This window comes from Myxosarcina sp. GI1 (genome assembly GCF_000756305.1).
Lineage (GTDB): Bacteria > Cyanobacteriota > Cyanobacteriia > Cyanobacteriales > Xenococcaceae > Myxosarcina.
In genome coordinates this window covers 1-115,343 of sequence record NZ_JRFE01000001.1, presented here as the reverse complement: position 1 = coordinate 115,343, position 115,343 = coordinate 1, and the positions used below count along the sequence as shown (strand labels likewise).

Here is a 115,343-nt window from a genome sequence, read left to right as displayed (position 1 = left end):
CAAAGCGTTTGCTGCTGAAGGTGCAGCGTTGATTTTAGCCGCACGACGTAAAGAAAAACTCGAAGCAGTTGCTGCCGAGATTAAAGAAGTTAGCGATACTAAAATTCATCTATTAGAGATGGATGTTAGCGATCGCGCCACTGTAGAAAAATCTTTATCTTCTTTACCCAAAGCTTGGCGCGATGTAGATATTTTGGTTAATAATGCGGGGTTGAGTCGTGGTTTGGAAAAGCTCTATGAAGGAGACATCCAAAATTGGGAAGAGATGATCGATACCAATGTTAAAGGATTACTGTACGTAACGCGATCGCTTTTGCCAGGAATGGTAAAGAGACAGCAGGGACACGTAATTAATATTGGCTCGATCGCGGGACATCAAAACTATCCTGGGGGTAATGTTTATTGTGCTACTAAAGCAGCAGTTAGAGCTTTGTCGGAAGCATTAAAGCTAGATTTATTCGGTACTCCAATTCGAGTAAGTTGTGTCGATCCTGGTACGGTAGAAACAGAGTTTAGCCAAGTGCGATTTAGAGGCGATACGGAAAGAGCAGAGAAAGTATATCAGGGTTTCACTCCTCTAACTCCCGACGACATTGCCGAAATTGTCGTCTTTTGCGCCACTCGTCCACCCCACGTCAACATTAGCGAGCTTTTGGTTTTAACTACAGATCAGTCAAGTGCAACCATGATAAACCGTCAAAGTTAAAAGTTTCATGACTTTTACAGCAAAATGTTTGTGGCGAACAAAAAAGCTCGATTTGCTTTTATAAGCTTTTGGTATCGAAACAGTATTCAATTTTATTTAGTTCGGATTTTATTGCCGTGTCTTATCAGCGTTCTCTTTGCAATAACCATACTCCTTGGCGACTGTTCGTCAAGCATGGCAGGCTGCATAAGCACTTAATCAACAGAAGCGGAGTTGGTTCTCCCAACGCATTTAATTAGTTTTATCTGGCTTTTTCTGTTAGGTAGCTACAGGACTTCTCTAAGTAGAATCAGCCAATAATATTTTTATTCTGGCGATCGCAGTATATTTTTGCGTTCTAGTTCTGATGTGAATTTATGTTCGTTGTCTTAAAGCTTTTTCTAGATGTAACGCGATCGCATTCTTAATTTTAAATTCAAATACCAATCGTTTATAGGAGGCAACACGATGTTAGATCGTACTGACGAGCCGATGAATGTAACGAATTTAGAGGAAGTTACATCCTCACGTTCGCGAAACGAAGTATCGCTGACTCAAATGGATGTCGAGTCATTATGGCATCCGATGGTGCAGCACAAAAAATATCAACGCAACCCACCCAAACGCATGGATACGGCAGCAGGTTGCTACGTCACCGATAGCGAGGGTAAAGAATACCTAGATGGGGTGTCGGGACTGTGGTGCGTTAATGTCGGCTATGGACGAAAGGAATTGGCAGAAGCAGCACGCGAACAGCTTGTAGAACTGTCTTATTTTCCTCTTGTGATGAGCCATTCTCCTGCAATAAAACTGGCAGCCAAACTCTTAGAGTTATTAGATTTTGAAGGCAAAGTTCACTTTTCCAACAGCGGTTCGGAAGCCAACGAAACGGCATTTAAAATGGCGCGTCAATATCACGCTCAAACGGGTAGCGGTTGGCGGTATAAAATCATTTCTCGCTATCGAGCATATCACGGCAATACTATGGGTGCGTTGAGTGCTACCGCTCAAGCCGAACGTCGCGCTAAATACGAACCTCTCGTACCTGGTTTTTTTCACGTTCATCCACCCTACTGCTATCGCTGTCCGTTTGGTAAAACCTATGGCTCTTGTAATATTGAATGTGCCAGTTCTATCGAAAATACGATCGTTCATGAAGGGGCAGAAACTGTTGCGGCAATCATCGTCGAACCCGTAATTTCTGGCGGCGGTGTTATCGTACCTCCCGATGAATACTTACCGATGTTAAGAGATATTTGCGATCGCTACGGTATTATTTTAATCTTCGATGAGGTTGTAAGCGGTTTTGGACGTTTGGGTAAGATGTTCGGACACGAACACTGGGAAGTTAAGCCAGATATGATTACTCTGGCAAAAGGCATTACCAGTGGTTATTTACCCCTATCGGCAACTGTCACCCAACAGCATATTTTTGAAGCCTTCTTAGATGAAACCGATTCAACTTCTCATTTTCGCCATATTAATACTTATGGCGGTAATCCCGCTTCGACCGCTCTGTCTTTAAAAAATATTGAAATTTTAGAAACCGAACGGCTAGCAGAAAATGCCGCCAAGATGGGAGCTTATTTGAGATCGGAACTAGCAACTTTAGAAGACCATCCCTATGTAGGAGATATACGCAGTAAAGGATTGCTCTTAGGTATCGAATTAGTGGCAGACAAACAGACTAAAGAACCTCTGGCGGGAGAAAAAGTAGGGGCAATTGTCTCTCACTGTTTGAAACTGGGTACGATAATCGGACGTAATGGCAGCACCGTACCAGGGCTTTCTAACGTGTTAATTATCGCTCCACCTTTGATTTTGTCCGAGGCAGACGCAGACATCATAGTTAATAGCTTGAAGCAAGCTTTGGATAGTCAGGTTTAGTGAAAGGGTAAAGGACTGTATCTCTTTATTCCTGTAAAAGATATTTTTCAAATTTGTCAATCATTCATACACAAAAAATAGAGGTTAATTATGGAAGTTGGAGTACCAAAGGAAACTAAAGATCGAGAATTTCGGGTAGGTTTATCACCTGCTAGCGTTCGCGTTCTGGCAGATAGAGGACATCATGTGTTTGTTGAAACTCAAGCAGGCATCGGTTCTGGCTTTAGTGATGAGGAGTATCAAAAAGCTGGTGCGACTATTGTTTCACAAGTTAAGGATGCCTGGAATAGAGAACTGGTAATAAAAGTCAAAGAACCACTAGCAGCAGAATATCAGTTTATCCAACAGGGACAAATACTGTTTACCTATCTACATTTAGCCGCCAGTAGATCGCTTACCGAATATCTAATTGATTCGGGAGTAACGGCGATCGCTTATGAAACTGTAGAACTCAATCGCACTTTACCCTTACTCATGCCGATGAGCATAATTGCAGGTAGGCTGGCGGTACAGTTTGGCGCACGCTTTTTAGAACGACAACAGGGAGGCAGAGGAGTTCTGTTAGGCGGCATCCCTGGCGTGTCTCCTGGTCAAGTCACTATCTTAGGCGGCGGTGTCGTCGGTACGGAGGCGGCAAAGATCGCCGTAGGTATGGGTGCGAAAGTACAAATTTTTGATATCAACGTCGAGCGATTATCTTATCTAGAAACGCTGTTTGGTTCTAGAGTAGAACTACTTTACAGCACTCCTGCCGCTATCGAAGCTGCCGTTCCCGATGCAGATTTATTAATCGGTGCGGTATTAGTCCCAGGTAGAAACGCTCCCACTTTAGTCGATCGCGCTTTAGTCGCAAAAATGCGTTCTGGTTCGGTCATTGTCGATGTTGCTGTAGATCAAGGAGGATGTATTGAAACCCTGCGTCCGACTTCTCACAGTCAGCCTACCTATGTCGAGTCGGGAGTAGTACACTATGGCGTACCTAATATGCCTGGTGCCGTACCCTGGACGGCTACTCAAGCTTTAAATAACAGTACCTTGCCCTATGTAATTAAACTTGCCGACTCTGGAATTAAAGCTTTAGAAAATGATGCTGCTTTGGCTATGGGTTTAAATGTTAAGAACTATCAGTTAGTTCATCCTGTAGTGAAACAAGTATTTAAAGATTTAACTACTCGTAATGTTGAGTTTGCCTTAACTTGAGTAGAGCGATCGCTTTTTAGGCTCGAAGCTTTTGAAAGCTGTAATAATACCATTTCTTGAAACTAGCTAGATAGATAAAATTAAAAATGTAGGTTGGATTGAGGTACGTTCGCGAAGCGTTCTCGAAGAGTAACCCAACATCAATAGGCTTTTGTTGGGTTGCACTATCGTTCAACCCAACCTACCAAGTCTCCAGTTACTTTTGAGAATTGGTATAAGTTTAAAAACGAGCAATTAAAAAGCATCAAACAATCTTTATTAGCAAACTGTTTGAATCGTTTGTCAAAACAGTTTGTTAATTTCACTTGGCAATTTTTATGTTTTTTTATCTCAGAGATCGAAAAATAAGAGTAAAAATGCCAATTTATTTTAATTAATCAATTGCAAAAAATACAGCATTCAATAATCATATTTTTCGTTTAATATTTTTAATTAGAGCTTTGTAAATTTCGAATATTCTATTGCGATCGAGTACATATTGTATATTTAACAACAGTTTTTTTGGACAAACAATTGCAAGCTTAAAATCAAAATATAGGAAGTTGTGGCAATTTACGTTATGTATAAATGTTTATTTTATTGTTGAACATTTTCTGTTTAAAGAATCGAGCGAAATTGCAATTTAATTTAGATAAAAAATCATGAAACAATTATGGCTACAGCCTAAAAAATATTTTTGGGTTTTAATTCTGTTTATAGTTTTAATACCTCAAATTGCTTGGGGACAAGAAAAATCTGCTTCTGGTAATTTTTCAGGAGGATTTGAAGCAGCATTTCAAAAAATTGTCGATATTCTCAACCTGTTTTTGTACTTTAAAATTGGTGGTGAAAATGGGATGCCACTAATTGTTCTGTGGTTAATTGCTGGAGGCATCTTTTTTACTTTTAGACTTAAGTTTATTAATCTTCGTGCTTTCACACACGCTATTGACGTGGTGCGGGGTAAGTTTGACGATGATGAAGATGAAGGAGACGTTTCTCATTTCCAAGCTTTATCCGCAGCCCTTTCTGGTACGGTAGGAATCGGTAACATTGCTGGTGTGGCGATCGCTATACGGATGGGTGGACCTGGAGCGGCATTTTGGATGACTATGGCTGGTTTTTTGGGGATGTCGAGTAAGTTTGCCGAATGTACCCTGGGTCAAAAATACCGCATTATCAAGCCCGATGGTACGGTGGGCGGTGGACCGATGTACTACCTATCTCGGGGCTTGTCTTCTATCGGTATGAATCGCTTGGGTAAGGGACTTGGAGTAATGTTTGCTATCTTTTGTGCTATTGGTGCTTTGGGAACGGGAAATATGTTCCAGTCAAATCAGGCTTATGCAGCAGTATCCAACGTAATACCTTTTTTTGCTAACTACAGTTGGCTGTTTGGCATTCTGTTGACAACAGCAGTTGGGCTGGTGATTTTGGGCGGAATTCAGCGTATTGCAGCAGTAGCTGAAATATTAGTACCTTTAATGGCGGTAATTTACACCATAGCTTGTGTTTGGGTAATGCTAGTCAAATTTACCTCAATTCCTGGAGCGATCGCTACTATTGTTACTACTGCCTTTAGTCCAGAAGCAGTTGCGGGAGGAGCCTTGGGAGTAATTGTAATTGGATTCCAACGAGCGGTTTTTTCTAACGAGGCTGGCATTGGTACGGCAGCGACGGCTCATGCAGCAGCACGTACCGACGAACCAGTTAGAGAAGGTATAGTAGCTTTGCTAGAGCCGTTTATCGACACGATATTTATTTGTAACCTAACGGCGATGACGATTGTTCTAACTGGCGTTTATGCCGATCCCACCGCCACAGATCTTGACGGAGCGCAGCTTTCGGCAGCATCGTTTGCGACAGTTATTAGCTGGTTTCCCTATGTAATTGCTTTGGCTGGATTTTTATTTGCCCTTTCAACTATGATTTCCTGGAGCTATTACGGACAACTATCTTGGGCTTTTCTTTTTGGCGATCGCACCGTCAACATTTACAAAATAATCTTTTTAGCCTGTGTATTTATCGGCTCGGTAATCAATCTCGATTTAGTTTTACAATTCAGCGATATTTTAGTCTTGGCTATGTCTGTACCCAATTTATTAGGCTGTTTTCTCTTATCTGGTGTCATTGCTCGCGATCTAAAAAGCTATATGTCTCGCCTCAAGTCTGGGGAAATGCTAGCAGAAAATGAAAAAGTCAGAGAACCCGTATTGAAATAGAGGAAGTAAATTATACCAACTATCAAAAGTGCATAGACAAACCAGCAAATCACTAATTATTAAAAATAATTTACACGAACTTTGCTGCATCTTACTTTTGACTTCTTGGCGAGCGTTCCCTTGCTGAGGAAACCTCAGTGGGGTCTCGCCGCTTTTAACTTTTGACTTTTGACTTCAAAAAATGGATATCTACAGCAATGAATATTTAGTAGTAAGCAGTATTATTTTTCTGGCGGCTTTAACCCATAGCATAACTGGCTTTGGTTTTTCTATTGTTGCCATGTCTTTTTTACCTAGAATTGTCGGTTTACATACCTCAGTACCCTTAGTTACCCTGGTTACTATAGTTGGCAATTCAATAATCTGGTACTATTATCGGCGTGGTTCTAGTTTTAAAGCTGTAGGAAGACTGACTATTGCCTCCTTAATTGCCACTCCAATAGGCATTTATTTTCTCGACCTCATTCCCGAAACCATTGCTCTAAAAGGATTGGGAATTTTAATTGTCAGCTACGTACTTTACGATTGGTTCGATTTGACTCTACCCAAATTAAAGTCGCAAATCTGGGCTTATTTGTTTGGCGGGATATCGGGTATTCTCAATGGTGCTTATACAATTAACGGTCCCCCACTAATTGTCTACGCCAATTGTCGTCACTGGACTCCTGAAGAATTTAAAGGTAATTTAACCGCTTTATTTTTTTTTAGTTCCGTACTTGCTGCGATCGCTCACGGCTGGCAGGGGAATATAACCATATCTGTTTGGAAGTTTGCCATTTATAGCCTTCCTGCTTTTAGTGTTGGACTCTGGCTGGGAATAATATTTTCTAATAAGCTAAATCCCATTATTTTCAGGCGTATTACTCTAGCTTTACTGTTGATAGCGGGGGCGAGATTGCTAATTTAATCTTTCCAGAAAAAGAACGATTGTATTTTTTATTAAATTGAATCTCATACATTTTTTAACTTAAAGCATAGAATAACTGCTAAAAATGCGTAAAATTAGAAACTGTTTATTGTTTGATGCTTTTCAAGAGTTTTTGTGTTTACAAAACTTTTGAGAAATTGAAATATTCTCGTATATTTGGTGACAGTTTTTTTAAATAAATAATTGCAAGCTTAAAAACAAAATTCGTAGAAATAGCATTTTAAGCCAATTAACAGCGTTTTTGTAGCGGTTTTCAAATCAATGAAGTACAAATACAAACTCAGATTAAAAACCTAAAAATTTCTTTTCCTGTTCCCTGTTCTCTAACTCCATTAAAATGTACCTCATCTAACAGAGAATCGCTTATATATTGCAGGTTTAAAGTCTATTTGACTTGCGTAAGTATTAAAAAAAAGCTTAGAGCTAATAGCTACCACGAAGCGGTTAAAAAAGTCACAATTCAACCAAATAATAAATCATGAAACAACTATGGTTGCAATCTAAAAAATATTTTTGGTTTTTCTTTTTATCTATAATTTTAATTCCCCAAATCGCCCTGGCGCAGGAAGAAGCAACCCCTGGTGGTTTTTTAGGTGGCATTGAAGCAGTATTTCAAAAAATTGTCGATGTTCTAAATCTGTTTTTCTACTTTAAAATCGGTGGCGAAAATGGAATGCCGTTGATTGTCCTCTGGCTGATTGCTGGAGGCATATTTTTTACCTTACGGCTAAAATTTATTAATATTCGCGCCTTCAAACACGCCATCGACGTAGTGCGGGGCAAATTTGACGATCCCGAAGATGAAGGTGATGTTTCTCATTTTCAGGCACTCGCTGCCGCTCTTTCTGGTACGGTAGGCATTGGTAATATTGCGGGAGTTGCGATCGCGATTCGTCTGGGTGGTCCAGGGGCAGCTTTTTGGATGACTATGGCGGGKTTTTTGGGTATGTCGAGTAAGTTTGCCGAATGTACTCTCGGTCAGAAATATCGCATTATTAAACCCGATGGTACGGTTGGCGGTGGTCCAATGTACTACCTCTCTCGCGGTTTATCGGCGATGAATATGGCTGGTTTGGGTAAGGCATTGGCGGTGATTTTTGCGGTTTTCTGCGCCGTTGGCAGCCTGGGCATTGGTAATATGTTTCAGGCAAATCAGGCTTTTGCCGCAGTATCTAATGTCTTGCCGTTTTTTGAGAATCTTAGCTGGTTGTTTGGCATTATTCTGGCGGCTGTAGTTGGGCTAGTGATTATCGGCGGTATCGAACGTATCGGTGCGGTTGCTGGAGTCCTGGTTCCTGTAATGGCGGTAATTTATACTCTAGCTTGCTTGTGGGTAATGCTGGTTAATATTACCTCAATACCAGCAGCGATCGCTACAATTATTACTACTGCTTTTAGTCCTGAAGCCGTAGCGGGTGGAGCTATTGGCGCAATTGTCATTGGGTTTCAACGAGCGGCTTTTTCTAACGAGGCGGGATTGGGATCTGCCGCGATCGCCCATTCTGCGGCTCGTACCGACGAGCCAGTTAGAGAAGGTGTGGTAGCTTTGTTAGAGCCGTTTATCGACACGATGTTTATTTGTAATTTAACGGCAATTGTCATCGTTCTGACAGGGGTTTACGCCGATCCTAACGCTATAGACTTAGACGGAGCGCAACTTTCAGCAGCATCCTTTGCCACGGTTATTAGTTGGTTTCCCTACGTAATTGCCGTAGCGGGATTTTTATTTGCCCTTTCGACGATGATTTCCTGGAGTTATTACGGACAGCAGGCATGGGGATTTTTGTTTGGTGATAGTACCACTAACGCCTATAAAATTTTATTTCTAATCTGCGTCTTTGTCGGTTCGGTAGTTAATCTAGGTCCCGTACTCGATTTTAGCGATATTCTGGCACTAGCCATGTCTCTACCCAATTTATTAGGCTGTTTCCTAATGTCGGGATTAATTGCTAGAGAGTTAAATAACTATATGTCTCGCCTCAAGTCTGGGGAAATGTTAGCAGAGACAACAAAAGTCAAAGAACCCGTATTGAAATAGAGGATAAAATTATGAGCGTTATTAAAAAATCTGTTCTCATTCCCATCGATTTTTCAGAACTATCCTATCAGGCGATCGCTACTGCTAAAGAATACGTCGAAGATATTGCCTATCTTAATCTGATTCACGTTCTGACCCCTCTCCATCCAGCCGATCCAGCAGCGATGTGGAATACTCTAAATGATGACGAACGCAAGCATAAAGTCAGCGATTTTTTGCAAACCAAGCTTGAGGAGATGGGCTATAGCGGAGCAAAAATTAGCGTAGCGATCGGCGACCCTAGTACCGAAATTGTAGACTATGCCGCAGAAATTGGCGCGGATTTAATTATTATGCCTTCTCACGGACGCAAAGGTGTAAGTCGCTTTCTACTAGGCTCGGTAGCAGAGCGTGTAGTGCGGCTCTCTCCCTGTCCAGTTTTGATTTTGAAATAAATAAATTGGTACGAAAAGGAATATTTTCAATCAGCAGCATTACTTTATTTACTTTTCAGACGACCTCTTGGTAGCGGGTTTGAGATTGCTAATTTAATTGTCTTTAAAGTTATATTGACGGCGATCTTTTTTCCGTTTCTTTTTTTTGAGAAACAAATCACTCACAAAATCGGGATTCATCGGCTTACCAAAATAATACCCCTGTATGAAATCTGCCCCACAATCTCGAACAATCTGCAACTGGGCAATTGTTTCTACCCCTTCTGCTACTACCAAAAATCCCAAATCGTGGCATAACTTTATACTTGATGCCAATAATATCTGCCCCCGCTCTTCATCATCTTGAGGGCAAACTACTAACTTACGGTCTAACTTTATTTCATCTGCTTCTAAGACTAACAAACTGGTCAAAGAAGAATAGCCTGCGCCAAAATCATCAATAGAAATTAGATGACCTGCCTCTCGCAACTGACGAGTCACTGATTTTAAAGCTTCTAACTCTACCGTATAAGTATGCTCGGTAATTTCAATATAAAAACAAATTTTTTGTTCTTTGGCTCTGGCAATAAAATTGCGTACTGCTTGTGAATCTAACAAAAAATCTTTATCAAAATTGATACTAATTGGGGGAACTAATAGTCCCATAGCTCGCCACCGCAGCACATACTCGAACGCCAAATTTACTACCTTCTCGTCTACTGCCTTTGATAGACCTTGTTGATAGAGAACGGGCAAAAAAGTCGGAGGTCTGATTTTTCCTGTGGCATCTTGAAACCGCAGTAATGCCTCCAGACCAACTAATTTAAATGTTTTGGCATCTACCTTTGGTTGAAAATAGAGCAAAAACTGTCCACCTCGTAATTGTTGTAATAGCTGCTGTGCCGAAGTCATACTATTTAGCATCGCCATTTGCTGGGTGGCAAATAAGCGTTCTTCTTGACGCTCGATCTCTTCATTGACAAAACTATAGGCATCCTCCCCCAGAAGTTTTAGTAAGTGAAGCGGAGTCTTAAATTGATAACTGGCAAAGACTAGGAAAGGATAGTAAATACAACCATCGATCGCCATACAGAGCAGTTGTGTAATCACTGCCCATACCGAACCGTTAGTGGAAATATAGGCACTATAGAGAGGTGGTGACATCCAGTGAATCGTAACTGGTGCGATCGCAAATACTCCAAAATGCACTGCTATCAAAGCGATCGCCATATTAACAAATGGAACGACAAAAAACGGAATAAAAAAAATAGGGTTGAGAATAATTGGCAACCCAAACAGCAGGATTTCGTTAACGTTAAATAGTGAAAAGGGCAGGCTAAGACGAGCGAGCGATTTAAAAGAAGTTGTCCTTTTGGAGAAAAGAACCAGTAATGGAATTACCAATGTCGCTCCAGAACCACCTATGTTCATAAATACATCATGAAAAGTTTTTAGCCGAAGACTAGAGATTTCTCCAGACGGAACACCCTTAAGAAGTCGAAATAAACCATCGGCACTATGTTCCCCGTGTACCCCCAAAAACCAAGTTAGAAGCGAAATTGTTTTGTACAAAATGAGTTCTCGAATTTCACCAATCTGTCTAAATTTGGGAACAGCCTGAGTTAACAAAGGTATAATGGCTAATGCCAGCAACATTCTGAGCAGTTGTCCCACCGCTTCAAAACATAGAACGCTTAGTAAACCAGGAATCAAAAGATTTACAGTTTTCTTGAGACGGGGGCTGATATCTGTCTGATACTTAATAAAGCGAAATTGAGAAAATTTTGAAAAATAGTGCAGTAGACTTACAGCAAACCAGGTACAGGGGATACTAGTAAGAATCGAACTATGATAGGAGAAAAGTTGACCCGATTCATCAATTGCTAAAAACCCCGATATTCTGAAAAAACAAACCATAGAAATCAGAATAGTACCAATTCTATCCAGGTCTTTCTCTTTTGCAAGCAGAATACTGAGGGATATATTTAAAAATAAGGGTATCAAAAAGAAATACAGACGGTTAATTTCATTTCCGTTAATGGCAGATGCTGTATTAATTCCCCAACTTTCTAGTAAACCAGTCAAGCCAGAAAGCAAAACCAAAATATTCATTATTAGAACAATTGGCAATAGGGATGTAAAAGCTTCTCTAAGAAGTGCGAGACTTTTGGAATTAGCAGACTGATTTAGCATTAATGAGAAAGCTCGTGGCTATTTAGCCTTAGCATTCCCAAATTTAGGCTGGATAACAACACAAAAGAAAACTGCTAATAAAAAAAAGCCCGCTTTCACAGGCTTTTTAAGTTCGAATACAAACCATAGGCGATCGCCTATTGAGCGGTGTTTTCAGTGTCTGGCGCTCGCTGTTGCTCTAACATTCTCTGCTGCTGCATTTTAAATTCTTGAGCAGAATTATTAATTTGTCCTCGAGATTCTTGTTGAAACTCTTCAGGAGTACGACCATTTCTCAAGTTGGCGCGGTGAATTAATTCCATAGGATTAATTCCCGTAACTCCCTCACCATATAAAGAGTCTTTTTCATTAGATGGATAATTGGCATCGTTGGGTTCGCGGTATTGCGCCATAGCGGCTAAATTCAAACTAGAACCTACTAAGGTAACTACCGTACCTACTAGCAACCAAAAACTTTTATTAATTGGCATTTTTTTAACCTCTTACGATCGATATAAATTCAGATAAAATTAAGCAAAACGACGGCGCAATACTGGCTGAATGATTGCTAGAACTAATGCATCAAAAGCTAACAACACTAGAATAACACCTCCAAAGCTAAATCCCAGCCAGGGGGTATCCATGACGATGCTGCCAATTGCCCAATCTCCGTGTTGGTAGATGTAGCGAATTGGTTCGATCGCATAAGTTAGAGGGTTGAGACTGGCAATAACCTGTAGCCAACCTGCCATAAAGTCTAAAGGAGCTAGTGCGGTACTGGCAAACAAGAGAGGTAAGTTAGTCACAAATACTACTGCAATTAGTTCGATGTGTCCTGGGAGGGCAAAAGCCAAACCGAGACTGAGTGCCGTTACACCCAAAACAATTAAAAATACAATTGCCGCGATCGCGCTTAAGCCAGCAATCCCTGGCAGTCCCGCACCTAAAAAGGCACTGGCACCAATGATTACTGCCGTTTGAATCACGCTAAGAGCGATTATATAGATAGTTGACGCGGCAACAATCGAATAGCGTGTTGACAGGGGAGCAACCAATAAACGGTTGAGAAAACCAAACTCGCGATCGAACATTACGGGCAAACCTGCATTTAATGCGCCAGAAAATGCCGTAAAGACAATTACTCCTGGTGCTAAGAATTTGGCATAACTGAGGTCGTTACCAAATAGCCCTTGAGGAGCTTTGCTAAATAACGCGCCAAACAAAACCAACCACATAAAGGGTTGAATGATGCCTGCAATTAAAGTCGAAGGACGGCGTTGCAGTTGAATAAATAGACGTTTTGTAAGTGCCGAAGTTTCTTGAACGAAATCCTTAATCGGACTCGGTTGATATGCGGTTCGTTGGTCAATTGCCGAATTGGGGGCTAATACAGACTGTATATTTTGACTGGCATCCATAATATTTATCGCTCTCCTATTAATTAAATTATTGAAATTTGGGCAAATAATCTTTTATCCCTACAGATTTTTTAAATAATTACTTCATTTGCTGTTTTTTCTCTTTTTTGAGATCTCTAGTACTCGCTGCCGCCATTTCTGCATCCATTAGGGTTAGTCCTGTAGCTGCTAGATAAACGTCATCGAGACTGGGGCGAGATTGAGCGAGGCTAAAGGTAGGAAGATCTACTTCGGCTAAAGACTGCTCGATTTTACTCAGAGAACTCTGTCCAGAACTTACGATTAAATTAATTGTATTACCTTGCACTTTATTAATAATAACTTCTTCGACAAAGGGTAAAGATTCCAAAATGTGCTTAGCTTTGTCGGCTTCGGTGTCAGGAGTAAACTCGCGGATGCGTAAAGTGACGCGATCGCCACCAAGCTTATCTTTTAACTCTGAAGGGCTACCTTCATCGATAATCAATCCATCGCCAATAATTGCCAGGCGATCGGCTAGAGCGTCGATTTCTTCTAAATAGTGACTGGTAATTAATACGGTTGTTCCCGCTGCTTTTAACTGCCGTAAAAATTCCCAGACGACCATGCGGCTTTCAATATCTAAGCCAACAGTAGGTTCGTCTAAAACTAATACTTCTGGCTGGTGTAACAAACCTGCTGCCAAATCCAACCGCTTGCGGATACCCCCCGAATAGGTACCAGTTTTTTTATCGGCGTAGTCAGTCAAGCCTAAAACTTCAATTAAACCATCGATTCTCTGCTTCATTCCCTGTTTGGGGAGATGATAGAGTGCGGCTTGCAGTTTTAGTAACTCCCTACCCGTTAGCACTTTATCGATCGCTACTTCTTGCGCCACATAACCCAGGCAATTGCGTACCGCTTTAGGTTTGGCGATCGCATCAATGCCGCTAACTTCAATCTTTCCCCCATCGGGTTTGGCTAAGGTACACAAACAGCGAATTGTAGTAGTTTTACCCGCACCATTGGGTCCAAGTAAACCAAATATTTCTCCCTGTCCGACAGTAAAAGAAATGTCTTTAACAGCAGGGACATCTCCATAGTTTTTTTGTAAATGTTCGATTACGACGGCAGCAGCCATATACCTTTTATAGTTGTGTTTAAACTCTGCTTTAGTTTTTATTGTAATAGTTTTACCTTCTTAAAATGAAGTTTTGTGAATATGTATCGCTCTTTGCTTTAAAGACAAATTGCAATTGCGGTCTTTGTCATTTCATTAGATTTGCAAGTTTGTTAACTGATACATTAATTATTTGGCAAGATTTGGGCAAAATAAGAAAAATACTAACAGAATAGATTGTCGTGACGATACCAGATTATCAATCTTTAATGCTTCCTGTACTGAAATCTGTAGCCCAGGGAGAAATAAGGTTGAGTGACTTGGTTGAATCGCTGGCAACAGATTTAAAACTTTTAGAAGAGGAGCAAAGCGAACTACTTCCATCAGGACAACAAACCGTTTTTGCTAATCGAGTAGGCTGGGCTAAAACCTATCTAAAAAAAGCGGGACTACTGGAGTATCCCAAAAGGGGATATTGTCGAATTACAGAGTGCGGTCAAAAAGTATTAGATTCACTCCCTTCTAAAATTGATAATGTCTTTCTTAGTCAGTTTAATGGTTTTAAACAGTTTAGAGATAGATCTTCTCAAAAAACCGAATCTGATTCTCTAGATATTTCGAGTAACGATGATAGTCATACCCCCGACGAAATTATCCGCTCCGTCCACAGTCAAATTGAAGTCGAACTGGCGGAAGAAATTCTCGATCGCATTCTGGCTAGCCCTCCAGATTTTTTCGAGCGGTTAATCATTATCCTGCTCATTAAGTATGGGTTACGGAGGTTCTACCCAAGAAGCAGGAAAAGCTTTGGGTAGAAGTGGGGACAATGGAGTCGATGGTGTAATCGACCAAGATGCTTTGGGATTAGATCGCGTCTACATTCAAGCAAAACGTTATATTCCTAGTAATAGTATAGGTTCTGGTGCTATTCGTGATTTTTTTGGCAGTTTAGATCGGCATAAAGCCAGCAAAGGTCTTTTTGTGACTACTTCAACTTTTTCGGCTTCGGCTAAAGAAACCGCCGAATTTTTAAGTAAACGTATCGTACTAATAGATGGTAGACAATTAACTAAGCTGATGATTCGCTACAATGTAGGCTGTAGAATCGAAGAGACGTTGTATCTCAAGAAAATTGATGAAGAATTTTTTGTATAGTAACTTTTTTTGTCAATAGTTTGTTCGATCTCGTTACCTTTTAAACTCAAAAATAAACCGTATAGATTGGTACATTATTTTAGCCAGTTTGTGTATACAGTCTACATAATAAAAGGCAGTCTTTTTATTTAAAGATGAACTATACTTTTGATTTTTCTGTCATTTGGGAAAACATTGATGTTTTACTGGCTGGAGCGTGGCTGACTTTAAAAATTTCGGTGCTGGCGATCGCCTTCGGGCTAATGCTCGGCATATTAGGTTCCTTGTGTCGTACTTCTGGGAATAAAATACTTAATGCGATCGCTCTAGCTTATGTAGAAATAATTCGCAACACTCCCTATTTAATCCAGCTATTTTTTATCTTTTTTGGCTTGCCCAATTTGGGTCTTACGCTTTCGGCAGAACAGGCGGCAATTCTATCTTTAGCGGTAAATTTTGGTGCCTATTCTACAGAAATTGTACGGGCTGGAGTTGAAAGTATTCCTAAAGGTCAGATCGAAGCAGGTATGGCAATTGGCTTTAAAAAACTGGCAGTATTCCGCTATATCGTTATTCCTCCAGCACTGGCAAATATCTATCGAGCCTTAATCGGGCAGGTAATTCTGGCAGTGCTATTTACTAGCGTTGTCTCCCAAATCGCGGCAGAAGACTTGACTTATGCAGGAGACTATTTAAACTCTCGCACCTTTCGCAGTTTTGAAATTTACTTTACCATCGCACTTTTATATTTGGTTATTGTCTGGCTAATTAAAGGAGTGGCTTTTGCGATCGAAAATCAGGTATTTGAGTTTGCTAAATATAGACGATAGATAGTGCCGCCAGGCAAAAGTAAAAAATTAAAAGTCAAAAGTTAAAAGATAAAAGGCAAAAAAAATTAGGTTGAAAATAAAAACTTCTAGCTTCAAAATAAACACGGTAAAAGTGGTTTAAACATGGATAGTTTTACGCTTTCACGTATATTTATAAATTTAGTCATTGCTACCAAGTGGACGCTAATTCTTTCGGCGATCGCTTTTATTGGTGGTGGTATTGTTGGCTTTATCGTCATGCTAATGCGGATTTCTTCAAAGAAATGGCTGAGAGTGATTAGCACGATTTATGTCGAATTTTTTCAAGGAACGCCACTACTACTACAGTTATTCCTGGCTTTTTTTGGGCTGTCGGTGGTATTTGGCGTAAATTTATCTCCCCTGGCAGCAGCTACCTTGGCTTTAACGGGATTTACCAGTGCTTTCTTAGCCGACATTTGGCGTGGCTCGATTGAAGCATTGCCCCAGGGACAATGGAATGCAGGAGCGGCAATTGGTTTTAGCTATTGGCAACAGCTACGACTGATTATTTTGCCCCAGGCGGTAAAATTATCCATCGCTCCAACTATTGGTTTTTTAGTTCAGGTAATCAAAGGAACTTCTCTCGCTTCAATTATCGGCTTTACCGAACTCTCAAGGGCGGCGGCTTTAATTAACAACGTTACCCTGCAATCATTATTAATATTTGGTCTGGCTGGCTTAATTTATTTTGTTATTTGCTATCCCCTCTCTACCTGGAGTCAGCAATTAGAGAAAAAGTTATCTTATAAAGCTTAGGAGCGCGATCGCCATGACTTTAGAGTTTTTAAAAGCATTATTTCCTAACGGGATGAGGAGGTTTGTTGCCTTATTTTTGGTCAGCTTATTTTTAACTGTCAGCATTGCTGCTTGTTCTGAGAGCAAGTCAGATTCGGTAAAATCTCAGGCAAAGGTAGCTACTGAAGATGTTGCCCAAGTCGCACCTACAGGAACTTTAGATGACATACAAGCAGCAGGAAAGATTGAAATTGCCGTACCTGCTGATTTTCCACCTTTTGGTGCGGTAGGAACCGATATGAAACCCAGAGGTTACGACATCGACGTAGCAAACCGCATTGCTAAAGGGTTAGGGGTAGATTCAGAACTCGTTTCAGTGGTAGGAAATTACCGCATTCCTTTTTTACAAACAGACAGAGTCGATTTAGTCATTTCCAGCCTGGGTAAAAACGAAGAACGAGCGGCAATTATTGACTTTTCTCAACCCTATGCACCTTTCTTTTCTGGAGTTTATGGCAGACCAAATGTTGAAGTTGCTTCTTTTGAGGAACTTAAAGGACAAACTGTTGGTGTCGCTCAAGGTTCTTTAGAAGACTTGGAAATATCTAAAATACCTCCAGAAGAAATAGATATCAAACGCTATGCCAATAATAGTTTGACGGCTTCGGCTTTGGTATCGGGTCAGGTAAACTTAATCGCTACGGGAAATGTGGTTGCAGCCAAACTAATTCAAGACAATCCAGGTCAAAAAATCGAGCGGAAATTTATTATGAAAAATTCTCCCTGTTATGTAGGCATTCGTAAAGGAGATGAAGAACTGTTGGCAAAAGTTAACAACATTATTACCAATCTCAAGCAGTCTGGAGAATTAGATCGATTATCTATAGAGTGGTTTGGCGAACCTTTACCTAAAGATTTAGCTGCTGTTACTTAAAAAAAAACAGATAAATCAAAATAGTAGCAAACTTTTGTCATTGACAAAGTTTTAAGTCTAATTTTGTCAAATTTGTTTTTTGTATAGAGGCTAGGTAGATAAAAATTTTAAGCAATAATTTGTATTAAAACCGCAGTCTACTTTACTGTACGATCTATTTTTTACTTCGATAATTAATTCAATACTTTTTCAAGTAATTAGATAATGACTCAGCAACAACAAAAATCGTTGTTAATACCGATATTAATTGGAATCGTTATCGGTATTTTAGTAGGTGGAATACTTCCCGCAGTTGGAATTTCTATTGCTTTTCTGGGGGAACTATTTATTAATGCCTTGTTAATGTTAGTTATCCCTTTGGTGATGACTTCAATGATTGCTAGCATTACTGGTTTGGGTGATGTGCGTCAGCTTGGCGGCATTGGCGGTAAAACAATTATTTTTTATACCATAACTACTGGTTTGGCAGTTTTACTAGGTTTACTGTTAGTTAATATCATTCAGCCAGGAGTTGCCGATACCGAAGCAGACCGTGTGGCTTTAAGAGGCGGTCAGGTTTTAGAGAATGTCGCTTATGAAATAAACGACAACACGATTAGCTTTGATGGCGCAACCATTAGAAAACCATTTGACGATCGCTATATGGCGGTGCTTGAAGACCAAAACGAGATTCGTGGTACCATCGCTCCCGAACAACAGTCTAAAGGCAGTCTTACCGTAACTGGGTGGACTAATCCCGCAGGAGAATCAGTTACTCCCAAAGCTACGGGTCAAGGGGTGCAAATAGATCTGGCAGTTGCCGACAAGATCAAGGGTAAAGAAGAAAGCTCTATCGGTGCCGTTCTCAAAGAAGTGATAATTGGCTTATTACCACAAAATCTTTTTGGCGCAATGGTAGACAATGACGTACTGCCGTTGATTATCTTTTCGCTGTTATTCGGTGGCGTTCTGACTACGTTGGGAGAGAGAGGCGAACGAGTAATTCTTTTGGTAGAAGGGCTAAACGATGCCATTATGAGGATTATCGATTTAGTTTTACTTACCGCTCCTGTAGGAATCGCTGCCTTGATTGCAGGACGTTTGGGTGAGGCTGGAGGATTTGGCGGTTTTGCTGCTGAGTTTGCCAGTTTGGGTAAATACGCCGCTACGGTAATTGTTGCCTTGCTAATTCACGGTTTGGTAGTTTTACCTTTAATTTTAAAGTTTGTCGGCAAACGCAATCCTTTTGTCTATATAAGAAGGATGCTACCAGCATTAACTACGGCTTTTTCTACTGCCTCCAGTTCTGCCACTTTACCTCTGTCAATGGAATGCGTCATCGAAAAAAATCATGTTTCCCATCGGATTGCCAATTTTGTACTGCCTTTGGGAGCGACGATTAATATGGATGGAACGGCTCTTTATGAAGCTGTGGCTGCGGTATTTATCGCCCAAATTTACGGCATCAACTTGAGTTTCGGACACCTGGTAGTTATATTTCTAACTGCAACCTTAGCAGCCATTGGCGCGGCGGGAATTCCAGAAGCTGGTTTGGTAACGATGGTAATTGTACTCAGGGCTGTTAATATTCCCATTGAAGGTGTTTCATTAATCTTAGTTATTGACTGGTTCCTCGATCGCTGTCGCACGACGGTTAACGTCTGGGGCGATTGTGTCGGTGCGGGAGTAATCGATCGCCTCGAACGAGGTACGGGCAAACCCGCTACTGTCGAAGAACCAGCAGTAATTCCTTCTGGTGTTTAGCCTTAAGTAGCTTATTCCCGATGAAAACCAGCTAAAAGCTTATAAATGATCTTAATCGTTATCTTGCTAACGGGAATTATAGCTGGCTTCGTAGATGCGATCGCTGGTGGTGGCGGTATGATTATGATTCCAGGTTTAATCTTTAGTGGCTTACCCGTAGCAACCGCGATCGCTACCAACAAACTCTGTGGAACTTGTGGCGTGTTAACTAGTTCGATCGAATTTGCTCGCTCCCAGCAGGTCGATTGGCAAGCCTGTATTTATATGGGTATTCCCGCCGTTTTTGGTTCTTGGCTTGGTAGTCGATCGATTGGTTTTTTACCCACAGCTTGGGCAGAACCAATTGTAATTTTATTGATGGTGGCAATTACTTTGTTTGTTGTCTTCAAACCTGATTTTGGCTTAGAAAAGTCTGCACACGTAGCGATCGCTCAATCTCACAGTTCGATACAGATTCTAAAATTAGCCTGTTTCGGCGCAATTATTGGCTTTCACGATGGTTTTTTTGGTCCTGGAGCGGGGACTTTTTTAGTATTTGCTTTAGTGTATATTCTGTCATTAGATTTTTTGCGTGGCACCGGTACGGCTAAAGTTATCAATTTTATGACTAATCTTATCGCGCTGATATCTTTTTGGCTTTTAGGTATGGTTAGCTTGCCCGAAGGTATTGCTGGCGCGCTTGGGGTTGGAGTTGGTGCTTATATCGGCTCGACTGTGGCTACTGTTAGAGGAGCTAAGTTTATCAAACCAATTTTTATTACAGTAACTACGGTTTTAGTAGGTAAGTTGCTGTGGGAATATCTCGAACTTTAACTAAAACTATCAATAACTGAGGACAATAAAATGACTGACTTTCAACCACAATCGCGTTCATCCAGTACGGCTACCCTAGATACCCAACCGATTATCGTCGCTCGTGATGTCGAAAAATGGTATGACAATGGCTTTCACGTCCTCAAAGGAGTCAGCCTGAGTGTTAACCAAGGTGAAGTGGTAGTGCTGATGGGTCCTTCTGGTTCTGGTAAATCTACCTTTATCCGCACCTTTAACGGTTTAGAACCCTATCAAAAAGGTAGTATTGAAATCGACGGTACTGTTATCGGTCACAACCATAAAGGTATCGAATTAGTGCGCCGTGAAGTAGGGATGGTGTTTCAACAATTCAATCTGTTTCCCCATCTGACGGTGCTAAAAAATATTACCTTGGGTCCTACTCACCTGCGGCGAATATCTAAATCGGAAGCCAATGCCAATGCCATGCAGCTATTAGAACGAGTAGGCATTGCCCATCAAGCCAATAAATATCCAGGTCAGCTTTCTGGCGGACAACAACAGCGTGTGGCGATCGCTCGCGCTTTGGCAATGCAGCCCAAAGTGATGCTGTTTGACGAACCGACCTCAGCACTCGACCCTGAAATGGTTAGGGAAGTATTAGATGTTATGCGCGGTCTGGCAGAATCTGGCATGACAATGGTGTGCGTCACTCACGAAGTCGGCTTTGCTCGTGAAGTAGCCGATCGCATTATCTTTTTAGCTGATGGCAGCCTGGTAGCCGATACGACTCCCCATGAGTTTTTTAACAACCCAAAAGAAGAACGCTTACAGCAGTTTCTGGCACAAATTTTGCATTGATTTAAAAACTAAAAAATAACCAAAAAATAAATTTATCACTTAGCAAAGAGGATAATACGTGTGGGGTAAATTTGTATTTCAAGGCAAAAAGTTAACACGCTTTCTCTGTTTACTTTATTTTTTACCGTTACTTTTATTGTGTGCGGTATTTTTTGCTAGCTTACGGTTGAATGTTCCTATAGGTATGTTCACACGCGATCCTGCTTATATTGCCGATTTTAGTCCTTTAGTTGGTTTAACCTCAAACATTGGAGTCTTATTATGGAGTGCGTCTGCGACCATATGTCTATTTAGCTGGACAATGTTACGGCATCGTTTAAATAAAAAGCGGTTTGCAACGTTTTTACTTAGCTCTGGTCTTATAACCACGCTACTTTTGCTAGACGATTTTTTTATGCTACACGAATACATATTTCCTCACTATTTAGGTATAGATGAGAAAATCACCCTTGTTAGCTATGTAGGACTAATATTTTTTTGGATGATAGCTTTTAAAAATTTTATCCTCAAAACAAAGTATTTTATTCTTGCAATCGCGTTTGGCTTTTTTGGGTTGTCATTGTTCATTGATGTATTTCAGAATTATATTCAAATAGTTTTGGGAAGCTGGCGTATTTTCTTTGAAGATGGGTTTAAACTATTGGGTATTGTAGGCTGGTTGGGCTATTTTATAAAATGTTGTTCGAATGCATTTTTCAATTGATAACCTTAATCTGTCACTTGGGGAGATTTTCAGGAAAGCACGTCATTTTAGCCAACAAAAAATTAAGATTTTAACCCAGTTTGACAAAAGAGGGGTTACGCTCATGGACCTTTATTGCTCGAGAAACCTTTTATTGTTGACCGACTGCTCAAAAAATTCCTGCAAAGGAAATACCAAACCGAAATCGCTCTGGTTAAACTGCCAGATTTTTTAGCTTATGATGCTCGTAAAGCCATGGTTTGGCGAATTAAATTGAGCCAAAATCTCTTGAAAATAAATGTCTGCAAAATTTTGCCATTGACAGAAAATCTTTAAATTCGAGCGAATTGTTACTTTTTTGTGTCTAAATTACATTAGACAAATATATATAAGCAATACAATTGATTAATGAAGCGACGTAGTTTTTTATCTTTAGCGTTTCTAAGCGGATTGGGACTGGCTTTAGGTTCTCATGTAAGATTAGATAGCTCCACTTCTGCCTCTACCACTCCTTTACTGCGGTTTGCTGCTGTAGGTGATGTGGGGACGGGAAATAAGAGTCAATATGAGGTGGCTAAAGCTATGGAGGGTTATCACAAACTCAATCCCCTCTTGTTATTTTTATTGACGGGAGACAATATTTATGAGGATGGAGACATAGCTAAAGTTGCTAGTGCTTTTGAATCTCCCTATCGTGTTTTTAGACAACAAAATATTCCTTTTTATGCAGTTTTGGGCAATCACGATATTAGAACTAACAATGGTGAAGACCAAGTTCGGTATCGAGGCTATAACATGAGCGATCGTTACTATACCTTTAGCGAAGGAGCGGTGGAGTTTTTTGCTCTCGATACTAATACAAATGCCTCCTGGACGGAAGAGCTAGCTTGGCTAGAAGAAAATTTAGCCCGTTCCACAGCTGTCTGGAAAATTGTCTTCGGACATCATCCAGTTTATTCTTCTGGTGCTCATGGTAATACCGCCAGACTAGTCGAAGCTCTACCACCCTTATTCGATCGCTACAATGTTCGACTATATCTTAATGGTCACGACCATCATTACGAGCGTACCAAGCCAATTGGTAAGACAACTTATTTAACTTGTGGTGCTGGTGCTAAACTGCGTCCTGTAGGTAAGTCCGACTGGACTGCCTATGCTGTTTCCAGATTTAGTTTTGCCGTCATCGAAGCCTATGCAGACCAATTGAAAATCTTCGGTGTTGGTACTGACGGAGAAATATTCGACCGCAGCAACATTAGAACCTAAAGATTTACTGTATGTAACGCGATCGCATCATTTTAGCCGATGGTAGCCTAGTAGCCAATAAGACTCCCCCAGGAATTTTTTAATAACCAGAAAGAGGAACTGTGGCAAGCGTTCCTCTCTCAGATTTTGCACTAGCTACTGTGCCGCAACAGCTAGATTTTGTTTGAAATAGTTAATTAAGCCGCCAGCTAAAATTAATTCTCTTTGCCGCTCGCTGAGACTATAGGTAAGCTCGTAAGTGCGATCGCAAGTTTTATGTTTGACGAGAATATTTTCACCTGCTTTTAAAGCCCGATGCAATCCTTCAAACACTAACTCATCGGCAGCAGCAATAGCGTCATAATCTTCGGGATTGACAAATTCTAAGGGGAGAATGCCAAAATTAACCAAATTTTGCCAGCCAATACGAGCATAAGACTTAGCGATAACCGCAATTTGCCCTAAATAGCGAGGTGCGATCGCCGCGTGTTCTCGACTCGAACCCTGAGCATAGTTATCACCAGCGACTAAGACATGAGCGCCATATTCATCTTTGGTTTCTCTAGCTCGTTCGGCAAAGGTTGCATCTAATAAATAGTAAACAAATTCGCTAATTTTGGGAATATTGCTACGAAATGGCAATACTTGCGCTCCTGCGGGTAAAATTTCATCGGTAGAAATGTTATCTCCTACCTTAAGTAAGACGGGAACGCTGGCACTGTCTGGCAAAGCAGAAAATTCGGGAAAAGATTCGATATTAGGTCCTTTTACTATCTCGACGTTACTGCCATCGCTAGGAGGTGGCACCAGCATTTCGGTATTGATAATTTCTGTTTCTGGCGGCTCGAACTGAGGATAGCTCATGTCGTACAGTTTCTCCAGATCTCTAGGATCGGTAATTTTTCCCGTTAGAGCCGAAGCAGCAGCGGTTTCAGGGCTGCACAAATAGACACGGTCGTCGGCAGTACCAGAACGCCCAGGAAAGTTACGGGGCATAGTTCTTAAAGATATTTGTTCGGAAGCTGGAGCTTGTCCCATGCCGATACAGCCCAAACAGCCAGCCTGATGAAACCTCGCTCCCGTATGGATCAAATCTACAAACGCCGTTCCCATAGCGGCTAAATTCTCGATCGCCTGACGGGATGTAGGATTGACATCAAAAGAAACGCGGTCGTTAATAGTTTTGCCCTTTACCATCTGACTGACGATCCAAAAATCTCGCAAGCCAGGATTGGCTGAAGATCCGACTACTACCTGAGACACTTCTCGACCTGCAACTTCTCTTACTGGCACGACATTACCAGGACTAGAGGGACAGGCGATTAAAGGTTCTAACTCGGCAAGATTAATTTCTTCGGTGAGATCGTATTGGGCATTTTCGTCGGCGACTAGTTCTACCCAATCTTCTCCCCGTCCCTGAGCGATTAAAAATCTTTTGGTTTCTTCATCAGAAGGAAAAACCGTAGTAGTTGCCCCTAATTCCGTACCCATATTGGCAATTACGTGGCGATCCATCGCGCTGAGATTTTCCAGACCAGGACCGTAATATTCAATAATTTTGCCCCTGCCGCCATCGACATCGTAACGGCGTAACATCTCTAAAACTACGTCTTTAGCACTTACCCAGTCTGGTAGCTTACCAGTCAGCTTAACGCCTAAAACCTGTGGCATCTTGAGATACATTGGTTCGCCAGCGATCGCCATAGCGACATCGATACCACCCGCACCAAAAGCCAACATCCCCATCCCGCCTGCTGCAGGGGTATGACTATCAGAACCAATTAAGCTTTTGCCAGGTACGCCAAACCGCTCCATGTGTACGGCGTGAGAAATCCCATTACCAGGACGACTGTACCAAATCCCAAATCTCTGACAAGCCGAACGTAAAAATAAATGATCGTCGGCATTTTTAAAGTCAGTTTGCAGCAAATTATGATCGACGTATTGAGCCGAAAGCTCTGTTTTGACTTGTTTGAGTCCCATCGCTTCTAACTCCAACATTACCATCGTCCCCGTTGCATCTTGTGTCAGGGATTGGTCGATACGTAAAGCGATTTCTGCGCCAGGAGTCATCTTGCCAGAAATTAAATGAGATTGGATTAGTTTTTGGGTAACGTTTAAATTCATCGATACTTTTGTTTCAATTCGAGGTTTTCAAGCGATCGCGCCCGATAAAAATGCCAATGCCATAACTTACATTTAGAGATTTGCGATCTTAATTTAATAGTTATTGAGACACTCCGAATAACCAACTGTCTTCTCTCCGATTACCAATTGACAAGTTTGGCTCTCTATCGGCATAGCTCTAACTGCTTTAATTTAATTTGTATATCGATACGATCGCGATCTTACCAGCATCTGGCAAAGTTTATAGATGCGCTGAAAACAATTAAGATCTGTATTTACGATCCTTAATCGGTGTTTTTCAATGTCACAAAAATCAATTTGCTTGGTAACGCCTAGTTATGCTCCAGATTTCGAGAGATGCCAACTGTTGGTAAATAGCATCCAACGCTATAGTAATTCTTTATTCAAGCACTATATAGTCGTAGACCGACAAGACTATAAATTATTTAATTCATTGGCAACTAACAATACGCTAGTTCTTAATAAAGAAGATTTATTGCCTCAATGGATCGTTAGAATTCCTTTATTTACCAAGAAAAATATTTGGTTTAGTTGGAAAACTTTACCGCTTAGAGGATGGTTGGTACAGCAATTGATCAAGCTTACCGTAGCTAATTATGTTTCAGAAGATGTTTTAGTCTTTGCCGATTCTGATGTTTTTTTTATTCGCCCGTTCGATCTGCAAGATTATATTAGAGGCGATCTCGTCAGATTTTTTTGCGAACCGAAATGTGTTGCTGTCGATAATCCAGATTTGGCTAGATGGTACTATGATGCCAGCAAATTACTACGTTTAGAACCGCCTAAGTTTCCCGTCAATAACTACATGGGACAGTTGATTTTCTGGCGTAAAGACAATGTTTTAAAGTTACACCGCTATTTAGAAGCCAAAAATAATCGTAGCTGGATTGAGGCTATTTGCGCCAACTGGCACGTATCGGAATATATTCTTTATGGAGTATTTGTCGAAAAAATTTTACAACAATCTGGTCATTATAAAGACGATCTCGATCTCTGTCACAACTACTGGCAAGAAACCCCTCTATCTCAGGAAGAATTAGTTAGATTTATCGGCAACGTCTCCTCAGAGCAAATTGCTACGATGATTTCCGCTAAAGCAGAGATGCCAGTGACTAGTTATGCCGAGTTGCTTTCTTAAACAGAAAATAAGCGATCGCGACTAAATATTGAGAATAAATCCTCAAAAAAAACCATAGAGCCTCAAAATTTGGTTAAATGATTTAGATTGCAAAAACGTTTCCGTGATGATTATTTAGAGGCAAGATTTATGAAAGTTATTATTTTAGGAGGGGATGGTTTCTGTGGTTGGCCTACCTCCCTACACTTGTCCAATCGAGATTTGGATGTAGTTATTGTCGATAATTTATCGCGACGCAATATCGACAACGAACTAGAGGTAAGCTCTCTCACACCAATCGCCCCCATCGGACAGAGACTTAAAACTTGGGAGCAAATTACAGGCAAAAAAATTGAATTTCATAATATTGATATTGCTAAAGAATACGATCGCCTATTAAATCTAATTATTAAAGAACAGCCCGATGCGATCGTGCATTTTGCCGAACAGCGGGCAGCCCCCTATTCGATGAAATCTTCTCGTCACAAGCGATATACGGTTAATAATAATCTCAACGCTACCAACAATTTGCTCTGTGCGATCGTCGAATCTGGCTTGGATATTCACTTGGTACATTTAGGTACTATGGGAGTTTATGGTTACGGTACCGCAGGGATGAAAATTCCTGAAGGCTATTTAGATGTGGAAGTTGTCACCGATAACGGCGATCGCATCCAGCAGGAAATTCTCTATCCTGCTAACCCTGGTAGCGTCTACCACATGACTAAAACTCAAGATCAATTATTTTTTTACTATTACAATAAAAACGACGGTATTAGAGTTACAGATTTACACCAGGGAATTGTTTGGGGAACTAATACTCCCGAAACCCAAATGGACGAACGCCTAATCAACCGCTTCGATTATGATGGCGATTATGGTACGGTTCTCAACCGTTTTTTAATGCAGGCGGCGATTGGCTATCCGCTAACCGTACACGGCACGGGAGGTCAAACTCGCGCTTTTATTCATATCAAAGACACGGTACGCTGTATTCAGCTAGCAATTGAAAATCCTCCAGAAGCTGGAGAAAGGGTTAGAATTCTCAACCAAATGACCGAAACTCATCGAGTTAGAGATTTAGCAGCAATGGTCTCGGAAATGACTGGTGTAGAAATTGCCTATTTACCTAACCCGCGTAATGAAGCACCAGAAAATGAGCTATTTGTGAAAAATCAGCGGTTCTTAGATATGGGACTCAAACCTACTACTTTGAGTCAAGGCTTACTTAAAGAAGTAACCGACGTAGCTGGTAAATACGCTCATCGCTGCGACAAAAGCAAAATTCCCTGTACTTCTCTATGGATTCAAAAGCAGCATAAAGCCGATAATAACTCTCGCAAAAGCGAGTTAAAACTAGATCGCGTTGGCAATAAAAAGTAGAAGCAGCAGTTAAGGCAAGGCACTGCCTTGCCTTAACCCAAACGGCTTGCCCCGACAACAATCGAGCTACAGTGCTGCTGGTTCGGCTTGAGCCGTAGTTTGTAAATCCGCACAAATACGGTTTAAAGCTTTGATATAAGCACGCGCCGAAGCAACCACAATATCGGTATTCGCAGCACGTCCCGAATAAATTTTGTCCTGGTGGCGCAGGCGAATAGTTACCTCTGCCATAGCGTCAATACCTGCCGTAACCGACTGCATCGACAGTTCGATCAGTTCGTTCGGTACGCCAATTACGCGGTCGATAGCTTTACAAATAGCATCTACAGGACCCGTACCAATTGCTACATCGGTCGATTCTTCTCCTTCGGGAGTTCGAATAGTTACCGTAGCCGTAGGTCGGGAAAGATCGCCACAGGAAACTTGAATTAGTTCTAAGCGGAACAACTCGGGAGGTTGGCGAATTTCGTCATTGACAATGGCTTCAATGTCTCTGTCGCTGACTGCTTTTTTCTTATCGGCAACTTCTTTGAACCTGACAAAAGCTTTGTTGAGATCGCTTTCGGATAGTTCGTAACCCAACTCTTTAAGACGAGTACGAAAAGCGTTGCGTCCAGAATGTTTGCCCAGAATAATTTGATTGTCGGTCAGTCCGATAGATTGGGCATCCATAATTTCATAGGTCAGCTTATTTTTTAGCACCCCATCTTGGTGAATCCCAGATTCGTGGGCAAAAGCGTTAGAACCGACGATCGCTTTATTAGGCTGTACCATAATTCCCGTCAGGTTAGATACCAAGCGAGAAGTTTTATAAATCTGCCGTGTGTCGATATTAGTTAGTGGTTCGGTTGATTCTGTTGCTTTACCAAAGAAAGGATTGAAATACTGACGGCGGACGTGGAGTGCCATTACCAATTCTTCTAATGCCGCGTTGCCTGCCCGTTCGCCAATGCCGTTAATGGTACATTCTAGCTGTCGCGCTCCATTTTCAATGGCTTCTAAGAAGCTAGCCACAGCTAAGCCCAAATCGTTGTGTCCGTGAACGGAAATAATTGCTTTATCGATGTTGGGAACGTTTTCTTTAATACCTTTAATTAACGCACCAAATTCTTTAGGCGTAGTATAACCTACGGTATCGGGAATATTAATCGTGGTCGCTCCTGCGGCGATCGCGGCTTCTAAAACCTGATATAAATATTCTGAGTCGGTACGCCCTGCATCCATCGGCGAAAACTCGACATCGTCCATAAAAGATTTAGCGTAAGCTACCATTTCTTCGGCAATGGCTAAAACTTCCGAGCGAGATTTTTTTAGCTGATACTGTAAGTGAATATCCGAAGTAGAAATAAATGTATGAATTCTCGCTTTAGCTGCTGGTTTTAAAGCTTCGGCGGCAGCTTTGATATCGGTTTTTATGGCTCTTGCCAAACTACAGATTACAGGACCATTTTCGGTTCCTACAGTTTGTGCTACTTTTTGTACTGCTTCAAAATCTCCAGGGCTAGCGTAAGCAAATCCCGCTTCGATTACATCAACTCCCAATCGAGCTAGAGCGCGGGCTATTTCAAGTTTTTCGGCTACATTTAGAGTTGCTCCTGGAGACTGCTCGCCATCTCTTAAGGTGGTATCAAAAATAATAATACGGTCTGGTGAATTGTTCATAACCCAAATTTGCGCGTCTATAAGGGGATGTACATTTGTGTATTTAAAAATTATAGGCGATCGATTGAGAGTAGCGAGTAGCGAGTAGCGAGTAGCAAATATTTAGTAGTTAATCACCATGATTAACTTATAACATCGCCATAACTGACGGCTCCCCTTCTTACTTCCCTATCGTTTGTTCTCTAAAGCTTACAGCCTAATCACTTTTGACTGTCTTGGCGAGCGTTCCCTTGCTGAGGAAGCCTCAGCGGGGTCTCGCCGCTTTCTACTTTTTACTTTTTAAAAGTCGCTTTTTTCTATAGAATTACGAATATCGTTGAGATCGATATAGCGATCGGTAGCATTACGAAGTTCTCTGGCAATCATGCCTTCAGTAGAAACTACCGTAATATGAGTATTTTTCGAGCGTAACAGTTCGATCGCTCGCTCAAAATCACCGTCTCCACTAAATAAAACTACTCGATCGTACTGTTCTACAGTATTAAACATATCTACTACAATTTCAATATCCAGATTAGCTTTTTGCGAGTAGCGACCAGAAGCATCGTCATAATATTCTTTGAGAATTTTGGTTCTAACCGTATACCCCAGACTAATCAAGGCATCGCGAAATCCTCTCTGATCCTGGGCATCTTTTAAGCCAGTGTACCAAAAGGCATTGACTAAGATTACCGTCGGATCGTTAGCAAAAAAATCTAATACTCTTCTGGGATCGAAAAACCAGCCATTTTTTTGTTGGGCATAAAACATATTATTGCCGTCTACAAATATAGATAGACGATCTCTTATGTAATTGTTATAAGATTCCATATAATCGATAAACCATACAGGTAAAATATATAAATAAAAAATAAGGCGATCGCAGGCAGTCACAGCGGCTAATTTTGCCTCATGACAATTTAGCTATAGGCAACTCTAGCGGTATAGCAGAGCGTACTATAACTTTAAATGAATAGACCTTTAAAGAATTATCTATGCTAAATAGTTAATAATCTCAGGCTTGAAAGATTGGCGTTAATGGATGAGGAAAACCTCAAATAAAAGTTATTAATTTAGGTATATTCAATATATTGACAGTTTAAAACAAAAAACCCTCTATAAACATTTAATTTTTTGGAGATAGCAATTTAATTAGCTAAAAAATAAATTTAGAAAAAGATCGAGAGACAATTATAAATCAGTATTAGTAATTTAAAATTAGCGATCGCCTCCAGGCAGATCGCATATTTGAAAACTATTCAATCGTAGCAATTACTGGTTGAATAACTTTTAACATTTGCTACAAATACCAGGCACTAAGTAACCTTAATGTTTATTTGAGAAACATTATTAACGTTAGTTCGACGAAACGTACTCTAAGCTTGAATATTGAAGTCAAGAAAACGAAATAATAACCTATTGCTTATTGCTTATTGCCTATTACCGTCTCCAAACTATCTACTTTTGTATCTATCAAACTCACGTATTATTAGATCGTACAGGCATCGGCTTCGGTGTCTTGCTCGAAACAAATAAACTTCAAACATCGAGGATTATCCCTCAGTAATTTTGCCAGTAACCAACCAGCAATCGTCCAGGTTTGAAACATTCTGGCGGATTTACCGACCAAACGACCATTTTTACCATCGTAATATTCGGGCCAGCGGTCATCCATCAAACGAGTTTCGGCGATCGCCACAGCCCGTTCCCCAATTTCGGCACGCTCCATTTTTTGAGCGGCTGCCATTAGCATCCACAATAAAATCGGCCAACTGCCGCCGTTGTGATAAGACCAGGGAGTATTTTTAGGATCGGAACCAGTAATAATTTGCCATGCCAAACCTTCTACAGCAGGAAAACAGATTTTCATTGGCATTTTGCCTATCAAGCTATCCCAGCGCTCTTCGATTAAATTCAAAATTTCATGAGATTCGTGGTCTGTAGTCAGGGAAGAAATAATCGCCATCAAATTGCCCAGGCTGAAAAAGCGAAAGTCCATGCGTCCTGGACCGAGATTGCCAGCTAGATAGCCACCGCGGTCGGGCATCCACTCTGTTATCCAGTAAGGGATAGATTCGGGATAAATATTAAACTTATTAACTACCGACTCGCCAAACTGGTCTCCCTGATAGCGGTGTATTTCATTGAGCTTTTTGAGATCGAGCCAATAGTAATAACGCATATGAAAGACAAAACTGCTCAGACGATTGTTGATACGAGCGATAGTGTTTTTGCCTTCAGTGTCGGTAATTAACAATTCCCTTGCCGATCGCAAGGCAGCATAAAACAATGCCTGAATTTCCAAAGGATAACCATCTACTCCCATGCGGCGATCGATCATACAGGCACCATCGGGGACGAGCAAGGTAGGAGTCATTTCAAACTGAGGTCCCAAACAAATATTGAGAATAAATTTTAGTGCCTCCTGAAAGTCGGGACGATGAGCGATACTAATGTCATCGGTAGCTTTGACATAGGCTCTTAAAAGGATAATCCACCACAAACAAGAATCAATTGGCGTAACTCTACCAATTGCTTTATCGCCAAAATCAGCATGGAGATATTGTTCTACCTCTCCAGACTCAACTTTAAAACTAGCTGGCATCAAACCAGGAGGTGCTTGATAGCAGTCAATACGTCTTTCTTGCTTTTGAAGCACGACAGTTTCCATAAAAAAGTTATGGAGAATGTCGGTTTTCCCCTGAATCAAGAATACTAAAGCTGCGGGTACGAAATCGCGGATAAAACACTGGTCGTAGTTGAGTGCATCCCTCTCCGAATCGGTAGCAGCCACAGTACCTACAGGACGGTTTTGGTAATAAATAATTGACTGTTCTAATAGTTCGTTGGCTTGCTGGATAATCGATTTTTTATTAGCAAGTACCATAATTTGTTAAATAGTTGACAAAACTTATCCTATCTCGATAATTTAACTTTTAAATGCCAAGGAACAAGAATTTTTAAATAAGTGCCATTTTGCCAGCAAAACTTTATAAAAGCTAATTTTTTGTAGTTAAGATAAAAGGTATAATAGAAGGTTTGTAAAAAGTGTCATCTATTGCTAGGAGCTATTTAAATCGTGGTCGTTCAAATAGATAAAAATATTAAAGCCGATCGCCCCTACGAGGCAAAAACCCAGGAAATTGCCAAACAGCTAATTGAAACCACTAGAGAAAAAAACAATTTCTTTGCCCAGATGCGCGACCAAATGCGTTGGGATGACAAGCTTCTAGATTGGACGATGGCTAATCCAGGGTTAAGGGTGCAAATGTTTCGCTTTATTGATACTATTCCCGCACTGCAAAGCAAATCGGAAGTTGCTCTGCATCTGCAACAGTATATGAGTGATGAAGCGGTGGAATTACCAGCAGCACTAAAAGGTATTCTTAATTTCACCGAACCAAATTCTTTTCCAGCCCAAACTGCGGCAGCAACCATTACTAAAGCCGTTGAAACTCTAGCATATAAATATATTGCAGGAGAAGATATCGCCGAAGTAATTAAAGCGATCGCCAGAATGCGGAAAGACGGCATGACTTTTACCATCGATCTCTTAGGTGAGGCGGTAATTACCGAAACCGAAGCCGAGGCTTATTTACAGAAGTATTTAGAGCTTATTTCTCAATTAAGCGAAACAGCTAAAAATTGGAAACGCACCGAAGGCATAGATTTAGCTGAGGGTAAAGAGTTACCCCAGGTGCAGGTATCGGCAAAGTTAACCGCCTTTTATTCTCAATTCGATCCTCTAGATCCCGAAGGTAGTAAAGCCAGGGTATGCGATCGCATTCGAGTTCTATTGCGTCACGCCAAAGAACATGGCGCGGCTGTCCATTTTGATATGGAACAGTACGAATATAAAGATTTAACCCTGGCAATTCTCAAAGAACTACTCACAGAAGACGAGTTTCGCGATCGCAACGATATTGGTATTACCCTACAGGCTTATTTACGTGACTCCTATCGGGACTTAGAAGATTTAATCGAGTGGGCAAAACAGCGCGGCAACCCCGTTACTATCAGATTGGTTAAAGGAGCTTACTGGGATCGAGAAACCATTAGAGCTTTACAAAATCACTGGCAGCAGCCCGTATACGACTATAAGAAGGCAACCGATGTCAATTTCGAGCGCATGACTCGCTTATTGCTAGAAAATCATCAGTACGTCTATGCAGCTATTGGCAGTCATAATGTCCGTTCACAGGCTCTAGCTTGCGCGATCGCCGAAACTTTAGAAATTCCTCCCCGTCGCTTTGAGATGCAGGTGCTGTACGGCATGGGAGATAAATTAGCTAAAGCTTTAGTCAAGCGCGGACATCGGGTGAGAGTCTACGCTCCTTACGGTAAGCTATTGCCAGGAATGGCGTATTTAATCCGCCGTCTATTAGAAAATACGGCAAATAGTTCATTTTTACGGCAAAATCAGGAGCAGAAACCTATAGAAGAGTTAATCGCTCCACCGATTGTAAAAACAGAGGAGTTAGAGCGAGAACACGAGCGAGAAAGTAATGTTACTTTTGCCAATGCCCCCGATACAGATTATTCCGACAGCGAACTTAGAATAAAAGCCCAACAGGATTTAGAAACTGTACGTAAATCTCTAGGTAAGACCTATTTACCTCTAATCGATGGCGAATACGTAGAAACTGATAACTATATCGACTCCGTCAATCCTTCCAGAGACTCAGAAGTAATCGGCAAAGTCGGTCAAATTTCTCTAGAACAGTCAGAAAGAGCGATGGAAGCTGCTAAAGCTGCTTTCTCTGGTTGGAAAAATACGCCAGTTAAAAAGCGAGCTAATATACTGCGTAAAGCAGCCGAGATTATGGAGTCGCGGCGACACGAACTAAACGCCTGGATTTGCTTGGAAGTAGGAAAAATTCTCGCTCAAGCAGATGGCGAGGTTTCAGAGGCGATCGATTTTTGTCGCTACTATGCCGACGAAATGGAAAGATTGGATGCTGGCTACAACTACGATATTGCAGGAGAAACTAACCGCTACTTCTATCAACCCAAAGGTATTGCCGTCGTTATTTCGCCCTGGAATTTTCCTATGGCGATCGCTACTGGGATGACTGTGGCTGCTTTGGTAACAGGCAACTGTACTCTACTTAAACCTGCCGCAACTTCGGCGGTAATTGCCGCCAAACTAACCGAAATCTTAATTGAAGCAGGTATTCCCAAAGGAGTTTTGCAATACGTCCCTGGTAAGGGTTCGGAAGTTGGAAATTATTTAGTAGAACACAAAGACACCCACGTTATCGCCTTTACGGGTTCGCGAGAAGTTGGCTGTAGCATTTACGCCCAAGCTGCTACTCTACAGCCAGGTCAAAAACATCTTAAAAAAGTCATTGCCGAGATGGGCGGTAAAAACGCAATTATTGTCGATGAAAGTGCCGACCTCGATTTGGCAGTAGCGGGAGTAGTTCAATCGGCGTTTGGCTATACGGGACAAAAATGTTCTGCCTGTTCGCGGGTAATCGTTGCCGAATCTATTTACGACACTTTCTTATCCAGACTAGTAGAAGCAACCAAATCTCTCAACGTTGGTGCTGCCGATAATCCCAGCACACAAGTAGGTCCCGTAATCGATTCTAAGGCACGCGATCGCATTTTAGAATACATCGAGCGAGGCAAACAAGAAAGCCAACTGGCATTGGCAATGACTGCACCAGAGGGTGGTTATTTTGTTCCTCCGACAATTTTAAGTGGAGTAACCACCGATAATACTATTGCCCAGGAAGAAATCTTTGGTCCCGTTTTAGCAGTAATGCGGGCAAGTAATTTTGATGAAGCTCTTAAAATCGCTAACGGCACCGACTACGCTCTAACAGGCGGTTTGTATTCTCGCACTCCCAGCCGTATTGACAAAGCTTATCGAGAATTTGAAGTAGGAAATCTTTATATCAACCGTAATATTACTGGCGCGATTGTTTCTCGTCAGCCTTTTGGCGGCTTTAAACTGTCTGGGGTTGGTTCTAAAGCAGGAGGACCAGATTATCTCTTGCAGTTCCTCGACCCCCGTGTAGTTACAGAAAATGTTCAGCGTCAGGGTTTTGCACCCATTACAGGAAATGAATAAAAAGTAGAGACAAGGCACACCTTGTCTCTACTTCATCATATCTTTTTATATCTAACTAGCTAAGACCTGTAGACTAATTCTGAAGACATTAATTTTAATATTTTCGGTTGCTTCTTCGTTCATGTCCTCGGAACCTCCAAGTCATGCTTCTAATACGAGTAAGCTTTGCCAAAGCGATGCAGAGCTATTTTTGCTTTTGCGTAGGGGACAAAAAACTGCTTTGGCTCTTTTGTACGACCGCCATGCTACACTAGTTTATGGAATAGCTTTAAAATTACTAGAAAATACCCAAGAAGCAGAAGATCTCACTCAGGATATTTTTTTAACTCTAAAGCAGTGTTCTTACAACTCCACACGAGGATCTTTACGTACTTATTTAGCAATTCTGACGCGATCGCGAGCCTTAGATTTATTAAGAACCCGTACTAGAGATCGGAGGCAATTACGCAAGCAAATAAGGGACGAACGTGCTAAAGTAACGTCTGACAATCCAATGGAAGAAGTATTTCGAGTAGAGCGATCGCAAGAAGTGCAATATGCTCTCGCTCAGTTGTCCGTAAAAGAACAACAAGTTTTAAAAATGACGTATTATGAGGGGTTAAGTCAGTCAGAAATAGCTTCGCAGTTAGAAATGCCAGTAGGAACGGTAAAATCTAAAGCGCGACGTGGATTACTGAAGTTGCGTCAGACACTTGCAGATGTTGTGGAGAAATTATAATCTATGGCTCTACTCTCATCAGAATGCGAACAGTTGCTTGTTGCGGGCTACGTGTTAGGAAATCTCAATCCCGTAGAAGCAGCCTTATTTAAAGAAATACTAGCAGAAAACCCAGAATTAATTCAGCAGGTAGCTGAATTTCAGCAAGCTTTGACCCTGGCATACGAGTCTCCAGAGGTCGCACTGCCGAACGGACTAAAAGCCAAAATTTTAGCCGCAGTCCCCGACGAGTCTGCCAATACTAGAGCGAATAGAAATTCAAGAGTTAAGCTTTTAGGATTACCCAAGCTTAAATTGCCCTGGTTTAAAGTTTTAGGAGCGATCGCAGCAGCAGCGATTGTAGGCTTAGGTATTGCTAATTACCGTCTCTGGCAAACATTACAGACAGCTGCGTTAGAAGCACCAGTTTTCAGACAACTAGTCTATACCCTACAAAGTCAAGAAGCTGAGGGACCAGTAGTAATTTTCTCTATTAGCCCCGATCGTTTAGAAGGAAGGCTAAGAGCGTTCGGTCTAGAACCTCTACCTGCCGATCGAGTTTATGTTTTATGGACTGTAGTAGGTAAAGACGCTCCCTTTACCACCGATAACAAAGGAGCTATTTTAACCGCAGTCTTTCATGTAAATGAAGATGGAACCCTATCTAGAAATATTTTCGTGCCAGAAGTCTATCAAACCAGCCAAGCGATTCAAAAAGTTGCGGTAACTATAGAAAACAAATCCGCTCCCCAGGCTCATCTAGGCTCAATCTTACTAGTTGCCGACCGACCTCAAAATGCCTTAAAAAAACCTGAAATTGCTTTCAAAAATAACGTTAGATAAAGCTCGAACCAATATTTCTGGTGAAAGACTAATTATGGTAACAATTGAGTCAACAATAAAAGACCGTACAAACATTTATTAGCCTGACAATTTATAAATTAATAAGAAATCGAGCTTGATAGTTGTCTCCAACTAGTTTATAAATGCTCGCTTTGCCCAACAACTGTATATAAAGTATGACCACAGCCAAAGACTTACCAGACTTAGAACGAGTAAGCTCCCTTAGCGCGACCGAAATTTTACAAAATCTCTCAGTAGAAACAGAAAGAGGATTAAATAATTCAGAAATAGAGCCAAGAAGAGAAAAGTATGGCTCCAATCGACTACAGCAATTCCAACGCCGCAGTTCTTGGCAGATCCTCATCGCTCAGTTTAAAAGTCCAATTATTGCTCTCTTAGCAGTAGCGGCAGTTCTTTCCTTTGCTTTTCAAGAATGGATTGAAGGAATCGCAATTTTAATTGCCATTTTACTCAATGCTGCGATCGGCTTTTTTACCGAAATCAAAGCAGTGCGATCGATGGAGTCTTTGCAGCAACTCAGTCAGACTAAAACCTTAGTCCGTCGCGAAGGTCAAGTAACAGAGATTAACGCCGAAGAACTGGTACCTGGAGATATTGTAGTCTTAGATAGTGGCGATTTGGTAGCAGCAGATTTACGTATTATTGAAGCTTCCAAACTGCAAGCCGATGAGTCGGCTTTGACTGGAGAGTCAGTTCCCGTAAGCAAAACTACAGAAAAATTAGAGGCAGATTTACCTCTAGCCGAGCGCAAAAATATGCTGTTTAAAGGTACGGCAATTACTAGAGGTTCTGGTGAGGGAGTTGTAGTAGCAACGGGAATGGATACGGAGTTGGGTCATATTTCTTCACTGACGGCAGAAGCAGAAGAAGAAGTTACGCCCTTAGAAAAAAGACTCGATAGCTTGGGACGCAGGTTAATCTGGGTGACGATCGCTATTGCGGTTTTGGTAGCTGTAACGGGAATTATCAGCGGCAGAGAACTACGAGTGATGGTGGAAATTGCCATTGCTCTATCGGTAGCGGCAGTACCCGAAGGATTGCCTATCGTGGCGACGGTTGCCCTGGCGCGGGGAATTTGGCGCATGGCAAAACGCAATGCTTTAATCGAGCGTCTGTCGGCGGTAGAAACTCTGGGAGCTACCAGTATTATCTGTACCGATAAGACAGGAACTCTGACTGAAAACCGCATGACGGTAGCTCAGATAGCTGTGGACGAAGGAGAGATTGAAGTTACGGGAAAAGGCTTGGAAGTTGAAGGAGAATTTATTGAAGGAGAAAACCACCTCAATCCAGGCGATCGCCAAGTCCTACAGGCAATTTTAGAGGTAGGCGTGTTGTGTAATAATGCTTCTTTACCACAAGAATCAACCAATGAAGAAAGTAAGATAACTGGCGATCCAATGGAAATCGCTCTATTGGTTGCAGGAGCAAAAGGCAATTTTTGGCGTAACGAATTAGTCGAGGGACAGCCAGAAGTCAACGAAGAAGCTTTCGATGCCGAAACTAAAATGATGGCGACATATCATGAAGCAGAAGGACAATATCGCGTTGCGGTCAAAGGTGCGCCAGAATCTATTTTACCAGTTTGTTCTTATTATTTAACTGATGAGGGAACTAAAGAAATCGATCGCCAAAAATATGAAGCATGGCAGGAAAAATGCGATCGCCTGGCAAGAGATGGCTTGAGAATTTTAGCTCTCGCACAAAAGACCGTTGCCAATAGAGAAGTCGAACCCTACGAAGATCTAACTCTACTTGGCGTAGTCGGATTATTAGATCCACCTCGACAAGATGTCAAACAAGCCCTCAAAGCCTGTCACGATGCTGGTATCAGGGCGATTATGGTTACAGGCGACCAGCCAGTAACAGCGCGTAATATTGGTTTGGCAGTCGGTCTGACTACCGAATCGGAAGCCGAAGCCGAACAGGGAAAAGCTTTAAAAAGCCCCGAAGATTTATCACAACAAGAACACGAACGGCTAAGACAAGTACCGATTTTTGCTCGCGTCAGCCCCGAACAAAAACTCAATCTAATTGCTCTGCATCAAGAAGCTGGCTCTGTAGTAGCGATGACGGGCGACGGCGTTAACGATGCCCCTGCCTTAAAAAAAGCCGATATTGGCGTAGCTATGGGCAAACGCGGTACTCAAGTAGCCCGCGAAGCAGCCGATATGGTGCTGCAAGACGATGCTTTCAGCACGATTATTGCCGCTGTCGAACAAGGGCGATCGATTTTTAACAATATTCGTAAATTTACCCTTTATTTGCTTTCTGGGAACATGGGAGAAATCATGGCAGTGGCTGCAGCATCTCTTACAAATGCACCCCTACCTTTGTTACCTTTACAAATTTTGTTTATCAATGCTGTAAATGATGTCTTTCCCGCTCTAGCTCTAGGAGTTGGTGCTGGCAATCCTACCCTAATGCAGCCTCCTCCTCGCGACTCAAAAGAGCCGATTTTAACCAGGGGTCACTGGCTGGCGATCGCACTTTACGGGCTGCTAATTGCCATACCTACACTCGGAGCTTTGGCGCTCGCCCTATTGTATCTACAAGTAGAGCAGGAAAGAGCAATTACTATATCTTTTTTAACCTTGGCATTTGGAAGACTGTGGCACGTTTTTAATATGCGCGACTCTGGTACGGGTTTGTTTCGCAATGAAGTAACTACCAATCCTTATATTTGGGGTGCAATAGTAATCTGTACGGGTTTATTATTACTAGCCGTTTATTTACCAGGTCTGTCTGATGTGTTGCAAACCGTTTATCCTGGTTTAGAGGGATGGTTATTAGTTATCGGTAGTAGCTTAATTCCCTTGATTATCGGGCAAATAGTCAAACAGTTTAGAAGCAGCAATAATAAAAAATCTGTTTGATGTCAATTATTGCAGCGGTTTTCATTCAATTAAATAGATTTTATTGTCTCTAACTTAGATGAATACCGCCGTGTGTTTGCATTTCATCTGTGAAATGTTATGAAGCTACGCTAGCAAACAATTGTTCCCAAGATTTAGATTCGGCTTCTGGTTTAGCGATAATTTCTATAATCTTCGATCGTGCAGCGGGTCTATTTAAAGCCTCTACGCAGACTTTAGCAACTTTAGGACGAGGAATACTACCATCAAATAAAGTATCCGCACCCGACATCACAATATTATCGGAGTTGTCCTCATTTTTTAGTCCGCCTGGACGCACAATAGTATAGTTCAAGCCACTACTTTGTAAATATTCTTCAGCCTGTTTTTTCCAATATAAAACCAGCCAGAATAAATTAAGAGGATGGAAAAACCTGGAAGCGCATAGAGAAGAAACAATTACGAACTGTTCTATATTATTGGCTTTGGCAACATCTATAAGATTTTTCGTTCCCTGGTAATCAATTTGATAGGGACCTGTAGGATCGAGGCTTGGGCTAGCTCCTGTAGCACAGAGTAAAACGTTACAATCGTCAAGAGCTTTGTCAATTGTTTCTGGCTTAAGTACATCTCCTACTACTAACTCAGCTTCTGAAGGCAGTATCTCCTTAGCTTTTTCTAAATTTCTAACTAAAGCACGTACTGCAATGTCTTTCTTCACCAATTCTCTGACAATGTGCCGTCCCGTCTGTCCCGTAGCTCCCACAACTAATGCTCGCATAAAATCCAAATCACACTAATTTTTTTTAAAAAGTGTTTAGCTTATAGTTAACTCTTTTATTGTAGAAAATTTAGCAGTACAAAGAATTACGAATAACTAAACTAAACATACTATGCAGTCCGACCTTGTAAATAGACAACAAGATGAAGTATTGGAAAACAACAGTCAAGATATATCTTTGTTAACCGATGACGACAAAACCTCTAGCCTCCGTTCGTTTCTATTTCGAGCTAGTTTTGTAGGCTGTATGGATATGTATAGCGATATCGATACTGTAGCTGATTATTTAGATGCTCATGAAGGTTGGTTTTGTCGCTGCGCTCGACCAATGAAAGTAGAGCCGTTGGGTAATAATGGCTATATTTTAGTTATAGGACGTTTTGGTTCTTTAGGTTTTCAGGTAGAACCAAAGATTGCAGTAGTTTTAGAACCACCAGTAGATAGAGTTTACCAAATGCGTACGATTCCGATTCCAGATGGCAATACTCTTAACTATGACGTTAATTATCAAGCTTCTATGAAGTTGGAAGCTAGCGATCCCCAACAGGACGTGCGCTTAAAAGCCAGTTTTCTAAAAAAGCGAATTGCACTTCCTCGATCGAACACCAAAGTTTTTTGGTCTTTGAATCTAGCTGTAAATGTCAGGTTTCCTAAATTTATTAATAAATTTTCACCATCTTTAGTTCAATCTACAGGCGATCGCTTAATAGCGCAAATAGTGCGTCAGGTATCTCCTCGCCTGACTTACAAAGTGCAGCAAGATTTTCACACTCGTCTTGGTTTGCCAGTGCCGCCGAAAAATAGTCTCAAATTCGAGCAAATTAGTTGTTTTCAGTAAAATACCGCTAGGAGTGAATAGTTAATAGTTTGATGTCTCATAAGATTTAGCGATCGCTAATTTCGCTATGATAAAGCGATCGCTACAAATCTTTCGGTGATTTAAATTGGTTCGACATAAAAACTAATTCCACTTTCCCCTTCAAGTCGATACCAGGGTAAATTTTCGACTACATAGTCTTTCTCTGCTGCCGAAGGAGTGAAAAAGTGAACGTCCGCCAGAGTATTGTACAGACGAAATAAAGGAACCGTTCCTGTCTCTTTTGCTTCGTAGGCATAATAGGCAACATCTTCAAAACTATAGTTAGAAAGATTATCAATAATATATTTTTTTTCTTTTTCAGCCATAGTATAGAGATGAACTCCCGTAGAATAATTGAAAAAGCGATATACGGGTTTGGCACCTGTTAAAGCATCAATGTCATCTTTAGCTCCTGCTGGTGCAATATAAGAAGACCCTTCATAGGCGTATTGTGGTAAATTATTTTGAATGTAACTTCTTTCCAATTCCGATGCCGTATAAAAATGCGCTCCAATATCCGAACGGAAAAAACGATGAATTACCGTATTTGTTTCATAGCCAACATCTTTTATTAGAGCTAGATCGATATCGCTAGGTAAAGCTCTTTCTCCTTTGGTTAATGAAGGCTCTAGCAAAGCATCTACATTTTGTACTCCATGATTGTCGTCTACATGACTTAAATCTTCGTCTAGGGGAACGGCTTTACCATCATTAAGAGCTTTACTATACTCACCTGTAAATACTTTTCTGATCGTATTAGTCAAACGATCGAACACGGGAGCCGCACCAATACCTAAAACATGCCCGATTTCATGAATGGCGACGCTAAAAAAATCATTTTTATCGGCAGGCACGTCATCAGTTACAGGATTGGAATCAAAATAAAAATCGGCATTATGGTTGAAAAAAACCGTACCTAGCCAGGGTTGAAAATCATCGCCATTGTAACGTTCATCTAAATCGCTATCAATTTCGTAACTGCCAAAAGGTCCCGCATTAGCCAGAGTGGATACTCCATCGGGTAAATCTAGTGAGTAGGCAAAGATCAGCAAATCGTCAATCGGTTCGTCAATAATGGCAGTTTTATTAGGTGTTTCAATATTAAAGTTATTTCCAGCTTCTTCGGTAATGGAAGCTATTGGTACTTGAATGGCATCTTCAATTGTTACATTGGCAAATTCGTCTTTAATATAAGTACTCCATACCGCTGCTGCTGCTTCTAGTACGGCTTTCCTGTTAGGAGTAAAAAAACCTAAATCGTCAAAACGATAATCAAATTTAATATCAAATGTCATAAAATTACTGTAGCTCCAAGGTTGATTTTTGATTTATTAATTGATATGGCTAACTTCAAACTAAAGTATTAGATTAGTAGGGTTTAAAAACCACAATAAATCTGTGATTTAAATCGCCATATTGTAGATTAATGACAATAGTTATAAATGTCTATATTTTTTAATTTTATCCGAGGCATAGATCGAGACGAAATCAGGTTTATTTTGTTTCTTTAAATCCATTTTATTTGAAAAAACAAACTATGCCAAAAAAACGAGCGGCAATAAATGGCAATAAATAAGGTATATAGCGTTTGTACATGCCTGAATTTGCGTCATACATATTTATTTAGTAATTTTTACTGACAATTTTTTAAATAAGCAATATTATTTACTTATTTTTATGTAAATCTAATGATAGTATTTTTTGTAATACGTACATTTTCGTAGTTTGCTTTTAAAGCTTATATTCATTTATAAAAATATATAAAATTAGCTTAAATCGATGAGTATTAAAGTAAGCAAAAAGTAGCAAGCGATAAATAAACTTTTAACTGCGAGCTGCTCTCAAACTTAAATAGACTTTTTGCATAAATATTTTTTTAAATATAAAAGATAGAGAGACAAAATCCACAATTCTGACTTCTTCGTTGCGACTGTCTTCATTCTCATCCTACTATTTTTAGATTCGTGCGAGAAGACTAATATAATTAGCAAATAGCACAAAGCTCTAGTTTGTGTTGAAAAAAATTAATTGAAAAATTAATTGAAATGACTACAAAATAAAACTTGAAGGCGAAGAAAAATACAGAAGAAGATTTAGGCAATAGACAACAGACAGGTACTACCTAGATTTAAAAATAAAAAGTCTATGTTTGGCTCTAATGATGAACGAAATGTATTTTATGCAACCGATAATCGCTGTAACCAGTCAAGTTTTCTCTAAAGCAAATCAAGAAAACTATTATCCAGTTTGAGGTACCCGTTCGATTTGAGCGTATCCGCTAAACAGCAACATCTTACCTGCGGTTTCTAGCCTATTTAAGCGTAGTTTAACCCCGTCGAGGTTAAAACGGTCTAAATCTACCATTTTGTTAAGAATTTTACCTAAAGCAATAGTTAATTCTTTTGAAGTGTCTCGCAGATCTTCTGGTACATCTTTTGGCTCGAATAAAGCGTTATCAAACACGATGCGTCGGCGTTTGGCAATTCCCAAACTACAGTTGAGACTCACGGGGATGCTGCGATCGCCCCAGCTAGCTTTTGCCAGTAACTTAATTCTATTATCAGGGAGCAATTGTAAATCTACATCGGTAAAGGAAACTGGTTTGCCACCAGATATTTTGGTCAAATCTTCAATAGTCAGATTTTCTAGACGTTTTCTAACCAACTCGGCTTCAAAAGATTTATTAATATCTGCTTGGGTAAGTTTGACTTGAGCAACAGCCTGAGTAGGTTGTTTGAGAGAAAGATTTCCTTTTACTACCGAACCAAAATCTATAGCGACCGTATCAGTTTCAAAAGACATTTCTTCTGTACGAAATTGTTTGCGTATTACCAATCCACGACCGTTCATTTTAAAACTATCTATCGTACCTTGTAGCAACTTACTAGAGGGCTGACAACGAACTTCAACCTCTACTAAATCACTACGAGTAAATAGGTGACGGATGGTATTGGTAGCAACCTTATTGAGAAGATTTTCTCCCCAGTCACCGCCTTTATCGTTATTGAAACCAGCAAAGCCACCAAACATAAGGTTTTAAGATCTAGCTACACTTACTTTGTAACAAAATATTAACAAAAGCAGCAATCAAATTATCCATTGTCGAAAGCTAAAATCCAGTTAGTTATAAGTTTATTGACTTGTTCGGGGATTTCATCGTGTGGACAATGACCTGCTTTTAAATAATACTCCGTAAGCTGCGGATAATATTCTCTAAATTTTGCTCCTCTAGCTCTAGCATCGATCCAAGGATCGCTCTCACCCCAGAGCATTAGTAGGGGACAGGACATTCTACCCAGCAAAAGATCGATCTTTTCTCCTTGAGGAGTTTTAAATACGGAATTAAAAACTCGTGCCGCACCGACATCACAGGAGGGACGATAGATATCTTCTACCAATCGGTCGGTAATAGCATTGGGATCGAGATAAACTTGTTTTAAAGTACGACGAATAGTTTCTCGACGGCGGAGATATTGAAATAGCAAAAAGCTAGCCCAAGGCTGTAATAAAAGCGATCGCGTTACTTCTCCTACGGTTTTTTGCCAAAATGGTGTTGGGGCTTTGACTGTAGTCTCGGTAAAAGGTCCGGCACTGTTGAGCAAAATTAAGCCAGCTACCGATTGCTGATATTCGGCAGCAACACATAGACAGGCATATCCCCCTAAAGAATTACCCGCCAATACGGTTGGTCTGCCAATAATCTCTTTGATAAAGTCGTGAAGTTGTTCTTGCCACAAGTTGCTGCTATACTCCAGATCGGGTTTGGCAGAACGACCAAAACCAAGCAAATCAATCGCCCAAACTTCAAATTGCGATCGCAACCCCGCTAAATTTTTTTGCCAGTGATCGGTAGAAGCCCCAAAACCGTGAACTAAGAGCAATGGTGGATGTGGCTGAGATTTTTCGCCAGCGCGAACATAATATATCGAATGTCCCCGCCACTGCCAATAGTTGCCTGGTATAGATCTAGTTTTTGCTAGAGAGGTTACTTGCATTGTCGCTGAAAATAATGATATTAAGTAAATTTAAGTTTATTGTTATTTTGTCTATGTTAGCTCGAATTGTCTTGACGCTCGCCAAAAAGATGATATGCCGCTCGTTAAGCTTCCGATCGCCAGAATTACTTTTTATAATATTAGGTAAACTTAAAAAAATATTCATTCGTGGGAACGATCCCAGATTGAAACACAAATTTTAATTTGAAAACAGACCGTTATTTAACCGTAGCTCGATTTAAAAGGAGAAAGTCGTGTCCGTTGGAACTTCTGTAATTAAAAAAAGTAGTACTTCTACAGTTCGCAAACTAGCACCCCGTTATCGTGTATTGCTTCATAACGATGATTTCAACTCAATGGAGTATGTCGTGCAAACTTTAATGCAGACAGTAGCAGGAATGACTCAGCCTCAAGCAGTTAATATTATGATGGAAACACATACTAATGGCATCGGATTAGTAATTACTTGTGCTTTAGAACACGCTGAATTTTACTGCGAGACTCTTGGCAATCACGGTTTGACTAGCACTATCGAACCTGACGAATAAAATGAGAACGAGAGTATATTAGTAAATCGCTATACTCCAATAATTTTAAGTTATTAAAAGATTAAAATACGCGCAAATCGCCAAGCAATCGGCACCAGTAAGATTATTGATTTTTACTGGTGTTTTGTCCATTTTTTGGCTGCCGTTAGCAATTCCAATATACTGGGCATTGAAAAATAATCCCAATCTGGCAGCGATTTTAACTATGGGATTGATGTTTCTCGAATTGCTGTGTTTGTGGCGATTGTGGGGTAAATATGTTTATGGAGAAACCAGCATATTTAGCAATTATGGTTTGGTAACAACTACTGCTAATTTACGAGAGTTTGCTAACGGTTTGGCGATTGGTTTTTGCTTTTGCCTGAGCTTGTTTTTCTTAGAAGCTGTTTGTGGCTGGATAAATATTGTCTCTCCCAGTCTCAATCTATTTAAAGTTACTCTTGAAGGCTTGTTTAGTGCTTTAGGAATAGCTCTTGCCGAAGAATTATTATTTCGAGGTTGGCTGTGGGATGAATTACGGCGAGATTATCCAACCAAAATTGCTATTTGGGCAAATGCTTTATTATTTGCCCTACTGCATTTTATTAAGCCTGTAAATGAAATTATTCGTACTCTAGTAACTTTTCCTGCTTTAGTAATTCTAGGGATAGCGTTAGTTAAAGCCAAACTACGCTGTAATAATCGTTTGGGTATATCTATAGGTATACATGCAGGTTTAGTTTGGGGATATTATATTTTCAACGTTGGTGAACTTATCGAATACAGCGATCGCGTTCCTGCGTGGATTACGGGAATCGATCGCAATCCTATTGCTGGAATTACGGGGTTGATATTTTTAAGCGTTCTCACTTTGGGCATTAGCCGATTTCGTTTCAGAACAAATTAGATCATTTCATTTAACATTAAACGTTTATCATTTAGCATTTATCAATGTTTAATGGTCAATGTTCCCTGTTCCCTGTTCATCGATCTAACCCACAACCGATACCTCTTCAACAATCAAAGCAGGTGTGTAATAAGAGCCATTCCAGGTACATTCATTTCCCAAAGCAACGATCCGATTTAAAACCTCATATACATTTCCTGAAATTGCCGTATCTTTGACTCGACCGACTATTTTGCCCTGCCGTACTCGATAGCCTAAATCTACGTTGACTGAAAAGTCACCAGAAATATCGGCACCACCACCTAAAATTTGGTCGATAATGATTCCCGTATCTAATTGAGAAACTAATTCTTTCCAAGTATATTTCCCTGGTTCAACACACAAGTTAACTAAAGAGGGAGTAGGATAGCTATCTAAGTCGGGACGAAAACCATTACCAGTGGTATCGATCCCTAACTCTCTACCTGTAGCGCGATCGCAATAAAACCGATTTAAAACGCCTTCTACAATTACTTCCAAAGTTTGTGTAGGCGTTCCTTCATCATCAAAGGGACAATCGTAGGGTATTTTATCTGGCTGTTGGGAAAGAGTTAATAGTTCTGAGACTACTTTGTTTTGGTGGCGATCGCTCCAAGGGGAAGAACCTTCGGCAACTTCTTTGCCATTTAATGCGTCTTCAATGGTTTCCCAAAGCATAGTTGCTGCATTTGCCGTAAACAAGACTGGCATTTTTCCTACAGGAGGAGTAACGTTGTTTTTTGCCCAATCTAATCGTTGCAGTATTCTTTGAACGACACTGTCAAGTTCTAATGGCTGTTTGCTGTATTCACCGTCGTATATACCCAGGAAATCTTCTCCTCGAATCGATTCTGCACCAATATAGTAAGCGATTGAAGTTCCGCTGTACTGACAGCGTAAACCCTGAGAATTGAGCAAAGTAGTCGTTTCCCGTTCCCATTCAAATTCTGCCGAACAGACTAGTTCGGGATATTCATCACGTAAGTTGGCAATTGCTGTCAAGCCAAGCTCGACTAGTGTTTCTATAGAAATATCGATAGTATTACCAGCATGAATTTCGGTTCTGCCTGGTGTTAAGACAGGGGTTTCAATAGGATTTAGTTGTGAAAGTGCGATCGCTTTAGCTACAAGTGTTTCTGGTTCGATAAATCCAGATGCCACTGCTAAACCCTGGCGATCGTTCGACCATACTCTTAAAGCCGTACCTTCTGATTGAGAACTTTCTAACTGTTTGAGACGATTTCCTTCAAAAAATATTTGACGCGATTGTCCTCTAATTTGATAGATTTCGGCATGCGTTACGTTAGCGTTTATAGCTATTTTTAACAGTTGTTCGATACTACTCATGTCTGCTTTGTTTGTCGAGGCGCTTAAATCGGCGACTTAATTTTTAGCGAACGAACAATCTGTCCGATGTCCTCAGTAATAATAAGTAATTATTTAACTGTTAATATAGTCAACAATAATTGAAAATTCTAGTTTTTACCTAGTAAAAAACGGAGTGTTTCTTAATAGATTAGGAGTGTGAGTAAATTTACCGCCAATAAAAGACGATCTCGGCGGTTTTTCTCCTATATTATTTATATTTAAATATAGATAGACACAAAAAGTTACAATCGCAGCTAGCACTATTCTTTCTAACATTGGCTCTCCTCTTCCCACTTGTCATCTGCACACCCCCAGTATGTCTTATTTCCTAAAATATAGCTATATTTAGCTATTTATAAATTAATATTTTTATCAAAGCTTTACGAAACTTTTAAAGTCGATTATTAATTATCCGATATCGATAAAAAACTTAATTAAATATCATTAAGTCAAAAAGCAGAGGTGAAAATCACTAACACTGGTTGCAATTTACTCGCACTTATTTTAGCAACGCTGTTTCTCTAGCTATTAAATACAAAACGATATTATATTTTTATTCGTAATATTTGCTGACTTAGAACTTTCTCAAACCAATCTGGTTTTACCAAGTAGAGCAAATTTCAGTTTTATAAAGTTTACGATCCTTATTGTTAATAGTATTGCGGCGATGGCTGTGTGAGGTTGGTGTGAGAAGTTTAAGAGATTGAGTCTCGAACTTGGAATAATTGTTATTTTTATATTCGAGCTAAAAAAAGACAAATTTTTTTTGCTTTTATTGCGATCGCAGTCCCGTCGAACTACTTCTTTCTGTTTTAAATAAACCGCTTTTTTTTGTCACAATTGGGTGGTAATAAGACTTTATTTTTTGCTTCAGAATTAGCAAAAAGAAAGTAGTGTCTTCTAACAAATATCTTCGCCACAATCGTTTGGGTTCTGATAAAAGCCGATAAAACCACTCTAAACCAGCCAAACTAATCCATTTTGGTGCTCGCTTGAGATTACCTGCTTCAAAATCGAGAGTTGCACCAATAGCAAAAAAAGTTTTAATATTTTTTAGCTGAGATTTGTACTGGTAAATCCATTTTTCTTGTTTGGGTGCTCCCAGTCCTACTGCTAAAACGTTGGCACCAGAGCGAGCGATCGCCGCGATAATCTTTTGACATTCTGCCTCATCCGTTTCAAAACCAAAAGGAGGAGAATAAGAACCTACAACTATTTCTCTTCGTGCTTTGGTATTGATGTTTTGGCGAGCTTTTGCCGCTACATCACCTAGTCCTCCAAGTAAAAAGATTTTAATATTTTTATCTTTACTATAATATTGACAAAAAGCAGGAAATAAATCCGAACCTGAAATTTTTTCAATTAAAGGTTGACCGAGAAACCGTGATGCTAAAAACAATAGTTGGCTGTCACAAACTCGATAATCTGCCTGTTGATAGACATGATAAAACTCTTTGTCTTTTTGAAGCTTTACTAAATGATCTACATTGGGGGTAAATACAACTCCACCTACTTTTAATTTTTCGATCAACTCTGACATACTACAATTATCAATCGGAACATTTAAAATATTTATTCGTTCCATTTTCACTCCTCATTTAAGTAGATTAGTGTTGTAAGCTTTGTACCTTTCATAGGATCTACTTAGATATTTTTACCGCCATCGATACTTTAAAATACATTTGTAAGTATTTTTAATACATATATTTGGTATCGCTTATTTTGGTGTCAAATTTACACACTCGGTCGATAAATATTAAATAGAGTATATACCTTTGTCATTAATTTAAATAAGTTTACTTAAGTATATATTACAGCAGATGAAGTTATTTCAATCGTGCTACTATATGATGATTTAATAAAGTTTGCTGAGTAAGTAAATCTTCAACCGAAATACGTAAATATCGTCCTTCATCTACTTCAAAAACTATTTTGAGCCGATCGCTACCAGGATTTCCTGGTGGTTCTAGCTTGGCAATAGTTCTAGCTCCATCTCGATCGTTGAGAGGTAATACAGTAGCCGTATCGGGTTTAGCGGCGCGAGTTACCAGCCTTTCGCCATCAAAATATACTTCAGTAGCACTGGTTGTCGAACCTAGTTCGCCAATAATCAATTCGAGGCTGGTTTGATTATCTGTTGAAGCTCCCAGAATTAGTTCTACTGGGCGTTCTAAGGGATAAGGCTGCCCTGTGTTAATAATTGAATGCCAACTATGACAGTTTTGACGGCGATTCCAATAGCGAATCCCATAGCTATGGTAGAGAAAATCTTTAACTTCATTGTTTTTAGCTACCTGCAAAGCTCCTTTGACAATAGCTTCATAAGGACAATCGCCAAAAAGCTTGTTTTCGTCAAAATATTTAGAGATCCAACTGCGTACCGCAGGAATTTGTACGGAACCGCCTACTAGTAACACGCCGTCAATATCTTCAACTTCAATTCCATTACGCCTTGCTTGTTGAATTACCTGTTCCATAGACTCATCTAGCCGCTCGAAAAACTGCTGCTGTCGCAATATGTCTTCAAAGCGATCGCGGTCTAAATTTAGTTCGTAGCTTTCCAGGGTTTCGTCATTAAAATATACTTCCGAGGCAGAAGACTGAGAAGACAGCTTAATTTTCAACCTTTCTGCCAAACGCTCGATTAGAGAAGTTTTAGGCAAACCCTGAGTACTATAAAAATAATCGACCAGCCAGCGATCGATATCCGAACCGCCAAGATTTTGTCCCGCCTTAGCTAGTACGCGAGCTAGTGGTTTCTGAGGCTTGTCGTTGCCCCAAATCCGCTGCCAATTAAGTTTAAAACCTTGAGGCTGAGGATTTTCTGCCAGCCTGACCAAAGAAAGATCCAACGTACCACCACCAAAGTCTACTACCAACAGTAATTCTTTATCCGTCGCATCATAACCGAGTGCTGCGGCTGTCGGTTCGTCTAAGATTCTGATTTGTTCTACCGCTAAAGATTCAAAAACCCCAGTCAACCAATGGCGATAAGCTTCAAAACTATCTACTGGTACGGTTAAAACCAACGATTGAATTGTCTCTGTATTGTCTTGCAACTGCACAATTAATTTGTGTAGAAACCAAGCTCCTATCTGCTCGAAAGAAAGAGTCTTTTGGTCTAGCTGGGGCAAAAAACCTTGAATGGGCGAACCGATTCCTCGTTTGAAACTGCGAAAAAAACGTGGCTCATTAACCATATCCAAACCGCGATCGCGCACTGTTTGTCCGACCACAACTCGTTCCTGGCTGGCATCTTCGACATATACTAAGCTGGGAATTAAAGGAGGTAACTTGGTAATTGACTGAGAGAGTTCTCCCAGGTCAACCATTTCTGCTTGTTCAGTAGCAGCGTTCCAGCGAGCAATTGCTGTGTTGCTAGTACCAAAGTCAATGGCATAAAAACTAGTTGAAATTGAATTGCTTCCCATCCAAAAAATGAAAATTGCGTAATTATACGATTACTTAGTTAAATTACCTTAACTTTATCGCTAATATACGTAATCGAACAAAAGTAAGAAATTGCGATCTATCTGACTGAGAGAGAGAATTGCTATAGTCGTATGCAAGACATTCTGTCACGTCTTAGCGACGCTTTAAAGCTTTGCTTCTACCCCCGTTAGGGGCTGAGCCTCTGTGGGTCTCGTCGCTTGACAGCGGAGTTTGTTCCCATTGCGTTTGTGAAAACCCTGTATCCTATATTATTTATCAATCGATTTACAACAATGAATCAGCTAAGATTTCTAGGTAAAGTAGCAACTCATCTTACAGCACTTTTTTTAGGAGTCATTTTAACCTTTGGGGGTTTGAGAGTAATGTCTTCTCAAGCAGATACTCTACTCACTCCCCAGCCGAAGCTAGAAGAAAGAGCAGAGCGAGTTGCTTTACAGGTAGAGCCTGAAACTTCTACTAACTTCGTCGGTAGCGCAGTAGCACGTTCGGGTCCTGCTGTAGTCAGGATCGATACCGAAAGAACTGTTACTCGTAAAGTCGAGCCATTTTTTGAAGATCCTTTTTTTCGCGATTTTTTTGGCGATCGCTTCGGGCAACAGTATCCTACCGAAAGACAGCTTAGAGGACAGGGTTCGGGATTTATTACTGATAAGAGCGGCATTATTTTAACTAACGCTCACGTAGTTAGTAAAGCCGACCGTGTTTTAGTAACTCTTAAAGATGGACGAGAGTTTGAAGGGACTGTTCGAGGAACCGATGAAGTAACCGATTTAGCGGTAGTAAAAATCGATCCTCAAGGATCGGAGTTACCCGTTGCTCCTTTGGGTAATTCTAGTAACCTGAAAGTTGGTGACTGGGCGATTGCCGTAGGCAACCCTGTTGGCTTAAATAATACTGTTACTTTGGGTATTATCAGTACCCTGACTCGCACTTCAGCACAGGTAGGTATCCCCGATAAACGCATCGATTTTCTGCAAACTGATGCGGCAATCAATCCCGGTAATTCTGGCGGACCTTTGTTAAACGAACGCGGCGAAGTTATTGGCATTAACACGGCAATTCGCGCTGATGCTAATGGAATTGGCTTTGCCATACCTATAGATAAAGTTAAAGCGTTAAAAGATACTCTAGCTGCTGGTAAGAAAATTCCCCATCCTTATGTTGGCGTGCAAATGGTCACTTTGACTCCCGAACTTGCCAGACAGAACAATCAAGATTCTAACTCGCCTTTCTTTGTTCCTGAAGTAGAAGGGGTATTAGTAGTTAGAGTTCTGCCTAACACTCCTGCCGAAGCAGCAGGCATTCGACGCGGTGATGTTATTGTAGCGATTGACGATAAACCGATTGCTGGTGCCAGCGAACTGCAAACATTAGTGGAAAACAGTGGCTTGAATTCTAGTTTGAAGTTTGAGGTCGTACGCGGCGATCGCTCTCTGAAATTAAGAGTTGTTACTGCTCAGTTAGAAAGTAATTCTTAACGGACGGTAATTTTCGATTGAGTAGATACCTTCAGCAATTAACAGTGAACAGCGAACAGTCAAGTTTAACTGCTGAGTTTAGCTGTTGAAACAAAAATTGTTCATCGAAAAGTTAACAGCGGCGATATCTCGTTCTTTATCGGGTTATCGTCGCTATTACATTTAAACCATACCTCGCGCGATCGAGGATTGCGGTAAAAGTTTTACTGACTTTGATATTTTGTCGGAGTTTCGGGGAACAATAAAATTGACATTTTCAGTTTAATACTCGAAAGCTGTTAACACGGCAACAATAAATATAAATTTTGCTGGCTTTAGTTCTATTCCTAATATAACTGGAACATCAGTATTGGCAATTACTCAAGAAACATGGATAAACAATCTCTTTACAACACTCAACAAGTCAACACAGAAAAAGTTCACCATATCTTAGTAATTGAAGATTCTACGGAAAGAAGAACCATTGAGTTAACGCTACCTAATTATTCAATCGGGCGACATTCTAGCAACGATATTATTTTTTCCTGTCTAAAAATGTCTCGTCATCATGCAACTTTGCTCAGAAGAACCGATTTAAAAAACAACCAGTATTCTTATTGGCTTTTAGATGGCGATTTGCAGGGTAATAAAAGCCGTAACGGGGTTTTAGTCAACGATAAAAAAAGTTTAATTCACGAACTAAAAGACGGAGACATGATTCGATTTAGCGCCGATGCTGCTGCCAGATATCGTATTGTTGCCAGTTTGTCTGACGTTGAAAAACTAGAAGATAGTTTGGCTTTTGAAAATCAATCTGCTACTGTAATTTCACAAAATAACGGTCGTACAACTCTTCTCGATCGCGAAACTGTATATTCATCTTCTCACGAGTTAACTTACAATACTGACTCAGAACCAGAATTTATTAGTTTTGCCGAATTATGTCCCTTGCCCACCATCGCCATCGATCTATACGGTCAAATTAAATACTTAAACTCAATAGCAAACGAGGTCTTGCCAACAATTCAGCAGCAAAAATTAAATCATCCCGTATTAAAAGATTTGATTTCTTTATGCAATATTAATAACAACCGTACTCTGACTAGAGAAGTAGCGATAGAAGACAAAACCTATCAACAAATAGCTCGTTACTTTCCAAATAGCAAATTAATTAGAAGTTATTTAGTCGATCTTACTCAGCAAAAAAAATTAGACAAAAAGCTGTTGGCGAAACAAGCGATTTATCAAACCGTAACTAGAAAAGTTTCCGAAGCAATTATTATTGTCGATGAAATAAGCAAAAATATTGTTGAAGCCAATCCCATGAGTTCGATGCTGCTAGGGTATACCGTAGAAGAAATAGTAGGTATGACCGTATACGATTTAAGCTTTGAGCCAGAAAAGCTAGCAGCAAATTTACAACAAGCCGTAGCAGAAAAAATCGGTTTGATTGGTACTTGTTTGTTGCGGCATCAAAACGGAACAGAACTTGAAGTTAATATTAAAATTAGTGCGATCGATAGCAGTAATAGTAAGATGTTTTGTCTGGTTATCGACCGGCTGGCAGTAGAAAATTATGTACCTACAAATTATTTAGAAACTAATTTAAGTTACAAAGATATTTTTTATCAACAGCTAACTTCGGCAGTGGCTAATGCCAAAAGATATCAAAAGCTGTTGGCAGTAATGTTTCTCAATCTAGATTTATTGCCAGAATTTGAGAGCAACCTGGGGCGAGAAAACAATGATATTCTGTTGGCAAATGTAGAAGAAAGATTGCGTGCTAATTCTCGTTTGGGAGATACAGTAGTTCGCTGGCACAAGAACAAGTTTGCTTTGCTATTAACCCCAGTAGATACAGTAGAAGAAACTGCCAAAGTCAGCAACAGAATCCAACAGTCTTTAAAAGAACCTTTTAAAATTGGCGACTATTATTTTACTCTTAAAAGTAATGTAGGTATTGCTATTTATCCCCAAGATGGAACCGAACTAAATGCTTTACTAAACAATGCCGATCTAGCTCTTCATCAAGCTCAAAAAGATAATGATAAATATCGATTTTACAACTCTAGTGTAAATTCTCAAGCTTTAACATTATTAAAGCTTGAAGAACTTTTGTACAAAGCCGTAGAGCGAGAAGAACTAGAACTTTGCTATCAACCCCAGGCTAGCATTGACACTAAAGAGATACAGTCGGTTAAAGTTTCGGTTAGTTGGGAACACTCAGAATTAAGTGAAGTTTCTGCAACCAGCATTATCAAAGTAGCCGAACAAACAGGATTAATTATTTCTTTAGGCGAATGGATTATAAAAACCGTTTGCAGGCAAAATAAAACTTGGCAAGAGTCAGGACTACCTGAGATAAAAGCTGTAGTAGCACTTTCTCCAATACAGTTTCAGCAGCTAAATTTATCTGCGGTAATTAAAAGAATTCTTACCGAGACAAAACTAGAACCCGAGCTACTAGAGTTAAATATTTCTATAGCTGCGCTAATGGCGAATATTCAATATTCGCAACAAACTATAGAGCAGTTAAAAAAGTTAGGAGTTTGTATTTCAATTTCCAATCTAGCAACCGATTTTTACTCTTTGGAGATGCTAAAAAAACTGTCCTGTGATATTTTGAAAATCGACCCTTACTTAGTTCGAGAACTAAAAGACAACCCACAGGATTTAGCAATTATTTCTACTTTGGTCGAGCTTGGTAAAAGACTTAATTGGGAAATCGTAGCAGAAGATCTAGAAGTTGAAGAACAGGTTGAATTGATACGCAGTTTTAAATACGAGAGGATGCGGGGTTTTTGGACTAGTCCCGCTCTATCGGCAGCAGCCACGACAAAATTGTTAAGCGATCGCTATAAAAATGAATCCGAACCGCCGACAGCAGAAATATAGCTGCCACTCGGCACTTCTATTCCGCCACGTATTGCAAGAAGTTCAGCAACACATTACCTGCTTCGGTTAAATCTTTACCAAAGGTAATAATGCCCTCTTCATGTCCTGCCATAATAATAATTTTCTCTTCCTTCACCTTTGTTTTCGTAAATAGCCTAATAATTTCTTCTGCCATAGCAGGAGTTCCATAGGGAACATCCTCTGCTGTAGTGGGAACTTTTCCTTTCAATATCCGCCACAAAGCCAAATTATGACCGTGAACGATCGCTTTAATTTCGGAATCTGCGTCGTAAACCGCACTATGAGTCATCGATTCTGATGAAGCTTTAATCGGTCCAAGGCACTTTACTCTATTTTGCCGTAGATCGTACTCTGTCACTAAGGTAAAATGCTCTTTCCCGATTGGATAAATATTTCCTGTTTGGGTTCCTGAAATTAAAATGCCTGCTGTGGTTTTAATGCTGATATTCCCATAACCAATCCCAAGATCGGCATAATAACCAATCTGCTTTAGTTCATAAAAGCGATCGCGCCATGCCATAAGTTCGGTTGGCACCCGAATAGATAATGGCTGCTTGCGCCAAGTGAGATCGAACTTAATATATCCTTCGTCAAAGTCTAGGTTGCGATCGTTCATCTTGTTAAAATTTTTCTGGAAACAATTGTTTTATACCCTCTTCAGAAGCAGCACAAACTCCCCGTTCGGTGATTAATCCAGTCACATATTTAGCGGGAGTGACATCGAAACCGTAATTTGCTGCTGGCGTGGTTTCGGGACAGAGCAACACGGACTTAATTTCCCCGTTTACTCTACCTTGAATATATTTCACTTCCTTTTCATCCCTGGTTTCAATGGGAATATCCCGCACGCCATTTTCAATAGAACAATCTAACGTCGATGAAGGTAAGGCAACGTAAAAAGGAACCTGGTTGTCATGGGCAGCCAGTGCCTTGAGATAAGTACCAATTTTATTGGCTACATCGCCATTTCGGGCGGTGCGATCTGTGCCGACGAGAACCAGATCTACCATGCCATGCTGCATCAAATGCCCCCCCGTATTATCGTTAATTAGGGTATGGGGTACATTCTGCTGATTTAGTTCAAACGCCGTGAGGTTTGCCCCCTGATTTCTAGGACGAGTTTCATCTACCCAAACATGGACGTTAATACCTGCCTCATGAGCTTGGTAAATGGGTGCGGTGGCAGTACCCCAATCGATAGTGGCTAACCAACCAGCGTTACAATGGGTGAGGATATTTACTGGTTTAGTTCCATCTCTATTTTTGCGAGCGGCGATGGTTTGAATAATCTTTAACCCATGCTGACCGATACGGTAACAAACCTCAATATCATCCTGCTTTATTTGATTGGCTTTAGCCAGAGCAATGGCAATTTTTTCGTCTGGATCGTCGCTGACAGATAATGCCTGCTGGATTTCTTTAATTGCCCAGGAGAGGTTTACTGCTGTGGGACGGGTGGCATTTAATTTGTTAGCAACCTGAGTTAAATACCCTTGGCGATCGCTGCGATCCTTGGCTTCAATACAGCCTAAATACATACCATAGGCTGCTGTTACCCCAATTAACGGCGCGCCCCTGACTACCATTTCCTTAATAGCAAATGCCGCCTCATCAGTGTTGGTGATGTCAAAAGTTTTAATTTCATGGGGAAAGAACCTCTGATCGAAGACCTGAATGAGTTGGGTATTCTCATCATCGACCCAAATGGTATGGTAGTGTTTGTTGTTAATTTTCATTGTTAATTGCCTAACGTCCAAAGCGATATCCTTTACCGTAAACGGTATGTATCAAACGCTCTTCACCTTCGATCTCGATTTTACGACGCAACAGGCGAATTAAAGCTGCTAAAACGTTACTGCTAGGTTGTTCGTTTTTACGCCACAAATGATTATAGATCTCCTCATGGGTTAGGAGGCGATCCTGACGTTCCATAAAATATCTTAAAAGTTCGATTTCTTTGGTAGATAGATCGATCGCTTTTCCCTGACGATAGGCAATTTGGTTATCTAAATCGAGTTCGAGATCCCCTAGCTTGAGTTTATTGCTGCTATTTTCAGTTTCTAAATTAGCCGATCTACGGAGTAAAGCCCTTACTCTGGCGAGTAATTCTCTCAGTTCAAAAGGCTTAACTATATAATCATCCGCACCCGCATCCAAGCCATCGACGCGATCGTCAATAGTATCTTTGGCAGTCAGAAATAATACTGGAGTAGACAGAGAATGCGATCGCAGTTCGCGACAAATTTCCAGACCAGACTTTTGCGGCAGCATCCAGTCTAAAATTAAAAGATCGTAATGGTTCTGCAATGCCAACTCGGTTCCCAAGCGTCCATTATCGGCTACATCTACACGATATCCTTCTCTAGTCAAAACTCGAAAAAGAGGATCGCTCAATTCAGTTTCATCATCAACTAAAAGTATTCTCATAATTTTGGTAATAATAATATTTACAGACGGTTATTAACAAAAAACATTTTGGCTTGGTTATGCAATATAGGCGATTTGGACGCACGGAATTATCAATGCCCGTATTTTCCTGTGGGGGGATGAGATATCAGTATAAGTGGCAAGATTTACCGCAGTCGCAAATTCCTGCCGCCAATCAACACAATTTGGAAGCTACTATTCATCGCGCCCTCGAACTTGGCATCAATCATATCGAAACTGCAAGGGGTTATGGTAGTTCCGAGATGCAGTTAGGACGAGTTTTACCCCAACTACCCAGAGATAAATTTATCTTTCAAACCAAAATATCTCCCAAACCAGACCCTAAAGAATTTCGCCGCCAGTTTCAACAGTCTCTCAACTTTTTGCAATTAGATTATGTAGATCTACTAGGCATTCACGGGATCAATAACGAGATTAAACTCAAGCAAAGCGTTCGTCCTGGCGGCTGTTGGGAAGTTGCCAAACAGCTTCAGCAAGAAGGTAAAGTGAGGTTTATCGGTTTTTCTACTCACGGTTCGACAGAAATAATTACTAAAACTATCGAAACGGGTTTATTTGACTACGTCAATCTGCACTGGTACTACATCAATCAGTGGAACTGGTCGGCAATTGAAGCCGCACAGCGTCAAGATATGGGAGTATTTATTATTTCCCCTTCAGATAAAGGAGGACAGTTATACAATCCGCCTCAGAAGTTGGTCGAACTTTGCCAGCCACTAAGTCCCATGATGTTTAACGACTTATTTTGCCTGTCTCATCCTCAAGTACACACTCTTAGCATCGGTGCAGCCAGACCATCTGATTTTGACGAACATCTCAAAGTCTTGCCTTTACTAGAGCGAGCGTCTGAAATTTTACCGCCTATTTTAGAACGCTTAGAACGAGAGGCGATCGCCGTGTTAGGGGAAGACTGGGTACGCAATTGGCGAATTGGTCTGCCGAACTATGAAAAAACACCAGGCAAGATAAATATACCCGTAATTCTCTGGCTGCGAAATCTCACTTTAGCGTACGATCTGCTTGAGTTTAGTCAAGGGCGTTATAACCTATTGGGTAACGGCGGTGACTGGTTTCCTGGTGCCAAAGCTAAAAGGATCGATCGCCGCAAATTGCAATCGTGTTTGGCTGACAGTCCCTATGCCGATAAAATCCCCGATCTCTTAATTGAAAGCGATCGCCTGCTTGGCGGCAAAGAGGTACAGCGTCTTTCTCAAAGCTAAAGTTGCCACTGGAAAAAATCAACTATATTTCCCAACACGCGATGTTTTAATAAAGAACGCTTTTGCCATTCTTCATAGGTAATACGCTTGCTTTGAGCAAAACCTTTTTCAAAGGTCGCTTTAATGCCCTTAACTAATTCAGGCTGTGCGCTACAAATATCTAATTCATCGTTATGAGAAAAGCTACGAGGGTCGAAATTAGCACTACCCGTAGTCGCCCAAAGATCGTCAATTAGCAGCAATTTAGCATGGGTCATGCTAGGCTGAAATTCATAGATTTCCACACCTCCTTTTAACAATCTGCCACAGTGTTCGTAAGAAGCATAATAAACGGGTTTTTTATCGCTGCGTTCGCTGGTAGTTAAAATCCGCACATCTAAGCCAGTTTTTTTTGCCGCTATCAACAGATCGATAGAATTTTCATCGGGAAGAAAATAAGGACTAGCCAGCCAGATACGCTTACGAGCCGCAATAATACTGTTATATTTAAAAGCTTTAATTGGTGAAAAACGAATTTTAGGGTTGGCACCTGGTATCACTAACATCAGGTGATTTTCTCGTTCTGGCTCTAGGTTATCTAATTTCTCTCTGGCAAGATTGGCTACTCCATCGTCAAAAGTCCAGTGTTGAGAAAAAACCCCCTCTAGTATAGAAACAATTTCTCCTTCGATACGCATTTCGACATCTAACCAGGGTTGAGCATCGTCTTTTTTTTCCGTACCGTCCCACATATCGGAAATTCCCGCACCTCCTACCAAGCCAAACTTGCTGTCGATTAGTAATAGCTTGCGGTGGGTACGTCCTGCATAATCCAAAGGTGCTTTCCAGTTAAACGGGTTAAAAAAAGATATTTCGATACCGCTTCTTTTTAAACGTTGCCAGTATTTCTCAGAGATGTCTTTAGTGCCATAACTATCTACTACTAGTCTTACTTTGACCCCTGCACTGGCTCGTTCGGCGATCGCCGCAGCAAAATTATCGGCGCGTTTTCCAGGAGTCATAAAAAAGGTTTCAAAATCTATGGTATGCTGCGCTTGAGCGATCGCATCCAAGCGAGCCTGTTGAATAGCACTGACATCATTCCAAAAATTGGTAATTACTCCTTTAGTCACAAAAGAATTAGAAATACTGGCTAAAGTAAGAGGAAAACGCGCAGCTTCTGGATGAGGAGGGTTTTTAACTCGATATCTCAGGGGTTCGCGAAATGCACCACGCAGATAGAAACCAACGAAGATAATTAGGCTGAGTACCAGAAAAGCAATAAACAGCCACCACAGAATCGATTCAATTAAGTCCCACATAAAAAATTAATTATAAAACCTAGCATAGATTCACTAGTATAGGACTTACACTATAAAGTAATATGAAATACTTGAATGTTTGCTACAAATAATTGTTTTAAGAAATTGGGGACTTAGGGATTTCAATCTACCAGAAGATCGCTCCCCGTTACCTCGTTACCCGATGTGTAGCATTCTTTTTTAGATTTCATGTAACTATTGGGAAACACTTCGACGATAGAGAAATATTACTGCCAGTAATAAGCCCACTACTCTAAAACTATCAGAAGCAAGAGTTGCCCAGGCAGCCCCCAGCCAAGAAAACTGAGGAATTAACCAGAGATTTAATAAGCCATTTCCTACTGCTGTAGTTACTTGAATTTTACTGCGTATGGTTTGAAACCCCGCTCCCGTAAGTGTATCGGCTAATAGTAACTGCAAACCACTAATTAAGGGAATTGGTGCTAACCACTTCAAGGTATAGATTGCTTCTTGATATTCCGCACCTAAAATAATCGGAACCAAAGGTGCCAACAGCCAACAACCACAGCCAATAACCACGCCATAAATGCTGATAACTGGCAATAAACGCTTTAACAAGGGCAAACAACCTCTAATTCCCGATACTCCGTGTTGAAAAAATTTGGGATAGGATACGACTAAAATTGCGTAAAAAGGAACGCAGGCAATATCAATAAAACGATAGGCTGCGCCATAAATTCCCGTAGCTTCTAAAGTTGCCATGCTAGCTAGCATAGTTTTATCTATATGGGAGTTGATTTTGCTTGCAGACTCGCCAATAGCAAAATGAACTCCACGCTGCATTCCGAACTTTATTTTATTGAGGCGAGGTTTGGGTTTGTCGATAGTTTTACTAACCCAGAAAATGCTTATAGCTGATGTAACTACTGCGGCTGCTAAATATAAATAAGCCCAGTTTAATAAAACTGGTTGCTTGAAGCTAAAATACAATATTAAAGCAGCTATTAACTTATTAAAAGCATTGAGCGTTTGCAGCACCGACGAGTTTTTGATTAAGTTAATTGACATAAAAGCTTTGGCACTAAAGTCAAATAACGAAAGCCCCAAGAGATCGGTGATTAAAATTGCCAGTATTGCTAAATTATTGGCACCTTCTTCCAGCAATAGTGGCGCGATCGCCCATACGATTGCAATCAAAATTACACTAGCAGCGAAAATAATTATTAGTCCATTACCCCAGTAGTTGGCAAATAATCTTTTGTTGCGAGAACTCTCCTGAATTAAAATGTCGCCACTGCCAAAATTAGCAAAGGGAAACACCAAAGCTGCCATAGAAGTAATTCCGATAAAAAGACCGTACCCTTCCGTACCTAAAGCCCGAGTGATTAAGGCAAAATAAACCGCTTGAATTGCTAAACTAACTATCTTCGCCAGCAGATCCCATAAAGCATTTTTGACCAGAGTTTTTTTAGCAATCTTATTGATAACACTTTTAATCGCTCGGAACATTAGATTTGATTTAGAAAAAAATTAAATTTATTTTCAAATTTTTTAAACTACAAAAACAAGCTTTAGTAACTGATGTATATCGTAACCGTTGAATGTACAGTATTTTTTGAATATACTCTAGTTTAGTTAGGTACAAATTACTAATAGTTTCACTAAACCTTGCCCAATTTGGATTTGCACTTTAATAAAGCCTATTGTTGCTGTAGTTATCTATAAAAAGATATATTGCTATCTGCGACCAATTATTTTATTAATATAGAATTATATATTCAATGAATTGGTTTAAAAAATATACATGATGAAAATAGCTTTCATCAATCAACCTTGGACGCTTGCTATTCCACCTCAAGGGAGTGATTCTACAGGTATTTGGACAGAGCAAATTTGTCGTTGTTTAAAACGCGATGCCGAGGTGTTTTTTTTCGGTCTTAAGAATAAAGATATCGAGCGATTTCTAACTTGCCACAACGGAATTTATTATTGCGGTATATCTTCTTTACCAGACAAACTATTTAAAGTTTTTCGAGTTCTGGAAAAAAAGCTTAAACTGAATTCGCATCTACCTTATTTTGCTTCACCGCTGTTTGCTCTTGGCTATATTTTGCAAGTAGCTTTGGAAATTAGAAAAAGGCAATTTGATATCGTTCACATCCATAACTTTTCGCAGTTCGTACCGATTGTGCGGGCGTTTAATCCCCAAACAAAAATAGTATTACACCTGCATTGTGAATGGTTGAGCGATTTAGATCGCGCTACAGTTGCCAAACGCATTGACAAAGCCGATCTGATTCTGGGCTGTAGCAATCATATTGTAAATTTAATACGCGATCGCTTTCCCGAATATAGAGGGAAATGTCAAACTGTATACAACGGTGTATACAGTAATTATTTTGTGCCATCACCCAACCATAGAGTAGCAAAAGATAGTAATAGTAGTTCGCAAACATTGCTGTTTGTTGGCAGAATTTCTCCCGAAAAAGGCTTGCATTTACTGATTGATGCTTTTTTACAGGTAGTCAAAAAATATCCCCAGACAAAATTAAAACTAGTAGGACCTGAAATTGTAGTTGCTAGAGAACTGTTGTTGGATTTTAGCAACGATCCTCGGGTAACAGCCTTAGAACCTTTTTATACTGGTAGTTACCTCGAACAATTAAAGAATAGAATACCCGATCGCTGGCGATCGCAAGTAGAATTTCTTGGCGGCATGAGCCAAGAAGAACTATTACCTTACTATTGGGATGCCGATATTTTAATTAATCCTTCTCTTAGCGAAGCTTTGGGCATGAGTTTAATCGAAGCCATGTCAACAGAAACACCTGTAATTGCCAATAAAATTGGTGGCATGGTAGAAACTGTCGAGCATAGAAAAACTGGCTTGTTAGTAGCGGCAGATGCCAAAAATTTAACCGATGCCATAATGGAGTTGCTAGAAAACCAATCTTTGAGAAAATCCCTGGGTAAGGCAGGTCGCCAAAGAGTATTAGCTAAATTTAGCTGGCAGCAAATTGCGGCTAGTCTCCTGGCTTATTACCAAAGACTAGAAACAGAAATTGTCTCTGAAGATTCTCAATTTTTTAGCAATACAGTTTAAAAAAATGCACCGACAACATGAACCAACCATCTCTTCAAATTCGATTGCGAAACTATTATCGTTCGCGTCTGCCGAAAGTAATGATGGAGTTAACCCAGGAGCGTTTGACAAGTTCGGCTATAGTCTTTTCGCCCCATCAAGACGATGAAACTTTAGGTTGCGGCGGCACTATTTTACAAACAAAGCAAGCAGGCGGAACGGTTAAAATTGCTTTTATGACTGACGGTAGCGGTTCTCATTCTCATTTAATGCCAGAATCTAAATTGGTGTCTTTACGCCAGCAAGAGGCTTTGGCAGCAGCTAAAGTTTTAGGACTGCAAACTGAAGACGTGTTTTTTCTCGGCTTTAAAGATGGAGAACTTACTCAGCAACGGGAAAGAGCGATCTCTAAAGTTAGAGAAATTTTACAGCAGGAAAGACCAACCGCAGTTTATATTCCCTATTTTCGGGAAACTCATCCCGATCACTTCGGGACAAATCAAATAGTCACCGCTGCTTTAAAAGAGTATGAGGAAAAAGTAACTGTATATGAGTATCCAGTTTGGTATTGGCATCACTGGCCCTGGACTAGAATTACAGGCGGTCGCCAGGAAAAAATTTCGTTATCTAAAATCGCGCTCAAAGCTTGGCTGGGATGGCAGATATTTAGAGAATTTGACTGCTATGTCAAAATTGACCGAGTAAAAAAACGCAAACGCGATGCTTTGATGCAGCACCGCACTCAGGTAGAGCGCTTGGTAGACGATCCTAATTGGGGCATACTATCAGACGTATCTGATGGTGAGTGGCTGGACTGTTTTTTTCAACCATACGAAATCTTTCGTAGTTTTGTATATTAAGTTTTATTCAAAAAAAAAATTAGATTAAATGCTCAAACAACTAGCGGTTAGTACGGCAAAACTTATACCAATTGGAATGCTTGCCTCTATAGCTCGGTCTACAACAGAGTCACCAGCTTCTCGCATCGCTCGATCGGCGTTGAGAAATCGCGATTTGACTATTAATGAAGGTGTTGCTAGAGGACTTAAGTTTAACTCTGGAGAATCCAGCACTGAATTTGTTCTGGGGACTTACGAACTGCCAATTCAGAAAGCTTTTGCCAATCGCCTCAAGCCTGGAGATGTTTTTTACGATATTGGTGCCAATGTCGGCTTTTTTACCATTGTTGCCGCTAAACTGGTAGGCAAATCGGGTAAGGTATATGCTTTTGAGCCTGGAACTAAAAATGCGGCGCAAGTACGACACAACGCCCAGATGAATGACTTTTCTCAGGTAGAAGTAATCGAAAAAGCAGTTTCTCATACTAGCGGTACGGGTAAACTATTGCTGGCTCAATATTCTGGCGGACACGCTCTGTCTACAGCCGATGCACCTCCAGATTTGGCGGGTTCGATGGAAGTAGATTTAATAGCAATTGACGATCTGGTAAGTCAGGGTAAAATTGCACCGCCAACGGTTATCAAGCTAGACGTAGAAGGTGCCGAGGTAGACGCACTCAAAGGCATGACTCAGACGATTCAAAACCACAAACCGATAATTGTGTATGAAGTAGATGACGGTAAAGTCGAAGCGTTCCGACAAAAAAATCAAGAAATTGAAGCTTTGATAAAATCTATGGGCTATAAAATCGAGCCGCTGGCAGACTCCTACCAGACCATCGACTGGCACGTAGGACATGCGATCGCTACTCCTCAATAGCGATCGCGATCTATCAACATCTAATTGATGCGTTTTTCTGGGCAGAGGTGCAGCGGTCAGACCCACAGAGGCTACCGCCTCAGAGCCGCCCGGCGTTTGCGCGTATGCGCTGTTCGGCGTAAGACGCAAGGGAATGCTGACCAAGACAGGGTGAGGAGTGCAGGGGGAATCAGGTCTAATCTTAACTCTCTCTCTTGCTCCGTAGTGAAGCGATGCTCCCTGCCTGGCTATTCTTCTATAAATTGATAGACAAAATAATAGTTTTAATGAACGATTTGCTAACCGATTCTTATGCCGACGATCGCCCTGCTGGTAAAACTATTGGTACTAAAAGCGAAGACGGTAATTTGCGTCGGGGTGTGGACGTGGAAAAGATTATTGCCATCGACAACGGCGCATTGCGTTTTCAACCTTTAGTTAAGCCTGGTTGGGGCAGACAAGGTATTGCCTACGGTGCCTATCCTCGCGCTAATGGGCTGGCTTGTGCCGTTTTACTACTTAACGGTCATAATACTTCTCAGGCAGAAACTATTGAATGGTTTTATAAAAGGCTCGATCGCTGGATTAGGGGCAGCGAAACCGAGTCTGTTTTACGACGCTTTGTAAGCTGGTTTAACAGCAGACACAAACAAGGTACTGTCAGGCGTATTTTAGGTTGGATTCGTATGGCGGCAGAGGTAACTAAATTTTTTCCCCTGCCTAAAATTGATGATAATTTGGCCGTTGGCTGGTTTGCCGAGGAAGTGCCAAACAATCCCCTAGTTACAGGTAATGGTTTTATCGTTCGGGCTACGGGGGCAGAAAATGGCGAATTAATGGTACGAGTAGGCAATAATTTGCTATCGGTATTTCGCGGTTTACAAAACGTTCCCGTTTATTATGTGGTAATTTTGCGCGAACAGGGCGCGGCTTACTATGCGGCTTCGGTTCCCCACGTCTTTGGTTTGCCTCCCTATCCCAATCTACGTTTAGTCGCGATCGATCCGTTTAACTACGAAGCGAATTTATATGCAGGTATCCAGCAAAGCGTTTTAGGACAAATTGGCTTTCGCTCGAATACCAGAATATATGGAATCAAAGTAAGACAAATACCCGAATTAGGCAACTGGTACGGTACGGCACAGGCAGCAGATAAACTTATTGGCAGAGGTAAACTTGGTTTGTCTCCTGCTGAAGTTGGAGGTAACTGGCAAATAGTTGATGGTAGTTTTGAACTTACCCAACAAGGCGCGATCGCTACAGGTAACAATAATTTGGCATTGCTCTCTCCGTCACAGCCATCGGGTTTGATTCACCTGTTGGTAGAAACAAGCGATAATCGCGCTAGCGGTTTTAGTATAGTTTGGCGGTTTAAGGATATTAATAACTACTGGTGTTTTTCTGGCGATCGCAATTGCTATCAGCTTCAGCTAATAGAAAACGGTAAGATAACTCAGGTAAGCAGTTTCGATCTCGATTGTCAAGCAAATCGCACTTATTCACTACAAATTCTCGATACTGGCGATCGCTTTAGTATTTATCTCGACGGTAATAAACTAGGCGATCGCACTTTTGAAGATACTCGTCTACAAACCGCTAATAAATTGGGCATTAAAACCGATTTAGAAAGCCAAGTTTATTTTCGCTATTTAGAAGCTCATCCTCGTTCTATCCCTTTACCAGAGGCAATCGATCTTGGTTTTCCCTGGTGGCGAGAAGGCAATGAAATAATAATTAAAGATGATTTTAGTGGCAAGGGAGATTTAGCAGGAACTATTACTACAGCAGGCAATAAAATCTGGCGTAAAGAAATCGGTCGTGGTGCGATCGCTCTCGATGGCGATAATACCGCTAGAGTTGTTGCCGAGATCGAACATCCCAACCCAGAAAGAACCGCCTATACAGTGGCTTGGGATGTTCCTGATTTTGCCGATGTAGCAGTAGAAATTATTCCTCCAGGTACCGAAAGAGGTAAAGGCGATAAAGGACGCGGTGGCTTAATTTTTTGGCAGGACAAAGACAACTACATCATCATCAACACCTGGCTGGATGACTTTTACGAAGGTGAATCAATTTCTTGTTTTTTTCGGATCGACGGTTTTGAAGAAGTTTACGATGCCGTTTGGTCGAATATCGGGACTACTATTGGTTTTGGTCGCGCCTATACCCTGAGAGTTGTTTTTGATGGTAATAATTACAGCGTTCGCGTCAACAACCAAACAGTTCTGTATCGTGCTCTAACCGATATTTATTCAGATTTAAATCCCCTCGCCATTCAACGAGTAGGCATAGTCGCTAATTGGGAATGGGGTAACGATACTGGCAGTAAGTTTCGTAATTTTATCGCTCAAATTTAACTTTGTAAATGATGAGCTTCCATATACGCTCGCAATAATTTATTAATCTGAGTTCGATCGTTTTTTTTCGAGATTTGAACTACTCTAAAACATCGCTATCAATTTGCAAAGTAATACCAGTTCTTAAAAACTGGCAACTTAGTTCAGGTGTAAAATAACAAAAAAAAGCTCATGTCTGGAGTACCAAAAGTTGCGATCGCCGAATCTGTGGAGATACTAAATTTTTAATAGCCTTAATAAGGTTAAATATGAAGTAGCTAATATTCTCAATTCTTTATCTGAAGATATTATTCATTATTTGACTGGTTGAGAATATATTTTAGATGCTTTATCTCTCTAGCTACTTTCGAGAATTGGTGTAAGTCCTAAAATTGCCTATAAAGTAGAAAGAGAGCTAGAATACGAGCATCGCGGCACGGTATGGCGAGAAGCAAAAACCGAACTCGCCTGAGACAAAATAACGATTTACCGTTTTATATTCCCTCTCGCCAACGATACTTACCAATACTCTCTCTAATCCAGCCTTTATTACCCGCCCCTTTACTCAAAGTATTACTAATAGCCCCATAGGCTCTTTTTTTAGTTTCTCCAGACAATCCTTTAGGATAATAGTGCTTTAAGATATCATCAGCACTCATTACCTTGGGATAAAATTCTTGCAGACAACCAGCTACAGCATCGGCAATAGTTTCATAAGGTTCTAGCAGTGGTGAATCGGGTAGACGGGATGAATAAGACTTGGTTTTTTTGGCTTTGCTTCGAGTTTTTTTACCGTTATTAGTGGCTTTAGAACCAGAACTTTTAGATTTAGCTTGCTTTTTGCTATCTTGCTTTGATTCGCTGCCGTTATTAGAACTGGCAGTTTCCCCCTCAACAGCTGATGGCGAATCATCAGCGATTTTTGTGGGCAATTCATCAATAGTAGCTTCAGAGTCGGGGTGCGTTTTACCGTTGCTAGCAACTTCGTCAGTCTGAGAAGTACTTGCAGTTACTTCAGGCTCTACAGATTTGGGTTGCGAATTTGCCGAAGCAGATTCTGTAGGTTCTTCTTTCGTTGGCTCGTTTGCCTGTTGATTTGTAGTTTCGCCTTCGGTTAAAGGATCGAGCAAAGCTTTAATGCTTGCTAACTGTTTTTCAACCAATTGAACTTCAGAGGAGTGTTTTTCGACCAACTGTTGATGATAGTCTATTGATGAGCGATGATAGTCGGCTAGTTGGCAATAGTAATCAACAAGCTCCTCTAAAGCTTGTTGAGCTACAACTGGAGTTGAGGGGATTTGTGGTGGTTGCATAGTTTGTAGAGCCTTAATTGCCATCAATAATATCCAATACTTACTTTCGTTTGCGTTAGTTTTTAATAACTTATTAATATTTTATTAAAGTTTTTGCCAATTAGTGGTTCTCAAAAATAATTTACGCTCTCAATTTTTTAGGAAGTTTTGCTAGCTACGATCGCTTAGGTATACAAACGATTTTTCCCTAGCAAATTACCTGAAAAACTTTCTTTGTACCGCCTCTAGATAGAAAAACTGAAGTTTTCAAATAATTCTTGTTTCCTTTCCCCTTTTACTTTTTACCTAAAAACCAGAAAGTTAAAAACTGTAGATTTCAAAGTAGACGTAGTTTAGTGTCATACCAACGATAGAAATTAGAGTTTTAAGCTTTTTTATTTATCCTCCTCCCCTGGATAAAGATGCTATTTTAATTAATGTAGAGGTGAGATTACTAGATTATCCCCTCAAATTCAGCTAATAATATGTATTAGTTCGGTTTCAAACTAAATATCTTACGTAAAGCCAGCACGCTTGAAGGCTCAGACGTATTTTCAAATCCTCGATTTAAATGGAGTAACAAGTGGTTACAATTTCACACCAATCTATTTCAGAAAGTCACAACCATAACGAAGCAGTTTCTAATAATAAAGATAGAGTTGCGGTTTTGCTAATGGGTTATGGTGAAGTAGAGAGCTACAAAGACTTTGCCAACTACAACGAACAAGCTTTAAATCTACTCACAGCTAAATTCGCTCCCGTACCCACTTGGATTTATCCAGCGATCGCCAAACTTTTAGCGATTTTCGATTTACACGAATGGAGTCACCAGCACGGTAATTTTATTTCTCCTCATAATAAAATTTTCGAGCAGCAAAGAGAGGGAATCGAATCTAAACTAAAAGAAACCTGGGGAGATAGAGTAAAAGTATTCAAAGCGTTTAACTTTTGCGCTCCTTATTTACCAGAACAGGTTTTAGCCGAGATTAAAGCTGAAGGATTTGACAAAATCTTAATTTATCCTTTGTTGGTTGTCGATTCAATTTTTACCAGCGGCATCGCTGTCGAACAGGTAAACAAAGCTTTAGCGCAGCAGGCTGAAGGAGAAGAACACTGGCTAAAAAACAGTCGCTATATTCCTTCTTTTTACAATCGCTCTGACTACATCAAGCTACTGGCACAGATGGTAGAAGAGAAGATCGAAGCCGAACTAGCACAGGGACATTTAGCTTCTCAAATTGGTATTGTGTTAATGAATCATGGCTGTCCCCACAAAGCCAAAGGTTTTACCTCTGGCATCGATGAAAGTCAGGCTTTATACGAGTTAGTAAGAGAAGAATTAATTGCCAAGTATCCTTTAATTTCCGTCGGTTGGCTCAATCACGATACGCCTTTAATTGAGTGGACACAGCCTAACGTCAAGCTAGCGGCACAAAACTTGATTGACTTGGGTGCTACCTCTATTATTATGATGCCGATTGGTTTTGCTACCGAAAACCACGAAACTCTACTCGATGTAGACCATATCATTCACCATCTACAGCATCGTAATTCTCAAGTAACTTTTATTCGGATGCCTTGTGTTAACGATCGCCCCGAATTTTTAGACATGGCAGCGCAATGGGCAAACCCACAAATAGAAGCTTTGTTGTCTGAAACTGGAGTTGCGGTGAATCCTAACTTAGGTCAAGCGCAAGCCGCTCATTCTCACCATCATAACCATCACCATTGATAGGCTTCAGGCAGAGGAGCAGCGGTCAGACCCACAGAGGCTACCGCCTCAGAGCCGCCCGGCGTTTGCGCGTATGCGCTGTTCGGCGCAAGACGCAAGGGAATGCTGACCAAGACAGGAAGCAAGGGAGAGTAAATACTCATTTTTTTGTAACGATTCAATTTTGATACCAACCCGAACTCAAACAACCTCGTATACATCGAAACGTTAAATTGTTTCTACAATTGCCTGTAGATAATAGAGTAGACAAATTTTAAACTTGGGGACGTTCTTAGCGAGCGCCCTCTTTTTTTGTAAACAATTTTTGGTTGTTTCTGGCTTTAAAATCGAAAATTTAGCCAAAAATAGTTAACTTCTGTTACCAACTTGTTAAGCAGTATTGCAACTTTTATTGTTTGAGGTGGTTATCTGAAAATATCGCCAGAGTCCATGATACTATGCGATCCGTAGCGAAATTAAGATTATAGGAGAAAAACCTTGGGACTAAAGGTTGCTGTAGTGGGTTCGGGACCGGCTGGTTCTTCTGCCGCCGAAATCTTAGCTAAAGCTGGTATTGAAACTTATTTATTCGAGCGCAAACTAGATAACGCTAAACCTTGCGGGGGAGCAATTCCGCTCTGCATGGTCGATGAATTCGATCTGCCACCCGAAATTATCGATCGCCGAGTTAGAAAGATGAAAATGATTTCGCCTTCTAATATCGAAGTTGATATTGGCTCTACTCTCAAAGACGAAGAATATATCGGTATGTGTCGTCGAGAAGTTTTAGATGGCTTCTTGCGCGATCGCGCCGCTAAATTAGGTGCTAAATTAATTAACGGTACTGTCTATCAATTAGATATACCCGATAGCGATAAAGACCCATACACTCTCCACTACGCCGATCATTCCAAAGGCGAAGCTAAAGGAGAAATGAGAACTCTTAAGGTAGACTTAGTCATCGGTGCTGATGGTGCTAATTCGCGTATTGCTAAAGCCATTGACGCTGGCGACTATAATTATGCGATCGCTTTTCAAGAGCGCATCCGTTTACCTGAAGATAAGATGGCATACTATGAAGATTTAGCTGAAATGTATGTTGGTAATGATGTCTCTCCCGACTTTTACGCCTGGGTGTTCCCTAAATACGACCATGTAGCCGTAGGTACGGGAACGATGAAAATTAATAAAGCTATTATCAAAAATCTTCAGGCTGGTATTCGCGCTCGTGCTGCTAAGAGATTAGAAGGTGGAGAAATTATTAAAGTCGAGGCGCACCCTATTCCCGAACATCCCCGTCCCCGTCCTCTGCGCGGTAGAGTTGTTCTGGTAGGCGATGCTATGGGTACCGTTACCAAATCTTCTGGAGAAGGTATTTATTTTGCAGCCAAATCAGCGCGGATGTGTGCCGAAGTAATTGTAGAAACTTCCCATAACGGTCAAAAAGTTCCTACCGAAGACGATCTCAAAATCTACCTCAAACGCTGGAACAAAAAATACGGCGCGACTTATAAAGTCTTAGATATCTTGCAAAGAGTTTTCTATCGTTCCGATGCTAGCCGCGAAGCCTTTGTAGAAATGTGCGCTGACATCGATGTACAAAAAATGACTTTTGATAGCTATCTTTATAAAACTGTAGTTCCTGCCAATCCTTTTACTCAACTCAAAATTACCGCTAAAACTATCGGTAGTTTGCTAAGAGGCAATGCTCTGGCACCCTAGTCATTAGACTACGATTATCTCTCTAGTTGACTCGGCATCAGATTTTTAATCTGGTGCTGTTTTTTTGAGCTTTTTCTCTAATATGTGTATGAAGTAACTAACAACTGGTTTGTAGCGTCAAAACAGCCACAAAAAACTATTTCAATTGGTCTACTTTTAAAATCAACTCATCTAGTGTTTGAATTTTACTTAATTCTGCCTGTGAAATCGTGACTTTGAGATCGTCTTCAGGCTCGTTTTGTTTGAGAATTACTGGATAGTCGAACTTACGATCGTATTTTGATTCAAATTCGTCTCTGTGCAAAAACTCCATCTCTGTATCTGATTCTTCTCTGAATTTCTTCCATTGTTTATGCTCGCTAACCAACCCAAAAGTCAGACTACAGAGATTGCATTGATATGTCTGAGGACTAATTGCTTTATGTCCTATATCTATAAGCGTGTCGATCGAGCCGCTATCGGCATTGTAGACAAATATTAGTTTCATAGTTTTTTGTAAGAGCAATTTTTTCGTTTATTTTAGATTAGTCCCTTTGTTCTTATAACTTGTGAAATGCTTATTACAATAGCTATTATCCTTAGTTTTTTGTCAAAAAATGTATTGTGTTTAAAAGCTGCTCATAATTATAGGAGTTGCTAACTTTTTGTCTAAAATATATCTTTAGGAATAGAAAATATTACCAACTAATTAAGATAATAGGCATAAGTAAAAATAGTTAAGATAATCATAACAATAGCACTTATTTACTATTATTATGACTTAACTTAAATACTTAATTTTTATAAATAATTCTGTTTAGGATTAGACCATTATGAGCGACATAAGCAAAAAACCAGATGACAATTACGACCGCGGTATAGAACCCGCTGAAACAGCAGCCAGAGAAAAAAGAGAAGGCTCTGACTTCAAAGAAATGCCTGATAAACCTGCAGAAGACGAGATAGATACTACAGCTGGAGCAACTGTAGATCGTGAAGGTTTAGCAAATAATTATGCAGTCGAACCTGAAATGTATGTAAACGAACCAGGAGATTTAAGAGAAAAAGAAGCTCAAAAAGAAGCCGAACGTGCTGAAGAGCTTGAAGAAGTTAATGAGCCAGGCGGAAAAGGTCCTGGAGTTATTTAAACTTCAAATAAGTAAGAGTTATTTTTGCCAATAACTCTTACTTAGCACGAATGCCGAATGAATCAAGGCAACTGCTAATAAAAATTGACGCATTAAATTTTCGTTTGGGATTTTCGCGCTTTTTTAGATTATTAACTAATTAAGAGACTATTTGTAAAAAGAAAATAAAATAAAGAAAAGCAGTTGGCGGAAGATTGAGTTATAGAAGAAAAGAGATGAATTGAAGCAAGCAAGTAGAGACAGTGAGAAAAGCTTATCCTTCGGACATCAGCGATAAGCCTACGGCATGGCTTCGCTACGCGAATGGGCAATTATTGAATCATTGTTGCCAGAGAGTAAGTTACGCGGACGTAAGAGAGACACAAATCTTAGGGAAGTTGTCAGTGCCATCTTCTATTTACTTGAGGAAGGTTGTCAATGGCGAGCATTGCCCTAATTTAGATTGCAATGGTTCATTTGATGTCCAAACGTCTAGCTCGGAATGAAAAACTTGCTTAATCTTTTATTTACAAACAGTCTCTTAGTAATTACGCAAACACACATTTAGCCATCATCTCAGTTAAATATCTCATATAACCGCAAAAAAAAGCGTGTTATTGCTAACACGCTTGGTAATGAGGTAAATAATGAACATCTAGTATTAAATTTATTATCTATGCTTCTTGAGATAACTAGATATTTTTCATCAAAACTTATAAACTAATATAGCTAAACTTTACAAATTAACTAAATTATGGGGAAGAATCCTTAGTTTTTTAGCAAAATACTTGGTTGAATTGTTTTCTGTTATTAATTATTCTGTTTGAATTTACACTCAGATCGAATTTTTTGTACTTAAATTTGTATCTTTGTCAGTATAAAATTTTACTTCACTAATTAGCGCGAACATTGAACTTAACTACTCAATTTTTCTTTAAATGAGAGAGGGTTTGCTCCATCGCTTTAACGTTAAATTCTTCTACATTGTCAAACACCGCCGTCGCACCTGCTTCTACTAAAGTTTCTGTATAAGCCGTTTTTTTACTCGATGACGATTGTACGTGAGGCGGTAGAATACCGATACCAATCCAATCACGTTGCGCTCTAATTTGTCTGGCGCGGACTACAGTGTACATATCTGCCACCGTATCGCCAAGATAAAATACGGGACAGCTAGAATTAAAATTAATTTGGGCGATCGCCGCAAATAATCCCGTTGGATCGGGTTTACTCGGTGCATCTTCCATAGCGACTAAAACAGTCTCTTCTAAACCCAATCGCTTCTTGAGAACGTATTCTGCTGACCCTCTGGTAGCACCGCTAAAAAAACCCCAACCAATAGCGCGATCGCTCAATTTCTGTAGGTAATCGACCGAAATCAATAAAGGTTCTTGAGTAATATAGCCATCAAAACACTCGGCATTTTTGCCACGATAGCGTCCCTGAAAAAAATTTACAATTTCAGGATAATCGAGCGCGATTTCGCTTCTTAGTTTACCTATGCTTTCAAAATAACGATAGGTTAATTCTTGCGATACTTTCCAGTCGTTGTTCCAAATTCCTTCTGATTTTAATAAGTCTATGTCGTCTAAAGTCGGTCGCCAGGCATTACTGGTAAAATGTTCGACAGTATCGGCGATCGCTCTACGATAGGAGTTTCCGACATCTCTAATCACTCCATCAATATCAAAGATTACAATTGCGGTTAATTTGTCTGGTTTCATAAGGTAAGATAAAAGATGGAATATAGTGAATAAATAGATTTATACTCAAAATTGGAGGCGTAATTGGAGTCAAGATTTACATTAAAAGTTCTTTGGTTAGATAAAGATGTTGCCGTAGCAGTCGATCAAGTAGTAGGGAAAGGAACCAGCCCTCTAACTGCTTACTTTTTTTGGCCGCGAAATGATGCTTGGCAACAGCTAAAAGATGAATTAGAAGCAAAGCACTGGATAGAAGAAGCCGAAAGAATTCAAATCCTCAATAAAGCTACAGAGGTGATTAACTTTTGGCAAGAACGGGGTAAAACTACTCCCATGTCACAAGCACAGACTAAGTTTCCCGATGTTGTATTTACTGGAACCAACTAAGCTCTGTTTTCAGCAAGCAACGATTGGAACAATTAATAATTGGAGATTTGAGCTACTTTCAAAGTAGAGGAATCTCAAACTTTAAGAGCCAACTATTCGATTTAGCTTAATCGATATATGTAGCAAGCTTTCAAAAGATAGGGCAGATGCAAATATTCTGCCCTATTTATTTATTATTTTATCGTGACAAAATTACTGAGACATTCCGCCTGCTGCCTGGAAACGCGCTCTAGCTTTTTTTAGAGCTTTAGTAGCCTGTAGTTTGGCAGCGCGATCATCACTGTTATCCAACTCTTGCGCTTTAGCCTCAGCTTCTTCGTACTCGCTACGAGCGGTTTCTTTATCGATGTTGTCCCCCATCTCTGCGCCGTTAACGAGAACTTTGATTTCATCGTTATCCACCTCAGCAAAACCGCCAGATAGAGCTATATTGCTCCATTCTTTGGTAGCACGAATTCGCATCACACCAATATCTAAAGCGGTTAACAAGGGAGCGTGACCCGATAGAATGCCTAGCTGTCCAGTCGTACTAGGCAAAACAATTTCTTCAACAGTATCGTCCCAAACAGTTTTATCTGGGGTTATGACTTTTAAATTTAATGCCATGTTTATTAGTTATATGTATTTAACGAGGAATCAGCAATTAGTTAATAATGAAGCTAATTATTCGGGTAGAATTTTATTTTTATAACTACCTGCAAGCGAATAAAGAAGTATAGACGTTCCTAGGGAACGCCTTAACTACTTACTTATTGTTAGCTGAGAATCATTTATTCTTCAGCTTTTAGTTTTTCTGCTTTCTCTTTAGCTTCTTCGATATTGCCTACTAGATAAAAAGCCTGTTCTGGCAAGTCGTCTAATTCGCCATTGAGAATTGCCTCAAAACCAGCAATAGTCTCTTCTAGAGTTACATATTTGCCAGGTGCGCCAGTAAATACTTCAGCTACAAAGAAAGGCTGAGACAAGAAACGCTCGATTTTACGGGCGCGGTCTACTGTCAAGCGGTCTTCTTCAGATAGTTCGTCCAGACCCAAGATAGCAATAATGTCTTGTAATTCTTTATAGCGTTGTAACGTAGACTGTACCGAACGAGCGATATTGTAATGCTTTTCACCTACAATATTAGGCTGAAGCATAGTACTGGATGAATCTAAGGGGTCTACCGCAGGATAAATACCTTTGGAAGCCAAGTTACGAGATAGTACTGTGGTTCCATCCAAATGAGCAAAAGTAGTTGCAGGTGCGGGGTCGGTCAAGTCATCGGCAGGAACGTAAACTGCTTGAATTGAGGTAATCGAACCTTCTTTAGTAGAAGTAATGCGCTCTTGCAAGTCGCCAACGTCGGTACCCAAAGTAGGCTGATATCCTACCGCAGAAGGCATCCTACCTAAGAGAGCCGATACTTCAGAACCTGCCTGTACGAAACGGAAGATATTATCGATAAACAACAACACATCCTGTTTGTTGACATCGCGGAAGTATTCCGCCATAGTTAATGCCGACAGACCGACACGCATTCTCGCGCCTGGTGGTTCGTTCATCTGCCCGTATACCAAGGCAATTTTCGATTTTTCTGGATTTTCAGTATCGATTACGTTCGATTCGATCATCTCGTTGTAGAGGTCGTTCCCCTCACGAGTGCGTTCGCCCACGCCACCAAATACCGATACACCACCGTGTTGAATGGCAATGTTGTTGATCAATTCCATCATAATAACGGTTTTGCCAACTCCAGCACCACCAAATAGTCCGATTTTTCCTCCTTGACGATAGGGAGTCAGCAAATCGACAACTTTGACTCCCGTTTCAAATACTTTGGGCTTAGTTTCTAGCTCTGTTAGTTTGGGAGCGGGACGGTGAATGGGAGAAGTTTCATCGGTTTTTACTTCACCAGCATCGTCTACAGGCTCGCCAAGAACGTTAAAAATTCTACCTAGTGTGGCTTTACCGACAGGTACGCTAATAGGTGCGCCCGTATCGACGATTTCCATACCTCTTACCAAACCATCAGTACCGCTCATTGCTACGGCTCTGACTTGATTGTCCCCTAACAACTGCTGTACTTCACAAGTGACAGCAACATCTTGCCCTGCGGGATTTTTGCCTTCTACACGCAAGGCATTATAAATACGGGGTAATTTGCCGCTAGGAAATTCGGCATCGATAACGGGACCAATAACTTGTGTAATTTTACCTGTGGTTGTTTTATCTGTTGTGGCTACCATGCTTATATATCTACTTGGTGGTTAGCTATTTGTATATCTGGCAGGAAAGATCTTATTTATGTGTAAAATTTTGCCATCTTTTAGATTATCACCTAAACTTGTCATCTGTTAAATTGATATTTCCTCGATCGCCGCAATATTTGTTAGTTCGTCTTGCCTGGAGTTGCGATCGCTTGCTACCAGTTTTTGGTAGTAGGGACAACTGCTTTGACAGTCCGTGCGATGGGGAAAAACCGTGTCTTTTTGGTGATGCTGAAGATTATTCTGCAAATTGCCGAGTAGAAAGGTCAAATCCTGTCTGGTTTGCTGGTGAAGGGTGCGATCGTAAGTAAAGGTTTGGCTTTGAGGAGTGCCGTTAACAAAACAATAGATCATTGAAATTTGCTCTGGTAAATAGCTGGTAGTTTCTGCCAACACGTAGAGATAAAGGCGAGTCTGCCAGTTATTTGCCAGTCTTTTAGGATCGGTAGGCTGTCGGTAAGTCTTCCAATCCAAGATAATAGCTTTTTCGTCTTCGGCGATTAACAAGTCATAAATTACCGTCAACAAAAAATTGTCCCAACCTAAAGTACGACAGTGTTCGGCTTCGCGCCAGCTAGAACCTGCATTGCCTAATAGTTCTGAGGCAGAGGCGATCGCATTTTCCATAGTGGGATCTAATAAAGCCGAAATGGGTAGACCTAATTCTTGCTGCTGCATCAGTAGGTGAAAGCGTTTACCCCAGTCGAGGCTGGCTTGGGTTTGAGTATTAGGAAGCAAACTTAACTGTTCTAAATAAACTTGTTGAAACTTGGGCGGACAAATTTCTAAAAGGTTTAGGTGTGCTTGGGAAAGGCGAATTAAACGAGATTCGGTCATACTCAATCTCAAGATATATCGGCAAGTACTTTAAAAGTTCGATCCCTGTCAGAATAAATAGCGACTTTATAACAGCTAAATTATAGACTGTATTTAAACCGATACTTACTAGCGATCGACAACCATCATGAATAGCGAATCAAAAAAACAACGATCGATTAGTGCCTATACCAATTTTTTGAATACCTCTTTAGACGAACTCGTAAGGCAACGCCGTCACACTAAAATCGAATCGGTAGTTTTGTCACTATTTCACGATGTAGCAAAGAGCGTACCTGCATACCAAAGTTTTTTAGCAGAACGAGCGATCGACCCAGACTCTATCCAAACCATTGAAGATTTTCAAACCCTACCATTAATTACTAAAGAGAATTATCTTCAACGTCATTCATTACCAGATTTGTGCCGTCAGGGAAAGATAGAAGACTGTGATGCGATCGCTGTTTCCTCTGGTTCGACGGGAAAACCGACATTTTGGCCCCGTTTCTTTACCGATGAGTTGCAGATTGCCACGCGCTTCGAGCAAATATTTTACGATAGTTTTGCTGCCGATCGCGGACGGACATTGGCAGTAATTTGTTTTACTCTTGGAACCTGGGTAGGTGGAATGTATACGGCTAGTTGCTGTCGCTATCTCGCTAGCAAAGGTTATCCTGTCACTGTAATTACTCCAGGCAATAATAAAGCAGAAATTTTACGGGTAGTAGGAGAAATCGGAAATAACTTCGATCGGGTTGTACTGCTAGGATATCCACCATTTCTTAAAGATGTAATCGATACTGGCATTAATCGTGGGATTGAGTGGCAACAGTATCAAATAAAACTGGTGATGGCAGGAGAGGTATTTAGTGAAGAATGGCGCGATTTAGTAGGACAAAGAATTGGTTCTCAGAATCCTTACTACGATTCTGCCTCACTTTATGGCACGGCAGATGCAGGGGTATTAGGTAATGAAACGCCTTTAAGCGTGTGCATTCGACGTTTTTTAGCAGCTAACCCAGAAGCGGCGCGGACTTTGTTTGGGGAATCGCGTTTACCTACTCTCGTACAGTACGATCCGCTCTCTCGTTTTTTTGAAGACAAAGATGGGGCATTACTTTTTTCTGGAGATAACGGTATTCCTTTAGTACGCTATAACATCTTGGATAGTGGTGGAATAATTGCTTATGATGCCATGCTGGAGTTTTTGGCCCGCTATGATTTTGACCCCTTAGTAGCATTACAAGCCAACAATAATAGAGGTGCGCGTCACTTACCTTTTGTCTATGTTTTCGGACGCTCCAATTTTACGGTTTCCTACTTTGGGGCAAATATTTACCCAGAAAATGTGACTGTAGGATTAGAACAGCCAGAAATTCGAGATTGGGTAACGGGCAAGTTTGTCATGCAGGTAAAAGAAGACACGGATAAAAATCGATTTTTATCTGTGGTTGTAGAATTGGCTCCAGGCGAAACAGGTAATAAATTAAGAATTCAGGCGATCGCAGCTTCAATTCTTACCCAACTCTTACGTCTCAATAGCGAATTTGCTAATTACGTTCCGCCAGAATACCAAACTCCAAGAGTAACATTAACTGCTACTGGCGATCCTGAGTATTTTCCTGTAGGAGTAAAGCATCGGTATACGCGTAATCCCTAAATCAATCTAGTGCCTCTTGGCGCGATCGCTCTTTTTTGCTTAAGTTTAGTTTTTGTTTTGAACTCAGACCCTCAAATAGATTAAAGTAAAAGTCTACAGACCTTTAATACTCTCGCACTCATTCTTTTAATGTCTGCCGTTACTACCGTCTCCAAACAATTTAATTTTCCCCTTACTGCTATTGTCGGACAAGAGGCAATCAAGCTTGCTTTATTACTCGCCGCAGTCGATCCAGAATTAGGGGGAGTAGCGATCGCCGGTCGTCGGGGAACGGCTAAATCGGTAATGGCAAGAGCAATTTACCAGCTTCTACCCCCCATAGAAATAATTAAAGGGTCAGTCTATAATTGCGATCCGACTAAGCCAGCCGAATGGGATGATGAAACTATAGCCACATATTCTCAGTTCGATACTGAAGATATTTCCACCCAGATTGTTCCCGCGCCTTTTGTGCAAATACCTCTGGGAGTAACTGAAGATCGTCTGTTAGGTTCGGTAGATGTCGAAGAGTCAGTAAAACAGGGCGAACCAGTTTTTCAGCCTGGACTTTTGGCACAGGCACACCGAGGGGTTTTGTATATTGACGAAATTAACCTTCTAGACGAACAAATTGCCAATCAGTTACTAACGGTACTAACCGAAGGACGTAACGTTATCGAACGGGAGGGAATTAGTTTTCAGCATCCCTGCAAACCAATTTTAATTGCTACTTACAACCCTGAAGAAGGCGTATTGCGAGAACACTTACTAGACAGAATTGCGCTCGCCCTATCGGCAGACGGAGCTTTATCCTTAGATCAAAGAGTAGCGGCAGTAAACCAAGTCATTAACTACGCCAATTCTCCCCAACAATTTTTCAATCAGTATGAAGAGGATATCGACAGTCTCAAAACCGATATTGTGTTAGCGCGTGAGTGGCTAAAAGAAGTCAAAATTACCCACGACCAAATCTTATATTTAGTCAATGAAGCAGTTAGGGGAACGGTACAGGGACATCGGGCAGAATTATTTGCGCTGAGAGTAGCCAAAGCCTGTGCGGCATTAGAAGGAAGAGATAGCGTATTAGCTGAAGACTTGCGTAAAGCAGTAGAGTTAGTCATCGTACCTCGCGCTACCACTATCGAAACACCACCAGATGATGCGCCACCCCCACCACCACCACCTCAAGAACAACCCGACAACGACAATGAGCCTGAAGACTCAGACGAAGACGAACCAGAAGAAGAGGAAGAAGACAAAGAACAAGAACCACCTACTATTCCCGAAGAATTTGTCTTTGACATTGAAGGCGTAGTTCTCGATCCCAGCGTGTTGACTTTTGCCCAAACTATGCAGCGTCAGGGTAAATCTGGGGCGCGAAGCTTGATTTTTTCAGAAGATCGCGGACGTTACATCAAGCCGATGATACCCAAAGGCAAAGTCAAAAGAATTGCCGTAGATGCCACTTTACGTAGTGCTGCACCCTATCAAAAAGCGAGGCGACAGCGCAACCCAGGGCGCAACGTCATTGTCGAACAGAGCGATCTGCGTTCCAAACGTCTGGCGAGAAAAGCAGGTTCTTTAATCGTGTTTGTCGTCGATGCTTCGGGTTCGATGGCGTTAAATAGGATGCAGTCGGCTAAAGGTGCGGTAATGCGCCTTTTAACCGAAGCTTATGAAAATCGCGACCAAATTTCTTTAATTCCTTTTCGAGGTGAACGCGCAGAAGTACTCTTACCACCCACGCGATCGATTACTATGGCGCGGGGACGCTTAGAAAGTCTGCCCTGTGGTGGCGGTTCTCCTCTATCTCATGGTTTGACTCAGGCGGTAAATGTAGGCATCAACGCTCAAATGTCAGGAGATATCGGACAGGTAGTAATTGTAGCAATTACCGACGGTAGGGGGAATATTCCTCTATCTCGTTCTTTAGGAGAACCGCAAGAAGATGGCGAAAAACCTAAAATTAAGGAAGAATTACTCGATATCGCGGGTAAAATTCGCGGTTTGGGCATGAAACTATTAGTAATTGATACCGAAAGCCGTTTTGTGTCTACGGGCTTTGCCAAAGAACTTGCCAAACAAGCGGGTGGCACTTACTATCATTTACCCAAAGCTACAGACAGAGCGATCGCAGATATGGCAAGAGGTGCCATTTCTAATCTTTAGATCTCATTATCTCGATCTAAACTTAATGCTTTTAATTAAACAAAATTCTGGGAACATGGATATTTACTTCAATTGTTAGCCAAGTTTTTTTTAAGCAATTTACCTAAGATTGTAATTCCTCTATCTATTGCTTCAGGAGGGTGAGAAAAGTTTAAGCGCAAAGCATTGTATCCTTTCTGTCCTGGGAAAAATGGTATACCAGGGCATACTAAGATATTTTCTATCCAGGCTTTTCTGGTAATAGCAATTAGTGGAATTTCTGGCGGTAGCTGCACCCAAAGAAATAAACCACCATTGGGTATAGTCCAGGTAGCTTCTTGAGGAAAATTACGTTCTAGTGCTTGCAGCATAGCGTTACGGCTACACAAATTACTGGCTTTCAAATGATTGAGATGACGGCGGAAATGTCCCGAAGCTAAATACTCACTGACAATTGCCTGAGAAACTGTAGAGACGTGCAAATCGTGAAAGAGTTTTTGTTCTAAAAGCGGTTGATAGTATTTTCCCGTCGCTAATAGATAGCCGACTCTCAAACCAGGCATCAAAGTTTTAGAAAAGGTGCCAGTATAAATAACCAAATTATTGCGATCGAGAGCTTTAATTGGTGGGGGAACGGGTTCAAAGTTCAGTCCCTCATAAGAATTATCTTCTAAAATCAAACATTCGTATCGTTCCGCTAGGGCTAACAATTGCTGGCGATGCTGAAGTGTAGTGGTGATACCTGTAGGATTTTGCAAAGTAGAGACAGTGTAAATTAGTTTGGGACGATGACTTTGCAAATACTTTTCTAAAAGTTCTAGATTCATTCCCGATCGCTGCATGGGAATACCAATAATTTTCGCGCCAATATTTTCAATAATTTCTAAAGTGCCATAGTAGGTTGGACTTTCGGTAACTACCCAATCTCCCGATCGCAGGTAATAATTCATTACCAATGACAGTCCTTGTTTCGAGCCATTAGTAACAATTAAATTATCGGCAGAAACTTCTAATCCCAATTGAATTAGCATGTTAGCAATTTGCTGTCGTAAAACAAGTTGTCCTTGAGGCAAATCGTAGCCAAATAAAGTTTCCGACACCTGCTTCATAGCTCGTCTGGCATGACGCTGTAAATCTTTTAAACCTGAAGAAATTTGAAAACCACTACTAAAATCAATTACTTTAGGCTGATTTTTTGCTCGTACAGAAAGCTGATAGATATTAAAAAAGCTATACAATCCTTTTTCGGAGGTAAGAGAAACGCTTTTTTGCTGAGGAATAATTACTTTTTGAGTGGGAGCAAAGTTAGATTTTGCTTGAGGAGAAATTAGAGATTCTGAATTAACAAAATAACCCGAACCAGGACGGGCATGAATCAATCCATCTGCTTCTAAAAGATTATAAGCTTCAATTACAGTTAGTTTATTAACCTGAATATTTTTAGCTAACACTCTAATAGAAGGAAGACGACCGCCTGTTTTTAATGCTCCCGATCTAATTAAACTACTGAAGCGATCGCGAATTTGTAAATAAATTGGTTTTGTTGCTTGGCGATCGATCGGAATTTTCACTTTCTAGTTTTGCATAATGCCTAAATTTATCTTAGGCGATCGCTTCTTATTTTTACTGGTACGGTTTCGAGTGATTTTTAATAGAACAGTTTGGATATACGGAAAGTGTACTAGCTAGTTTTAAAAAATTTGTACCTTCTTATTATTTATTTTTTGGGTAATACTGTTTTCAATTGTTTTAATTCAAGCAACATAAAAATGAAAACTTTTGTAGACGACTCAAATTTTTGTTACCCAAATTCAGAAAATAAAATTCTAAAAATCTTACGAATTTTTTGGCAATTTAGTAATTTTTATGCAGCATATCGTGCCAGCATTTATTTGAATTGCGATCGACACAAAAAAACAAATAATCAAATTGATGACTAAATCTGTATTTATATGTAATTGCTAAAAACAAATGTTATATTCGCGATCGCGACACGAATTTGCTGGCTTTGGCTACGGTTTTTTAGGAATATTAATTTTTAGTCTTACTTTGCCAGCTACCCGTATTGCTGTTTTAGAATTAGATCCAGTTTTTGTCGGTTTGGGTAGAGCGGTTGTAGCCGCAATCCTGTCACTAATTTTGTTAATTGTAACTCGCCAAAAGCTACCACCCTGGCGGTTTTTGCCTAGATTTATTATGACGATCGCTGGAGTTGTAATTGGGTTTCCCGTACTATCGGCGATCGCTATGCGAAATGCTCCTGCTTCCTACGGAGCAGTTATTATCGGACTTTTGCCGCTGGCTACTGCTTTTTGGGGAGTTTGGCGTGGCAAGGAAAAAGTATCTATGACCTTTTGGATATTTGCACTTTTAGGAAGTGGACTAGTAATTTGCTTTGCTCTCATATCTGGAGCAAGATCGATTACTTTTGTCGATCTGGCTTTGTTTGGAGCAGTAGTAGCGGGTGGTATCGGGTATGCTGAAGGAGGAATTTTAGCTCGCTCTTTTGGTTCTTGGCAAGTTATATGCTGGTCGTTAGTACTCTCTCTACCAGTCCTGCTACCAATTGTTATCGAACATTCACCTACTTCGCTTGATTCTATTTCTTTAAATGTCTGGCTGGGTTTTCTTTACGTCAGCGTTTTTAGTATGTTTTTGGGCTTTATTGCCTGGTATCGAGGTTTGTCTATAGGTGGTATCGCTCGTGTTAGTCAAATTCAACTTATTCAACCGTTTCTGACAATTCTGGCATCGGCAATTTTGCTTGATGAATCTCTAACTTTTACCACACTTGGTTTTGCGTTAGGAGTAATTATTTGCGTAGTATTAAGTAAGCGCGTTCTAACAAGTAAGCTACAAAAAAAAATCAAATTAAAAACCTAGAGCTGCTTGGTCTTTATGAGTTTTGCTAAAGAACTGGCAGAACAAACGGCTGGGACTTACTATCATTTATCCAAAGCTACAGACTTTTGATATCGTTGTCACCCCGTCAGATGAAATACAAAAAAAATGTTATGCATAAGCTTGAATTAGGAAACAGAAAACAGGAGTCAGGATTCAAAGGAATTAGAGTACTACTTCGCCCTTCAAGGCAAGGAAGCATCGCTTCGCTGTATAACTATTCTCGATTTGGTTGGTTATGACTAATAGTCCAAAAAGGAAAGTTTTGACTGGGATTAATCGTAACGCCATTAATATTACTTTGAGCAAAAGCATAGTCTTCGGTCTGCCATAGAGGAACATAGGGGACATCCTCGGCAAGAAGCTGTTGCAGTTTGACAAATATAGCCTGACGTTGTTCTGAGTTTTGTTCGCTTCTTTCGGCTTCGATTAACTGATTGGCGCGATCGCTGTAGTAAAATGAGCCTCTACTTTGTGCCGCACCTTCCTGGCAACCTTTTTTAGTGGAACCTTTGCTACAGCTTAAAAAGGGTTGCAGATAATTATCTGGATCGAGAAAGTCGGGATACCAGTCTACCAAAGCCGAAGGATAGATTCCCTGGCTGAGATTGCTAAAGAAGGATGCAGATTCGACACTACTAGGAATAAACTGAATTACACCGCCTAATTCTAAATCGACATAAGCTTTTATTGTTTCGGCAACAATTCCCCGCGTAATCGAACCAGAGGGATACCAAATTTCGACAATTGCAGGATTAGCTGCCGAGTAACCAGAAGCTTGTAAAAAACTTTTGGCTTTATTGACATCAGCATCGCCATAAAGCGTTTCAAAAGTTGGCTGATAGGAATCAAAAGCTGTAGGCAGCAAACTGTAAATTGGTTCTGCCTGTTCCTGTAAGACGCGGCGATCGATTAAAGCGCGATCGATCGCAGAAGCGATCGCCTGACGGACTTCTAAGCGATCTAGAGGCTGTTGTTGCAGATTTAAAACTAAATAGTTAACTACCGTTCCCGAACCTGCGATCGCCTGCCATTTGTCTTCTGCTACACCATCTATTAAATTATTAATCTGATTGGGATCTAGTGATTGATATGCTACATCAACAGCACCCGTACGAAAGCTATTAAATAGATTTGCCGAATTGCCTGCATATATTTGGAGATCTACGCCTTCATTGGCTGGCTTTTCACCCCAATAGTTTGGGAAAACATCCAAACTAATGCCATCGCTACCAAACTGCGTTAGCCTGTATTTACCCGTACCGACTAAGATATTGGGACTAAATTCTCCCGCACCTATTTTGTATGCTTGAGGCGACACCGCACAAGCACCAGGAAATGCCAGCAAAGCAGGAAAAGCGGCAAAAGGCTGTTTTAAAGAAATTTGCAGTTCGTACTCTCCCGTAACCTCGATGTTTTCTACAACATCTCCCAGTAAAAACGCAGGTTGACCGCCGTTAGTAATAAAACGGTTGAGAGAAAATGCCATCGCTTCGCCATTAAAAGCCGTCCCGTCGTGAAATGTAACACCCTGGCGTAGTGGTATGGTGTAGAGCAAACCATCTTCGCTTACTTCTGGTATTGCCGTTGCCAATAGAGGTTTGATTTCTGTCGTCCCTAATTCGTAGGTATAGAGACTTTCTGCTACATTGTAAATAATATTTAGTCCTGCCAATTCATAACTATCGGCAGGGTCTAAAGTACGTGCCTTGAGAGTCGTTCCAATGGAAATACGATTGTTGTCGGGTGTCTGAGTTGCGGTTCGATCTCCGCTACAGCCTACAGCTAGAGCAAAACACAGTACAAATAAAGCTAAATAGCGAAAGGTTTTACGTAAATTGGCGATCGCCATAAACATTGCCGCTAGTTATTTCCTTCGAGATTACGCATAAACAGACGTTCGCTATGGGGTAAAGATTCATCAGATTCAGAATTTTTAGCTTTATCTGCCAGAGAGTTAAGCTTTTTGCTAGCTTTGTTGCGAGCATTATCGAGCAACTCATCGCCATTTTCAGACTTACCAAAGCGATTTTTTACGTCATCTTGTTCGACTACCCTATCTGCCGCAGTTTCAGCTTGGCGTACAGAATTTTCGTAATTTGTATCTGCGATCGCTGTTGAGTTGAAGGCAACTATAGAAATGCTCGAAATTATGGCGATCGATAAGACTAATTTAAACATTCTCCGCAGTAGCAACTGACAAAACTTCAACATAATTTCCCTTCGATGATTGCTGCTAGTAAAAATTCATCTGAATCATGATAGCAATAAAAAAATACTTTCAGTAAAAACTTTGTAATGAGACATATAGCAGTTTTCAAACTAAAGAAAAATAAATGAGTGCGATCGCTTTGCCACAATGAGCGAACCTTTGTATCTTTGTCAATATTTCTCAAATAACCACTTTAATCCACAGTGTTGTATCTTTCTTCTCAACGTAGAGCCTTCTGCAGTTTAGTTTGTAGTTTGCCAGGAAACTCATAGTTGACCCACTTCTCTTTATAACCATCGAGTCCATTTATTGTTAAAACTCGTTGTGATGCTGAAAGAACTGCTCCTGCGAATGTTTTTAGTCTACACTCTGCTTCTAAAATTACCTCACCTTCTTCATCGGGGCGATCGCTCCAAGTCTCATTAAACCAAAGAATAAGAACTTCGAGCCTATCTCGCGTCACTCGCTTGAAACGCCATCTATATTCCCCAGATTCCTCTGTAAATGATGTTGTTGCTTCATTAGTACCTTTTACTATAAGTGTAACTGCATCGAGTAAATCAGCTAGAGCATCAGATAAATACGAAGCGGTTAAACGTGCTTGTCGATCGCCAATTTTAATAATGCACTCTGACCAGCCTTTTCCTATCAAGTTGTATCGAACAGAAATTGTCACAATTGCCAAACCAGCACTTTAAGTTGATGTTTAATACCGAACAAATTAAATTTTTAATTACTTGGTTTTAATTCTTCAATCAGCGAAGCAACCTTTTCAGCTTTTGCAGTATTATTAGTTTCTTTGTATAGCTGCAAAGCTCGATTCAAAGCGACGATCGCTTCACGGTTGCGACTTCTGGCTTTTAGTGCCAAACCCAGACCATAATAGCCAGCAGGATTATTAGGAGTCATTTCGGTTAAATGTCGATAGGCAACAACTGCCTGTAAATAGTCTTGTTGAGCTAGATAAATATTGCCAAGTTTTTCTTGCGCTACAGGTGAGTTTGGCTCAAGCGCCAAAGCCTGCTTGTACTCAGCCAAAGCTGCATCCAAATCTCCTATCCGTAGCAAAACTTCTCCTGTTTTAAAGTAGAGAGCCGAGTTTTGGGGTTCGAGACGTTTGGCATCGAGTAGAGCCTGTAAGCCTGCCGCCATATTTCCCTGTTTTAATAAAGCCGTAGCTAACATCAATCGCAATTCGCCTAACTGAGGTTGTTTGGCGATCGCCTCTTTTAACATGGCTGCTGCTTCATCGTAGCGTTCCCGATCGAGCAAAATTGTCGCAATTACTTGATAAGCTTTAGAGTAATTGGGTTCGAGGGCAAGAATGCGGTAATAAGTATCGAGAGCCCGGTCGTATTTTTGCTCTCGTAACTGCACTACTCCCAAACCAATATAGTTTTGTACATTTGTGGGAGCCAGGGCGATCGCTTTTTCATAAGCGGCAGCAGCTTGAAGATTTTTGCCCGCATTACCCAAACTGTAGCCCAGGGCGTAGTAAAGCTGAGGATTATTGCGATCGAGGGCGATCGCTTTTTCATAAGCGGCGACCGCCAACTGATAATTGCCTTTCTGAGCCTGTAAGTAACCAATTCCAGAAAAAATTTGCGGATTGCTGGCATCTAAAGATGCAGCGCGTTCGTAAATAGCCAGAGCGCGATCGTAATCTTTGCCTTCGACATATTTTTTCCCGTCAATCAATAGCTGGTTTAGTTCTGCTGGGTCAGCTTGAGCGATAATTAATGGCTCTGTGTTGTCCGTTAGCAAAAATCTCTCGCTGGCGACTGCTTCAGAGAGGGGAAGCCCACAAATTGCGATCGACAACGATAAACAAGATTTTAAAAGAATCGATTTTATCACGATGACTAGCTACAATCTTTTTCTCTGACATCACAATTAACAAATCGCTCTGAATTTTACTAGATGCCAAATTATGTAAATTATGGCTTGGCGCGTGTATTGTTGCCACCTAAATTTTTGGTTTAATTAGCAATGAGCAACTTTTCAATGAACAACTTTTCAATGAACAATGAGCAATGAGCAATTATCAACGGATCGCTAAACGCTGTTCATTGTCAATTGAGATTGTTTTTAGCTTCAGCAGCAACTTGCTCTACTTCATCTTTACTCAGCTTGGCAATAGTAACATGAGCTTCTTCGCCGCCCAATCTACCTAAAGCCTGAACCAAACGATAGCGTATTTGCCAATCTTCATTGTCGGCAAAAGGAATTAACAACGCAACGGCGCGAGTATCGCCCAATTCTCCTAAAGAACCAATTGCTGCCGTTTGCAACAAGTTGTTATTAGAGTTTAGAGCTTCTTCCAATAGCTCGAAGCCGCGTTCGTCTCCCAACTCACCTAAAGCAGCAATAATACTGAATTGAATCAGCCACTCTGAAGTTTGATGGTACATGTTTGCTAGATCTTCAAACGCTTCAACCAACTTCAAACCGCCAATAGCATCTGCTGCTGCCGCCTGTACATCTGGTTCGGGATCGTTATGCAGGCGATCGCGCAATAGTTCTAAAGAAGTGTCTAAATTATTTTTACCTAAAGTATCTAACTGACTAACTGCGGCGTAACGTACGCGGGTATTCTTATCTGTTATCATCGGCTGAATCATTTCAAATGCCACATCAGGCTCTATTTGTCGTAATTGGTTCAAACCTCGAATCCGCTCGCCGAAATTTTCTGAATTTAATAATTCTTGGATTGATTCTGGAGTAACACTCATGTTTTAAAATCTCTATCCGATTGCTGATTAAATTTATGTCAAACTACTTTGCTAAAACAATTTATTCTTCTAAAGACATCATTCTGATTACATCACTTTGAGTAATCATGCCTACAATTTTTTGAGTTTCTTTGTTTACCACTGGCAGACGACGCACCTTTTTTTCGTGCATAATGCGTGCTGCGGCACGTACCGATTGCTCTGGTGAAATGGTTACAGGTTTATCGTTCATTACATCACCCACAGTTTGCCCTAGTGCTTTATGAATTTCTTTGTTGTGACGTGCGGGATTTTGGAGATAAATTACGCTATCGAGAAACATGATATATGGTGGCGTTTCTACACCCGTTTCCTGCCACATCAAATCGGATTCTGAAATTATTCCCACTAGTTTTCCCGTATCATCCACTACTGGCAAACCGCTAATCTTTTTTTCCGCCAAAATTTTAATTGCATCTTGCAGCGGTGTTTGAGGTTTTACTACGGTAGGGTCGGATGTCATTACATCAGCGACAGATTTATTCATGCTTTAGCTTTAAAAGGACTTGTTCGATCTTGTTGTCAGTTTAATTAATGTAGCGCGATCGATCCGAACTTAAACACAAACCGTTATTAAAATTAGCAGTTACCATACTCAAAATCCCTAAAAGCGACAATAGCTAGTAAGGGGTTCGCTTTCCTCTAGTTCTGCGACAGTTTTAACTTGTTTGATATATCTAATCCTGCCATCACTCATCGTCATTGGTTTGGGTAGCGCGTCAAAAGCCTCTTGCTTTGCTCGATGAGCCGCTTTAGCTTTTAATTCGAGTAGTGAAACTGGCATGACAATAGGCCAAAATAACGCTGCTGTAAATGCTGCTTTGAAGTGGATTAAATCATTTATAGAAGCTTCTTTATCCGCCACAATAGCTAATAACAGAACGAGAAAATAACCGCCTGAAATTGATAAATAGGTAAATAACATAACGACAAACAATCAATAATATCTATCTTTAGATATATTTTAAATAGACTAAATTAGGTTGTAAAGCTGAAAAAGCTTTAATAAATAAAGTAACAATGAAATAACTCCGTTTTTTAATGAAATAACTATGTTTTTTGATAATTTTAATTTTCTTGTCTTTGCCCAGGTAAGAAAAAATAAACCGCAATAATTCGTAGAGTAGATTAGGGCTTATCATACCAGACAGATAGATCTAATGATGTCAGCCGCTCGGTTTCTTGGATGTCGGGAAGGAAAAGCTCCCACAGCTTTTGTTCGACGGAATGAGAAAATTGAGGCATTGACTTGCTATGCCAAAATTTACTCAAAATGCGATTATCTATAATATCAATAGTCTTACAGACGAGCTTGCCCACTGGTGAAACGGATGGCTTGGCATATAGACGAGTCCGATCTTGATTATAGTCGTATAAAAAATAATTTTTAAGAATACGCAAACGCAAACGCTTGAGAGAATAGTTAACAGCTTGAGGACGGCTATTTAAGTTTTCAGGCACAAATTCTTGATTAACGCCTAAAAATGCCAAAATTTCTTGTATTGTCTCTAATGGTTGTGACTTGACGCGATCGTGCGTGGTTATAAACAGCGAAGAGCGAGGAAAGATATCTAGATAACGCCGTAACCCATGAGCATACAAGGAAAAATCTAGTATTTCACCGCTTCTTTTCCAAGTTTGCTGCATTTTACCTTCCAGCAACTCACTCATTCCCGCATCTAAGTCTTTTAGTGGTGCAAAACCACCGCTAACATAATGAAAATAAGCAGAGCGAGTCCGATCTAATGGGTGGCGTAAAATTAGCAAAATTTTAGGTGTATTTAGTTCGTCGTAAAGCCTTTGAGGTACTTCCGATCTGCATAGATAACTCGGACGCTTGATTCCGATAATAGCTTCCTGGCGATCGCCAATTTTTTTATATAATTGCTTTGCCTCACCTGCTTCGAAATTGGGTGATTCAAAAGCTGGTGTTTCTCCCTCTGGTAGCCAAATATCTGGATGCTCCCGAAGACAATGATGTAAGAATGTAGATGCCGATTTTTGTGCGCCGATAATGACAAAATTGGGTTTCATTGAGGGTTACATCCAATAAAGCATCAGTTTAATAGGTAATGGGCAATGGTGAAAAGTCAAGCAAAACATAATTAAGTCAAGTACTACATGTAGAGTTTAGTTAGTTTAACAACGCTATATACAAATAAGAATTGACTTTTAAGCGATCGCATTAGAAAAAGTAAATCGAGCTTAAAAGCTTATGGCTTATGGCTTAAAGCTTAGAGCTAAAAACCGATTGACAAACAACACATATCCTTAACTTGTCACGATTGGGTAATGGGTAGTAGTCTCGTAACTTGTCACCAATAGGTAATAGGTAATTTTCTCAATTTTAACTACGTGTATGTCATGATATCGAGGATTGTGCCTTACGACAATTCGCTTTTTATCGCTTTTTATCGGAGTTTGCTTAATTCTTTTAACATGAACTTAGAAACTATCGATCGCTCATCTACTAATTCTAGTTATCTTACTTTTTTCAACCAGTTAGAATTGGGAGTTGAATTTGAAGCGATCGCGGCAATCTCGTCACATACTACCAGTAATCTTGTAGGGTGGCAGGGTTTATCATCTTTAGTTTGTTCTACTCGGCAGCAGCAAATTTATGATGTGGATTTACGTTATGCCTGGGGACGAGAGATATTTAGCCAGCATTTAATCGATTTTGGTTGGACAGAAGAGATTTTAATGTTTCGCAAACCTTTTGCCGAATCAAACAGCCGACATAAATTAATTATTTACCTCTGCGATGCTGCTACAGGATTAAATACTGCTAATAAAATCGATCGCGTAAGAAAAGAATTTTTAATTGGGGAATACTGGCAAACTGTAACTCACATCTATTTACAATTAGATGCTTTGGAGGCAACAAACTCGGACTTTATTGCCAATTTGTCTAACAAACTGACATTACCTTCAGATAAACCCAAAGCTGAGAACTACCTAACTATCGATCGCCTGGAACAATCCCTTGTAGCCGAAAAGCAAAACTATCTTACTAATAAATTATTACTTCCCCTTCAACCAGATAGAAAGAAAGAAGGCGGTATGCGTACCAAAGGTATGTACAAACAAGCTACTCCCGAACGTCCGCTGATTTCGATAATTACGGTAGTGTTTAATGGCGAAAAATACTTAGAACAAACTATTCAATCTATTATTAACCAATCTAATGAAAACCTGGAATACATCATTATTGATGGCGGTTCTACAGACAAAACTTTAGACATTATCGAGCAGTATGAAGGGCAAATCGATTATTGGGTGAGCGAGAGCGATCGCGGTATCTACGACGCAATGAACAAAGGTACTAAAGCAGCATTGGGTTCTCATACTTGGCATATTAATGCCGACGATATTTTGTGGCGATTGCCAGATTCAGAAATAGATTTTACAAAAGCTAATTTAGCGGGTGCGGTGTCGATCTTTCACCCCGAAGAACGAGTCTGCAAGCTGAGATTGCCTCATTCGCCAGAACGCGATCGAGAGCTAAACATAGTCAAATATCCTTTTTATCATCAAGGATTTATCGGTCTGAGGAATCAAAATTCCTGGTTTGATGTAAATTATCAGATTATTGCTGATAATATTCTGATGGCAAAAAAAATTACTACAGAACCAGTTGTAACCACCAATAAAATTTTGACCATTCATCGCCGAGAAGGTATATCGGCAGAAAATAATGAAGCGATCCAACAAGAATTACAGCGAGCGATCGCTCGAAGCTCAAATCTTCAGGTTCGCGCACTGCTTGGGAAAAAGATTATTTATTCTAAATTGAGAAAAATCGCTAAGTCTTTGGGTTTGGTAAGTCTAAAAAGAAAATATTTTTAACCTATGAATTCCCTCCAAGTTTCTGTTATCGTTCCCACTAAAGATAGACCGCAGATGTTAGATAGAGCGGTTCAAAGTATCTGTTCGCAAACTACTTTGCCAGCAGAAATTATTATTGTCGATGATGCTTCTGTGGCTTCTTATCCAGAGATTATCGAACAATTAAAAGAGCGATCGCCAGTACCCCTTATCTATCACAGAAATTCGCAAAGTTCGGGTCCTGGTGCAACTCGTAACCAAGGTGCTAAGCTGGCTTCGGGTAATGTTCTCATGTTTTTAGACGATGACGATCTTTGGCTGCCAGAAAAGATTGCCAATCAGCTAAATATTCTTACCGAGCATCCAGAAGTAGGATTGGTTTATGCGGCTCGTTCTGTGGTCGATGAAGCTGGTAATAATCTGTTTCAAATAACTCCCAAGCTAGCAGGTCAAATATATTCGCAGATGCTGCAAAAAAATCACGTCGGCGTAACCTCAAGCGTGGCGGTGCGGAAAGATTTATTTCTAGAGGCAGGAGGATTCGATCCTGAAATCGCGGTGCGGGAAGATTACGAACTTTGGATCAGATTGTCTAAGGTAACAAAAATTGCTTTCGATCCTCAAGCTACTGTTCTGTGGACGGTACACAGCCAACCCAGAAAACAAACTAGTAGCAAACCAGAAATTTACGAAGCGGCAGTTGAAAAGATTTTGCAAAAATACCAGCAGGATCTTAAGTCTCTACCATCCAAGCAAGCAAGACAAGCAATTGCCTCTCACTATACTTTGATTGCCGACAAATACTTACTATCAGGTTCGCCACGCAGATATAGATATGTGTTGCGTAGTTTACTTCAGTATCCTTCTGTAGCGGCATTAGCTCGGCTTTTACCCTATACTCTCTATCTACGCCTGAGAAAAAATTACTCCAATTAGAATGAAATCATTTAATCCCCTAGAGCGAACCATAGCTAAGACTCTCGATCGCTTTCCCCAGATAAAACAAGTTGCTAAAAGTACCTATCAACGCTTGAACTATTGGTATTATGGCGATCGCAATTTTTCTTTAGCACTCCACCCACGAGTAAAAATCTCGACTCCCTGGCAGTGGTGTAATGTCGAGGAGACTAAAGGAGAACTATTTTTTGGCTATTATGACAAATCTCCCTGGTCGTCAGATATGTCCAAGTTTATCTGTCATCGACTGCAAAGCGATCGCCAAGTAGAAATTATTATCTACGACCGCTACAAACAAACGGTTGAAGTAGTGGCAACTTCTAAGACTTGGAGTTCGCAACAGGGAACTATGGTTCAATGGCTATCTAATTGCGACGATAAACAAATAATTTTTAACGATTTGGTAGAGGGAAAACTAGCAGCCAGAATTATTTCCTTAGCGACAAAAACTGAAGACATGATTCCTTTTCCCATTCAAACGCTGCATCCCAACGGGAAAGAAGCTCTGACTCTTAACTACAAACGCTTGGCTCGTCTGCGTCCCGAATATGGCTATGAGGTCGATGCTAGTAACTTTAGTGACGATTTGCCTTTAACAGAAGATGGAATTTGGCACGTCGATTTAGAAACTGGGAAAGGTAAATTAATTATTAGTTTGCAAGATTTAATTGCATATCAATCTCGTCCTGAAATGACTGCCGCCGAACATAAAGTAAATCACATTATGTATTCTCCTCAAGGCAGTAAATTCGTGTTTATGCACCGTTGGTTGAGCGAGCGGGGTAAATTATCGCGACTTTATGTTTCCGATAGTGACGGTAGCAATCTGCAACTCTTACTCGATGAGGGGATGATTTCTCACTACAGTTGGTATGACGAAGCATATCTACTGGCTTGGGCGAGAACCAAAGCGGCAGGCGATCGCTACTATTTAATTGATGTCACTAATGGTAAATGGCAAATAACTGGTAAAGAAGTTTTAGACATCTATGGCGACGGACACCCTTCTTTTTCTCCCAACCGACGCTGGATCGTTACCGATACCTATCCAGACCGTTCTCGTCAGCAGCATCTACTGTTATGCGATTGCCAAACCCAAAAAACTCTCGAACTAGGGCGTTTTTTTGCACCGTTAAAATACAGTGCGGGGCAACGCTGCGATCTTCATCCTCGCTGGAGTTCCGACGGAAATATAATTTCGATTGATGCGACTTATGAAGGTAAACGTTACAGTTACTTTATCGATATTGCGGCAATAGTTAATGACTAATTCTTCAGAACCTTTAGTTACAGTCTTGATGAGCGTTTATAACGGTATGCCTCACCTGCCAACCGCTATAGACAGCATTTTGCAGCAGACCTTGACCAACTTTAAATTTATTATTGTCGATGATGCTTCTACTGACGGTACGGCTAAAGTATTAAGAGATTTTGCCCAAAAAGATTCTCGCATCGAAGTTGTTACCAATCAGCGCAATCGAGGTTTGGGATACAATTTAGCTCGTGGAATAGCAGCAGCCACAACCCCTTGGGTGGCGCGAATGGATGCCGACGATGTGGCAGTACCACAGCGTTTGGAGTGGCAACTGGCGTATGTAAAAGAACAACCTGAAGTCGATATTTTAGGGGGCTACGCTCTAGATATGAGCGATCGCGGCAGAATTTTAGGTCAGCGTAAGGTTCCTACCAATCACCAGGATATATGCCGTTTGGTCTGGACTAATCCCTTTATTCACGGGACGGTAATGCTGCGACGCGAGGCAATCTTACGAGTAGGCTCCTATCGTCAAAAACTATCTAAACGTCAAGATTACGAACTGTGGTTTCGCTGCGTTAGATCGGGACTCAGATTTGCCAATCTACCCCAACCGCTGATTTACTATCGCTTTTCCGATAACACTTTCACCCGCAATAACTGGCGCGTAGCTCTTACTCACGTTCGTATCGGTTGGCGCGGTTGTTGGCAGGTAAAGGCTGCTCCTTTTGCTTATTTAGCCATTACCAAACAGTTAGTCGTGGTTCTATTGCCTCCTCCTCTGAGAACTTTAGTTTACAACTGGTTGAAGCAGTTCGATCCTAGAGCTAAAGTTACGTAATATTTCAATATTTGTTTTAATTCGTTTATTAAAATTCTACAAATGATTGCCTCAACTACTAAATACACTCTCAAAGAAATACCTGCTTTTTTAAGGTTTGCAATTTTATCTTTAAAGTCTATATATCAAGCCCAAAATTCTAATGGTTTAATTGCAATTAAAATTCGAGTCAGGGATTTTAGAACTCTGACAGTTTGGGAAAGTATGGAAGATATGAAAGCTTTCCGCAATTCTCAAGCACATTTTAAAGCTTTACAAGTTTCCGATAGATTGGGCTTCAATCAAACTCATACTTGGCATACAGAACACATACCTAATTGGTCGGAAGCGATCGCGCGAATAAATGAAAAACTGGCTGGAAACAGCCAAACATAAAAATTTCGTTATCATATAAATTAAACACCTATTTTCTAGCTAACGCTCTAATCTTATTTTCATTTCTCTAGCTATTTGTTCGACTTTTTCTACTTCACCAGGAAAACCTTGTTGATACTGTTTTTGTTCTTGGCGAATATTACGTGTATGCGATTCAACATTATGAATATTAATTATTTTACCAAAATCTTCAGAAACATCCTGACTTGCATCCTGACCGAGTAACCGAGCTAAAATCATTTCGCCAACTTTTTTTTTGTAGTGAGAAGAATCCCAGTACCAGTGCATATTTCTATCTTGTATTTTTTCAGTATTAATGCGATTATATCCGCTAAAACCCCATAGCATATAATTATTCTTGCTATTATTTTTTGATAATTTGTTTGTCATAGTTGTTAATTGTTTTTTCCAGTTTTCATATAAAGAAAAAAGATTTAGTATTCGATATACTTCTAGTTGATGAGCATGGGTAGGAGAAATAAATAAATACAGCTTGATATTATTCTTTTGGCAATCTTTGACAATTTTTTCTATAAGTTTTAAATTATATTTAATATTGCTTTTTTGTGGCAAAAGGTTTTCTTTTTCACCACCAACTAAAGCAAATACATGTTGAGTGTGTTTTTCAAAATTATCATGATAATTACCAATGAAATAATTATTTTTTCTAAATCCTTTATCTGTATAAACAAAACTATAATCATGTTTTTGAGACTTTATTGTTTTCCAAGAAAACTCAATATTTTGCCAGGTAAATAAATTTTTCCAATTAGCTAAATAGATATTGTTTCCAGTAAACTTAGATAGCTCAAAATCTTTTATACCTCGATCGGCATTTAGTAAAAAAACTTCAAAATCTAAACCTAAAACAACTGCTTTTAGATCTAAATTTTTTTGTGCATATTTAAAAATATGATAAATTTCATAAATATAGGCGCGAGGTAATCCAGCATTATAAGCAGAAAAATCACTAAAAATAGGGCTTTCAGGATCGATTCCCTGTATTACTCTAGAGCTTCCTAAAATAAGAGTGTCGTAGTTTCTTTCAGTAATATCAATAGATTTAATGCGTCGCATTGCTGACTTAACTATTGAAGGATCTTTTCGATCTAAACCAGGAACTTCAACTAAACGATAAATATTGTAGGGATCGACAATTAAATTAAAACTAGCAACTGTTAATAATCCAGAAATAAGTATCCCAAAATAGACTTTCAGATAAAACCTAACAGAATTCATATTTTGAAATTAATATTAACTAAATTTTTGCAAGATCGAAAAAATTCAAAACTGAAAATAAATAAATTCTTGTTCTTGAGTCATCCTTAAAATACAAATTAACATCATTATTGCTGTTACTATTGCCCATTTTTGATTGAGTTGCCATTTGAGTTTTAACTTGTGCCATACTTTATTTCTCCAGTTCAAAGAAATACGAAATACATAACTGTCTAAAGCAGGATGATAATCTTTTAATAAGTATTGCGTATTAGGTGCCAACCAAACAATTAGTAATAGAAAACCAATCCAACTAATAATATCTATACTTCTAGTTTGGATATGAGGCATTAAACCATTAAAAGTAATACCAAAATCAGATAAAAAGCCTAACTCGTTAGAAAAAACAGTTGGTAAAGAAATTTTGTTAAAACTAAACATGCTTTGCAATATAATTCTGGCACTATTTAAACTCTCTGCTCTAAAAAATACTAAAGAAACTACTGAAGCTAACATAGTAATAAACCAACCAAATCCATGATGCCACCAAGGAATTTTTCTGGAATTTTGTCCTAGCAATTTACATAAATCTCGCCACAAATAATAAATAACTATACAAACTCCGAGATATCCTCCCCACAAAATAAAAGTCCATCCCGCACCATGCCATAAGCCAGACAATAGCATGGTAATAATAATATTGATGTAAAGTAATATTTGTTGTCCTTGATTATTCTTGGATTTAAAAAGTTTTTGTAGTAAACGAGAAATAGGAATAGAAAGATAATCTCGCAAAAAACGATTGAGAGTTATGTGCCAGCGACTAATTGCTTCGCTCATATTAGTAGCTTGATAAGGAGAATTAAAATTTAGAGGTAACTTAATCCCAAACGTTCTGGCTGTTCCTAACGCCATATCAGAGTAAGCAGAAAAGTCAAAGTAAATTTGCAGGTAGAAAGCAAAAGCACCAACCCAAGCTTCCGTAAAAGTAATAGATGTATTGTAAGCTACTAGATCGAATACTTGATTTACATAAATAGCAACTCCATCAGCGATTATTACCTTTTTGAATAGTCCTATAGAAAACATAGCTAGTCCTATCGCTAAATTTTCTGGTTCAAATTTATAAATAGAACGATCTTCAAATTGAGGAATAATTTCTTGATGATGTACAATAGGACCAGCAATTAATTGAGGAAAGAAGCTGACAAATAAACAATAGTTTAAAAAGCTATATTCTTTTGTTTTACCTCGATAAGCATCTATTAAATAAGCTATTTGTTGAAAAGTAAAAAAAGAAATAGCTAAAGGCAAAATAATTTGCTGCAATGTAAAGTTAGTATTAATTATACTGTTAACTACTGTAATTAAAAAAATAGCATATTTAAAATATCCTAGTAAAGCTAAATTAAAACTGATGCCTCCAGATAAAATTAACTTGCTTTTGAAGTTATTTATCTGACTTTGACTTAAAATAATTCCCAAATAGTAATTAAATAATATAGAAAAAATTAGTAGTTTTAAATAAACAGGATTCCACCAAGCATAAAAAAACATAGAGACTGCAACTAGCCAAATAGTTACAATTTGGTAATGACCAGTGCTACTAATCAAAAAAAAACCTAGTAACGAAATTGGTAAAAAAAGCAAAATAAACTCATGAGAGTTAAATAGCATAATTGAACACAGTAATATTTTCTGAATAATCAATAAGTATGATTGTCTTTGACTTTTTACTAAATCAAAGTTTTTGACAAATACTGTGTTAAAGACTCAATAGTAGGATAATAGTAAACAATAGCTGGATCTAAGTTGCATTGAAAACTATTTTCTAATTCAGCAATCATCGATACAGTAGCTGAAGAGTCAAGTCCATAGCGATCGAAAGGAATGTAAATATCTATTTCCTCGGATTTTGTATTGAGGAAATCTGCTAGATAACTAGTTAGCCAACTCTGTATTTCTGTTAGTGACATAATTACCTAAGTATTTTGTTTGCACTTAAACAAATTTACCCATCTAATTTTTAAAATTATCTTTGCTTAACATAAACTTTACATTACTCAATACTCGATTTTTAGTTAATTATTTATTTTTTTTGACGTTACAAAAAGAATAAATCAATTTAGAGTGTTTAATTGACCATCTATAAATTTTTCTCGACAGGCATAACGGCAAATTTTACCGCTTGAGGTTTTGGGAACTGTTCCAGGTTTTACTAATATAATTTCGTGAGCCTGTAATTCATGATTTGCCATTACTGCTTGGCGAATATCTCCGACCAGACTATCCCTATTTAATTTTTTGATGTAGCTACGCTCGATTTCTTGAACGACTGTCAAGCGTTGTTCTATATTGTTATCTATAGTAAAAGCCGCACCACCATTGAGACGCAAGCCAGGATGACTATGTTGTACTGTTAGTTCGATATCTTCTGGGTAATAGTTACGACCCTTGATAATAATTACGTCTTTATAACGACCAGTAACAAATAGCTCTCCGTCTTTAACAAATCCTACATCTCCAGTGCGGAGAAACCGATTTTCGCTTTTTTCCGATATAGATGCTTGAAAGACTTGCTGAGTTGCTTCTGGCTTGTTCCAGTAACCTACAGCTACACTTTTACCTCGAACCCAAATTTCTCCTACTCGTCCATCAGCACAAAGTTTCAGAGATTCTGGATTGACAATTAGTAGTTCTGTTCCTAGCCAAGTACGACCGCAACTAATCAGAGATTTTGAGTATTGATTATTTTCCTTTTCTACTAAGATTCGATCTCTAGCTAATGCAGTTGGATTTACCTTACAAATACTAGGATAAATAGCGCGATCGCCTCCAGTAACTAATAAAGTTGCTTCTGCTAATCCATAGCAAGGATAAAATGCTTTTTGGGTAAAACCACAAGAAGCAAAAGCCTTAGTAAAATTTTCTAGCGTTTCTTGACGAACGGGTTCGGCACCATTAAAAGCTACCGCCCAACTACTCAAATCTAAACTAGCTCTTTGTTCGGGAGTAGTTCTTTTTACGCACAAATCATAAGCAAAATTAGGCGCACCACTGGTAGTTGCTCGGTAATGAGAAATCGCTTGTAACCAAGCGAAGGGACGATACAAAAAATTAAGCGGCGATATGAGAATACAGTGAATTCCCAAATAAACAGGTTGTAATACATTGCCAATCAATCCCATATCGTGAAATAAAGGCAACCAACCGACAAATACTGTCTTTTCTGTATGTCCGAAAGCTGCTCGAATCATTTGTTGATTGTGAAGCAAATTACCATGACTAACCATGACTCCTTTAGGATTGCCTGTAGAACCAGAGGTATATTGCAAAAATGCCAAACTATTGCTGTTCAAATTTGGTTTTTGCCATTCTGTAGCCAAGTTTGATTCGATTTCATCTGTTGCTATCCAAGTCAAAGCAGCTAGATCGGGGAAATCTCGTAACTTTTTTCCTTGCTGCTCTAAAATAGTCCTTGTAGTTAAAACTATCTTAGCTGCGGCATCCTCAACAATCGATCTTACTCGCGACCAAGGACGATTGGGTTTGGGAGGATAAGCAGGTACGGCAACTATGCCTCCATAGAGACAACCGAAAAAAGCACTGATAAAATCCAGACCTGAAGGATAAATTAATAAAGCGCGATCGCCTTGACTACAAATAGACTGTAAATAAGTAGCGATCGCTCTAGCATGTAAATCTAGTTTGCCATAGGTCAGGCGATCGGTTTCAGTTTCGCCATCTTTCAGGTAGATAAAAGCTGTTTTGTGATAATTGTTGGTTCCTCTCTGGCGCAGTAAGTCAACAAAAGTGTTGCTCCGATCGATTACCCGACTCTCTTCCATTTGTATGCCATCATCTACAAACTTCCGTTTTCTAACACATAAACCCGGCGATCGCTACTGTATTTTTAGCAGGAATTTTTCTCTGCAAGTTTTTCTGCACCAATCTGAAGCAAGTCAAACAATGGGTACTCGAAGTGATTGCCAAAGTAGTGATTGCGGGCAATAAATCTCGTTCCTTAATTCACTAACACTATCAATTTCTGGCAATCGCTTCTTGTCGAACAAAGAATACAAAAAATAATTAGCAACGGTGATTCGTGCTTCGCGAATGCAGGTAAAAATTAAGTATCCTAACGCAGATACAAATACTTTCATTGCTCATTGATAAATAGTTACATCTTTAAGACTACTAATTGTCAATCTAACTGCGTTACAATTCTTAACAAAATTAGGAGTCTGAAGAAGATCGATGAAAACCGCTTTAGTTACAGGTGCTTCTTTTGGTATAGGAAAAGCCTTCGCCAGAGAATTGGCCAGCAAAAAAATGGATTTAGTCCTGGTTGCCAGAACCCAAAATAAGCTACAGCAGCTAGCTACTGAATTAAAAGATAAATATGCGATCGCAACTGAAGTTATTGCTTTAGATCTTAGCGAACCCTCAGCAGGTAAGACACTATTTGATAAAGTAACTGCTAGCGGATTGAACATCGATCTATTAATCAACAACGCAGGTTTTGGCGACTATGGTGCATTTTGCGATCGCCCTTTAGAGAAGCAACTGGCGATGATTCAGCTAAACGTTAGTACTGTCGTCGAACTAACGGGTTTATTTTTACCCGTAATGAAACAACGTGGCGATGGTGCGATCGTTAATGTTTCTTCTATTGCTGCCTTTCAACCCATACCCTATATGTCGATCTATGCAGCTACTAAAGCCTTTATCCTCAACTTTACCGAAGCAATTTGGGCAGAAAACAAAGATAGCGGCGTGAGAATTTTAGCAGTCTGCCCCGGTCCTACAGAATCTCAATTTTACGATCGCGCCGATTTTCCCGACTCGATGGCAGGCATGAACGATGATAATATGGACTCTCCCGAAGCGGTAGTCAGAGAAACTCTCGCAGCCTTAGAAAAAGGACAGTCTACAATCGTTACTGGCGGCATCGGCAATCAGATAATCGTCAATATACCGAGATTCATTCCCAGAGATTTGTTGGTAAATGCTGTCGGCAAACAATTCAAGCAGTAAATTAATCTAACTCTCTTCTGCCTTCTAATGCCCTGGCTAACGTAACCTCGTCAGCATATTCGAGATCTCCACCCATTGGCAAGCCAAAAGCAATTCTGGTTACTTTGGTAAAAGGCTTAATCAAGCCATTGAGATAAAGGGTAGTCGTTTCACCTTCTACGCTAGGGCTAATGGCTAAAATAACTTCTTTAATATCTTTGTTGGTAATTCTCCTTACGAGAGCTTCAATATTGAGTTGTTCGGGTCCAATACCGTCCATAGGAGAAATTACCCCTCCTAAAACATGATACAAACCGCGATATTCTCTGGTTTTTTCTAAAGCAATAGTGTCGCGAGAGTCGGCAACAACGCAAACCGTAGTGCGATCGCGATTGGGATTGCTACAAATAGAGCAAACTGGTTCTGCCGAAAGATGAAAACAGACTTTACACAAGCCTACTTGCTGTTTGGCTTCAATTAAAGCTTGTGCTAAAGCTTTAACTTCTTTGTCTGGACGTTTAATTAAATGCAGAGCCAATCTTTGAGCAGTTTTGGGACCAACTCCTGGTAACAGCTGTAATTGCTCGATCAAACGAGCCAAAGGGGGTGTATATATGACTCTCTCCTAAACTAAGTTCTAACTGCCTGTTAAATTGGCATTTCTCCAAGAGCGATCGACACTTCGCTGGGGAATTTTTTCTCGTGAATCATAAAATATTATAGATAAATTTTGGGACTCCAAGTTTTAAAATTAAGACGGGCGAGACTGTTAAGCAACTATTATGACTACTACCAAAAAGAGCGATAAAAAAATCGACCTCAGAAATTTCAAATACTATTTCAATCGAGAATTAAGCTGGCTGGAATTCAATCGACGTGTATTGGCAGAAGCAACAGACCACAGAACACCACTTTTAGAACGCCTCAAGTTTATGTCGATTGTTAGCTCTAATTTAGATGAATTTTTTATGGTTAGGGTAGCAGGTCTAAAACAACAGGTTGAAGCAGGAGTTACTAAATTATCTGCCGATGGTCGTTCTGCTGAAGAACAGCTACAAGCGATCGCCGAACTGCTGCGACCGATGATTGAGGAACAGCATCAGCATTTTGAAAAGGTACTAAAAAAAGAATTAACTAAATACGGCATTAATCTAATTGATTATGTCGATCTCAACCAAGAACAAAAGGCTTACCTGAATAGTTTTTTTGAAGAACATATTTTTCCCGTACTAACTCCTTTGGCAGTAGATCTTTCCCATCCTTTTCCTTATATTTCCAATCTCAGCCTCAACTTAGCCATAGTACTTAAAGATCCCTCTACAGATCGGGAATTGTTCGCACGACTTAAAGTTCCCAAATCACTACCTCGCTTCGTTGCTTTACCAAAGGAATTGCGTCAGCGATATCGAGGAAAAGTGGGAGTTTGGTCTGGAGTTCCTTTGGAACAAATTATCACTCACAATTTGAAATATTTATTTCCAGGAATGAATATTCTCGAATCATCGGTATTTCGGGTCACGCGCAACACCGATTTGGCTTTAGAAGAAGATGAGGCAGATGATTTGTTGTTGGCAATCGAACAAGAATTACAGAAGCGTCGAATTGGGGGATCTTCGGTTCGGCTAGAAATTCAAGCTTTTATCCCCGAAAATATTAGAGCGACAATTATGCGCGAGTTGATTTTGCAAGAAGACGATGTTTACGACATAGATGGCTTAATCGGTCTGGGAGATCTTATGTCATTTATGAGTCTACCCCTACCAGAATTAAAAGATAAACCCTGGTCTTCAGCTTTGCCACCTAGAATTAACTGGCTTGAAGACGAAAACGCTAGTTTGTTCGATTTAATTCGCAAGCAAGATTTATTAGTTCATCATCCCTATCATTCTTTTAGTGGTACGGTACTGCGTTTTATTACCCAGGCGGCTCAAGATCCCGATGTTTTGGCAATCAAAATGACTCTCTATCGTACTTCTGGAGATTCACCAATTATCAAAGCTTTAATTTCGGCAGCTGAAAATGGCAAACAGGTAGTGGCTTTAGTAGAGCTTAAAGCTCGTTTTGATGAAGAAAATAATATTATCTGGGCGAGAAAATTAGAAAATTCTGGGGTTCATGTAGTCTATGGTCTGCCAGGACTAAAAACTCATACCAAAATTACTTTGGTAGTTCGTCAAGAAGAAGACAAAATTAACCGCTATATGCACATAGGCACTGGTAACTACAATCCTAAAACAGCCAAAATTTATACGGATTTGGGTCTTCTAACCTGCGATCGCGACTTGGGAGCAGATTTAACCGATTTATTTAACTTTTTAACAGGCTATTCCCAACAAAAATCCTATCGCAAACTGTTGGTCGCACCAGTTAGTTTGCGCGATCGCATGATTGACATGATTCGTCGTGAAATCGAGCATTGCCATAATGGTAAGTCGGGCAGAATTGTTGCCAAAATGAATGCTTTAGTTGACACCCAGATAATTGAAACTCTTTACGAAGCGTCTCAGGCTGGAGTAAAAATAGATCTGATTGTCAGGGGAATCTGCTGTTTGCGACCACAACTAAAAGGCATCAGCGATAATATCAATGTTGTTAGTGTAATAGGTCGATTTTTAGAACATTCGCGGATTTATTACTTTCAAAACGACGGTTCGGAAGAAATGTATATTGGCAGTGCCGATTGGATGACGCGCAATTTGAGCCGCAGAGTAGAAGCAGTAACTCCCATTGAATCTCTCGAAATTTTTAAAGATTTGCAAGAAATTTTGGGGATTATGCTATCGGATAATCGTCAAGCATGGGAGTTGCGATCGGACGGAACTTATATTCAAAGAAAACCAGCAGACGGAGAGGAAGCACACAGCACTCACGAATTACTGATGGAAATGGCGGCGCAGTTGGCAGAACTAGATTAGCTAGTTTATAGTAAAAAATTTAGGTAGCCAAGCATTTCACTACTCTAGATTGTCAACAGTAGCTCGTACTATCTGCAAGCGAATTGCAGATTCATGAAAATAAACCGTTTATTAATTGGAAGTGTTATCTATTAAAGATAATTCTTCCTCTGGTTCGATCTCCGTTTGAATTTGCTCGATTCTTACAGAACGATGCAATAGAAAAAAGTTTAAGACTATCAACATAGCCATAACTCCTAAAGCTAATATGGCTTCCCGTTCGCGAGTGGGAGTACGTAAAGACTTGTTTTTTTGATTCTGGGAAGATTCTTCTTCCATAAGCAACATAATTTTAGAAAAATTGTTTGAGGCATCGCGATCGGATAAATTCATTACATTCCTCCTATAAATATCGACTGTTCAAAATTTTAGTAAGGTAAATTCCATTCTGTTAAGATGTGTTGAGTAATAGTGTGGATATTTTTACTTAGTGAAGTCAAACCCAAACTATAAACAATTAAGCTCATTAGCAAGACAAAAACCCAAACAAACTTGTTAACTGTCTTAGTTTCTTTCTGTTTAGAAATGTTGCTAGCAATAAAGTTACTATCGTTTATATAAGTCAAACTTTGATGACTTTTATTTATCGACCGATTTTTTAGTGCTTGTTCGTCAATATGCTTGTGTTCCAGGCATGACGAATGATAATTATTTTGAAAATTAGACATGGTTTCTGAAGCTTGGAAGCTATTAGAATAAACCAAACAATTTCTGCTTTTAAGAAAATAATACTATCGATCGCAAGTAGTAAAATAAATATTTAAAAAGTTTAATAATTCAAATAAGAGTTTGTGCTATAGCAATCAGTATTTGTTTGATTAATATTGGTTCTTCAACGTGAGCGTTCAACGAAATAGGTATTCGTTAAGTCTGAAAGAAACAGAAAATTTCAGCTAAGTAGAGAAAGTCTAACCTAAAATCGGAAGTGTTCTAGCAGTTAAAACCGACCGAACAATGGTGTGAATGCGACCCGTACGTGAGCGTGGTTCTGGGGAGAAGTTTAAGTCATTGGTGAAGAAGTGTAATAGCTTCTATCCCGTCTAAGAGAATTGAAAGTAAAACTGAACCTAGGCTAGAACATTTTTTCATTGGAAAGAGTGAAGCAGCAGGAGAAGAATAGTGGGAAAATACAAGAGGAAATCTAGCTCAAAAGCCAGCAAAAAAAAGTCACTCGATTCTTTAAATCCAATAAATCTGAATGCAGCAGGGATAGACATTGGCGCAGACAGCCATTGGGTTAGCGTACCAGCAGATAGAGACGAACAACCTGTTCGAGAATTTAAATGTTACACACTAAACTTGTATGCCCTAGCCGATTGGCTCAAGCAATGTCAAGTCGAGACAGTAGTGATGGAATCTACTGGAGTATACTGGATACCAGTATTTCAAATTTTAGAGACTAGAGGCTTGGAAGTTTTATTGGTCAATAGCCATCATGTCAAAACTGTGCCAGGAAGAAAAAGTGATGTCCTAGATTGTCAATGGTTACAACAACTACACAGTTATAGTTTATTAGCAGGTTCATTTCGCCCCAGAGATGAAATTTGCGTCCTGCGAAGTTATATTCGTCATCAAGATAATTTAATTCGCAGTGCGGGTACTCACGTTCAACGAATGCAACAAGCTTTGACTCAGATGAATCTTCAACTACATCGAGTTATCAGTGACATCACTGGCAAAACAGGACTGAAAATTATTCGCGCTATGGTAGCAGGAGAGAGAAATCCTCAGACCTTAGCATCTTTCAAAGATGGACGGATTCGTCGCACTAGCGAAGAAATAGCAGCAGCACTAATAGGAGACTATCGAGCCGAACATCTGTTTGTCTTGCAACAAGAATTGCAGTTGTACGAAATGTACCAACAACAAATAGCTCAATGCGACCAAGAAATTGAAGCCTATTTAACTAATCTGGATTCACAAATCGAACTGGAAGCAATTGAACCATTAAAAAAGTCACCACTCACAAAAAAGTATTCGAGTAATACTCCAGCTTTTGATTTGGCTACTCATCTTTACCGTATTAGTGGCGTTGATTTTACCCGCATTGATGGTTTAGGAGTATTAACCGTTCAAACTATTCTTTCCGAAGTAGGTTTGGACCCTAGCCGCTTTCCTACGGTTAAGCATTTTACCTCTTGGTTGGGTTTGTGTCCTGGTAGTCGAGTTAGTGGTGGGAAAGTCAAAAGCTCACAAACTCGTCTTGTAGTTAATCGTGCTGCCAACTCTTTTCGGATGGCTGCTCATGCTTTACGTCGAAGTCAAACTGCTCTGGGAGCTTTTTTTCGTCGTCTCCGCAGTCGATTGGGTACTCCCAAAGCCATTACTGCTACTGCTCATAAATTGGCTCGTATTTTTTATTATCTTTGGACTAAAGGTGGAGAGTACCACGACCCAGGAATTGATATCTACGAACAACAATATCAACAAAGAGTACTCAAGAATCTGCAACGAAAAGCTGACCAACTTGGCTTTGAGCTTGTTGTTAAAGCTTCATCTGCTTAATTTGTTTTCTAAGAGTTCGATGAACCTAAAATAAAGCAGGAGGCAAAGCAGGTAAGCCTTTGTTCTCTAAATCGAGAGAAAGTTTGATTGGATGATAGGTATAGGCAATCAACCCACCAAGTAGATTGACCATGAAATTATGAATACTTTGATGTCGTGTATGTTGAACCTGGCAAATATTTTTTAGCTGGTCGTTAACAGATTCAATGATGGCTCGTTTACGAAGCAGAATCCTGTCGATGAGGGAAACTAAGCGATTATTCATATTCTTGCGATAACGAGTAATCAGTTTCAAACCCCTATCATAAAGCTGCTCAAACCATGCCTGAGAAATATAGGCTTTGTCGCCAATAAGTTTGCTAAAAATGGACATAATTAAATCAGGAACAGGCTTACGGTCATCAGTTTTGGCAGCAGTAAGTTTAAAAGAAAGTAATTCGCCTTGGTCATCGACAATGAGATGTAATTTAAAGCGCAGGGCGTATGCGCCCAAGTCGCGCCTAGCGACGCTACAGAGCTATGCGCTCAAACGCCTTTCAACCGCTGGAGCGTCTCGGCGTTCTGCGAAGTGCGATTCGTTGTCGTGAAACCTAGATAACTAGGGGGATACGGCACATTTCTAAAGTAAGTTATCCTGACTTGAGTTCGCACTTTAATCCTTTAGAAATGATAACTTACAGTTCATCAGCAGGGGGAATAAGCTAGTGGTGTAAAAGACCACACCCTGCGTCTGAAACAACAGACAGAGCCTAAGTACACAGAACTTTCGGATTTATGTGTCGCGCAACTAGCTCAATGGGCGGAGAGATAAACCCTAAAGAACACAAACAATGACTGTAGGAACGAAGTAACCCAATTACATCCCCAAAATTAACTGGTAGGGATCGACCCGTATGGTGTAAATGGAAGAGATGGGTCAAGAAGCAAAAGCCTAATCTGAAACGACAGGTAAAGCCAGAAAAAGGATGGGGTAATGCCCAGGATAAGCAGACGTGACCCGCAAATGTATCAAAGCTAAAGGTGTAATTAACAGTGAACAAGCCTAATACAGATTCAAAGTCGAAGACTGTGGGATGGGACAGTATTGATTGGCAACAAGTCGATAAATATGTCTACAAGCTGCAAACGCGCATTTATGCTGCCTCTCGTCGTGGAGAGATCAAAAAAGTCCGAAAACTTCAAAAAACATTAATGAATTCCTGGTCATGCAAAGTGCTAGCGGTTCGCAGGGTAACACAAGAAAATCGAGGCAAAAAGACAGCAGGAGTGGACGGGGAAAAATCCCTATCCCCAGCAGCTCGTATGAAACTCGTAGGACAACTCAAACTTACAGGTAGAAGTAAACCTACTCGAAGAGTTTGGATACCAAAACCAGGGAAGGATGAAAAACGTCCATTAGGAATACCTACCATATACGACCGCGCCTTACAAGGGGTAGTCAAAGCTGCCCTAGAACCAGAATGGGAGGCAAAGTTTGAAGCCTCAAGCTATGGTTTCCGACCAGGAAGAGCCTGCCAAGATGCGATAAAGCACATTAAGAACGCAATTCAATCTAAAGCCAAGTACGTTTTAGATGCCGACATTGCAAAATGCTTTGACCGCATCAACCACAATACATTACTCCAAAGACTTAACCACAGAGGAAAAGTCAGGAAACAAATTAAAGCTTGGTTAAAATCTGGGGTCATAGACAAAGGGGTATTTACTGCTATATCTGAAGGAACACCTCAAGGTGGCGTGGGTGCGCTGCGAAGCGTACTTTGGTAATGCTCAAGGAGAGTGAAAACTACCAAGAGATAGTACATTCCCTAATGTACTAAGGCTGACCCAGCAGGCAGGGGACAATGAGTAAAAACCTGTTTGAAGCCTGGGGAACAAGGGGCAAAATACTGGCACTCTGTTACAGTATGAGGCTTCGAGCCTGAATTTAACTATGGCTACGAAAGGAATCTTCGTCCGACGCTCCTACACCTTGGACACGCCGCTAAACAACAGAGATGGCGTGAGACATCAGGTAAGTCAATGTTGCACTCGTTTGACTGAAAAGAACTTTCGACGCGGTTCAAATTGCTCTAATTATAAGGGTACAAATTATCAACTGATGTCGGGGATACTAGGTCTGTATCCTTACGGAGTAAAGAAGAAGCCCACGGTTAAATGTAACCACTTACCGAAGTATGAACGTAGGAAGCGCAATAGCTGGTCTGGTCACAGACTGGGTTAACTGCAACTGAAGTAGTTATTGCGTGGCAGAGCCATCGTAGTAGTCCGAGCCAGAAAATAGTCTGGTACATGGCGAAGGATGGCAGTCATTGTTAGAGATACACATAGGAAGTAGAGAGGACTAAGAAGTATGTCCGATATCATCAAAACCCAACGTAGTCTCGCCATAAAAGCAAAGTTCCAGAAGGAACATCAATTTGACCATCTCTATCGGCTCATTTGCCGTCGAGATTGGATTGCCGATGTCCTAAAGACAATTCTCTCAAATAAAGGGTCTAAGACACCAGGAGTCGATGGAATAAGCAAAAAGGCTCTAGAATCAGAGGTAGCAAAGTCTAAATTTGTGAAAGAGCTTGAAAGCGAACTGCGTCAAAAACAGTTCCGCCCAATGCCCGTTCGTCGAATATACATTCCTAAGTCTAACGGTAAAACTCGCCCATTGGGTATTCCTACAATCAAAGACCGAGTAGTACAAATGCTTGTCAAAATGGTGTTAGAACCTATTTATGAAAGCGACTTCTTGAACTGCTCCAACGGTTTTCGACCAGGACGCAGAACACAGGACTGTATCGCCCGATTAGATAGCTACATCAACCGACGCAACAAATACTATTGGGTTATCGAAGGGGATATCAAAGGAGCATTTGACAGCATTCACCATCAAATATTGATAAAATTGCTGGCTCAAAGAATCTCTGATGAAAAGTTCTTAAAACTAATAGAACGATTTCTTGAAGCGGGAATTATGGAAGGTTGTTTGTTCAAACGCACCGAAACGGGAACACCGCAGGGTGCAATCTGCTCGCCAATTTTGGCGAACATCTACTTACATCAGCTAGACCTCTACTGGTGGAACAAATACGGCAATCTTCACCGCAAACAGAAAGAACGTCGTCGAATAAACCACATGGGAAACTGTGCGCTGATTCGATATGCTGATGATTGGCTACTACTTACCAACGGTGGGAAAGCAGAAGCCATCAGGCTAAAAGAAGAGTTTCAAGCCTTCCTCTGGAAAGAACTAAAGCTCGAACTTTCACCAGAAAAAACGCACATAACTCATGTAAATCAAGGTTTTGACTTTTTAGGTTTTCACGTTCAAAGATACGTAAAATCTAATGACCGACCTAAAATGCTGGTCACTCCAGCCCAGGAAAACATTAAAAAGTTGAAGCTCAAGATTAAAGAGATGACGCGACGCAAGTGGTTTCAAGATTCACCATTGCTCAAAATCTCAGCTTTAAACGCAGTACTCAGAGGATGGATTAATTACTATCGCCATACTAACACCAAGAAATTAGCCAAAGATCTAGACTTCTGGGTTAACGAAAGGCTGTTTCTCTGGTTAAGTAAACGGCATAAAGTATCCAAACGAAAAGTACTAGATAGATTCAAACTCCGTGAGAACGGGAAGAGATGGAACTTTGGTGTACTCAACGGGGATAATCACCTTTTTCTTTATAGGATGAGCGATTTACCCCTAAAGAAATACCGTTCTCGTTCACCAGAAAACCCTTATTTAGAAGGGTTTGGAACATTATCAGCAGCACAGCCAGAAATACCTTTATCCCAAATAATCTGGATGGGAAATGCCGAGAACGTCACATGGCGCGAACTCAAAGAGAAAATTAAAGCTGAGAGGGGCGCAAAATGCGAATGTTGTGGCGCACTAGGAAAACTAGACCTGCACCACATCATACCGCGCAAAAGCAAGGGTAAAGACACTGAAGATAATCTTCAGCTACTATGTCGCTCTTGTCATGCCTTAACACCCTCGTTTGGTCGGAGGTAACAATGATGGAAAGCCGTATGACGAGAAATTGTCACGTACGGTTTGGAGAGAGGTATGAAGAAACACATCAATCGCAAGATTGGAAAGTGCGCTTTGTGCCTACTCTATTTAGCCCACTTCTAGCCAATATAGCGTTACACGGCATAGAAAATATGCTTATTGAATATGCTAAGACATTGGATATTAGAAGAAAAGACAAACCGAGCAGCCAGATAAGCTGGCAAAAGAAAGTAAGTCAACTAACATTCGTCAGGTATGCGGATGATTTCGTTGTGCTACACCACGACCTTAAGGTAATCCAGAGATGTCGAGAATTAATCTCGGAGTGGTTAAAAGATGTAGGTTTGGAATTAAAACCAACTAAAACTAGAATAGCTCACACTCTGGATTCAGAGAAGAGTGAGGACGGAATAGCAGGGTTTGACTTTCTCGGATATAACATTCGACAATTTCCTGCGGGTAAATACGTCAGCCCTAGAAATACTAAAAAAGACGTAGTTGGTTTTAATACCTTCATCACCCCAAGCAAAGATGCCTGTAAAAAGCATCAAAGTCGTATAAAAGTCATCAGGAAACACAAGAACTCATCACAAGCTCGGATAATCTCAGAGCTTAACCCTGTAATCAGGGGATGGTGCAACTATTACAAGTTTTCTGATGCCCAAACAAGAAACATCTTAACTAAACAAGATCATCTTGTATACCTCAAATTAAGAGCTTGGGGCAGATACCGATGCAGAAGTCTTAAAAAGGCTTACAAAAAATATTACACAAAAATCGGTAAAAGAAATTGGATATTCGCAACCAGGGAAGGGGACGCGAACCCTCTTCGGTTACTTTTGCATAGTTCGTTCGATAGCAGTTCAACCAACTACGTAAAAGTTAAAGGCGATAAAAGCCCCTACGACGGCAACCTGATTTATTGGAGTACCAGAATGGGTAGACATCCCGAAATGCCCGTTTCCAAGGCTATTAAGCTCAAGAAGCAAAAAGGCAAATGTAGCTGGTGCGGATTATATTTTCGTGAGGGAGATGTTTTGGAGGAAGACCATATTACGGCTATTGCCCTCGGCGGTAAAAACGTATATGACAATCTCCAATTACTACACGCACACTGTCACGATGAAAAAACAGCACTGGATATGATTGAAATAAGGAAAAAACGACTATCTAACTTCTTAACGGAGTTACATAAATTATGGTCGAAAGTAAACTACCTATGGGTAGATGATATTCCAGTTATACTCAGCAGTTGAGGGGTCAGTTATTGACAAAGTGGATACGTTTGAGTAGCCGTATGTGTTGAAAAGCACAAGTACGGTTTCGGAGGAGAGGGGTAAGTTGGAAACAACTACCCCGACTCTAATCGGCGGCGAACTCCAGTTCGCAAAGGCATTGTTTCGGAAACTTAAAGGTAATCCCATTCTGGATTTGCGTTTAGTTGAGATTCGTCATGGTCGTAGCTGGTATCGATATCTTACTTCGGTACTTGACCCCAAGATTTTACCTCCCTTTGTGGTTGGCGCTCTCTACTCACGTCGCTGGCGAATCGAAGAAAGTTTTCTTCTACTTAAACGGTTGCTAGGTTTGAGTTACTTGTGGACTGGTGAGCCACTGCGTTGGGCGGGTTCCCCGACT

The 115,343-nt window shown here is 40.2% G+C and carries 93 protein-coding genes and 3 pseudogenes (1 of these 96 running past the window's edge); 53 read left to right on the top strand and 43 right to left on the bottom strand.

What is annotated here, in order from left to right:
• The 7 genes from KV40_RS00490 to KV40_RS00455 all read left to right on the top strand — a co-directional run.
• A protein-coding gene (locus KV40_RS00490; protein ID WP_036476736.1) for an SDR family NAD(P)-dependent oxidoreductase crosses the window boundary here: on the top strand, positions 1–706 show its 3' portion. 68 nt of this gene lie to the left of the window's left edge; 706 of the gene's 774 nt are visible here — the last part of the coding sequence; its start codon lies off the left edge, out of view; it ends in the stop codon at positions 704–706.
• Positions 707–1,153: 447 nt separating this feature from the next.
• Positions 1,154–2,572, top strand: a complete 1,419-nt coding sequence (locus KV40_RS00485) for an aminotransferase (RefSeq protein ID WP_253274114.1) — start codon at positions 1,154–1,156, stop codon at positions 2,570–2,572.
• A gap of 90 nt (positions 2,573–2,662) precedes the next feature.
• Positions 2,663–3,772: an alanine dehydrogenase gene (gene ald, locus KV40_RS00480; protein ID WP_036476734.1), complete on the top strand. Its 1,110-nt coding sequence runs from the start codon at positions 2,663–2,665 to the stop codon at positions 3,770–3,772.
• A gap of 641 nt (positions 3,773–4,413) precedes the next feature.
• A complete protein-coding gene (locus tag KV40_RS00470) occupies positions 4,414–5,973 on the top strand; it encodes a sodium:alanine symporter family protein (protein ID WP_036476730.1) in 1,560 nt (519 codons plus the stop codon).
• A 181-nt stretch (positions 5,974–6,154) separates the two neighbouring features.
• Positions 6,155–6,880 carry a sulfite exporter TauE/SafE family protein gene (locus tag KV40_RS00465; RefSeq protein ID WP_036476723.1) on the top strand — a complete coding sequence of 242 codons (726 nt, stop codon included), beginning with the start codon at positions 6,155–6,157 and terminating at the stop codon, positions 6,878–6,880.
• Positions 6,881–7,379: 499 nt separating this feature from the next.
• The gene (locus tag KV40_RS00460) at positions 7,380–8,939 is read left to right on the top strand and encodes a sodium:alanine symporter family protein (protein WP_036476721.1); all 1,560 of its coding nucleotides are present in this window, start codon (positions 7,380–7,382) and stop codon (positions 8,937–8,939) included.
• 11 nt (positions 8,940–8,950) lie between these two features.
• A complete protein-coding gene (locus KV40_RS00455; protein WP_036476720.1) occupies positions 8,951–9,373 on the top strand; it encodes a universal stress protein in 423 nt (140 codons plus the stop codon).
• 93 nt (positions 9,374–9,466) lie between these two features.
• Here the strand turns inward: KV40_RS00455 and KV40_RS00450 are convergent, their stop codons facing one another.
• From KV40_RS00450 to KV40_RS00435, 4 genes are all read right to left on the bottom strand, one after another.
• Positions 9,467–11,545, bottom strand: coding sequence for an EAL domain-containing protein (locus KV40_RS00450; protein WP_052055213.1), 2,079 nt, complete (start codon positions 11,543–11,545; stop codon positions 9,467–9,469).
• A gap of 137 nt (positions 11,546–11,682) precedes the next feature.
• The gene (locus KV40_RS00445) at positions 11,683–12,015 is read right to left on the bottom strand and encodes a hypothetical protein (RefSeq protein WP_036476718.1); all 333 of its coding nucleotides are present in this window, start codon (positions 12,013–12,015) and stop codon (positions 11,683–11,685) included.
• Between the two features lie 39 nt (positions 12,016–12,054).
• Positions 12,055–12,942, bottom strand: a complete 888-nt coding sequence (locus KV40_RS00440; protein ID WP_036476716.1) for an ABC transporter permease — start codon at positions 12,940–12,942, stop codon at positions 12,055–12,057.
• Positions 12,943–13,021: 79 nt separating this feature from the next.
• Positions 13,022–14,041, bottom strand: coding sequence for a daunorubicin resistance protein DrrA family ABC transporter ATP-binding protein (locus KV40_RS00435; protein WP_036476715.1), 1,020 nt, complete (start codon positions 14,039–14,041; stop codon positions 13,022–13,024).
• A gap of 221 nt (positions 14,042–14,262) precedes the next feature.
• Here KV40_RS00435 and KV40_RS35920 point away from each other — a divergent pair, with 221 nt between their 5' ends.
• From KV40_RS35920 to KV40_RS00385, 10 genes are all read left to right on the top strand, one after another.
• Positions 14,263–14,835: a winged helix-turn-helix domain-containing protein gene (locus KV40_RS35920; protein ID WP_216595473.1), complete on the top strand. Its 573-nt coding sequence runs from the start codon at positions 14,263–14,265 to the stop codon at positions 14,833–14,835.
• A complete protein-coding gene (locus KV40_RS35915; RefSeq protein WP_216595472.1) occupies positions 14,789–15,175 on the top strand; it encodes a restriction endonuclease in 387 nt (128 codons plus the stop codon). The genes KV40_RS35920 and KV40_RS35915 overlap by 47 nt, the downstream gene beginning before the upstream one ends.
• 134 nt (positions 15,176–15,309) lie before the next feature.
• Positions 15,310–15,984: an amino acid ABC transporter permease gene (locus tag KV40_RS00425; RefSeq protein ID WP_036476713.1), complete on the top strand. Its 675-nt coding sequence runs from the start codon at positions 15,310–15,312 to the stop codon at positions 15,982–15,984.
• 123 nt (positions 15,985–16,107) lie between these two features.
• Entirely contained in the window at positions 16,108–16,761 is a 654-nt protein-coding gene (locus KV40_RS00420; RefSeq protein ID WP_036476711.1) for an amino acid ABC transporter permease, read from the top strand.
• A gap of 13 nt (positions 16,762–16,774) precedes the next feature.
• The gene (locus KV40_RS00415; protein WP_036476708.1) at positions 16,775–17,674 is read left to right on the top strand and encodes a transporter substrate-binding domain-containing protein; all 900 of its coding nucleotides are present in this window, start codon (positions 16,775–16,777) and stop codon (positions 17,672–17,674) included.
• A gap of 204 nt (positions 17,675–17,878) precedes the next feature.
• Positions 17,879–19,417, top strand: coding sequence for a dicarboxylate/amino acid:cation symporter (locus KV40_RS00410; RefSeq protein WP_052055212.1), 1,539 nt, complete (start codon positions 17,879–17,881; stop codon positions 19,415–19,417).
• A gap of 45 nt (positions 19,418–19,462) precedes the next feature.
• The gene (locus KV40_RS00405) at positions 19,463–20,230 is read left to right on the top strand and encodes a TSUP family transporter (protein ID WP_036476705.1); all 768 of its coding nucleotides are present in this window, start codon (positions 19,463–19,465) and stop codon (positions 20,228–20,230) included.
• Between the two features lie 30 nt (positions 20,231–20,260).
• Positions 20,261–21,049, top strand: a complete 789-nt coding sequence (locus KV40_RS00400) for an amino acid ABC transporter ATP-binding protein (protein ID WP_036476701.1) — start codon at positions 20,261–20,263, stop codon at positions 21,047–21,049.
• Positions 21,050–21,107: 58 nt separating this feature from the next.
• Positions 21,108–21,752 (top strand): hypothetical protein, encoded by a 645-nt coding sequence (locus KV40_RS00395; RefSeq protein ID WP_036476699.1) that lies wholly within the window; start codon positions 21,108–21,110, stop codon positions 21,750–21,752.
• Positions 21,753–22,139: 387 nt separating this feature from the next.
• A complete protein-coding gene (locus KV40_RS00385) occupies positions 22,140–22,997 on the top strand; it encodes a metallophosphoesterase (protein WP_036476693.1) in 858 nt (285 codons plus the stop codon).
• 135 nt (positions 22,998–23,132) lie between these two features.
• On the opposite strand, the gene KV40_RS00380 is transcribed toward KV40_RS00385, so the two are convergent.
• A complete protein-coding gene (locus KV40_RS00380; RefSeq protein ID WP_036476690.1) occupies positions 23,133–25,103 on the bottom strand; it encodes an aconitate hydratase in 1,971 nt (656 codons plus the stop codon).
• A gap of 301 nt (positions 25,104–25,404) precedes the next feature.
• Between KV40_RS00380 and KV40_RS00375 the strand changes: the two genes are divergently transcribed.
• Both KV40_RS00375 and KV40_RS00370 read left to right on the top strand, forming a co-directional pair.
• Complete coding sequence (locus KV40_RS00375) at positions 25,405–26,262, top strand: DUF6492 family protein (protein ID WP_036476688.1); 858 nt, start codon at positions 25,405–25,407, stop codon at positions 26,260–26,262.
• Between the two features lie 129 nt (positions 26,263–26,391).
• The gene (locus KV40_RS00370) at positions 26,392–27,624 is read left to right on the top strand and encodes an NAD-dependent epimerase/dehydratase family protein (protein ID WP_036476686.1); all 1,233 of its coding nucleotides are present in this window, start codon (positions 26,392–26,394) and stop codon (positions 27,622–27,624) included.
• Positions 27,625–27,690: 66 nt separating this feature from the next.
• Here the strand turns inward: KV40_RS00370 and KV40_RS00365 are convergent, their stop codons facing one another.
• The 3 genes from KV40_RS00365 to KV40_RS00355 form a co-directional block, all read right to left on the bottom strand.
• On the bottom strand, positions 27,691–29,286 hold the full coding sequence (locus tag KV40_RS00365) for a 2-isopropylmalate synthase (RefSeq protein ID WP_036476683.1): 1,596 nt from the start codon (positions 29,284–29,286) through the stop codon (positions 27,691–27,693).
• A gap of 279 nt (positions 29,287–29,565) precedes the next feature.
• Entirely contained in the window at positions 29,566–30,096 is a 531-nt protein-coding gene (locus KV40_RS00360; RefSeq protein ID WP_036476874.1) for an NYN domain-containing protein, read from the bottom strand.
• A gap of 658 nt (positions 30,097–30,754) precedes the next feature.
• Positions 30,755–32,152: a glycoside hydrolase 100 family protein gene (locus KV40_RS00355; RefSeq protein ID WP_172657207.1), complete on the bottom strand. Its 1,398-nt coding sequence runs from the start codon at positions 32,150–32,152 to the stop codon at positions 30,755–30,757.
• Positions 32,153–32,344: 192 nt separating this feature from the next.
• Here KV40_RS00355 and pruA point away from each other — a divergent pair, with 192 nt between their 5' ends.
• From pruA to KV40_RS00335, 4 genes are all read left to right on the top strand, one after another.
• Positions 32,345–35,344 (top strand): L-glutamate gamma-semialdehyde dehydrogenase, encoded by a 3,000-nt coding sequence (gene pruA, locus KV40_RS00350; protein ID WP_052055211.1) that lies wholly within the window; start codon positions 32,345–32,347, stop codon positions 35,342–35,344.
• A gap of 121 nt (positions 35,345–35,465) precedes the next feature.
• On the top strand, positions 35,466–36,062 hold the full coding sequence (locus KV40_RS00345) for a sigma-70 family RNA polymerase sigma factor (protein ID WP_036476680.1): 597 nt from the start codon (positions 35,466–35,468) through the stop codon (positions 36,060–36,062).
• A 3-nt stretch (positions 36,063–36,065) separates the two neighbouring features.
• Positions 36,066–36,884, top strand: a complete 819-nt coding sequence (locus tag KV40_RS00340) for an anti-sigma factor (RefSeq protein WP_052055210.1) — start codon at positions 36,066–36,068, stop codon at positions 36,882–36,884.
• A 176-nt stretch (positions 36,885–37,060) separates the two neighbouring features.
• Positions 37,061–39,781, top strand: coding sequence for a cation-transporting P-type ATPase (locus KV40_RS00335; RefSeq protein ID WP_036476678.1), 2,721 nt, complete (start codon positions 37,061–37,063; stop codon positions 39,779–39,781).
• Positions 39,782–39,878: 97 nt separating this feature from the next.
• On the opposite strand, the gene KV40_RS00330 is transcribed toward KV40_RS00335, so the two are convergent.
• Positions 39,879–40,541: an SDR family oxidoreductase gene (locus KV40_RS00330; RefSeq protein ID WP_036476675.1), complete on the bottom strand. Its 663-nt coding sequence runs from the start codon at positions 40,539–40,541 to the stop codon at positions 39,879–39,881.
• Between the two features lie 112 nt (positions 40,542–40,653).
• Between KV40_RS00330 and KV40_RS00325 the strand changes: the two genes are divergently transcribed.
• On the top strand, positions 40,654–41,379 hold the full coding sequence (locus KV40_RS00325) for a DUF1997 domain-containing protein (RefSeq protein ID WP_036476673.1): 726 nt from the start codon (positions 40,654–40,656) through the stop codon (positions 41,377–41,379).
• A gap of 101 nt (positions 41,380–41,480) precedes the next feature.
• Here the strand turns inward: KV40_RS00325 and KV40_RS31680 are convergent, their stop codons facing one another.
• The 3 genes from KV40_RS31680 to KV40_RS00310 all read right to left on the bottom strand — a co-directional run bounded on the left by KV40_RS31680 (position 41,481) and on the right by KV40_RS00310 (position 45,395).
• Entirely contained in the window at positions 41,481–42,695 is a 1,215-nt protein-coding gene (locus KV40_RS31680; RefSeq protein ID WP_052055209.1) for a hypothetical protein, read from the bottom strand.
• A gap of 943 nt (positions 42,696–43,638) precedes the next feature.
• Positions 43,639–44,430 carry a DUF2993 domain-containing protein gene (locus KV40_RS00315; RefSeq protein ID WP_036476670.1) on the bottom strand — a complete coding sequence of 264 codons (792 nt, stop codon included), beginning with the start codon at positions 44,428–44,430 and terminating at the stop codon, positions 43,639–43,641.
• A 62-nt stretch (positions 44,431–44,492) separates the two neighbouring features.
• A complete protein-coding gene (locus KV40_RS00310) occupies positions 44,493–45,395 on the bottom strand; it encodes an alpha/beta fold hydrolase (RefSeq protein WP_036476667.1) in 903 nt (300 codons plus the stop codon).
• Between the two features lie 254 nt (positions 45,396–45,649).
• Here KV40_RS00310 and clpS point away from each other — a divergent pair, with 254 nt between their 5' ends.
• Positions 45,650–45,943, top strand: coding sequence for an ATP-dependent Clp protease adapter ClpS (gene clpS, locus KV40_RS00305; protein ID WP_036476664.1), 294 nt, complete (start codon positions 45,650–45,652; stop codon positions 45,941–45,943).
• 124 nt (positions 45,944–46,067) lie between these two features.
• Positions 46,068–46,829: a CPBP family intramembrane glutamic endopeptidase gene (locus tag KV40_RS00300; protein ID WP_253274113.1), complete on the top strand. Its 762-nt coding sequence runs from the start codon at positions 46,068–46,070 to the stop codon at positions 46,827–46,829.
• 84 nt (positions 46,830–46,913) lie between these two features.
• On the opposite strand, the gene KV40_RS00295 is transcribed toward KV40_RS00300, so the two are convergent.
• The 3 genes from KV40_RS00295 to KV40_RS00285 form a co-directional block, all read right to left on the bottom strand.
• Positions 46,914–48,194, bottom strand: a complete 1,281-nt coding sequence (locus KV40_RS00295) for a TldD/PmbA family protein (RefSeq protein ID WP_036476660.1) — start codon at positions 48,192–48,194, stop codon at positions 46,914–46,916.
• 793 nt (positions 48,195–48,987) lie between these two features.
• Positions 48,988–49,800, bottom strand: a complete 813-nt coding sequence (locus KV40_RS00290) for a WecB/TagA/CpsF family glycosyltransferase (protein ID WP_052055208.1) — start codon at positions 49,798–49,800, stop codon at positions 48,988–48,990.
• Positions 49,801–50,041: 241 nt separating this feature from the next.
• Entirely contained in the window at positions 50,042–51,646 is a 1,605-nt protein-coding gene (locus tag KV40_RS00285) for an Hsp70 family protein (protein ID WP_036476657.1), read from the bottom strand.
• A gap of 294 nt (positions 51,647–51,940) precedes the next feature.
• Here KV40_RS00285 and KV40_RS00280 point away from each other — a divergent pair, with 294 nt between their 5' ends.
• A complete protein-coding gene (locus KV40_RS00280) occupies positions 51,941–53,146 on the top strand; it encodes an HhoA/HhoB/HtrA family serine endopeptidase (RefSeq protein ID WP_036476656.1) in 1,206 nt (401 codons plus the stop codon).
• 369 nt (positions 53,147–53,515) lie between these two features.
• Positions 53,516–56,020 carry an EAL domain-containing protein gene (locus KV40_RS00275; protein ID WP_052055207.1) on the top strand — a complete coding sequence of 835 codons (2,505 nt, stop codon included), beginning with the start codon at positions 53,516–53,518 and terminating at the stop codon, positions 56,018–56,020.
• A gap of 16 nt (positions 56,021–56,036) precedes the next feature.
• Here the strand turns inward: KV40_RS00275 and KV40_RS00270 are convergent, their stop codons facing one another.
• From KV40_RS00270 to rppA, 3 genes are read right to left on the bottom strand one after another with little or no spacing between them, the layout of a single operon-like run.
• A complete protein-coding gene (locus KV40_RS00270) occupies positions 56,037–56,657 on the bottom strand; it encodes a class II aldolase/adducin family protein (RefSeq protein ID WP_036476652.1) in 621 nt (206 codons plus the stop codon).
• A gap of 4 nt (positions 56,658–56,661) precedes the next feature.
• Complete coding sequence (gene mtnA / locus KV40_RS00265) at positions 56,662–57,777, bottom strand: S-methyl-5-thioribose-1-phosphate isomerase (RefSeq protein ID WP_036476650.1); 1,116 nt, start codon at positions 57,775–57,777, stop codon at positions 56,662–56,664.
• 10 nt (positions 57,778–57,787) lie between these two features.
• Positions 57,788–58,468 carry a two-component system response regulator RppA gene (gene rppA, locus KV40_RS00260; protein WP_036476648.1) on the bottom strand — a complete coding sequence of 227 codons (681 nt, stop codon included), beginning with the start codon at positions 58,466–58,468 and terminating at the stop codon, positions 57,788–57,790.
• Positions 58,469–58,527: 59 nt separating this feature from the next.
• Here rppA and KV40_RS00255 point away from each other — a divergent pair, with 59 nt between their 5' ends.
• On the top strand, positions 58,528–59,709 hold the full coding sequence (locus KV40_RS00255; protein ID WP_036476647.1) for an aldo/keto reductase: 1,182 nt from the start codon (positions 58,528–58,530) through the stop codon (positions 59,707–59,709).
• Here KV40_RS00255 and KV40_RS00250 read toward each other — a convergent pair.
• A complete protein-coding gene (locus KV40_RS00250; RefSeq protein ID WP_036476646.1) occupies positions 59,706–61,010 on the bottom strand; it encodes a phosphatidylserine/phosphatidylglycerophosphate/cardiolipin synthase family protein in 1,305 nt (434 codons plus the stop codon). The genes KV40_RS00255 and KV40_RS00250 overlap by 4 nt on opposite strands.
• 195 nt (positions 61,011–61,205) lie before the next feature.
• Positions 61,206–62,480 carry an oligosaccharide flippase family protein gene (locus tag KV40_RS00245; protein ID WP_036476644.1) on the bottom strand — a complete coding sequence of 425 codons (1,275 nt, stop codon included), beginning with the start codon at positions 62,478–62,480 and terminating at the stop codon, positions 61,206–61,208.
• Between the two features lie 295 nt (positions 62,481–62,775).
• Here KV40_RS00245 and KV40_RS00240 point away from each other — a divergent pair, with 295 nt between their 5' ends.
• The 4 genes from KV40_RS00240 to KV40_RS00225 all read left to right on the top strand — a co-directional run bounded on the left by KV40_RS00240 (position 62,776) and on the right by KV40_RS00225 (position 68,108).
• Complete coding sequence (locus tag KV40_RS00240; RefSeq protein ID WP_216595471.1) at positions 62,776–64,074, top strand: glycosyltransferase family 4 protein; 1,299 nt, start codon at positions 62,776–62,778, stop codon at positions 64,072–64,074.
• 17 nt (positions 64,075–64,091) lie between these two features.
• Entirely contained in the window at positions 64,092–64,913 is an 822-nt protein-coding gene (locus tag KV40_RS00235; protein WP_036476642.1) for a PIG-L deacetylase family protein, read from the top strand.
• A 28-nt stretch (positions 64,914–64,941) separates the two neighbouring features.
• The gene (locus KV40_RS00230) at positions 64,942–65,772 is read left to right on the top strand and encodes an FkbM family methyltransferase (protein ID WP_081942699.1); all 831 of its coding nucleotides are present in this window, start codon (positions 64,942–64,944) and stop codon (positions 65,770–65,772) included.
• 266 nt (positions 65,773–66,038) lie between these two features.
• Entirely contained in the window at positions 66,039–68,108 is a 2,070-nt protein-coding gene (locus tag KV40_RS00225) for a hypothetical protein (RefSeq protein WP_052055205.1), read from the top strand.
• Between the two features lie 473 nt (positions 68,109–68,581).
• Here the strand turns inward: KV40_RS00225 and KV40_RS00220 are convergent, their stop codons facing one another.
• A complete protein-coding gene (locus KV40_RS00220) occupies positions 68,582–69,400 on the bottom strand; it encodes a hypothetical protein (RefSeq protein WP_081942707.1) in 819 nt (272 codons plus the stop codon).
• Between the two features lie 571 nt (positions 69,401–69,971).
• Here KV40_RS00220 and KV40_RS00215 point away from each other — a divergent pair.
• Together KV40_RS00215 and chlP are read left to right on the top strand one after the other, a co-directional pair.
• The gene (locus tag KV40_RS00215; protein ID WP_371260753.1) at positions 69,972–71,111 is read left to right on the top strand and encodes a ferrochelatase; all 1,140 of its coding nucleotides are present in this window, start codon (positions 69,972–69,974) and stop codon (positions 71,109–71,111) included.
• A 477-nt stretch (positions 71,112–71,588) separates the two neighbouring features.
• Positions 71,589–72,812, top strand: a complete 1,224-nt coding sequence (gene chlP, locus KV40_RS00205) for a geranylgeranyl reductase (protein ID WP_036476638.1) — start codon at positions 71,589–71,591, stop codon at positions 72,810–72,812.
• A gap of 136 nt (positions 72,813–72,948) precedes the next feature.
• Here the strand turns inward: chlP and KV40_RS00200 are convergent, their stop codons facing one another.
• A complete protein-coding gene (locus KV40_RS00200; RefSeq protein ID WP_036476635.1) occupies positions 72,949–73,299 on the bottom strand; it encodes a hypothetical protein in 351 nt (116 codons plus the stop codon).
• Positions 73,300–73,624: 325 nt separating this feature from the next.
• Between KV40_RS00200 and KV40_RS00195 the strand changes: the two genes are divergently transcribed.
• Positions 73,625–73,939: a hypothetical protein gene (locus tag KV40_RS00195; RefSeq protein WP_036476634.1), complete on the top strand. Its 315-nt coding sequence runs from the start codon at positions 73,625–73,627 to the stop codon at positions 73,937–73,939.
• A gap of 286 nt (positions 73,940–74,225) precedes the next feature.
• The gene (locus tag KV40_RS32905; protein ID WP_081942698.1) at positions 74,226–74,375 is read left to right on the top strand and encodes a transposase; all 150 of its coding nucleotides are present in this window, start codon (positions 74,226–74,228) and stop codon (positions 74,373–74,375) included.
• A gap of 466 nt (positions 74,376–74,841) precedes the next feature.
• Here KV40_RS32905 and KV40_RS00190 read toward each other — a convergent pair whose 3' ends face one another.
• Positions 74,842–75,642 carry a TIGR01548 family HAD-type hydrolase gene (locus KV40_RS00190; RefSeq protein ID WP_036476629.1) on the bottom strand — a complete coding sequence of 267 codons (801 nt, stop codon included), beginning with the start codon at positions 75,640–75,642 and terminating at the stop codon, positions 74,842–74,844.
• Positions 75,643–75,705: 63 nt separating this feature from the next.
• On the opposite strand from KV40_RS00190, the gene KV40_RS00185 reads away from it, so the two are divergent.
• On the top strand, positions 75,706–76,008 hold the full coding sequence (locus tag KV40_RS00185) for a 30S ribosomal protein PSRP-3 (protein ID WP_036476626.1): 303 nt from the start codon (positions 75,706–75,708) through the stop codon (positions 76,006–76,008).
• Between the two features lie 192 nt (positions 76,009–76,200).
• Here the strand turns inward: KV40_RS00185 and atpC are convergent, their stop codons facing one another.
• From atpC to KV40_RS00170, 3 genes are all read right to left on the bottom strand, one after another.
• A complete protein-coding gene (gene atpC, locus KV40_RS00180) occupies positions 76,201–76,614 on the bottom strand; it encodes an ATP synthase F1 subunit epsilon (RefSeq protein WP_036476624.1) in 414 nt (137 codons plus the stop codon).
• Positions 76,615–76,778: 164 nt separating this feature from the next.
• A complete protein-coding gene (gene atpD, locus KV40_RS00175; protein ID WP_036476623.1) occupies positions 76,779–78,233 on the bottom strand; it encodes a F0F1 ATP synthase subunit beta in 1,455 nt (484 codons plus the stop codon).
• Positions 78,234–78,341: 108 nt separating this feature from the next.
• A complete protein-coding gene (locus KV40_RS00170; protein WP_036476622.1) occupies positions 78,342–79,091 on the bottom strand; it encodes a PD-(D/E)XK nuclease family protein in 750 nt (249 codons plus the stop codon).
• Between the two features lie 127 nt (positions 79,092–79,218).
• On the opposite strand from KV40_RS00170, the gene KV40_RS00165 reads away from it, so the two are divergent.
• Both KV40_RS00165 and bchD read left to right on the top strand, forming a co-directional pair.
• Positions 79,219–80,730: a phenylacetate--CoA ligase family protein gene (locus KV40_RS00165; RefSeq protein WP_036476620.1), complete on the top strand. Its 1,512-nt coding sequence runs from the start codon at positions 79,219–79,221 to the stop codon at positions 80,728–80,730.
• Positions 80,731–80,859: 129 nt separating this feature from the next.
• Positions 80,860–82,878 (top strand): magnesium chelatase ATPase subunit D, encoded by a 2,019-nt coding sequence (bchD, locus tag KV40_RS00160; protein WP_036476619.1) that lies wholly within the window; start codon positions 80,860–80,862, stop codon positions 82,876–82,878.
• A gap of 68 nt (positions 82,879–82,946) precedes the next feature.
• On the opposite strand, the gene KV40_RS00155 is transcribed toward bchD, so the two are convergent.
• Positions 82,947–84,428, bottom strand: coding sequence for a PLP-dependent aminotransferase family protein (locus KV40_RS00155; RefSeq protein WP_036476618.1), 1,482 nt, complete (start codon positions 84,426–84,428; stop codon positions 82,947–82,949).
• A 400-nt stretch (positions 84,429–84,828) separates the two neighbouring features.
• Here KV40_RS00155 and KV40_RS00150 point away from each other — a divergent pair, with 400 nt between their 5' ends.
• Positions 84,829–85,740 (top strand): DMT family transporter, encoded by a 912-nt coding sequence (locus KV40_RS00150; RefSeq protein WP_036476615.1) that lies wholly within the window; start codon positions 84,829–84,831, stop codon positions 85,738–85,740.
• 235 nt (positions 85,741–85,975) lie between these two features.
• On the opposite strand, the gene KV40_RS00145 is transcribed toward KV40_RS00150, so the two are convergent.
• The 8 genes from KV40_RS00145 to KV40_RS00105 all read right to left on the bottom strand — a co-directional run bounded on the left by KV40_RS00145 (position 85,976) and on the right by KV40_RS00105 (position 92,775).
• Positions 85,976–87,610 carry an ABC transporter substrate-binding protein gene (locus tag KV40_RS00145; RefSeq protein ID WP_253274112.1) on the bottom strand — a complete coding sequence of 545 codons (1,635 nt, stop codon included), beginning with the start codon at positions 87,608–87,610 and terminating at the stop codon, positions 85,976–85,978.
• Positions 87,611–87,621: 11 nt separating this feature from the next.
• Complete coding sequence (locus tag KV40_RS00140; protein WP_156113888.1) at positions 87,622–87,972, bottom strand: hypothetical protein; 351 nt, start codon at positions 87,970–87,972, stop codon at positions 87,622–87,624.
• Positions 87,973–88,190: 218 nt separating this feature from the next.
• Positions 88,191–88,646, bottom strand: a complete 456-nt coding sequence (locus KV40_RS00135; protein ID WP_036476609.1) for a hypothetical protein — start codon at positions 88,644–88,646, stop codon at positions 88,191–88,193.
• Positions 88,647–88,699: 53 nt separating this feature from the next.
• Complete coding sequence (locus tag KV40_RS00130; protein WP_172657206.1) at positions 88,700–89,734, bottom strand: lipopolysaccharide assembly protein LapB; 1,035 nt, start codon at positions 89,732–89,734, stop codon at positions 88,700–88,702.
• A gap of 308 nt (positions 89,735–90,042) precedes the next feature.
• Positions 90,043–90,702: a phycobilisome degradation protein NblB gene (gene nblB, locus KV40_RS00125; RefSeq protein ID WP_036476607.1), complete on the bottom strand. Its 660-nt coding sequence runs from the start codon at positions 90,700–90,702 to the stop codon at positions 90,043–90,045.
• Positions 90,703–90,763: 61 nt separating this feature from the next.
• Positions 90,764–91,228, bottom strand: a complete 465-nt coding sequence (locus tag KV40_RS00120) for a CBS domain-containing protein (protein WP_036476605.1) — start codon at positions 91,226–91,228, stop codon at positions 90,764–90,766.
• Positions 91,229–91,345: 117 nt separating this feature from the next.
• Positions 91,346–91,666, bottom strand: a complete 321-nt coding sequence (locus KV40_RS00115) for a hypothetical protein (RefSeq protein ID WP_036476604.1) — start codon at positions 91,664–91,666, stop codon at positions 91,346–91,348.
• 203 nt (positions 91,667–91,869) lie between these two features.
• Positions 91,870–92,775, bottom strand: coding sequence for a sulfotransferase domain-containing protein (locus tag KV40_RS00105; protein WP_036476599.1), 906 nt, complete (start codon positions 92,773–92,775; stop codon positions 91,870–91,872).
• 405 nt (positions 92,776–93,180) lie between these two features.
• Between KV40_RS00105 and KV40_RS36505 the strand changes: the two genes are divergently transcribed.
• The 5 genes from KV40_RS36505 to KV40_RS00080 are packed head-to-tail and all read left to right on the top strand — an operon-like array spanning position 93,181 to position 97,997.
• Positions 93,181–94,590 carry a glycosyltransferase gene (locus KV40_RS36505; RefSeq protein ID WP_052055202.1) on the top strand — a complete coding sequence of 470 codons (1,410 nt, stop codon included), beginning with the start codon at positions 93,181–93,183 and terminating at the stop codon, positions 94,588–94,590.
• Between the two features lie 3 nt (positions 94,591–94,593).
• Positions 94,594–95,505 carry a glycosyltransferase family A protein gene (locus KV40_RS00095; protein WP_072013740.1) on the top strand — a complete coding sequence of 304 codons (912 nt, stop codon included), beginning with the start codon at positions 94,594–94,596 and terminating at the stop codon, positions 95,503–95,505.
• Position 95,506: 1 nt separating this feature from the next.
• The gene (locus KV40_RS00090; protein WP_036476592.1) at positions 95,507–96,796 is read left to right on the top strand and encodes a hypothetical protein; all 1,290 of its coding nucleotides are present in this window, start codon (positions 95,507–95,509) and stop codon (positions 96,794–96,796) included.
• Positions 96,789–97,622, top strand: a complete 834-nt coding sequence (locus KV40_RS00085) for a glycosyltransferase (protein WP_036476589.1) — start codon at positions 96,789–96,791, stop codon at positions 97,620–97,622. The genes KV40_RS00090 and KV40_RS00085 overlap by 8 nt, the downstream gene beginning before the upstream one ends.
• Positions 97,623–97,664: 42 nt before the next feature.
• Positions 97,665–97,997, top strand: coding sequence for a DUF3291 domain-containing protein (locus tag KV40_RS00080; RefSeq protein WP_036476586.1), 333 nt, complete (start codon positions 97,665–97,667; stop codon positions 97,995–97,997).
• Positions 97,998–98,036: 39 nt separating this feature from the next.
• On the opposite strand, the gene KV40_RS00075 is transcribed toward KV40_RS00080, so the two are convergent.
• From KV40_RS00075 to KV40_RS00060, 4 genes are all read right to left on the bottom strand, one after another.
• Positions 98,037–99,236, bottom strand: a complete 1,200-nt coding sequence (locus tag KV40_RS00075; RefSeq protein WP_036476584.1) for a hypothetical protein — start codon at positions 99,234–99,236, stop codon at positions 98,037–98,039.
• A 45-nt stretch (positions 99,237–99,281) separates the two neighbouring features.
• Positions 99,282–100,892 carry an MBOAT family protein gene (locus tag KV40_RS00070; RefSeq protein WP_036476582.1) on the bottom strand — a complete coding sequence of 537 codons (1,611 nt, stop codon included), beginning with the start codon at positions 100,890–100,892 and terminating at the stop codon, positions 99,282–99,284.
• 59 nt (positions 100,893–100,951) lie between these two features.
• A complete protein-coding gene (locus KV40_RS00065; protein WP_036476580.1) occupies positions 100,952–101,191 on the bottom strand; it encodes an acyl carrier protein in 240 nt (79 codons plus the stop codon).
• Positions 101,192–101,335: 144 nt separating this feature from the next.
• Positions 101,336–103,063: a fatty acyl-AMP ligase gene (locus tag KV40_RS00060; RefSeq protein ID WP_036476578.1), complete on the bottom strand. Its 1,728-nt coding sequence runs from the start codon at positions 103,061–103,063 to the stop codon at positions 101,336–101,338.
• A 409-nt stretch (positions 103,064–103,472) separates the two neighbouring features.
• Between KV40_RS00060 and KV40_RS00055 the strand changes: the two genes are divergently transcribed.
• A complete protein-coding gene (locus KV40_RS00055; RefSeq protein WP_036476576.1) occupies positions 103,473–104,252 on the top strand; it encodes an SDR family oxidoreductase in 780 nt (259 codons plus the stop codon).
• Between the two features lies 1 nt (position 104,253).
• Here KV40_RS00055 and recR read toward each other — a convergent pair whose 3' ends face one another.
• Positions 104,254–104,847 carry a recombination mediator RecR gene (gene recR / locus KV40_RS00050; protein ID WP_036476574.1) on the bottom strand — a complete coding sequence of 198 codons (594 nt, stop codon included), beginning with the start codon at positions 104,845–104,847 and terminating at the stop codon, positions 104,254–104,256.
• A 166-nt stretch (positions 104,848–105,013) separates the two neighbouring features.
• Here recR and ppk1 point away from each other — a divergent pair, with 166 nt between their 5' ends.
• Entirely contained in the window at positions 105,014–107,146 is a 2,133-nt protein-coding gene (ppk1, locus tag KV40_RS00045; protein WP_036476573.1) for a polyphosphate kinase 1, read from the top strand.
• Positions 107,147–107,257: 111 nt separating this feature from the next.
• Here ppk1 and KV40_RS00040 read toward each other — a convergent pair whose 3' ends face one another.
• Entirely contained in the window at positions 107,258–107,518 is a 261-nt protein-coding gene (locus tag KV40_RS00040) for a hypothetical protein (RefSeq protein WP_036476571.1), read from the bottom strand.
• A gap of 35 nt (positions 107,519–107,553) precedes the next feature.
• Entirely contained in the window at positions 107,554–107,889 is a 336-nt protein-coding gene (locus KV40_RS00035; RefSeq protein WP_172657205.1) for a hypothetical protein, read from the bottom strand.
• Positions 107,890–108,304: 415 nt separating this feature from the next.
• On the opposite strand from KV40_RS00035, the gene KV40_RS00030 reads away from it, so the two are divergent.
• Complete coding sequence (locus KV40_RS00030) at positions 108,305–109,690, top strand: IS110 family transposase (RefSeq protein ID WP_036476567.1); 1,386 nt, start codon at positions 108,305–108,307, stop codon at positions 109,688–109,690.
• Between the two features lie 25 nt (positions 109,691–109,715).
• Here KV40_RS00030 and KV40_RS00025 read toward each other — a convergent pair.
• A pseudogene (locus tag KV40_RS00025) lies at positions 109,716–110,162 on the bottom strand (IS982 family transposase); the annotation flags it as partial.
• 560 nt (positions 110,163–110,722) lie between these two features.
• Between KV40_RS00025 and KV40_RS00020 the strand changes: the two are divergent.
• From KV40_RS00020 to KV40_RS37130, 4 genes and pseudogenes are all read left to right on the top strand, one after another.
• Positions 110,723–111,430, top strand: a pseudogene (locus KV40_RS00020) (reverse transcriptase N-terminal domain-containing protein); the annotation flags it as partial.
• A 613-nt stretch (positions 111,431–112,043) separates the two neighbouring features.
• Complete coding sequence (gene ltrA / locus KV40_RS00015; protein ID WP_036476559.1) at positions 112,044–113,705, top strand: group II intron reverse transcriptase/maturase; 1,662 nt, start codon at positions 112,044–112,046, stop codon at positions 113,703–113,705.
• 2 nt (positions 113,706–113,707) lie between these two features.
• Positions 113,708–114,961 (top strand): group II intron maturase-specific domain-containing protein, encoded by a 1,254-nt coding sequence (locus tag KV40_RS00010; protein WP_216595469.1) that lies wholly within the window; start codon positions 113,708–113,710, stop codon positions 114,959–114,961.
• 163 nt (positions 114,962–115,124) lie between these two features.
• Positions 115,125–115,343, top strand: a pseudogene (locus KV40_RS37130) (transposase); the annotation flags it as partial.

What these genes read in the sequence shown, in the direction of transcription:
- KV40_RS00220 (WP_081942707.1), bottom strand. Translation starts at nt 69,400, where the DNA reads ATGCAACCACCACAAATCCCCTCAACTCCAGTTGTAGCTCAACAAGCT.
- KV40_RS00380 (WP_036476690.1), bottom strand. Translation starts at nt 25,103, where the DNA reads ATGAATTTAAACGTTACCCAAAAACTAATCCAATCTCATTTAATTTCT.
- KV40_RS00010 (WP_216595469.1), top strand. Translation starts at nt 113,708, where the DNA reads ATGATGGAAAGCCGTATGACGAGAAATTGTCACGTACGGTTTGGAGAG.
- KV40_RS00405 (WP_036476705.1), top strand. Translation starts at nt 19,463, where the DNA reads ATGATCTTAATCGTTATCTTGCTAACGGGAATTATAGCTGGCTTCGTA.
- KV40_RS00325 (WP_036476673.1), top strand. Translation starts at nt 40,654, where the DNA reads ATGCAGTCCGACCTTGTAAATAGACAACAAGATGAAGTATTGGAAAAC.
- KV40_RS00455 (WP_036476720.1), top strand. Translation starts at nt 8,951, where the DNA reads ATGAGCGTTATTAAAAAATCTGTTCTCATTCCCATCGATTTTTCAGAA.
- KV40_RS00170 (WP_036476622.1), bottom strand. Translation starts at nt 79,091, where the DNA reads ATGACCGAATCTCGTTTAATTCGCCTTTCCCAAGCACACCTAAACCTT.
- ppk1 (WP_036476573.1), top strand. Translation starts at nt 105,014, where the DNA reads ATGACTACTACCAAAAAGAGCGATAAAAAAATCGACCTCAGAAATTTC.
- KV40_RS00365 (WP_036476683.1), bottom strand. Translation starts at nt 29,286, where the DNA reads ATGAACAATTCACCAGACCGTATTATTATTTTTGATACCACCTTAAGA.
- KV40_RS35915 (WP_216595472.1), top strand. Translation starts at nt 14,789, where the DNA reads ATGGGTTACGGAGGTTCTACCCAAGAAGCAGGAAAAGCTTTGGGTAGA.
- KV40_RS00250 (WP_036476646.1), bottom strand. Translation starts at nt 61,010, where the DNA reads ATGTGGGACTTAATTGAATCGATTCTGTGGTGGCTGTTTATTGCTTTT.
- KV40_RS00310 (WP_036476667.1), bottom strand. Translation starts at nt 45,395, where the DNA reads ATGCAAGTAACCTCTCTAGCAAAAACTAGATCTATACCAGGCAACTAT.
- KV40_RS00370 (WP_036476686.1), top strand. Translation starts at nt 26,392, where the DNA reads ATGAAAGTTATTATTTTAGGAGGGGATGGTTTCTGTGGTTGGCCTACC.
- KV40_RS00435 (WP_036476715.1), bottom strand. Translation starts at nt 14,041, where the DNA reads ATGGCTGCTGCCGTCGTAATCGAACATTTACAAAAAAACTATGGAGAT.
- nblB (WP_036476607.1), bottom strand. Translation starts at nt 90,702, where the DNA reads ATGAGTGTTACTCCAGAATCAATCCAAGAATTATTAAATTCAGAAAAT.
- KV40_RS00225 (WP_052055205.1), top strand. Translation starts at nt 66,039, where the DNA reads ATGAACGATTTGCTAACCGATTCTTATGCCGACGATCGCCCTGCTGGT.
- KV40_RS00285 (WP_036476657.1), bottom strand. Translation starts at nt 51,646, where the DNA reads ATGGGAAGCAATTCAATTTCAACTAGTTTTTATGCCATTGACTTTGGT.
- KV40_RS00330 (WP_036476675.1), bottom strand. Translation starts at nt 40,541, where the DNA reads ATGCGAGCATTAGTTGTGGGAGCTACGGGACAGACGGGACGGCACATT.
- KV40_RS00315 (WP_036476670.1), bottom strand. Translation starts at nt 44,430, where the DNA reads ATGTTTGGTGGCTTTGCTGGTTTCAATAACGATAAAGGCGGTGACTGG.
- atpC (WP_036476624.1), bottom strand. Translation starts at nt 76,614, where the DNA reads ATGGCATTAAATTTAAAAGTCATAACCCCAGATAAAACTGTTTGGGAC.
- KV40_RS00410 (WP_052055212.1), top strand. Translation starts at nt 17,879, where the DNA reads ATGACTCAGCAACAACAAAAATCGTTGTTAATACCGATATTAATTGGA.
- mtnA (WP_036476650.1), bottom strand. Translation starts at nt 57,777, where the DNA reads ATGAAAATTAACAACAAACACTACCATACCATTTGGGTCGATGATGAG.
- atpD (WP_036476623.1), bottom strand. Translation starts at nt 78,233, where the DNA reads ATGGTAGCCACAACAGATAAAACAACCACAGGTAAAATTACACAAGTT.
- KV40_RS31680 (WP_052055209.1), bottom strand. Translation starts at nt 42,695, where the DNA reads ATGACATTTGATATTAAATTTGATTATCGTTTTGACGATTTAGGTTTT.
- bchD (WP_036476619.1), top strand. Translation starts at nt 80,860, where the DNA reads ATGTCTGCCGTTACTACCGTCTCCAAACAATTTAATTTTCCCCTTACT.
- KV40_RS00150 (WP_036476615.1), top strand. Translation starts at nt 84,829, where the DNA reads ATGTTATATTCGCGATCGCGACACGAATTTGCTGGCTTTGGCTACGGT.
- KV40_RS00295 (WP_036476660.1), bottom strand. Translation starts at nt 48,194, where the DNA reads ATGAGTAGTATCGAACAACTGTTAAAAATAGCTATAAACGCTAACGTA.
- KV40_RS00200 (WP_036476635.1), bottom strand. Translation starts at nt 73,299, where the DNA reads ATGAAACTAATATTTGTCTACAATGCCGATAGCGGCTCGATCGACACG.
- ltrA (WP_036476559.1), top strand. Translation starts at nt 112,044, where the DNA reads ATGTCCGATATCATCAAAACCCAACGTAGTCTCGCCATAAAAGCAAAG.
- KV40_RS00355 (WP_172657207.1), bottom strand. Translation starts at nt 32,152, where the DNA reads ATGGTACTTGCTAATAAAAAATCGATTATCCAGCAAGCCAACGAACTA.
- KV40_RS00140 (WP_156113888.1), bottom strand. Translation starts at nt 87,972, where the DNA reads ATGTTGAAGTTTTGTCAGTTGCTACTGCGGAGAATGTTTAAATTAGTC.
- KV40_RS00165 (WP_036476620.1), top strand. Translation starts at nt 79,219, where the DNA reads ATGAATAGCGAATCAAAAAAACAACGATCGATTAGTGCCTATACCAAT.
- KV40_RS00055 (WP_036476576.1), top strand. Translation starts at nt 103,473, where the DNA reads ATGAAAACCGCTTTAGTTACAGGTGCTTCTTTTGGTATAGGAAAAGCC.
- KV40_RS00445 (WP_036476718.1), bottom strand. Translation starts at nt 12,015, where the DNA reads ATGCCAATTAATAAAAGTTTTTGGTTGCTAGTAGGTACGGTAGTTACC.
- KV40_RS00080 (WP_036476586.1), top strand. Translation starts at nt 97,665, where the DNA reads ATGATTGCCTCAACTACTAAATACACTCTCAAAGAAATACCTGCTTTT.
- KV40_RS00375 (WP_036476688.1), top strand. Translation starts at nt 25,405, where the DNA reads ATGTCACAAAAATCAATTTGCTTGGTAACGCCTAGTTATGCTCCAGAT.
- KV40_RS00075 (WP_036476584.1), bottom strand. Translation starts at nt 99,236, where the DNA reads ATGAATTCTGTTAGGTTTTATCTGAAAGTCTATTTTGGGATACTTATT.
- KV40_RS00105 (WP_036476599.1), bottom strand. Translation starts at nt 92,775, where the DNA reads ATGAAACCCAATTTTGTCATTATCGGCGCACAAAAATCGGCATCTACA.
- KV40_RS00070 (WP_036476582.1), bottom strand. Translation starts at nt 100,892, where the DNA reads ATGCTATTTAACTCTCATGAGTTTATTTTGCTTTTTTTACCAATTTCG.
- KV40_RS00420 (WP_036476711.1), top strand. Translation starts at nt 16,108, where the DNA reads ATGGATAGTTTTACGCTTTCACGTATATTTATAAATTTAGTCATTGCT.
- KV40_RS00450 (WP_052055213.1), bottom strand. Translation starts at nt 11,545, where the DNA reads ATGCTAAATCAGTCTGCTAATTCCAAAAGTCTCGCACTTCTTAGAGAA.
- KV40_RS00255 (WP_036476647.1), top strand. Translation starts at nt 58,528, where the DNA reads ATGCAATATAGGCGATTTGGACGCACGGAATTATCAATGCCCGTATTT.
- KV40_RS00145 (WP_253274112.1), bottom strand. Translation starts at nt 87,610, where the DNA reads ATGGCGATCGCCAATTTACGTAAAACCTTTCGCTATTTAGCTTTATTT.
- KV40_RS00090 (WP_036476592.1), top strand. Translation starts at nt 95,507, where the DNA reads ATGAAATCATTTAATCCCCTAGAGCGAACCATAGCTAAGACTCTCGAT.
- KV40_RS00270 (WP_036476652.1), bottom strand. Translation starts at nt 56,657, where the DNA reads ATGAACGATCGCAACCTAGACTTTGACGAAGGATATATTAAGTTCGAT.
- KV40_RS00245 (WP_036476644.1), bottom strand. Translation starts at nt 62,480, where the DNA reads ATGTTCCGAGCGATTAAAAGTGTTATCAATAAGATTGCTAAAAAAACT.
- KV40_RS00190 (WP_036476629.1), bottom strand. Translation starts at nt 75,642, where the DNA reads ATGAAACCAGACAAATTAACCGCAATTGTAATCTTTGATATTGATGGA.
- KV40_RS00060 (WP_036476578.1), bottom strand. Translation starts at nt 103,063, where the DNA reads ATGGAAGAGAGTCGGGTAATCGATCGGAGCAACACTTTTGTTGACTTA.
- KV40_RS00065 (WP_036476580.1), bottom strand. Translation starts at nt 101,191, where the DNA reads ATGTCACTAACAGAAATACAGAGTTGGCTAACTAGTTATCTAGCAGAT.
- KV40_RS00290 (WP_052055208.1), bottom strand. Translation starts at nt 49,800, where the DNA reads ATGGAACGAATAAATATTTTAAATGTTCCGATTGATAATTGTAGTATG.
- KV40_RS00235 (WP_036476642.1), top strand. Translation starts at nt 64,092, where the DNA reads ATGAACCAACCATCTCTTCAAATTCGATTGCGAAACTATTATCGTTCG.
- KV40_RS00085 (WP_036476589.1), top strand. Translation starts at nt 96,789, where the DNA reads ATGACTAATTCTTCAGAACCTTTAGTTACAGTCTTGATGAGCGTTTAT.
- KV40_RS00040 (WP_036476571.1), bottom strand. Translation starts at nt 107,518, where the DNA reads ATGAATTTATCCGATCGCGATGCCTCAAACAATTTTTCTAAAATTATG.
- KV40_RS00095 (WP_072013740.1), top strand. Translation starts at nt 94,594, where the DNA reads ATGAATTCCCTCCAAGTTTCTGTTATCGTTCCCACTAAAGATAGACCG.
- KV40_RS00275 (WP_052055207.1), top strand. Translation starts at nt 53,516, where the DNA reads ATGGATAAACAATCTCTTTACAACACTCAACAAGTCAACACAGAAAAA.
- KV40_RS00340 (WP_052055210.1), top strand. Translation starts at nt 36,066, where the DNA reads ATGGCTCTACTCTCATCAGAATGCGAACAGTTGCTTGTTGCGGGCTAC.
- KV40_RS00280 (WP_036476656.1), top strand. Translation starts at nt 51,941, where the DNA reads ATGAATCAGCTAAGATTTCTAGGTAAAGTAGCAACTCATCTTACAGCA.
- KV40_RS00400 (WP_036476701.1), top strand. Translation starts at nt 20,261, where the DNA reads ATGACTGACTTTCAACCACAATCGCGTTCATCCAGTACGGCTACCCTA.
- KV40_RS00345 (WP_036476680.1), top strand. Translation starts at nt 35,466, where the DNA reads ATGTCCTCGGAACCTCCAAGTCATGCTTCTAATACGAGTAAGCTTTGC.
- KV40_RS00115 (WP_036476604.1), bottom strand. Translation starts at nt 91,666, where the DNA reads ATGTTATTTACCTATTTATCAATTTCAGGCGGTTATTTTCTCGTTCTG.
- KV40_RS00195 (WP_036476634.1), top strand. Translation starts at nt 73,625, where the DNA reads ATGAGCGACATAAGCAAAAAACCAGATGACAATTACGACCGCGGTATA.
- KV40_RS00470 (WP_036476730.1), top strand. Translation starts at nt 4,414, where the DNA reads ATGAAACAATTATGGCTACAGCCTAAAAAATATTTTTGGGTTTTAATT.
- KV40_RS00360 (WP_036476874.1), bottom strand. Translation starts at nt 30,096, where the DNA reads ATGGAATCTTATAACAATTACATAAGAGATCGTCTATCTATATTTGTA.
- rppA (WP_036476648.1), bottom strand. Translation starts at nt 58,468, where the DNA reads ATGAGAATACTTTTAGTTGATGATGAAACTGAATTGAGCGATCCTCTT.
- KV40_RS00425 (WP_036476713.1), top strand. Translation starts at nt 15,310, where the DNA reads ATGAACTATACTTTTGATTTTTCTGTCATTTGGGAAAACATTGATGTT.
- KV40_RS32905 (WP_081942698.1), top strand. Translation starts at nt 74,226, where the DNA reads ATGGCTTCGCTACGCGAATGGGCAATTATTGAATCATTGTTGCCAGAG.
- KV40_RS00465 (WP_036476723.1), top strand. Translation starts at nt 6,155, where the DNA reads ATGGATATCTACAGCAATGAATATTTAGTAGTAAGCAGTATTATTTTT.
- KV40_RS00415 (WP_036476708.1), top strand. Translation starts at nt 16,775, where the DNA reads ATGACTTTAGAGTTTTTAAAAGCATTATTTCCTAACGGGATGAGGAGG.
- KV40_RS36505 (WP_052055202.1), top strand. Translation starts at nt 93,181, where the DNA reads ATGAACTTAGAAACTATCGATCGCTCATCTACTAATTCTAGTTATCTT.
- KV40_RS00385 (WP_036476693.1), top strand. Translation starts at nt 22,140, where the DNA reads ATGAAGCGACGTAGTTTTTTATCTTTAGCGTTTCTAAGCGGATTGGGA.
- KV40_RS00485 (WP_253274114.1), top strand. Translation starts at nt 1,154, where the DNA reads ATGTTAGATCGTACTGACGAGCCGATGAATGTAACGAATTTAGAGGAA.
- KV40_RS00120 (WP_036476605.1), bottom strand. Translation starts at nt 91,228, where the DNA reads ATGAATAAATCTGTCGCTGATGTAATGACATCCGACCCTACCGTAGTA.
- ald (WP_036476734.1), top strand. Translation starts at nt 2,663, where the DNA reads ATGGAAGTTGGAGTACCAAAGGAAACTAAAGATCGAGAATTTCGGGTA.
- KV40_RS00335 (WP_036476678.1), top strand. Translation starts at nt 37,061, where the DNA reads ATGACCACAGCCAAAGACTTACCAGACTTAGAACGAGTAAGCTCCCTT.
- KV40_RS00240 (WP_216595471.1), top strand. Translation starts at nt 62,776, where the DNA reads ATGATGAAAATAGCTTTCATCAATCAACCTTGGACGCTTGCTATTCCA.
- KV40_RS00230 (WP_081942699.1), top strand. Translation starts at nt 64,942, where the DNA reads ATGCTCAAACAACTAGCGGTTAGTACGGCAAAACTTATACCAATTGGA.
- KV40_RS00440 (WP_036476716.1), bottom strand. Translation starts at nt 12,942, where the DNA reads ATGGATGCCAGTCAAAATATACAGTCTGTATTAGCCCCCAATTCGGCA.